This window comes from Paenibacillus sp. 1011MAR3C5 (assembly GCF_003591485.1).
GTDB lineage: Bacteria > Bacillota > Bacilli > Paenibacillales > Paenibacillaceae > Pristimantibacillus.
This window is the reverse complement of the sequence record NZ_QZCF01000002.1, coordinates 458,584-571,547: the sequence shown is the minus strand read 5'-3', so window position 1 is coordinate 571,547 and position 112,964 is coordinate 458,584. Positions and strand designations below refer to the sequence as shown.

The following is a 112,964-nucleotide window of genomic DNA, read 5'->3' as shown; positions in this document are numbered from 1 at the left end:
GCCTCAGCAGCGTCTGATCAGCGAAGCGATGTTCCAGTCGATCGGCATTAACGCAGTCGTCGAAGAGTCGCTGCAGGACTCTGTGACCGGCGTATCCGGCAGCGGTCCCGCTTATGTCTACTATGTCATGGAAGCCATGATGAAAGCGGCTGAAGAGCTTGGTCTGGAGCCTGATATGGCGAAGGAGCTGGTCGTTCAGACCGTGCTGGGCGCGGCACAGATGGTGAAGCAGACCGGAGAACGCCCGGAGGAGCTGCGGCGCAAAGTCACATCCCCGAACGGCACAACGCAAGCCGCAATCGAGACGATGACGGAAGCCGGACTGCCGGAAGCGATTGTGAGAGGCATGAAGCGCTCCTCCGAGCGCGCTGCCGAGATTGGGGCTGTCATTGAAAGGAGCATTGCGGAATGAGCCAAGTATGTATTGCCACTTATCGTTCCTATGACGATAAAGCCGATTTTGATAAAAAAGCATTATCCATTGCCGTAGGATTGACCGTAGGCAGCTGGACGGAGCTGCCGGAAGCCAAAAAGGCGGAGATGGAAAAACATTTGGGCAAGGTACTGTCCGTTGAGGTACATGAGTCTGCGAACGGAGCCGCCGGCGAGCGCTACGCGGATATTCGCATTGCATACCCCGACATTAACTTCAGTCGCGATATCCCGGCCCTGCTCGTCACCGTATTCGGCAAGCTGTCAATGGACGGACGTATAAAGCTGATTGATCTGGACGTATCCGAAAATTTCGCTTCGGCCTTCCCTGGCCCGCGCTTCGGTCTAAACGGCGTACGCGAATTGCTCGGCGTCCATGACCGCCCGCTGCTGATGAGCATATTCAAATCCGTTGTCGGACATGATCTGGCTAATCTTCAGGAGCAGTTCTACAAGCAAGCGCTAGGCGGCGTAGATTTGATCAAGGATGATGAAATCCTGTTCGAGAACCCGCTAACGCCACTGGAGAAACGGGTTGAGGCTTGTATGGAAGCCGCCCGCAAGGCGCAGGAAGAGACCGGACAGAAGCTGCTATACGCGGTCAATCTGACCGGACCTACTTCCCAGTTGGCCGCGAATGCCCGTAAGGCTGTAGCAGCTGGCGCGAATGCGCTGCTGTTCAACGTCTTGTCCTACGGCTACGACGTCTTGCATGAGCTTAGCAAAGATCCCGAAATTAATGTGCCGATTGCGGCGCATCCCGCTCTCGCTGGAGCGTTCTATCCTTCGCCGCATTACGGCATTGGAGCTTCCCTGCTGCTGGGCAAGCTGATGCGGCTCGCTGGAGCGGATCTTGTGCTCTTCCCGTCTCCTTACGGCTCCGTAGTGATGCCGAAGGAAGAGAATCTGGCCGTCAAGGACGCCCTGCTTAGCCCTCTCCACGGGCTTAAGACCAGCTTCCCAGTCCCTTCCGCGGGCATTCATCCGGGACTAGTGCCGCTCATCCTGAAGGACTTCGGCAACGAAGTTGTCGTGAATGCCGGTGGAGGCATCCACGGACATCCGATGGGCACAGCCGCAGGCGGTCAAGCGTTCCGCCAGGCAATAGAAGCCGCAACCAGCGGAACTCCGTTGCGCGAAGCCGCTGAGGCGAGCGGCAACGATGCATTGAAAGCAGCCATACAAGCATGGGGGATTAAAGAAGCATGACGAAATCAGAGACATCCAAGAAACGCATCGTATTTTGCGATTTCGACGGCACGATCACGATAAACGACAACATCATTGCGATTATTAAGCATTTCAACCCGGATGGCTGGGAAAGCCTTGCCGAGCGCACCATCTCGACAGAGCTGTCGATCAAGGAGGGCGTAGGCGCCCTCTTCCGCCTCCTGCCTGCTTCCATGAAGGAAGAAGTCGTCTCCTTCGGCATTAACAATGTGCGCATTCGGGATGGCTTTGCCGAATTCATCGCCTATTGCAAGGAGCAGAACATTGATTTTTATGTGACGAGCGGCGGGATTGACTTTTTCGTATATCCTGTACTGTCGCAATTCGATATTCCGCAGGATCATATCTATTGCAACGGAAGTGACTTCTCGGACGAGCGAATCGAGATTCTGTGGCCGCATCCCTGCGACGGGCATTGCACCAACGAATGCGGCATGTGCAAAACAACGATTATGCGCCAGTTTCCGGCCGACGAATATGAACGGATTATTATCGGGGACAGCGTAACCGACTTCGAGGGAGCCAAGCTGGCGGACACCGTATACTCCCGCTCCCATCTGACGACAAAGTGCAAGGAGCTCGGATTGGCACATACCGAATTCGATACCTTTCATGACATCATCGCTGCCATGAACGAAGAAAGGAAGTCATCATTATGAGTTTTGATCACATCCGTACGGAGGACAAGCAGCGCGCTCTTGGCGAGCTGCGCGAGGTGAAGGACCTGTTCGCGTCCAGAGGCTGGTTTCCTGGCACAAGCGGCAATCTGTCTGTCCGTGTAGGCGATTATTCGCCAGAGCAATTCCAATTCGCCATCACGGCAAGCGGCAAGGACAAGACGGTTCATACGCCGGAGGATTATCTCTTCGTCGACCAGAATGGCAAAGCTTGCGAAACAACATCACTGAAGCCTTCGGCTGAAACGCTTATTCATTGCGAAATCTATCGATTGACAGGCGCTGGCGCCATTTTCCATACCCACTCCGTGTTCAATAACGTGATCTCCGAATATTTCTGGGACCGGAAATCCGTGCCGGTGGATGGCGTCGAGCTGATCAAAGGATTTAACCTATGGGAAGAAGAAAAGCATATCGATATTCCGATCGTCTCGAACTTCGCCCATATCCCATCGATCGTTCCGGAGATTACAGAGCGAATCGATCGCGAAATTCCAGGCATCCTGCTTCGCAAGCATGGGATCTATGCATGGGGAGCAAATGCCTTCGAGGCGAAGCGCCATCTGGAAGCATTCGAATTCATCTTCGAATATGTCTATCGCCTGGAGCTGCTGAAGCGCGGCGGATAGCCGAATAACATAGGAATTCAAAGATAAGCTGCCTGCAGAGTTGTATGATCCTGCATGCGGCTTTTTTGCTGCCCTCGACAATGGAATAACGCTTGACTTTAACGTTACGTCAACCTTCATAATAAGTAGATAGGTACGGTTCGGATATAGGAGGAACGTTCGGCTATGATGGTTCATGAAGCAGCGCGAATTGTTGGCGTTACGCCAAGAACGCTTCGATTTTATGAGGAAAAGGGGCTTGTCACGCCCCGCAAAACGTATGAAAACGGCTACCGTAGCTATTCGGAGGATGATCTTACTCGGCTGCGATGGATTATTTCCTTGCGCGAGCTGGGCATGTCCGTAGCTCAGATTGCCGAGGCCATCCCGCTTATCGCTGAGCCGGATCGCCTGATTCGGAAGGTGGATCAAGCCAGGGCTCAGCTTCACGAAGAGCTGACCGCCGCACTGGATGCGCTGCGGGCATTCGACGAGACGATTACTGGCTGGCAGCGTGAAGGCTTGCCGGTGCTGGAGGATGCCGAACGAGCGGCAGATCGCATTCGCCACAATCGCATGCTGCGTACGACTTGGAGTGATGAATGGAACTATGACGGGCTCGCCCGGCAATATGGCTACGAGGCGCCTCTCATCGCGCTCTCCGGGATCATTCAGCCGCAGCAGTATGATCAGGCTATTCGGAGGACGCTGGAATGGATCGATCCGGCACCGCAAGAATCCGGTCTGGAAACGGGGGCCGGCAGCGGCAATCTGACATCGCTGCTCTGCGCGGCTGGCGCGATTATCACGGCCGTCGAGCAATCCGGTGAAATGTTAAGCTTGCTGAGAGAACGGCTGCCTCTTGTGGACGTGAGGCAAGGCAACCTGTTGTCGCTGCCTCTCACGCAAACCTTCGACTTTGTCACTTGCAGCTTCGCCTTGCAACATCTGGTTGCATCTGGACAGCTGCTTGCATTAGGCGAGATGGACCGTACTTTAAAGCCAGGAGGAAGAATGGTCATTACCGGCTTGATGAAGCATGGACCGAAGAGCGAACGAATCTCATCATGCCAGAAGTCCCATGGTAAGGACAAGGATGCCATTCGACTAGCGGGATTGGTGCCGTCCATGCTGCCCCAGCTTGTTCATTGGCTGGAACAGCGAAGCTACTCGGTTGTGACAGAGCAGCTCGATGACCAGATTTCCATTCTTTATGCCGCAAAGCAATAATCCCTCAATTCACACAAAGAAACCATGCGAATAGGCATGGTTTCTTTGTGTTCACATCTATGAAGCTATCCTTATCTCCTAAAACCCGGATCAGGCTCTGCCGCCATGGAACTTGCCCGCATGGGCTCTGGCTTCATCCGCATTCGTAATCCGATTGCGGCTCCATTCAATCAAGATACGATCTATGTATCGGAGACTGAGCTTGCCCGCGAATACAGCTTCCTTCAAGGCAAATAATACAATTTCCTCGGAATAGCGGTCCTGGTCCAGCCAGCTGACAATCGTCTCACATTCCATTGGCGATAGCAGTCTGCCGAATTCCTGCTCGAATACTGTAAACAAATTGGATGCAGGAGCGCCCTTTTCCATCTCGATCGGCTGCTTGTCCGCCTTCTTCGATTGACGCTTCGACGTCGCCCGCCACTCGGAAGCTTTCATCAGCCATCCGCTCCAGTTATAGCGCTCGCTGCGCAACCCCGTGACATCATCGATGTAATCATCGATCGCTAGAAATCCGTCCTTCATCAATCGGCCAAGCAATGTGCCGATCTGACGGACATTAACGCCCATTCTATCCGCAAGCTCCTCCGGTGTCGGGAAGTCATTCCGCTCAGCTTGTCCATACAGCATGATCTGCATCAGCAGCATAGCCTCCGAATCAGATAACCCGATACGGCTGTAGCTTTGAAGGAGGAGGCTGGGGATATGGACTCCCCCTTCGCCAATCGCGGCTGCAATGCCATGCGTGTAGGCTTTCCATAGCTCGTCGTTCATGCCCAGCCTCTCCTCTCTAGTAATCGTTGATGATTGTCTTGCCAAATTATTGTACAGGATGATTGCTATGACTTAATCCTTTTACAATGGAATTCGTGTCGCGTGCAATCAGCAGCTCCTCGTTTGTCGGTACAACAAGCACCTTGACTCGCGAATCCGGTGTCGAGATTTCTCTTGCTTCCTTACTGCGAAGGCGGTTTTTCTCCTTGTCAAGCTTAATGCCAAGGAAAGTAATGCCTTCGCATACCGCCTCCCGCACATCCGGTGCATTCTCCCCCACTCCCGCAGTAAAGAGGAGAACATCAATTCCGTTCATGGCTGCTGCATAGGCGCCAATATACTTACGAAGTCTATACGTATACATATCAAAAGCGAGCTTTGCGTTTTTGTCGCCATCATGCATCGCTTCCGTTACTTCGCGCATATCGCTGCTAATGCCCGATATAGCAAGCATGCCGCTATGCTTGTTCAGCATGGAATTGGCTTCGTTCAGCGTAAGCTCTTCCTTGTTCATGACGAACGGAACAATAGCAGGGTCGATATCGCCGCTGCGCGTCCCCATCATCAATCCCTCCAGCGGCGTCATGCCCATGCTTGTATCAAACGACTTACCATCCAGAATAGCCGCGCAGCTCGCACCATTGCCAATATGGCATGTGACCATTTTCAGCGATTCAAGCGGTTTGTTCAAGAAACGGGCCGCCTTGTCGCTTACATAGGCATGCGATGTGCCATGGAAGCCGTATCTGCGAATCTTGTGTCTGCGGTACAGAACCGTAGGGATTGGGTACAAATACGAGGTTTGCGGCATTGTCTGATGAAAGGCTGTGTCGAATACCACGACCTGCGGCACCTCCGGCATGACGGCCTCTACTGCTGTAATCCCCATCATATGAGCTGGATTGTGAAGCGGAGCAAGGTCGAACAAGCGGCGAATCTCCAGCTTCACTTCCTGCGTGACAAGCACAGAGCCCTTGAACACTTCTCCTCCATGCACGACGCGGTGACCGACGGCATCAATCTCGGTCATCGATCCGATAACGCCATGCTCTTTGTGCGTGATCATATCAATCACACGTTTAACGGCTGTTACATGATCCAGAATCTCGCTCACATCGCGCACTTCCGGCTTCCCCGTCGGCTCATGGGTAACGATGGACGAATCCATGCCGATGCGCTCCACGCGTCCGCTTGCCAGCACTGTTTCGTTCAACATTTCGTATAGCTGGTACTTCAGCGAAGAGCTGCCAGCATTAATAACCAATACTTTCATTAGATCCGATCCCCATCCATGTCATAGTTGAAGAAGCCGACGCCTGTCTTGGCTCCAAGATGTCCGGCGCGTACCATCTTCTTAAGTACGATGGAGGGGCGGTATTTCAACTCCCCATATTCGCGGAACATGCGTTCAAGCGCAGCCAGAACGGAGTCGAGACCGAATCGGTCCGCCATCTCGAACGGTCCATGCTGGAACGAGTAGCCGATGCGCATCGCATTATCGATATCCTCAGCGGACGCCACGCCTTCCTCCAGTACGTGCAGCGCCTCATTAATGAACAAGCAGATCAGGCGAGACGTCACAAAGCCAGGCGACTCGAACACCATGATCCCTTTCATTTGAAGAACCTCTTCGACAAAATGCTTCGTACGGGCATACGTATCGTCCGATGTCTTCAGTCCCAGGACGATCTCCACCAGATCGATTTTTGAAACAGGGTATATAAAATGAAGACCGATTACGCGGTTCGGCACTTTCGTAACGCTGGCCAGCTCTGTCAAGCTGAGTGTAGACGTGTTGCTTGCCAGAATTACCTTCTCTCCGCAGATTGCGTCGAGCTTCTTGAACACTTCTTTTTTGGCATCCAAATCCTCCGATATCGTCTCGATGATAAGCTCACAGCCCGCAAGCTCCTCATAGGTCGATGCCGATTGGATTCTGGATAGGATAAGCTTCTTCTCCGCTCCTGTCAGAGCCCATTTCTCAATTTGCTTATCCAAGCTGATTTCAATTATTTGTAATCCATAGGCGAGTCGCTCATTCGTACGCTCGATTACAATTACATCAAGTCCTTTCGCGGCCAACATCTCCGCGATGCCCTGACCCATCGTGCCTAAGCCGATTACTCCAACCTTTTTTATCATTGATGCAATTGCTCCCTCTTGATAGTTTCCCCCTTATTATAACGTAATTCGACCAAAAAAGAAGACGGACAGGGAGTCCGCCTTAAATTTGTAATATTGTAGACAATTTTATGAATTTATGCCGCTGCCGACTGCGACAGCAATACCCGGAATGAGTCGCCGTCGAGTGATTCCTCCCGAAGCAGCGTAGCCAACGAATCCGTAAAGACTTGACGGCGTTCCTCCAGCTGTTTTTTGGTTTTCTCCATCAAATCATCCAGAATGCTTTTGGTCACATCCGCCCACTTGTCAGGTGTCATCATAGAAGCATCGATGATGCCGAGCGGCGTGAGACCGGATTCCACAAGCGTCTTAACGATGCTTACCGCTTGATCGAAATCGCCGCGCGAGCCCGTGCTGCGCTCGCCATAAAACATCTCTTCCGCTGCCGCACCTCCAAGTGTAATCATAATCTGACCGTGCAGGAAAGGCGTCGTGTACAGATATTGATCCTTCTGAGGCTGATGACGCACATAGCCGAGCGCGCCTCCGCGAGGCGACAGCGCAACCTGGGACACGCTGCCTGGCCGTACAATCTCCGCTATAATGGCATGTCCAAGCTCATGAAGCGCAACACGCTCGCGCTCTTCCTTCGACGTCTCGCGATCGGTCTTCTCTCCCAGCATGACTTTGTCAATCGCCATCGTCAGATGGCGTTCTCCAATGGTAGCATGGTCTTCGCGCATCGCATAGATCGCAGCCTCATTCATAACCGCCTCCAGCTGTGCGCCAGAGAAGCTATAGGTCTGCTCCGCAATGCTCTCCATGTTCACCGATTCTTCAATCGGCTTATTGGCCGCGTGAATGTTCAGAATATGAAGCCTGCCCTTCTTGTCCGGCAGCTCAACGCCGATATGACGGTCGAAGCGGCCCGGACGGAGCAAGGCGCTGTCCAGCATCTCCTTGCGGTTCGTCGCCGCAATCATAAGAATACGCGGAGATTCATTCGCATGAATGCCATCCATCTCCGTCAGAAGCTGGTTTAGCGTCTGGTCGTACTCGCGCTGCTGTCCGCCATCGCGCTTGCCGCCAATGACCTCGATCTCATCAATAAAGATAACGGCGCTGCTTTTGCCTTCCTTCTTCGCTTTCGTACGAGCTTCCTTGAACAGATCACGGACGCGGCCTGCCCCAACGCCGACATACATCTCGACAAACTCACTGCCTGAAGCGGCCAGATAGATCGAATCCGTATATTGCGCTGCTGCCTTGGCCAGCAGCGTCTTGCCCGTTCCCGGAGGGCCGGACATGAGGATGCCCTTCAGAGGTCGAATGCCCAGCTTGGCAATCTGTTCCTTCTTCACCAGAAAATCGAGTGCTTCAATCAACTCGCCTTTGGCGCGCTCCTGTCCGCCAATCTGCTCAAAGGTAAAGGAAGGCGACTTCACTTCACTTCTAGACTTGCCATTCGAAAGCGCCGTGAGCTTGCCGCGGCCTTTTGCCATAAAAAACAGGGCTCCGCCGACCGCCGCCAAGAATAGGAACGGCAACACGTTAACCCCCATAAAAAGCAAAAATACGATAAGAACGGGTACAAATCCGATGGCTAGCTCCAATCCATACTTACGCATTAGGCCACACCCCCATTTGGTTTGGCGTTCTTGGCAAGACGATATATTTGGCGCCTTCTGCGTTTTTGATCGTTACATATACATTGGTTCCGTCCATATCAGTTACGGTCTCTACACCGTCATGTCCAGATGCGACACGTTCCATCGTTTTTGGAATATCGGAATAGGTTTTCGTCTCCATCGCTTGTGCGATATCGAACATCGCTTCCTGCCAGATCGCATTAAGCAATGCATCTTCTTCGTCCTGAATCACAATATCCAGCTTGCGCTTCCCTGCCAATGCTTTGCCTTGCTCCGTTACGGATGTGTAGACATCCTTCAAGCTTGCCTCATCGGACAGCTCGACCGATACGCTAACTTTATCCTGCTCAATAACCGGTTTGTCCGCTTTGGCGACCCCCGGTACATTGACAACGGCATCCGTTAAAGGAGAAGCTACCGCGACCTGCTTGTACAGCATCCAGCCGCCAAAAAGTGCTGCAGCGGATATCACAACGGTTATGGCGATAGGCATCATTCGAGGCTTTCTCATAACAATATCCCTCCAGTACTGAGTATATATAAATGTTATTATTTATCTATCACATTTGCTATACGTTAGTATATCATAATTATATACATGATGCTTGCTGTAAAAACAGGAAACGGGACCATTACGGTCCCGTTTTTGTTGGCAATGTATAGGTTTCAATCAGCGTCGCCTGTTGATCAAAACTGTAAAATTGGTATTTGAAGCGTTCCTTGTCGCCTTCCGGCTCCTTATAATACACTTCCCACACCGGCTGCTCCCGGAATAAGCCAGGGCTTACACGAATGATGGTTGAGCCGGCATGCTCATTCAGCCATCTTATTCTAAGCTGCTCTTCCGGCAAGACTTGATCAGCCGCAATCCGATGCAGCAGAGCACTCTCTTCGTTCAGAAAGACGTATAGCTCTGACTCCGACTCCGCTTCCGCCGAGCCGCGGGCGACCCATGTCGTCGCTTCCCACACATGCTTGTACAGCTTATCAATTACGTCCATTTCTCCTGTAGCCATAACGGCTTCACGCATGCTGCTTTCCTCTGACCATTTAGGCATTTGTACATCACGGAAATAAAAACCGAACCATACCCCTAGCGCAATCAAACAGGCAAGTACAGCCAACAGCCATCGTTTCGGCGTCATAAACGGCGGCTTTTTCCTTTCGACCGCTCTCATTAGCCGTTCAGTAGCCGCTCGAAGCTTGCGGCTGCCTCGTATCTGATCTTTTCCTCATCCATAAAAGTACAGGCGCCGTTGCGCACAACCTGACGGCCATCCACCCACACATGCTTGACATCACAGCCCGTTCCGGCGTACACAAGGTGCGAGACGATATCCGTAAGCGGATAGAAATGCGGCTGATCCAAATCGATAGCAATGAAGTCGGCCTTGTAGCCGGCTTTCAGCTGGCCGACAGAATCTCCCTGCCAGATAGCATGCGCTCCGTACGTCGTACCCAGCTTAAGCGCCTCCCAGGCTGGGATTGCTGTCGGATCGCCGGATATTCCCTTGTGCAGCAGGGCGGAAAAACGAATTTCCTCGAACAAATCCAGATTATTGTTACTTGCGACACTATCCGTGCCGAGGGATACCTTTACGCCTGCTTTCATCAGTTCCGGAACCCGTGCAATGCCAGAAGCCAGCTTCAAGTTGCTCACAGGATTATGCGAGACGGACACGCCTCTAACTGCCAGCAAGGCGATTTCCTCGTCGGTCAGATGAACCGCGTGCGCGACGAGCGAAGGACGCGAGAAAAATCCCAAACGATCCAGATGCTCTACCGGACGAGCGCCATATTCACGGACATTCTGCTCTACTTCCGCAATTGTCTCGGACATATGAGTGTGAAGCGGCAGATCAAGCTCGTGAGCAGCCTCCACAAATTTCTCAATATAAGCGGGAGGGCAAGTATAAGGCGCATGCGGCGACAGCATAGTCGAGATTCTGCCATTTGCTTTGCCGTTCCATTCTTTCGCGAATGTAATGGCATCTTTCAGCTTTGCCTTCTGCTCTTCATCTGAGCAGAGGCCGATTACACCCCGTGTCAAGATGCCGCGGATGCCGGCCTGCTCAACCATTGCCGCAACCTGATCCATACGGTCATACATATCGACGAATGCGGTTGTGCCCGTACGCAGCATCTCTACTATCGCAAGCGCGCTTCCCGCTCTCGTGTCAGCATCGACGTATTTGGCCTCCATGGGCCACATCTTCTGCTCCAGCCACACTTGCAGCTTCTGATCGTCTGAGTAGCCCCTTAGCAGCGTCATAGCCGCATGTCCGTGCGTATTGACTAATCCAGGCATGAACGCCAGCCTGCTGCCATCCAGCTTCTCAGCTTCGGGCGACAGGTCTGTGGGCGGCTCAGCGCCAATGTATGTAATTACACCGTCCGTTACCACCATATGTCCTTTAACCGTTTTCGCAGCATCATCCATCGTAACGAACAAGCCATTCTCAATCCATAGCTGTGTCATCGCTTACGTCTCCTTCATGATTCAAATAATAAGCAAGGCTCAATAATTCCCTAGTGAAATCGGCATTATGAATACGCACATCATCCGGCACCCGAAGAATGGCAGGGGCAAAATTCAAGATGCCCTCCACACCTGCCGCAATAAATTGATTGGCAACATTCTGCGCTTCATGAGCGGGTACGGTTATGATGCCGATTCGTATGTTTTGTTCGGCTACGACACGCTCCAGCTCGCTCATTGGCTCTACGACCAAATTGTTAATACTGGACCCGATCTTCTCGGGATGAACATCAAATACGGCAGTAATTTGCATATTGTCCTTGGAGTACTTGTTGTAATTGCACAAGGCATGCCCAAGGTTGCCCGCTCCAACCAGCGCAACTTTAATCGTTTGATTAAGCTTTAAAATTTGTCTGATCTTCTCAATCAGATACATGACATCGTATCCGATGCCCTTGCGTCCGAATTCGCCGAAATAGGCCAAATCCTTACGAATTTGAGCTGGATTAAGGTCAAGCTTGACCCCCAGCTCCTGCGAGGACACCGTTTGGATCTCCCGAATATGCAGCTCATTAAGCACTTGCAGATAAATCGGAAGACGTCTGACGACCGCCTCCGATATTTTTGCGGACTTCATGGGAACCAACTCCTTATTAATGAGCGTTGTATGGGCTAAAGCTAATGTTCAGTCTCCAGTTGCCGATTGGGTAAGCCATTGCTGCATGCGGGGAACCATCTGATTCGTATGCATCGTCTCAATCTTAGGTCCCGGCAAAGAGTACAGAAAGTGCTTGCCATAATAAGTGTCGATCACTCTCGTATCATAGATGATGACAATTCCTTTGTCATGGGCAGTACGGACTAACCGTCCGAAGCCTTGCTTGAACCGGATAACCGCTTGCGGAATCGAGAGCTTCATGAACGGATTTTGCTTCTGCCGTTGAAGCAGCTCGGACTTGGCTTCTACCAGCGGATGATTAGGCGGCTGGAACGGCAGACGGACAATGGCCAGGCAGACAAGTCCCTCGCCGGGAATGTCTACCCCTTCCCAGAAGCTGCTGGTGCCAAGCAAGACCGATTCCGGCTGCTGCAAAAATCTGCGGGTCAGCTTTGTCCGGTTGCTGCTGTCAATCCCTTGGCCAAGCAGTTGAATGCCCGCTTCATCCAGCTTCAGCTTCAGTGGATCATATACTTGCTTCAGCATCTTGTAGGATGTGAATAGAACAAGCATTCTTCCTTTGGTTTCCACTGCGGCGTCAGCGAGCGAGCCAATCAGCTTATCGAGGTAAGCATCGTCTACCGAAGCTCCCTTGAGTACAGGAAAATCCCGCGGTATAACGACCAGCGCTTGCTCCCGGTAATTGAACGGGGATGGAAGCTGTACCGTTTTCAGCTTGCCTTGCTTCTCATAGCCTTCCAATCCCAGCTGCTCTTCTGCGTAATGGAAGTTCTTTTGTACCGTCAAGGTGGCAGAGGTCATGACAATGCTGTCCTTCGCGTCAAAAAAATATTTCTGCAATTGACTGCTGACATCGACAGGCGCAGCGTAGAGCTGCAGAGAGCGATGGCGGTAAGCCGTACTCGCCTCCAGCCAGTACACATACTGGGCATCCTCCAGCTTCGATATGAGGCGTAGCTCGTCTTTGACTCGTGCAAGGTCTCGAAGCGCACCGTTCAGATCCGTCAACGATGCCTGTATGGACAAATCATCTGCACGGTCCTTAATATCGTTCATCATCTTTTCAGCTGTCTTAATTACTCGCGATAGTTCGACATGGACGTTATTTTCTACAGCCAGCACTTCTTCCCAGCCGGATGGCAGCTTGCCGGAACTAAGCCGCTTCACCAACGCGCCATTGTCGCTTACGCTGTCTGTCGCCGTTGAAGCGAATGCATAAAACATTTCGAACAGCTTATCCCAATGCTCCTTAATTTCCTGAAAAACCGGAATCATCGTATCAATCGTCTCCGTCCAGGCAGGTACATGGTCATCGCCTTCCTGCTGAAGCCGAAGCCGCAACGTCGGAAGCAATCCGGAACGATTGTCCCGGTATAGCCTTACCATCGCTTGTACAAGCGTGAAATAATGCACATTCATACCCAAATGCTTGCCGGCTACTTCCTCGACATGATGCGCTTCATCAATTATTAGATGGTTGTAGGTTGGAAGCAGACGATGGTCGGCTTGCACATCGGTGAACAGCATCGAATGGTTCGTAATGCACACATCAGCCAAATTGGACTCCTGCTTCGCTCGATGGTAATAGCATCGCTTGAACCACGGGCAAGCCCGGTTCAGGCACGAGTCAGCATCGCTGGCTACCGTTGACCAGAAATCAGCGCCTCTGCTGCCGAAATTCAGTTCTTCCTGATCGCCTGTCTCCGTCTCCCCGAGCCAAACCACCATTTGGGCAGCCGTAATGGGATCTTCGATCGGAGCGACCATATCCTGAGCGTTCAGTTTCCCTTCAAATTTCCGCAAGCACAAATAGTTGCCCCTGCCCTTGAATATGGAAGCTTTGAACGGAAACGGAAGCACTTCGGAGAGCAACGGCAGATCCCGCTGGCGCAGCTGCTCCTGTAGGTTGATCGTATGGGTGCTGACTACGATTTTGCTTTTGCTTTGCAAACTGTAATACAAAGCAGGTATGAGATAGCCTAGCGATTTGCCTGTACCTGTCCCCGCTTCAATAAGCAGATGTTTGTCTTGCGTAAGCGCTTCATATACCTCGCGGAACATGATAACCTGAGATTCCCGATCTTCATACCGCTCGAATTTGTTCTGGAATCTGGATTTCACCTCCGCCAGATAATCCTCGAACGACATGCCGTCCAGAGCTTCTTCACCTGAAGGATCGTCTTCTCTTGGCGGCTTTTCCTCGCTCCATTCTTTGGCCTTAAGCGCGAATTGACGGTAGAAGTCATAATCGCCCATATCGAATACGGTTTCCTGCTCAATCCGCTTTTCATTCCATTTCAAGAACCAGTGCAGATCCTTGCTTTCGTCGATTAACGCAGAGAGCCGCTGCATGGTAAGCAGCGGCATAGAACGCAATTTGTTGACCGTCTCAATAAAGATACGGGCAGTCGCCATCGCATCGCTGTCGGCTTGATGATGCTGATGATTATCAATGCCGAATTGCTCGGCGACAGCGCCAAGCTGATACGTTGTAATACTTGGATAGAAAATGCGCAGCAGCTCAATTGTATCCAATCTTCTGCCCGTGAAGGGCATGTACCCGCACCGGTCAAGCGCATGGTTCAAGAAGCCGGCGTCAAAGCCGACATTATGCGCGACCAGTACGGCGTCATCCAACAGCGGAATAAGCTGCAGCAGCACCTCGTTCAGCTCTGGCGCATCCTTGACCATATCTTCTGTAATGCCAGTCAATCCCGTAATAAAAGCTGGAATGGGAATTCTCGGCTTAACAAACGAGCTATAGGTTTTGACGATGTCGAGCTCATCGGAGACAATGACAAGTCCAACTTGCAGAATATCGTCTTCCGCGCTATGTCCGGTCGTCTCCAAATCCAGTACAGCATAATTCATTGATTCCCCGATCCTCTCACATACAGCACAGCTCCGTGCTTCCGAAATATAACGATAATTGTCCCGGCGTATCTTGACAGGACTTTAGATTGTTTAATGAGTCCGTAAAGCTCGGATACACCTCATACGCCTTGCGGAACAGCTTCTCCGCTTGGGCAATATTCATGTGAACGGCATGAATGCATCCAAGGGCATTATAGCCTAAAGCCAGCCACTTCGGAAAGTCCGAAAGCACAATTAATAATTGAAATTGCCGCTGAGCCTCCTGCCAATTCTGCATATGCATCTGGCTCATACCCAGGTAAAGCCTCGCCAAATTGCATTCGGGAGCAATGGATATCGCATCATGAAATAATCTGGCTGCGTGAGAAAACATAAATAAATTATAATAGCCTTGACCTTTGTTAACCAGTACCTCAGCTTCTTCCGGTATGGCAAGATCCGCCATACTGCAAGGATATGCCTCCACCGGCAAATTCGTCTTCGCTTGCTGCCCGATCGGGTCAGCGTCATTGTCCATAACTGACGTAGTGACCGTGACAGGCTGATCTGATGCGATGCACTCCTGAAAATCGGCCACCTTCTCTTCGAAATCCAGCCATTGCTCGATAAAGCTGTCGCTCATTTTTTTCATTTCGGCGACTTGTCTGAGGTACGCCATTCGCTCCTGTTCGCTTGCTTGTGGGTACTGCTTGGTGATCTCGTCAAGCATTTCGTTCATCGACGTGAACATATGCTGAAACATGCCGCATCCCGCCTTCGCTTAGAATAAGGAGTGATACGGTCATTCTTTGTTTACAGCCTTCTTTTCATACGGCGTGCCAGTCGTTACATAAGGCAGGTATGATGCGTAATCCTGCGATTAAATAATGGTGGCATGCAATTCCTCAGTCAGCACCTTGAGTGGTTTATTCTGGTCGTCCAATATGGTAATAACCGGCTTATGCGACTTTGCCTCTTCGCTCGTCATCATGCCGTATGAAATTATAATTACTTTGTCGCCTGGCTGCACCAGTCTTGCCGCAGCGCCGTTCAAGCAAATTACGCCTGACCCTCTTGCTCCTGTAATGACATACGTCTCGAACCTGGCGCCATTGTTGTTGTTGACGATTTGAACCTTTTCATTCTCATATAAATCCGCGGCATCCATCAAATCCTCGTCAATGGTGATGCTGCCAACGTAGTTCAAGTTTGCTTCCGTTACGGTCGCACGGTGCAGCTTGGATTTCATCATTGTTCTAAACATCGTTAAACCCCTCCACTCGGATGGTACAGGCTGTTATCGATCAAGCGCGTCGTACCGAATTTGACCGCCATAGCCAGCAAAACGGGCGACTCCAGCTTGTGAGTAAGTTCATGCTCATTCAGCGGATCCAGCGAAGGATACTGGAGCAGCTCCACATAGTCGATGACTGCGTCCGGTACAGACTCAATCCGATCCTTCACAAGCGACAGGAGCGATCCTGCCGTCGTAGCCTCCTCCTCAATCCAGGTCTTAGCTTGCGCCAAGGATTGGGACAGGACAACCGCCTGCGCCCGGTGCTCGGCGGAAAGGTATACGTTGCGCGAGCTTAGCGCAAGCCCGTCGGGTTCGCGAACGGTTGGACAAGGCACAATGACGGTATCGATATTCAGATCATCCACCATTTGCTGAATGACAGCGACCTGCTGCGCATCCTTCATGCCGAAGTATGCACGATCAGGCTTAATCAGATGGAACAGCTTGCTTACCACAAGGCCCACTCCGTCGAAATGGCCTGGTCTCGAAGCGCCACAGAGCCGATCAGTCAATCCGCTGACAATGACGCTGGTCTTGGAAGGCCTCGGATACATCTCTTGGACGGCTGGCAAAAAAACAATATTGATCCCGCATTCATCCGCAAGCTTCAAGTCGCGTTCTTCATCACGAGGATAGCGGTCCAGATCCTCATTCGGTCCGAATTGCGTCGGATTCACAAAGATGCTCAATACGGTAATATCATTATGCGACTTCGCTTCCCGCATCAGGCTTGCATGTCCTTCATGCAAATAACCCATCGTGGGTACATAACCGATCGATCGTCTCCCGCCTTCGGATAATGCGTATAAGTGCTCTTTCAAGTCGACAATCGTGCGGGCTATAATCATGTGAGCGGTACTTCCTTTCGCTGACTCTTCCCAGATGCGCTCTGCTGCTCACCGGCTTCGGCAGCTCCACCGCCATACAGAGCCGCAGGCGAAGAGGAACCCGGCTGGAACACATGCTCCTCTGCAGGGAACTGATGCGTCTTCACCTCGCCGACAAACGATTCGATCGCACCCCGGATGGTCGTGCCAATATCAGCATATGTTTTCACAAATTTTTTCTCAAAATATGGGGAAGAGTATTGCAAGATATCGTGGTAGACGAGAACCTGTCCGTCGCACGCCCTGCCTGCGCCTATGCCGATTGTCGGGATCGTCAGCGCTTTGCTGATCGCTTCCGCTACCGGCTCTGTAACCAGCTCCAGCACGATGCTGAACGCTCCAGCCTTCTCCAGCGCAAGCGCATCCTCCATCAGCTTCTGAGCATCCTTCTCGGTCTTCCCTTGCACCTTATAGCCGCCAAGCTGATGCACGGATTGCGGTGTCAGCCCCAGATGCCCCATGACAGGAATGCCGGCTTGGACCAGCGCTTCCACATCGGACGCGATTTCCGCGCCTCCTTCAAGCTTCAGAGCCTGCGCTCCGCCTTGCTGCATGATCCTCGCAGCGTTAAGCAAGGTAGCCTCACGGCTGGCTCCATAGGACAAGAACGGCATATCCGCTACAATAAATGTATGAGCAGCAGCTCTTGCAACCGATCTTGTATGATACACAATATCATCAACTGTCACAGGTATGGTCGTCTCGTAGCCTAATACGACATTGCCGAGCGAATCTCCTACCAATATGACATCAATTCCCGCTTCCTCAGCAAGCTTCGCCGACGGATAGTCATAAGCCGTCAGCACGGAAATCGCATTGCGCTCCTGCTTCATCTTCAGCAGGCTGTGGATCGTCAGTCGTTTCCTCATCGCTTTCATCTCCTTTTCGTTGTCGAACAGGGAGACTGAATGTCCACTGAACCAAGCGACAGCTTCAGCATCCTGAACACGCACCTATGTGCTATTTTAAACACAAAAAAACCTTTTAGCCGACTGCTAAAAAGGTTCCGAACATAAAAAGGAAACGGTTGCTTGTTGTGCTTCCTTCTGTCTCGGTCCCTACGGCTCAGAGCAGAGTGTGCAACACCAATCATTGACACGGTTCAATCTGCGAGGTTTACCAGTGCAGCTTCCTTGGAATACCGCCTGATACCTGTAGTGTACCAAAAATGATAAACTTCGTAAACGGGTATACTCCTCTGTCTTGTCTAACGATTAAGAGCGGCTCAGCGGCTCGCCCATCTCAGCTGAGAAGATCGCAACCAGCGAGCCGTCGGCGCGTTCAATACGAATCGCACCGCTCTCCTCTAATCCCACCGGAGTACCCTCCAGCTCCCCTTGCGGCGTTATGAGACGCACCTTCTGTCCGATGGAGACCGACAACGACTCCCATAGCGCCGCAATAGCCGAAAAGCCTTCCTGCAAGAAGAGATCGTATAGCGTCTCCCACTCCTGCAAAAACTGCGTGACAATCTCACTGCGGTTAAACGGCTGACCGGCTTCGATGCGAAGCGACGTTGCCTTGGCTAACAGCTCTTCGGGGTAATCCCCCTCCGATAGATTAACGCTTATGCCGACGCCAGCGACGATATATTTGAGACGCTCATCCTCTGCTGCGGATTCGAGCAGGATGCCGCTAATTTTTTTCCCCCGAATTAACAAATCGTTGGGCCACTTGATGCCAATGGGCAGTCCGGTCATCCGCCTCAAGCTTCTGCATAGCGCCACTGCTGTAAGCAGCGTGAGCTGCGGGGCGCAATGAATCGGAACATGAGGCTGCATCACCATGCTCATCCATATGCCTTTGCCTTGAGGGGATACCCAGCCGCGGCCCATTCTCCCGCGCCCGCCTGTCTGTTCCTCCGCCAGCACAAGCGTGCCTTCCGGCGCCCCTGACTCCGCAAGCTCCCTTGCCGAATCCTGAGTGGATTTCACTTGTTCGTAGTAATGGACAACTTGGCCGAATCTCGCTGCGGTGCGCATACCCGCTAACATCTCTTTGCTGAGCTCATCGGGAGAATACACCAGCCGGTAACCCAGCTTGGTCGACGCTTCAATCTCGTAGCCGGCTGCTTCGAGCTTGCGAATCTGCTTCCAGACCGCCGTGCGGCTCACCTTGAGCTCCTGGCTCATCATAGCCCCGGATACGAATTGATCCGGATGACGCTTCAGCAATTCCAGCAAATGATCATGGCTCATCCTATGTACCCTCTTCATTCCATAATTTTGACCGCTCAATCAGCTTGTCCTTCTCATTGGCGACATCTCCGGAAGCAACCGCAATCAGCAGCCGATTCAGCATTTCCTTCATCCAGGGTCCAGCCTTGCGGGACAAAGCTTGCTGCAGTTCGTTGCCGCCTATCGCCAGCTGCTTGAGCGATTTGACAGGCATCTCTTCCAGCGTCGCAAATAAGCGATTCGCTATTGCCTCCGATACTTGACCTGCTCGCGGCTTCAAGGCTTGTACGACATGCAGCCAATGCATGGCTGCTTTTTCTCCAAAGCGAATGACGCTTGCCAGCCATGCGGCGCGAATGCCCGATTCATCATCCGTGTTTAGACGCGCAGCCATCTCAGTATGCAACTGCAGGATGCTCATAATCAGAGCCATTCTTTTATTAGGAAATCTAAGGCTCATCAACAAGTCTTGCGCATCCTTTTCAGCGGATTGCAACGATAATAAGATAGCTGACCAGCGTTCGTCTGTATGTTCAAGCAAGCCTAGTGCCGCCATTTCATAACTGCCCAATTTCGTTGATTCTTGCATACGCGCCAATAGTTCCGGCGGTACCGGTTCCTTAAAGTCTGCCCATAGACCGCTCGCACCCAGCCATGCCAGCGCTCTATCCGGGGCATCGCCGGACAGCATTTTATCCAGCTCCGCATGCACGCGCTCCATCGCAATATGGCGCAGCAACGGCTTGTACGCCTTCAACCCCCGCCAAAGCGACGGAACCGGCCGTAGTCCGTACGTACCGAGAAAGCGAATCGCTCTTAGCATGCGCAAGGCATCCTCTTGGAGGCGCTCACTCGCCTTCCCGACGCACCGGAGTCGAAGCTCGCGCAAGTCGCTCAACCCGTCATAGGGATCGTACACGTTCCCGCTTTGCCTGATCGCCATTGCGTTCATCGTGAAATCCCGGCGCAGCAGATCTTCATCCAACTGCAGCACGTAAACAACGGATGACGGCTTGCGGAACTGCTCGTATTCCGACTCTGTCCGGTAAGTCGTAACCTCGTATGTAACGCCTTCTTGCACGACGGTAACCGTACCATGTTGAAGCCCCGTCGGTATGCACTTCGGAAATAAGGCCATAACCTGCTCCGGCAATGCCGAAGTGGCAATATCGATATCATGTACGGAGAGGCCCAGCACTGCATCTCGCACGGCTCCGCCTACGAATACAGCCTCATGGCCTTCCTTCTCCAGCCTTTCAATTAAGGGAATTGCCGCCCTCATCTCGGACGTGAGCATTAGCTTCAAAGCCGCCCCTCCTTCCGTTCTCTGCAAGGGCCTTAATCGTAACAGTTGTTATTCACAGACAGATACCGGCAGCTCGGCGTCAATGCCAAGCACGCGGTAGTAGATGGATTCGTATTGCTCTGTAATCGAATCATTGCAGAAGTCATGTCTGGCGCGCTTCAAGCAAGCTTCCTTGAACTTCGCATGAAGCGTATCGTCCGTCAGCAGCTTGATGGCGCCCTCCGCCATCTCCTCTACATTGCCTATATCCGACAAGAAACCCGTCTCGCCGTGCGTAACCAGCTCCGGAATACCTCCTGCATTTGAACCAATGGTCGGCACGCCGCAAGCCATCGCTTCAAGCGCCACCAATCCGAAGCTTTCTTTCTCGGATGGCAGCAAAAGCACGTCCGCCATCGAGATGACCTGGGCGACGTCTTCTTGCTTGCCAAGAAAATGGACGCGGTCCTCAAGCCCCATATTTTTAATTTTGCATTGAATTTTAGTCAGTTCCGGTCCCTCGCCTACCAAGAGAAGTTTGGCCGGTATCCGCTTCGACACCCGCTCGAAAATCTCCACAACATCACTCACACGTTTCACAGGGCGGAAGTTCGAAATATGCATTAGAATCTTCTCGTCCGGTGCAGCAAAATCGGAACGAAGCGAAGCTGCCTCGCGCGGATAATACACGCGCTTATCAACAAAGTTGTAGGTAAGATCGATTGGCGTCAGAATATCAAGCAGATTTCTCGTTTCTTGAATCAGATCGTTGGATACAGCCGTTACCGCATCACTTTGGTGAATGGCTAGACGTATCAGATCCTTTAACGATTCATCTTGGGCAAGGACGGTGATATCCGTGCCATGAAGCGTCGTAACGGTTTTGAGACCATTGCCGATCATCTGCTTGGCGAGATATGCGCATACGGCATGCGGTACCGCATAATGCACATGAAGCAGATCAAGCTGCTGCATCTTGGCTACTTGAGCCATCTTGCTGGCAAGCGACAGATCGTAAGGAGGATAGCGGAATACGTAATAATCGTTTACTTCAACTTCATGGAAAAAAATATTTTTATGAAACTTGCCTAACCGAAACGGTATGCTATGTGTAATAAAATGAATTTCGTGCCCACGTTCGGCAAGCAGCTTCCCTAGTTCCGTAGCAACGACGCCAGATCCTCCCAGCGTCGGATAACATGTAATGCCGATTTTCAGCTTCTTAGCCATTCGTGATGCACCTCCCCACTCATGTGGTATATCTATATCTATTCCCTATAGGCTGTACATTTTGTCAAAATATTGTGACGCCGAACGGGCGCTTGATCGCGAAGCCTTCAGCATAGTTCCAGCCCTTGCTTTGACCAAGCAAGGAGTCCCTAGCCTCGACCCGCTCCACATAACCGCTTGTCAGCGGTGTGGCTACCGAATCCGCGCTGTGCGTGCGATCGAATTGAGACCGGTATGCACGCAGCGCTTCCAGCTTCGCATCATAAGTCGATGTGACATCCACGATCAATGAAACGGCTTCGACGTCATTAATATAATAATAAATAAGCTGCTCCACCTGAACAGGCGGCAGATGCGGCATATAATTGCGCAGCTTGGCGTTGAACACAGCTTCTTCAATCAGCTTGCTGCAAGCGATATGATCGGGATGGCGGTCTACCCAATATGGCGCAAATACAATGCGCGGCTGCCAGCGTCTAATCTCGGCAACGATCACATCGATTTGCTCCCGGCCCCCCTGCAAGCCGCGATCAGGCAGCCCCAGATTCGTCCGTGCAGATAAACCAAGCACCGCAGAGGCTGTTGCGGCTTCTTGCCGCCTCAGCTCCACGGTGCCGTTTGAGGACATCTCCGCTTCGGTCAAATCGCAAATGCCTACCCGCTGTCCCGCCGCCGTATGTTTGGCGATCGTTCCGCCCATTCCGATCTCCGCGTCATCCGCGTGAGCTCCGAATACGAGGATATCCAGCTTGTCCATTATTCGGTCGCTCCCGGCTTATATTTGTGCACCAGCTCACGCCATGCAAAGTCGCCGCGCTCTACAGCCTTGACCAGCACTTCCGCCGTTGCGATGTTCGTCGCAACCGGAATCCCTTGCACGTCGCATAGGCGAAGCAAAGCAATAATATCCGGCTCATGCGGCTGCGCCATCAATGGATCACGGAGGAAGATAATCAGATCCATCTCATTCTCGGCTACTAACGCGCCGATCTGCTGGTCTCCGCCGAGCGGACCGGACATAAAGCGATGGATGGACAATTCTGTCTGCTCCATAATGCGCGTACCGGTTGTGCCGGTAGAAAAGAGCTTGTGGGGCTTGAACACATGTTCATAGGCGATGACGAAATTTACGATCTCGTCCTTCTTGCGGTCATGCGCGATAAAAGCAATGTTCAGCATGCGAATCCCCTCTCCCGATGTCGAATGGCGCCTTGTCGGCTAGTCCATAATATGTTCGAATCCATAAATCAAGCCGCTGTATGTCATGACCTTCTTCACGGCTACATTCACACCTGGCATATAGCCGGCGCGGTCATAGGAATCATGACGAATTTTAAGCGTTTGGCCATATCCTCCGAAGATAACCTCCTGCTGCGCAAATACGCCCGGAAGTCTGACGCTATGTATACGAAAACCATTGTAATATCCGCCGCGCGCACCTTCGATCGTCTCTTCTTCCTTCGGATTGCCTTGACGCAGCTCCTGGCGGACTTGCGAGATCAGCTCAGCCGTTTTGATGGAAGTGCCCGAAGGCGCATCCAGCTTTTGGTCGCCATGATATTCGATAATTTCAACATGCGGCAAATATTTGGAAGCCTCAGCAGCAAATTTCATCATCAGAATAGCGCCGATCGAGAAGTTTGGCGCGATCAAGCCGCCGATTCCTTTTTCTTTGCACAGCTCGTCCAGCTCTTCGATTTGCTCCGGCGTAAAGCCCGTTGTCCCGATAACAGGACGGACCCCGTACTCAATCGCGGTCTTCGTATTGCCGTAAGCGGCTTGCGGCACTGTAAAGTCGACAAGCACGTCGGCCTTTGTCCCGCTCAACGCTTCGTCCAATGTTGCGCTTACGGTCACGCCTGTATGGGAATGGCCTGCGAATAGGCCTGCGTCAACCGGCCCGGAGGACGGATCTACGGCAGCCACTAGCTGCAGCGCCTCATCCTCCAGTACCATCTTAACGACCTCTCTGCCCATTCTTCCCCCAGCGCCAGTAACCGCAACTCTAATCCGTTCTACCGTCATCCCTATCACCTTTTCCTTATCGTCTTCTCATTGTGGAACGAATGCGTTCCATTCTCCGTTTGCGGCTAATATCCGCGAATAATCTGCGTGCCGCCGAGTGGTTAGGATCAAGTCTCAGCGCTTCCCTCGCGAACTCGATGGCTTCATCCAAGCTTCCATCTGTCATGCATACCAACGCAAGCGTATAATACGCATCGAAGCTTAGCGGGTCCAGCATTACCGCATGCCTTAACAGCTCGGCGGCTTCCTTCATATCCGGCTTCTCTCCGGCTATCAGTCCATTGGCTTCAGCCAGCAGAAGACGAGACTGTATCACTTGCGAGTGATAACGGTATTCCTCATTATCCGGCTCCAGCTTCTCGGCTACATCGGCATAGACTTTCGCTTTCGGCCACTTGCCGCTGCGCGCGCAGGATACGGCGCATTTATGATAATATCCGGCGTTATCCGGTTCGGCAGCTATCGCTTGCTCAAACCAATAGATCGCCTCTTCAAAATCGCTGTGAAAAATATATTCATACGCCTTCCTGATGCAGGTCTCCCCATCCATCTGCCCATCCTCCTTGTACAGGGGGTTTGGTACAGCATATGTACGGGGCTTGCTTACAGTTCGTCGCTTTTCTTCGTCCAGCGATTCGCGTCACGCGTATTGAACTTGTGCATGACCTTATCGTGAGCCTCTGTCAGATCGATGCCCAGCGAATTTGCGAAGCAGGATAAGAGGAACAAAATATCCCCAAGCTCCATCTCGACGGTATTTTCCGCCTCATCCGCCCTCTTTGGCTTCTCTCCATAATAATGATTGATCTCACGCGCCAGCTCGCCGACCTCTTCGGTCATTCTTGCCATGAGGGCAAGCGGGCTGAAATAGCCTTCCTTGAACTGCGAGATGTACTCGTCCACCTCGCGCTGTACTTGAGACAATGACTTCTCTGACATCTTCGCGGCTTCCTTTCCTATAGAGGTGCACGTTACTATGTTACCGTATAGGTCCGTTCAAAATCAATGTTTTTCGAATGCGTCAATTCGCCATACTACAGATAAAGCAAACTATAGAAAGAAGGCGTATTCTTGAAAAGAATATGGAATCAGCTGCGCCTCATCCTGCCCATACTGGTCGGAACAGCCATTTACGCTTTTGGCCTGCACTATTTCGTCATTCCAAATCAGCTCATGGAAGGCGGGTTAACCGGCATCGCCGTATTGCTGAATTATGCCGCAGGTTGGAAGCTGTCGGTCACAACTCTGCTGCTTAATATCCCTTTGTTTCTGCTTGGCTGGAAGGCGCTAGGCAAATTTCAGATGCTCTATACCGTTATTGGCACCGTATCGTTGTCTTTATTTCTTGCGCTTATGGAATACTTCATCCAATCCGGATGGCTTGTCCCCTTCCACAGCTCAAAGGATTACATGCTTGCGGCATTATACGCAGGGGTTACGCTAGGTACAGGTCTTGGCATTGTCTTTCGCTTTGGCGGTACGACTGGCGGCATTGATATCATCGCTCGCATACTGACCCGCTGGCGCAGCCTCAGCATGGGACAGGTGATATTAGCCTTTGATGCCATTATCATAGGCATCTCCATTCTCTATATCTCACTGGAGAAGGTCCTGTACACGCTGGTTGTTGTTTTTATCGCCTCGAAAATGATCGATTTCCTGCAAGAAGGGGCTTATGCCGCCAAGGCTTTCTCCATTATTACCGACCGGGGCCAGCAGATGGCAACAACGATCACCCATGAGCTGGAACGAGGCGTAACCCTCATGCCGGCCAAGGGAGCCTTCTCCGGACAAGAAAGAGAGATCGTCTATTGCGTCGTGGGAAGGGCGGAAAACCGCCGCCTCAAAACCATCATTCGCAATATCGATCCCCAAGCGTTCATTGTGATTAACGACGTTCACGACGTACTGGGTGAAGGCTTTAAAGAAGAATAACTGCGGCAATGCTACACGCTTGTCCGATTTACAGCTTCTTCACACCATACGGTCTTGCCTTATATTTGCGCCAGCCTGTCCATGTCAGTACGCCTGAAATGATGGTACCAAGCAGCAGCGCCCACTTCAGCGGCTGGCCGATCCCTGGCGGCGCTATGACCGGCACGGCTGCCGCCTGCTTGTCCTCTACAAATATATGGTTGATCGCCAGCCGGATCGCTTCGAGCGATTGATCGACCTCCGTCTTCGACACCGTAGATTGCTTGCCTTCGAGCAATCTCCCCGCATAAGCGATGCGCTCCATCAATTCTCTCATACGGATCGAATCACCTGCGAACATCGCCGCTGTCTCGATTCTAGCCGCATGCTCGTTTAATCCTTGCAGGGTAGCCCGTGCAGCGGCTACGGGGTCCCCGGCTTGTCTCTTCCACGCTTGCTTCAACATGTTGATATCATCGGTAAGCAGCGTTTTGTATTGATGCCATAGAGCTGCTCTGCCGTTCATTAGCGCATCAGCGCCCATGCGCAGCCTGACGGTATGCTCAAGCCATAGGGAATCCTTCACACCGCTTGAGAGTGCCCGCCCGACAGCGGCTGCATCATGCTCCATCGCCAACCATCCATCAGCACTGCCGTAGCTGCGCAGCATCTCATTGTCCAGCAACTTATTCAACCTTTGCAACTCAGCGAATGCGGCTTGCCGATTATTCGTATAAGCCGCCGTATATAAAGCTGTCGCTGTCTCGTCCATTCGCTCAAGCTGATGGTACGGACCTGACGAGAACAGGAATGCATAGCTTCCTTCAGGACTCGCGCCGCCCCATACCACTCCAGCCGTGCCCATCGCCATACATAGACATGCGATGAACGGAATGATAATACGCGATTTCATAGACATCCCCCCATAGACCAATCTATGAGGGGATGTCCATCTTTATTCTTTTTTTCGGAAACGCAATACAAGCCATGCAGCTAGAAAGCTCGCAATCGACAAAGTGAACGTGAAGATGCGTACGGCATTCAGATCGTCCTCCAGCTCTGCCGGAAGCCACGGATTAATGCCATACGTATAATCGATGGTATCGTTCAGCAGCAGCCATCCCAGGCCTACCACAAGCGCGCCGGTTCTTGCTTTCATGAATCTGAAATATAACAGCGCCTCCGCGGCCATACCCAGATGCGATGCGATCAGCATATAATGCTGCCAATTCAGCACATCGCCTTGCGCGGCGCCGCCAATAATCATTGCAACCGCCCATATGCCGTATTTGACCGAGCAGACGACAGCCAGTGCCTCGATCACAACACGTACGATATCTCCGATTCTGGATGATCTCTGTGGAGGAAACATCAAAAACAGAAGCGACAGGGTGAAAAACAAGCTCGAAGTCGGCGAATCCGGTACAAAAGGAAGCATCCATGCCGGTTTGTTCTCGATGGTCCAAATGAGCTGATTCTCATACCAGATATAACCGTAGATCGTACCGACCAAATTAACGATAAACAAGAGCCAAAGCACATTGCGGTTCAGCAGGAAGCTTCGGCTCCAGAACAGACTCAGATTCATATTCTTGTTCCTTTCCAAAAAAAACCTGACCGAATAATTCGATCAGGTTTTCATCAATGGTTCAACTACTCTTGCTTTTGCTTGGTCAGCCATACCGCCAGCTGATCGATCTCATCCGAAGAAAGTGTGCCTTCGTATGAAGGCATTGCGCCGTTGTTACGGCCGTTTGTAATCGTCTCCACAATCTCTTCCTTCGACAGGTGATTACCTACGCCAAGCAATGCTGGTCCGTTAGCACCGGATAAGTCATTCGCATGACAGCCCATACATTGGGACTCAACGATAGACATTACCGGATCTTCTGGCTCAATGATTGCTGCAACAGGCGCTTTCTTCAGCGGATTAGGACGAGGCAAGCCTCGCTCATGAGCAAGTCTCGCTTCTTCCTCGCGAACATGATGCTCAGGAGTCTGTCCATTCTTCTCCAGCATGTGCTGGTAGTGGTCCCAAGATACAACCGTCAAGTATACGCAAGCCGCCAGCGTAAGAAGCATAAGCGACGAAGCGATTGGACGGCGGTAGAAGCGGCGCTCCTTACCCGTATCCAGGAATGGGGCAAGCAGCAAGCCGCCGAACAGAATGCCGGGGATGCCGAGTGTGCCAAGCAGGATGTACTCCTGCGATACATATGGATATTTCAAAAATTGATACAGGAACAAGAAGTACCAGTCTGGCATCGGAATAAACGATGCATTCGTCGGGTCAGCCGGATAGCCCAGTGGTGCAGGCTCCGCGATAACCCATACCAGGAAACCGACCAAGACAACGCAACCAACCATCCATTCCTTCAGAAGGAAGTTGGGGATGAAGGCTTCCGATTTACCCGGAAATGACGTATAGTCTGGCGGTGTCTGGAACCCGCCCGCTTTCTTGACGCGCGAGTCGCCCACATAGACGACCTTCTCGTTCGATTTATGACCGTGAGCCATGTGTAAGCCCTCCCTTCGCTTAAAGTGGTCCCGAAATGCCTTGTTTCCGAATCATCAGGAAGTGCGCCGCCAGCATGGCAATCAATGCGCCTGGCAGGAAGAATACGTGAATCGCGAAGAAGCGAGTCAGCGTCTGCGCGCCTACGATATCGCCGCCATACAGGAAGTCAGCGATGTAGGATCCGATAACAGGAACGGAAGCCGCGATTTCTACACCTACTTTAGTTGCGTAGTAAGCTTTGTTGTCCCATGGAAGCAGGTATCCTGTAAATCCAAGGCCAAGCATGATGAAGAAAATCAGCATTCCGACTACCCAGTTCATCTCACGCGGAGCCTTGTAGGAGCCGGTGAAAAATACGCGAAGAGTATGTAGGAACATCATTACGATTACCAAGCTCGCACCGAAATGGTGCATGCCGCGAACGATCTGGCCGAATGCGACCTGATGCTGCAGATAGTCAACGCTCGCGTAAGCGTTAATAATATCCGGCACGTAGTACAGGGTCAAGAACATCCCCGACAAAATCTGGATAACCGTGATAAAAAACGTCAAGCCACCGAAGCAGTAGACAAATGCAGAGAAATGATGCGCCGGGTTAACGTGCTCGGGCACTTCATGGTCTGCTACATCTCTCCAAAGCGGCGTAATGTCAAGACGTTCATCGATCCAGTTGTATACATTTTTAAACATCTGCAGTACGCCCTCCTTAGCTTCTTGTGTTCGGAACGAGTGGTCCCAAATAGACGATCCCGTTCTCTACGACGACTTCATATTCGTCGAGCGGCGAGTTGGCTACTGCCAAGTTCTTGCCGTCCTTGGAATATCTTGCGTCATGGCACGGACAGTCATATTCGTTATGACCCTTCGTATTCCAGAAAATCGTGCATCCCAAATGCTTGCAGACCGGAGACAGTGCAAATATCTTGCCGTCTTCGCCTCTCGAAATCCAAGCTACGAGTTCAGGCTCGCTCTCATACCAACCGTCAATCTGATGAATCTTGAACTTGAATTCTTGCGGTTCCGCGGTGACTTTGCTCTCTTCGACGACCTTCACCAGATTGCCTTCGCCCTTCTTCGCAAGAAGCGGATCAACCGCAAACCGAACCATCGGCAATACCGCGCCGCCCATCATGAAGGCCGTTGTGCCGCCAAGCGTATATGACAAAAATTGACGCCGGGACATTTCTTTGCGCTGAACCGGACGATGCGCCGTCTCGTGTTGTTCATGATTACTCATCTTCTGTTCTAACCCCCTTTGCCAACCATATCTCGCGTCTTGCCGCACGGCAAAAACACATGACGAACTAGGACATAACTTATAATAGCCTAGGTGTTTGGGAGCGTCAAGAATATGGCCCGATATTTGCGTCATTCTGGAAATACCGTTCAATAATTTGTTATCATTTTGTCACATTTGACCTGCTCTGGCATTTGTTTTCCCCATAATTCGATCTAATTATACGAAGGATATCCATATTTAAGGAGAAATGGCGCTCCAGAGCTCTCTAATTTGTGACGACACCTCGCTATGGGACAGAAGCTGTCCGTCCGGTCCCGGCTGCAGGATCAGATCCGCAGCTTCAATCGTCAGTGCTGGCGCGGAAAACGCTGTCATGACAATCACATAGTTAAACCCCGATTGCTTCAGCCGGCTGCACCATTCGCCCAGCATCGACTGGAACGATTCGCTCTCCGTTATGTAATGGCATGCCGGATAAGTCACAACCCTGCCCTTGAACGGAATCTCTACCAGATCCATCATATCCCGCAGCCGTTCGAGCCGGGCAGTCGCTTCATAGGGCGACTCCCCGCCGCCAAGCCCCGTGACGGGAAGCAGGCATGTATCCAGGTACGGCTTAAGCTCGTCCCATTGTTCTTCCGTTATATCGCTGAATTTCATCCGCTCTCCTCATTTCCCCGTTGTCTATGCTCTTCCCCTTCCATTCTACAAAAGAAAGCCTCCGTGCGCTAGCAGGCATAAGCCGGCCGCACATGGAAGCTTCTTATCATTAATGCTTCAGCTCATTGAGTTGCTTGACGAGTCGATAGAACGTATCCTCGTCGCCGGACGCGAGCGCCGTGTCTATTGCGTGATTCAGCTTCTCGGTCTGAAATTTCAATACAGCTTCGTCCAGTACAAGCTCAGCGACCAATCCGAGCATCGCCTCATACGTTTCTTTCATTTTGTCCATAGGATACACCTCCAAACCGGCGCTTAAGAGATCCTATATTCGATTCCTTTCGTCACGTAGCTCTCCATCGTCCTTCTCATGCGCAACAAATCATCCTCTGTCAACTCTCTTACGACTCTGGCGGGCGTTCCGATAGAAAGCGTATAGGATGGTATTTTCTTGTTCTCTGTCACAATCGAACCGGCTCCTATTAAAGCATATTCACCAACGTCTGCGCCGTTAAGTACGATTGCCCCCATTCCGATTAATGTACCTCTGCCTATCGTGCAGCCGTGAATAATCGCACTATGGCCGACCGACACTTCGTCCGCCAATATAAGCGGTTGATCGGTGTTGACATGACCGACTACTCCGTCCTGTATATTGCAGCTATGGCCGATCCGGATCGGGGCCAGATCACCGCGCAATACGGCATTGAACCATATCGTGCTTTTCTCGCCAATCGACACATCGCCGATCAGTTTGGCTCCTTCAGCGATATAGCAGCTATCGTGAACAGCGGGGATTACTTTGTTATACGGCAACAACATCCATTCTCATCTCCCTTGTCATCCTTGAATTGGGGAGATTCTACCAAGGCTGCTTCTGAAAGTCAATGCAAGGCAAGTCCGGCTGAGTCTTTCCCTCTTGCCATGCGATCAATAACCGCATTCCCCGCTTTCGTCATGCGCACGACCGTTCCGTGCTCCGGATGCTCCCCTATGCGCAGCAGACCGAGATGCACCATCATTTTAAGAACCCTGGCTTCCAGGATGGCGTTGGCATCGTCGTAGTAATAGGTCTTGATGAAAGGGACCAGCACTTCCCGAAGCGACGCCACGCTCACCCAATCGGGCGCAAGCGCATGAATCCAATGCACCAGCGACAGCAGATTGGCCACGGGGCCCTTGTACAGCTTCAGCCAATAACGATACACCAGCTCTTGCTCATCTGCTTCAGCCGGCTTCTCCAGCCGCTCTTTCCCCGCATCCTCCACAACGAGCCATCCATCTGGTTGTTCACTGATATATTTGGCGCTGCAGCAGTAATCATAGAGTAGGGAGAACCGGTCGGGGTAATGATTGAAGTGGCGCCCGTATCCAAAACGCCATGCGCCCTTGCTCGGCAGCTCCTCCCGCACACCCATCCGGTCCAGCATTTGCTGAAGGGATCGCTTATACATAGAACCGTCCGTGATGAGCTGCACTTCATTGTGATATACATAATGAAGCAATTGCTTGATATCTTCTTGAATCAACCCTTGTTCATCCCTGTACATATGCGGTTCATCCGTGTATTGCAGCTGCTCGGCGAATCTTCGTCTAAGCGTCTCGCGGAATCGGGTCTTCAGATCGCTCGGAATTTGAAACAGGTACCTTCCCGGACCGCTGAATCCGTTAAAGAGCCAGCCTTGATGCTTGAACTGGACAATAATTTCTCTGGGACTAGGCGGCAAAGCGGCTTTCTTCTTGCTTTTTTTCGGTTTTTTGACCGGTTCGTCTGCCGCTTCCTTCTTCTCCTCGCCGAAACGGCTTTGTTGAACTCTCGCGACCAGGTCTTCCAGACTGTAAGACTGCCTGGACTCGAATAGCAGAGAATTGAGGAAACGGAGATCCTCCAGCTTCATAGAGCTAATTTGATTCTCGAATACGTCATGCCGATTCACTTGCGACAGAATGGACTGGATCAGCTCGTTCTTGGAGTTCCCATTGCATTCGCACCGGTAAGCGCCCGCAATCTTGCTAAGCTGTCCGATATCGGCATAACTCAGCATGTCCGATAGATTCATGGCTCTCCCCTTTCTCCAGCGTACCGCTCCCTCGCAGGCTGCGGCTTCTATAGCTAAGGTTTTAGTACCATTATTGGATATTTCGCTCATTTCATACCCAAGAGATGGGGAGGGCTGTAAAAGTATGGGACTGAAACACAAAAAAGCTCTCCGAAAATAATCGGAAAGCTTGCTTTAATGTTGATCTAAAAATGTAAGGCTAGACTTTGATCTCTTCCAAATGCCGGGTACAGTTATGAAGCAGAGGCTGCCATGCGTCTTCCTGCCGTTCCAGAATAGAGTACGACAAGTTGCCAAGGCGGGAATCCTCCAGATCCGCACATAGCTCCTTTAACATCTGAGCGATGAAGCTGCCGTGCGAGACGACGAGAACGCTATGGCCTTCCTCTCTCTTCATCAGGTCCGAGATCGCTTCTGTGCCTCTGGCTCGCACCGCTGTATCGGATTCCATGCCAAGGCTTAGCTCACGCCAGTCTGCGCCCCAGCGCTCCAGACGCTCTTGCTCCGTCGTCCCTTCGATTTCTCCAAAATAACGCTCACGCAGCCGGGTATCCGGCTCCAATACAGGAATATTCAGCCGTTCCGCGATAATGGCTGCCGTTCTTCTTGCCCTTTGCAGATCGCTTGAGATGACCGCGTCCCATATGCGCTCTTCCTTGCTTAGCCGAGACGCCAGCGCACCCGCTTGCGCAATGCCTTCTTCGTTAAGCGAGATATCCGTCTGCCCTTGTATAATCCCTTTTGCATTCCAATCCGTCTTCCCGTGCCGGACCAAACCGATTAGCAATCCGATTACCCCTTTCGATGTCTGCCGGTCCTTAGCCGAACGTCAGTGTCGCGTTCTGGACAGCCAATTTAATATCAGTAATGCCATAACAAGCCCAAGCAGCGATAGCGCTACATAATATTGCGGGAACGTAGGCACCACGGTCAGAACGACCGGGTCGCTTATGCTGGATACGGGCACTTCTGCATAGAAGCCTGCCGTCATAAACGCGTTGTTGGTCGAAGCGTTAGCCGCTTCAATCAGTCCCGTCATCTTCTGCGCCTCGGTGGGCGCATTCTTGTAATCGAACACAAATACAAAAAACGCGCAAGCGAACATCGCCATGCAGCCCGCGATTAGAATGGCCGTATTTCGCCGGAATGATTTTGAGAAGTGATAGCTTTTGCTTGGAACTGGCAAGTACCAGGATTCATCCAGGTAGATGCGCTCCATCACGGCACGGTTCACATGCTCGGAAGGGCCGATCTCCGCGCTTTCCTCTGCGCATATGCGTAGGAGATCCTCGCTCTCTTCCCAGAAGCCGTAATGTGCGGAGCATTGCTCGCAATCGAGCAAGTGGGCCTCCAGTTCTATTCTCTCCTGATCGTCCTCGGACATATCCCAGTAGTCGGAAAACCTGAGCTGCACGTCCTCGCATTTCATCATGAATTCATCCTCTCGAAAGACTCCGCCGACGGCATTGTTCCATAATAAGGCTCAAGCTGCGTCTTCACGCTTGCTCTTGCCCGGAACAGCAATGATTTGACGGAACTGACCGACTGCCCAAGAATATTCGCAATCTCTTGGTAGTCCAGCTGGTCATATTCCCTAAGAATAAGCGCGGACCGTTGCTTCTCCGGCAAATTGTTGATTGCCTCGCGAACCATAGCCATTCTTTCATTGCGCAGAAGCTGCTGCTCGGGAGCGGCCTCATGCGATGCGATGGGTTCGAAACCTGCGTCATCGAGCGATACATTATTCGCCTTGCCTTTTCTAAGCTCACTCAGTACGGTATTGCGCGCAATCGTATACAGCCACGTAGAGAAAGAAGCATCCATCTCCCGGAAGGAGTGGAGGCTGCGGTATGCTTTATAGAACGTCTCTGAACATAAATCCTCAGCCAGCAATTCCAGTTTCGCGCTTTTCAGCATATGAAAGATGAATGCCAATATCTTGCGCTGATAACGCCGCATCAGTTCGGAGTACAGCTCGACATTGCCATCCTTAATCTCTCTTATTAACTGGGAATCAGTCATGACAGGCGAACCTCCTCCACCTGCAGATTATTCCCGGACCCTATGTATCATTGTACCGGCCCGAAAACAAAAAGTTGCGGTCGTCATCTCAATAAATACAGATTTAAGTTGAGTAGATTAACAATTCGATTCCTACGGGCAAAATCCTGCTTGTTTCGACATTAGTCCTTAAACCTTCATTTTCCTAATAAAACGAATCAGGGTGAAAAAGGCCTTGCGCCTATGTTTGTTACTCTTATATAACCTATGTTTGAAGCTCCTCAAACAAAACAGCCCTGCAGCAGAAAGCGGCAGAGCTGATCATTCACGTCATGATGGCTTGAGGGTCTCGAGTGTGCCCGGCGTCAGAGCAGCCCTAAATTAGACAAAAAAAAACCACTCAAGGGAGTGGTTTGCGTTCATGATGAACGCTGCAGTTATTGGATAGGAGTGGAGAGAAACCATACTGTACTTTTATTATATGTATACGCTTCCATTTTGTCAACAAGCGTTTTCATTTTCGTGACGAATCATGAAAATGAAAACAACGGAACATTCAGCTATTGATGAACGGAATAGCCATTATTCTCAAGCAATGCAATCGCTTGGTCCAAGTACTCCTGATTGCGGAACGATAACCGCAGGATGCCTGGCACATCTTCCCTGCTCTCGATAATTTGCAGATTGCTTAGATTGATCCGGTTGTTGCCCAGCTCGCTGGCAATCCTGCCGATAATGCCCGGATGATCCGGCACATCGACATAACAATCGTAAACCGAATGAATCATGCCCTTGCGCCGCTCTGGCATGCGGTTGCGGAATTCGCCCGCCGTCCGGAACGCTTCTTCAATGGCTGGCCCGTCCAACTTCTCGAGCATTTGCGCGAATGATTCCATCCCGGCATTCCAGTCGCGGATGAGCCGCAGCAGCACATGGCGGTTGTCGATCAGAATATCCCGCCATAAGCTTGGGTCTCCCGAGGCGATGCGCGTAATGTCCCGGAAGCCTCCGGCAGCCAAAGATTGATACAGATCATTGCGTTCATTATAGCCGCGCACCTGGTTCACCAGCGCAACGGCAATCATATGAGGCAAATGACTGATTGCTCCCACGATATCATCGTGCGAGTCAGCATCCACCTTGACAATATTCGCTCTCGTATGCGAAAGCAGCTCCGTCAGTCGATCCACCGCCTCCGGGGGCGTTGATGGTTCCGGCGTCAGGACGTAGAATGCATTTTCCAGCAAATGATAGGAAGCCGCTTCTACGCCGGAGCGCTCCGAACCGGCCATTGGATGGCCGCCGATAAACGTCGCTTGGCCCAGATCAATGGATCTGGCATAAGACGCCACCGAAGACTTTGTGCTGCCGACATCGGTAATGATACAGCCGTTCTTCAGATTGAAGGCGCTGATCTTCTCCATATACTCCTGCAAGTTGCCAACGGGTACGCATAAGAAAATAAAGTCCGCTTGCTCGGCTGCTTCTTGAATCGATGTCGTGCCGACATCGACTACGCCGCGTTGAAGGTATTTCTGAACGGAGCTTTCCCGATTGGAGAATCCGATTACCCGGATACCCGGCTTGCCCTTCAAGCAAAGCGCTATCGAACCTCCAATAAGACCTACTCCAAAAATCGCTACATTCGTCATAAATTTAAGTTTACACCGTCACTTCCTGCAAAACTTGCTCCAGTGCCTCGATAAAGGCGACATTCTGCTCAGGCATACCGACTGATACGCGAATATAGGTCGGGTAGTTGGCCCAGCGCCCCTTCACAATTACACCTTTGCGCAGCAGCGCGTCGAATACGACCCCCGAAGGACGCTTCGCATCTACCAGAATAAAGTTGCCGTTCGCCGGGAAGTACGACAAGCCGAGCCGGTCGAACTGCTCTGTCATATAGCGAATGCCTTCCAGATTGCGTGCTTTGCACGCGGCAACAAAGGCGTCATCCTTCAGGGAACTCAGCGCGCCCGCTTGTGCGATTCGCGTCGTGTTGAACGGCTCGCGAATCTGATTCATGAACTGAATCACTTCCGGGCTGCTCACCCCATAGCCAATACGGTGTGCCGCAAGGCCGTATACTTTCGAGAACGTTCTTAGCACAAGCAAGTTCGGATAGCTCTTCAGCAGCTCAACACCGTCGCTGAATTGTTCTTGTTCGACAAACTCACGATAAGCTTCGTCCAGCACAACCAGCACATGCGACGGCACTTCATTCAAGAACGTTCTTAGCTCGGCATCGGTCACAATCGTTCCCGTCGGATTGTTCGGATTGCAGACCCAGACAATCTTCGTCTGATTCGTAATCTTTGCGAGCATCGCAGGCAGATCATGCTTGCCGTCCTTCAGCGGCACTTCAATAATGCGGGCATTCTCTATCTGGGCATTATGCCTGTATTGGGAGAAGGTTTCATTGGCCATGATTGTCTCGTCGCCCGGCGCCAGAAACGTTCTTGCAGCCAGCACAATGACTTCGCTGGAGCCTGCGCCGAAAATCAGTTGATTCGTCTGCACCGACAGTTTGCGTGCAAGCTCATTCGTAAGCATGACACTAGCTCCGTCAGGATAAATACTGCTATTCGTAAGCTCAGCGAGCATCGCGTTTTTCGCTTCATTGGAGAAACCATATGGGTTTTCATTAGATGCCAGCTTGATCACTTGATCCAAGCCAAGCTCTCGTTTTACGTCTTCCACTGGCTTGCCCGGATTGTATACAGGCAAATGGACGACATTGGATTTGGGCTGCATGACTCTTCACCTCTTCTATGTATTGAAGTGTTACTGTCCCATTGTCTCACATCTGTATGCTGTTTTAAAGCTTTTTCGAAAAAACGAAAAACCCGCCCCGTGAGCAGTTCCTGATGCTCAAGGGGCGGGAATTAGGAAAAAAGGTTATCCTTTTAGCGAGGATACGAACTTACCAACTTCAGCAAGTCCTTGCGCTCTTGTCTCTTCCTTCTCCAGCAGAAGCAGCGCCTCTTCAATCTTCCTTACGATGGCGCTGCCGACGATCACCGCATCGCATTGACGCTCAAACCGCTCTACTTGTTCACGGCTGGAGATGCCGAAGCCGATTCCGATCGGCAAGTCGGTCGAGGCTCTAACTGTTGCTAAGAAGTCATCTATGCCGGTGTGGAAGTCCGATCGCACACCGGTCACGCCCAAGGAGGACACACAGTAAACGAAGCCGCGAGCCTTGCGGGAGATGCGTGCCACTCTGTCATTGGAGGTCGGCGCGACCAACGGAATAAGATGGATATGATGCGCCTCCGATAAAGCGCGCACTTCCTCGTCTTCCTCAATCGGTAAATCCGGAATAATAAGTCCGCTAATCCCCTTGCTCTTCACAAGCTCAAAGAACGGCTCCAATCCGAATTGGAGTACGGGATTATAATAAGTGAACAGGATCAGCGGAATCTTCACGCCTTCCACGCGGGCCTGCGCAGCTAAGTCAATGCAGTCCAGAAGTGTAATCCGGCTGCGAAGAGCCCGCTCCGAGGCGCGCTGGATGACCGGACCGTCCGCCAGCGGATCGGAATACGGAACGCCAAGCTCGATCATGTCCGCGCCGGATTGTTCAAGCTGCTTGATGATAGCTAGCGTTGTAGAAAGGTCGGGATCGCCTACCGTCAGGAACGGAATAAGCGCGGTGCGCCCTTCCGCCTTCAGCTTAGCGAATGATTGATCAATGAGATTCATTAGCTTTGACCTCCCAGATAACCCATGATAGCTTCGACATCTTTATCCCCGCGTCCGGACAAGCTGACGACGACGATCTGATCCTTATCAAGCGTAGGGGCAAGCTTCAGCGTCTGCGCGATGGCATGTGCCGACTCCAGCGCTGGAATAATGCCTTCCGTACGGGACAGCAGCTGGAGCGCCTCCAATGCCTCGGCATCGGTAATCGGCACATAGTCTGCTCGTCCGGAATCCTTCAAATAGGCATGCTCAGGCCCGATACCGGGATAGTCCAGCCCCGCGGATATCGAATGCGCCGGCTGCACCTGTCCGAACTGATCCTGCAGCACATAGCTGAGCGAGCCCTGGAATACGCCATGGCGGCCCTTCGTCATCGTTGCCGCATGCTCTTCCGTCTCCACGCCTCTGCCTGCAGCTTCAACACCCAACAAGCGTACGCCTTCATCCTGGACGAACGGATAGAATATGCCCATTGCATTGCTTCCTCCGCCGACAGCAGCCACTACATAGTCAGGCAGCCTGCCCTCTTCCTTCAAGATCTGCTCGCGCGCTTCATCTCCGATAATGCGCTGGAAGTCGCGCACCATCATCGGATACGGATGCGGACCTGTCACAGAACCCAAAATGTAGAACGTATCGTTGACATGGCTGACCCAATACCTCAGCGTTTCGTTGCAGGCATCTTTAAGCGTGCGTGTGCCGGAAGTGACGGGAACAACCTCGCTGCCGAGCAGATTCATACGGAAGACGTTCAACTGCTGGCGCTTCATGTCTTCTTCACCCATGAATACTTTGCATTCCAGTCCCAGCAATGCCGCAATGGTCGCCGAAGCAACGCCATGCTGGCCTGCACCCGTCTCAGCGATAATTTTGGTCTTGCCCATACGCTTGGCAAGTACGCCTTGTCCGATCGTATTGTTGATTTTATGTGCGCCAGTGTGATTGAGATCCTCACGCTTCAGATATACCTTCGCACCGCCCAGATGCTCGCTTAAACGTTTGGCATAATAGAGCGAAGTCGGACGGCCTGAATATTTATAAAGCAGCTCCCGCACTTCGGCTTGAAAGTCGGGGTCCTTGGAATAATGCGCATACGCCTCCTCCAGCTCAAGGAGTGCGTTCATTAGCGTCTCCGGCACATATCGGCCGCCGAACTTGCCGAATCTGCCGTTCACGTCAGGTACTTGTATCATGCTTCTCTCACCCTTCTGACAAATGATCTGATTTTCTCAATATCCTTGCGCCCATCGGTCTCAACACCGCTGGATACATCTACCCCGTCCGGGCTATGCTTGTACAGCAGCTCCTGGACATTGTCCACATGCAAGCCGCCGGCCACATATAGGGGTAAGCCAAGCAAGCCTGCCGATTGTTTGTATGCCTCGATTACGTCCCAATTAAAGGGATGACCGGTGCCGCCTCCCGGCGCATCGATCAGAATGGCGTCCACCACCCCTGCATACGGGGCCAATCGTTCATCCGCATCAACCATCTTCCCGCCCGATGCCGAGGCCGCCTCCGGGCGAATAGAGATCACTCGCCAAATGGCCGTCCCCGGAAATCTCTCTCTCAGCTCTGCACAATAAGACGGCGACTCTTGTCCATGCAATTGTACAACATCGAGTGGAGCAACAGCCAGAATATTCGCCAACTCTTCTATGCTTGTATTTACAAATACGCCTACCGCATGAGGACGGGCCTTCCGGTCATTGCGAATCCCATGAATCGCTTCTATTAACTTGGAAGCTTCCTCTTTGCTTACTTGGCGTTTGCTGGGGGCGAATAGCAAGCCGATCTCGTCTATGGATAATCCGTCCATAGCCTGAATAGTCGCCTCATCCCGTAAGCCGCATATTTTGACACGTACACTCATGAACGAATCTCGCCCATCAGCGCTCGCACTGCATTGCTTACATCTGGCTGACGCATAAAGTGTTCGCCAATCAGCACGCCGTGTGCGCCAACCGATTGCAAATAATCCATGTCTCTGCGGCTAGCAATTCCGCTTTCGCTAATAATCGTAACATTTTGCGGAATCATGCCGATCAGCTTCTCCGTTGTGGCGAGATCGGTCACAAAGGATCTGAGATCGCGATTATTAATGCCGATCAAGGTTGCCTTATCCAGTTCGAGCACAGTTTCGAGCTCTGCTGCGTCATGCACCTCGACCAGCACGTCCATGCCAAGCGACTTCGCCAGATCATGGAATTCCTCTAACTGGCCTTTCGTCAAGATGGCTGCAATAAGCAGCACCGCATCCGCCCCTATGATGCGGGCCTCATAAATTTGCCGGAAATCGATAATAAAGTCTTTGCGCAGCAGAGGAATATCGACCGATTGTTTGACCAGCTTCAAGTAATCATTCGAGCCTTGAAAGTAGTCACGGTCTGTCAGCACCGAGATGCAGTCAGCGCCTGCGGACTCGTAGGCGCGAGCGAGTGCTGCCGGCTCAAAGTCCTCGCGGATTAACCCCTTGGAAGGGGACGCCTTCTTCACTTCTGTAATCAAGCCCATGCCGCGCTTGCGGCGATTGCTCAGCAATGCCGATTCAAAGCCGCGGCAAGCCGGCATTGCATCAATGATGCCTTCGTATTCGGACAAGTGGAAGCTTGCAGACAACGCCTCGACTTCTGCTTGTTTGGTAGCAACGATTTTATCAAGAAACATGTGCCAACTCTCCTGTCGTTTGAATAAGCTCTTCCAGCTTGACTTGCGCTTTCCCGGAATCAATGACTTCTGCTGCCAATGCGACCCCTTCCCGATGCGTTGGGGCCAACCCTCCAACATAGATGCATGCGCCCGCATTCGCGAGTACAATATCCCGGTAGGCGCCGCGCTCTTCCCCCCGGAAGATCGAGCGAATAAGTCCCGCATTGACTGCCGCTTCTCCGCCTTGAACGTCTTCAATGGAATATCTGTTCAAGCCGAGGTCCTCCGGCTCAATTTGATAAGTCCTAACCACGCCTTCACTCAACTCCGAGATTTGGGTCGGAGCGGAGATGCTGATCTCATCCAGCCCGTCATGGCTGCTGACGACAAGCGCGCGCTTCAATCCAAGCTCACCCAGCACCTCTGCAATCGTCTCGGTGCGGGAACGGTCATATAAACCAAGCAGCTGGCGATCGGCGCCTGCCGGATTCGTCAACGGGCCAAGCATGTTGAATATGGTGCGGATGCCAAGCTCTTTGCGGGGGCCAGCCGAATGCTTCATGGACGGATGGTAATGCTGCGCGAACATAAAGCAGATACCAATGTCGTTCAGGCAGGCTGCCGCCTGCTCGGGGGATAGCGTAATCTGGACGCCAAGCGCCTCCAGCACGTCAGCGCTGCCGGTCTTGCCGGACATGGCACGGTTGCCATGCTTGGCGACGCGGATGCCTGCTGCGGATGCGATAATCGAAGACGCTGTAGAAATATTAAACTTATGAATACCGGAGCCGCCTGTGCCGCATGTATCCAGCAGCCCTTCCTGCTCAGTCTGGACTCTGCTGGCAAATTGGCGCATGACCTGGGCGAAGCCTGTGATTTCATCCTTGCTCTCGCCCTTCATGCGCAGCGCGGTTGCGATAGCTCCGATCTGCGAGCCCGATGCTTCTCCGCTCATAATGACCGACATCACCGCAGCCGCTTCTGCCTTCGTCAGATGCTCTCCGCCGATCACCTTGTTTAACGCCGTTTGCATCGTCATCATTCCGCTCATCGTTAACCGCGCCCCTTTCCCGTATGGACCTCGTAATCCGTATTGATTGCTGTGCTTCTCACCTGACCTGATTCCGGCTTCCGGAAGCTCGCTTCCGCTGCTCTGATCGCTTTAAGCATACCTTTGGCTTTATTGACCGTCTCTATATATTCGTTCTCCGGAACAGAATCCCACACAATGCCCGCTCCGCTCTGAACGTAAGCCTTGCCGTGCTTGAATATAATCGTCCGTATCGTAATGCAGGTATCCATCGATCCGCCGAAGCCCAAATAACCGATTGCGCCGGCATATGCGCCGCGCGCTTCATTCTCCAGCTCCGCAATAATTTGCATCGCTCTCAGCTTCGGAGCGCCCGATACCGTTCCGGCCGGCAGGCACGATATGAACGCATCGAAGAAATCTTTGTCCTGCCGAAGCTTGCCTGATACGTTCGATACGATATGCATCACATGGGAATACCGTTCAATCTCCATAAACGAATCACAGCGGACTGAGCCGAATTCCGATACGCGGCCGATGTCGTTGCGGCCCAGATCAACCAGCATCAGATGCTCCGCTCTCTCCTTCTCATCCGCCAGGAGCTCCAGCTCCAGTGCCTTATCCTGCTCGGGTGTCGCTCCTCTCGGTCTAGTGCCGGCAATTGGTCTTGTCTCGACCCGATCGTTCGCCACTTTAACCAATGCTTCCGGAGACGTGCCTACAATAACTTCTTCGCCCATTTTCAAATAGTACATGTATGGAGAAGGGTTCATCGTACGCAGCACGCGATAGACGAGCAGCGGATCGATGTCGGTATCAATGCTGAAGCGCTGTGAGAGCACGACCTGGAAGATGTCGCCGGCTCTGATGTATTCCTTCGCTTTGTCGACATTCGCCATATATTGATCCTTTGTTAAATTCGACTGCACATCGCCAAGCTCAGGATCATCTGGAATGGGCGACGTAGGAGACACGCTGCTCGGAACAGGCTGCTTCAAGCGGTCAATCGTTGCGTCGATTTTTGCTACCGCTTCATTGTAAGCTCCTTCGATCTCGCCGTCCGTCGCGCCGGGTTCGATATGAACGTTGCCGATAATTTGCAGCTGCTGCTTGAAATGATCGAACACGATGACCTGGTCGCAGAACATAAATTGCATATCGTTCATTTGCAAATCGTCAATGCGATGTGGCGGCAGATTCTCGTAATACTGAAGCAAATCGTAGCCGAAGAAGCCGATTGCGCCTCCCGTGAATGGCGGCAATTCGCTGGAGGAAGGACTGCGGAAGGACCGAAGCTTCGCCTTGAGCAGCTCGATCGGCTTCTCGTGCAGGATCGTCTTCTCTCCTTTATGCTCCAGCACCAGCTCGCCGTGCTTGCCGTACAGCTTCATGAAAGGATCCGTTCCGATGAAAGAATATCTCGCCCATTTGGCGCCGCCCTCCACGCTCTCCAGCAGGAAAGCATGGTCTTCTTCGGCAAAATGCTGGAACAACCGGATCGGCGTCTCCGTATCCGCCATCACATAGCGTACAATCGGTATCAGATTATAGCTTCCAGCAAGCCCTATTACGCGTTTCAATTCATTCGTCATCCTTAACGACCCCCATCAATGGAATTTCGGCGAGAAGCGTATAATCAAAAAAGCTCCTGCCGCAGCAGGAGCTTAGAATGTATCGATGATAGCGTGCCCTATAGGTCCCCCGCAATCACTTCGATGCAGTAAAGCGGAACAGCCTTCGGATACAACAATATGTACCGGGTGCATGCTCGACTTGACCAGCAACAATGATCTTATGGGGTTTGCCCTACGGCAACTCACTAATGCTCTACTCATCTCAACTCTGCTAAAAACCTACTCGACTAATCTCAACTATTGCATTAACTATATAGCATCCGAGCCGGATGCGTCAACCCGTTATTTTGACTTCGACAAATCCGGACGAAGCGCCTGTGCGCCGCGCAGATAGACATGGCGAATATCCGCTTGCGTCTTCTCCGTATTGGCCAATACCATGACGCGGATGCAGCGCTCCAAGCTTCCCTTCACCGGAACCTCCAGCGCGCACATCAGAGGCACCAGCTCCCACCCTTCCAGCTGTCTGATCGACTGGGCGGGGAATGTTTCATTCAAATCGTTCGTCACCGTAATCAAGACGCTGCAAATATCAGCAGGGTCCAGCTCATTCTGAGTCACGAGATCCTTCATCATCTCCAGCGTTGCGCCGGCAATTTGTTGTCCGTCATTCGCATCTACGGTTATCGCACCGCGTATTCCGCGTACACTCATAGCTGTTCATCCTCCAGTTTCAATTCCTCCACGATCTCTCTCACCCACGCAACCGGCACATCTGATTTGATCTCGACTTCTCCGATTGCCGTCGGTACGATAAATACCATCGTGCCTTCCGCAAACTTCTTGTCATGCATCATCGCATCCATAATTGCATCCACATCGTAATGCTGCGGTAGCGCGATAGGCAATTCACACTTGGCAAGCACTCGTTTGGTCGTTGTGTACACTTCCTCCGGTGCTCCATAACGTACACCCAGCTTGGCAGATCCAACCATTCCGATCGCTATCGCTTCACCGTGTTGAAGTCCATTGTAGCCTCCAACCGCTTCAATCGCATGACCGATTGTATGTCCCAGATTCAGAATAGCCCTCAGCCCATTTTCCCTTTCATCTTGTGAGACAACCGACGCCTTTACACTGCAGCCGTTGTGCAGCGCATAGCCAAGGCTGTCTGCATCAAGCGCAAGCAGCTTCCCGGCATTCTCTTCACACCACTGCACGAAGGAGGCATCCCAGATCAGCCCGTGCTTGACAACTTCGGACAAACCGGACCGCACTTCGCGCGCCGGCAGCGTCTGCAGCAGATTCAAATCATACAATACAAATTCAGGCTGATGGAATGCGCCGATAATGTTTTTGGCCTTCGGATGGTTGACCGCCACCTTGCCCCCTACGCTGCTGTCATGAGCCAGTACTGTAGTCGGGATTTGAACGAATTTAACGCCGCGCATAAAGGATGCCGCTACATATCCAGCCAAGTCGCCGACAACGCCGCCGCCAAGCGCTACGATCGTAGATTTGCGGTCAAGCCCGGCATCGAGCGCGCTTGCAATCAGCTCTTCCAGCATAGCGAGCGACTTGGAGCCCTCTCCCGCTTGCACGACAGCGCTCACTGCTTGAAAACCGCCCTCTTTCAGCTTCTCTTCAAGCAGAGAGAGATGCAGCGGCGCGATATTCGTGTCGGTAATAATAAGCAATGGAGATTTTTTGCTAATGCCGTGCTTAGAAAAATAAGTATCCGCCTCGTTCAAGAGGCCTTCGCCAATATAGATAGGATAAGAACGTTCACCAAGGTCTACCGTAAGTTCACGCATAATCTGCTATCGCCCCAATTGCTTAAAATAGTTGTTCATTTCCGTCATGTTATGCCCGAAACATCTTTGCTCATTATAGTACAGCCCTGCTGGTTTGACAAGAAATCTCATCGCTCCCTGAGTCCTCCTCTTGCCCGTCAACACAGCAAAAGACCGGGCTCCCGATTCATTGGAATCAGAAGCCCGGCCATCTTGGCAGGCAGATCTACAGGCTCTTGGCAGCCGGTTGTTCATGGCGGCTGTTGCTTTCGTGCATATACTTGGTATCATCTGCTATTCTAGCCGCTTGCCTGCTGTCCACGCCGATGATTTGCGCGCACTCCTGTATCGTAAGAAACCCGCGGCGATACGCGGCGATCACTTGGCGCTTATCCATATTCAGTTCTCCTTCCAAACATCGATTCTATGATTAGTATAGGAGAACATGGAAACCGCTATACATCGCTACACGCGCCGATAGAAGAAAGTATCCGCCGTCTCGAACCCGTATTGCGCGGGAGAGAAGATTTGTTCCGTACTGCCGACGAACAGGATGCCCCCCGGCTTAAGGGCCTCGGAGAATTTATGATACAAGCCATGCTTTGCTTCTTCCGTAAAATAAATCATAACATTCCGGCACACAATCAGATCATAGCCGGAATCGAAACGGTCATGCAGCAGATTACCCTGTTTGAACTGTACCGCTTTCTTCAGCTCATCCGCTACACGATAAGCTCCCTGGTCCGGCTTGAAGTAACGGCTGCGGAAGGCGGCTGGCACATCTCTTAGCGACCGCTCCAGATAGATCCCTTCCTTCGCCTTATCCAGAACATTGTTGTCCAGATCCGTCGCGACTAGCGTTGTCTTGCCAATGGCGCCAAGCTCGGACAAAATCATGGCTAACGTATAGGGCTCTTCGCCTGTGGAGCATGCTGCGCTCCATATCTTCAATCGTGAATTGGCGTTCATCATCTGCGGCAGGAACTGCTCGCGCAGCACTTCCCATCTGGCGGGATTTCGCCAAAATTCCGATACATTGATCGTCATTCGGTCCAAGAACTCATTCAACAAAGCGCGATTCCCTTCGATTGCCTCATAATAGGCTTGAAAGGTGGAGAAACCATTTTTCATGCGAAGCGTGGTCAGCCTGCGCTTCATCTGCGCTTCCTTGTATTGGGAAAGATCGATATCGGTCTTTCGCTTAATGCGGTCTATAAATTGTAAGAAGTCCAGATCATCAGACATGACGGCAGCCTCCATCTTATGCGGCTGGCTTATACCCAGCGTTGAATCGTATGCTCGTAAGTCACTAGCTCCTCGGGCGCAAAGAAAATACCGATCTCCCGCTCCGCATTAGCTGCAGAGTCCGAGCCGTGAATCAAATTGAAATTCGTATGTACCGCAAAGTCAGAACGAATCGTACCTGGCGCAGCATCCAGCGCATCGGTCTTGCCGATCAGCGCCCGCGATAGCGCGATGACATTGTCGCCGCTCCACACCATGGCGAATACGGGACCGGATGTAATGAACTCCAGAAGCGGCTCATAGAACGGCTTGCCTTTGTGCTCCGCATAATGAACTTCCGCGCGCTCGCGCGTGATATGCATGAACTTGGCTGCCGACAGCTGAAGCCCCTTTCTTTCGAAGCGCGACACGATTTCGCCGATCAATCCGCGTTGAACGCCATCAGGCTTAATCATTAGAAACGTTCTTTCCATCTTGCAAACCATCCCTTCCAACACCAGTTTAAATAATCTAATAGTTTCTCTTTCCGACGAAATGCGCAATATCGGTAAGATTCTTTTTCGCCGTTTGATCGGGTAATCCTTCTAATGCCTTCAAAGCTTTTTGTATGTAACGATTAGCCAGCTCGTCAGCCAGCTCTCCGCCTACGCTGTTGCGAATGAGAGAGATGGCCCGTTTAGTATCGGGAAAGCCTTCGTGCTCGCGTATCGTACGGATTTCCCGCAGAAGCGGCTCTCTGGCTCCCGGATCGCGCAAGGCGAGAATGACTGGCAGCGTAATATTGCCTTGGCGGATATCAGAGCCCGGAGGCTTGCCGATTTGCTTCTCGGTGCCGTACAGGTCAAGCAGATCATCGCGTATCTGGAAGGCCATCCCCACATTGTAGCCGTAACGGTACAGCCGATTCGCCGTCGCCCGGTCCGCATTGGCTGCTACAGCTCCAAGCTGGCAGCTGATCGCGATGAGGAGCGCTGTCTTCCTGCGAATTCTAAGCAGGTAATTGCGGATCGTCTGCTCCGTATTAAAGAAATCCCTGATCTGCTCCATCTCGCCAATGCACATCTGAACGAGCGCCTTGGACAAAATTTGGTGGATCAGCGGATTAGGAAGCTGCGTAGCAATTGTCAGCGCCTTGCCATGTATATAGTCGCCTGTATACATAGCAATACGGTTATCCCATTTGGACTTGACCGTTAATTGTCCGCGTCTTGTCTCCGCATCATCGATGACATCGTCATGTACAAGTGAAGCCATGTGGATCAGCTCCAGCGGTACCGCCACTTGCTTCAGCACATCCAGCTTGTAATCCCCGAATTTGCCCGCCAGCAGCACAAAAACGGGACGTATCCGCTTGCCGCCCGCCTTGAGCAAGTGTGTCGACGTATCGCTGAGCAGCACATGATCGTCGGATACGCTGCGTTCCAGCGCTTGTTCGATTTGATTCAAATCGCCCTTCATTTTTGCGTACAGTTCTAATAGTTTCATTCCTTCACCTTTTGGGGAGAGTGTCCTTCATAAAACGTCAGCCGCGCCTCATGCCTAAGCAGGTTAAGCTCACGCGCATATCGGAAATATAGAGACAAGCCGGCTTGCAGCTTATCGCCAAAATCATATTGCAGCGAACGGAAGTAAGTCTCCCAATAAGAAGACTCTCCGCCAAGCGTTGCGCATGCGCGCTGGATCAGCGGTCCGGTGTCACGCTGGTTTTGCGCCTTGACGGCTAACAGCGCTTCGTATGCGGCTCGCAATTCGCCTTGATGCTTCTCCACAGCGGATCTCCGCGCAGCGACAACAGCGTACGTCATGCCAAGTCCCGTCCAATTATTCCACAACTCTCCCAGATCGAGCACATGCAGCCCATCTGTATGCCAGGAAGCCGTGATGGCCGGATCGCCGATCAGGAGCGCTGCATCGGCATCCTTCAGCATGGCTTTTAGATCAGGCTCGGCCCGAACATATTCGGGCTCCAGCTCGAATCTCATTGCCATAATAATCTTTAGCAGGTTAATGGATGTCTCGGAGGTTGTCGTCACCGCAATCTTGCGCGGCTTGCGCTTCTCCAAAGGCTCCTTCATAAACAACAGAATCGAATGTACCCGTCCAATGGAACCAACAGACAGACCGGGCATCAATACGTAATCGTCGCAATATTGTCCATATGAAAACGATGATATCGCCGACAGGTCGAGTTCCCCTGCGCTCAGCAAACGGTTCAGTTCCGAGGGTACGCGCGCGATCATCTCATAGACTAAACCTTCAGCTTGACGCTCGAAGCCCTTGAACAAGGGCCAAGCGTTGGCATAGTCAATCTCCCCGATGGTGATCCGATGCGGGTTGCTCATTATGCTCATCTCCCCATCTTCTGTACAAATCATGATCAATATCTACGTTGTCCAGTACTTTGCCCACAAGGAAATTAATCATTTCATCCATGGATTGGGGCTTATAATAAAAGCCCGGCATGGCCGGTACAATACGTACGCCCAGTCTCGCAAGCGTAAGCATGTTCTCCAGATGAATCGCATGCAGCGGCGTCTCCCGCGGCACAAGCAGCAGCTTGCGTCCTTCCTTCAGCATAACGTCGGCAGCCCGCGCCATCAAGTTGTTGGAAGCGCCGTGCGCTATCGATGAGAGCGTTCCCATGGAGCATGGCATGATCAACATGCCCTCCACCCGGAACGAACCGCTTGCAATCGAAGCGCCTATATTGGCATTGGGATGAAAGACCAGCTTGCCTCGTCCGCTCGGCTTGACGAATGCACGGTCGAGCATTTCCGCCCTGCGGGCCGTCTCCCAGCCGAGTTCTTCCTTTAATACGCGCCATCCTGCTTCGGTAACGATCAGATGCACCTCGAAGTCCTTGTCCAGCAGTTCTTCAATCAACCGAATGCCGTAGATCGCGCCGCTTGCGCCCGTAATGCCAACTACCCATCTTTTCCGGGAAACTTCCCTGGCTGGCGTCTGCTCTTTGCCTACCATTGTCTTAGCACCACCAAGTCTGCAATGGTGAAGATGAACAATACGACGCTAAGTGTCCCGTTCATGCCAAAAAATGCTGTTGGCACGCGGGATAAGTCATGAGGCCTCACCATCCAGTGCTGATAGAACAGCAAGGCGATGGAAAGAAGCGCGCCGAACAGATACAACCAGCTAAGCTGCGTCATCCAGAACAGAAAGACAAAGCCGAGTGCCGTCACCATATGCAGCGACCGTGCAATCCACAAAGCGCCGGAGATGCCAAAACGCGCCGGAATGGAGTGCAGGCCAGCGTCGCGGTCATATTCATAATCCTGTGTCGCATAAATGATATCGAATCCCGCAATCCACAGCGCGACCGTACCATAGAGAAGCCATGCCGAAAGATCGAACTCCCCCGTCACAGCAACCCAGCCCCCAAGCGGGGAGAGCGCGATGGTCAGGCCAAGCACGATATGGCATAGCCAGGTAAAGCGTTTGGTGTAGGAATAAATAACAAGGAAAAATACCGCAATCGGCATCAGCTTCATTGCAATCGGCGCCAGATTGGCCGCCGCCCAGAACAACAGGGCAAATGAACCGATGATGAACAGCAGCACTTCAGCCGACTTCAGCAAGCCGGCAGGCAAAGCTCGACCACTCGTGCGCGGATTCCGCAGGTCTATCGCTTTGTCGATCAGTCGATTCAGGCTCATAGCCGCGCTGCGGGCTCCGAACATCGCAAGCGAAATCCAACCGATTTCGCTCCAGGAAGGAAGCCTTTGTTCCATCACAACCGCGCCAAGCAAAGCCCCCATATAGGCGAAAGGCAATGCGAACACCGTGTGTTCAAACTTAATCATTTCCAGTATAATGCGAAGTTTGCGTATCATTGCTGAACATCTCTTCCCTTCGTGCCTATGTGCAAAGCGGCGATGCCGCCGAAAAAGAGACGCACATCCACTTCTTTCATATCCGCTTGACGGTAAAGCTCTGTCAGACCTTTGGAGTCAGGGAACAGCTTCAGCGAATCGGGAAGCCATTGGTATTCCTTGAATCTTCCCGCAATAAGCTTGCCGAACCATGGCATCATGCGTTCGAAGTACAAATAATAAATGCTCTTGAATGGCTGCCATGTCGGCTTGGACAGCTCCAGGCAGACGACTTGTCCGCCTGGCTTCACCACGCGTCTCATTTCCTTCAATACTTGCAGGTAGTCCGGCACGTTCCGAAGGCCGAAGCCTACCGTAACATAATCGAAGCTGTTGTCTTCGAATGGCAGACTCATCGCATTGCCTTGCACGAGCTCGATATGATCATCCAAGCCCAGCTTCTTTAATTTCTTCTCTCCGATATCCAGCATGTTCTGGCTGAAATCGAGCCCCACAATACGGCCTGTGCCGCTTGCTTTGGCCAAATCAATGGTCCAATCACAAGTGCCGCAGCATATATCCAGTGCCGATTGGCCAGGCTGAACATCCATCCGGTTCATCGTGTACTTGCGCCAAGCCTTATGCCTGCGGAAGCTGATGACATCATTCATCAAATCGTATTTGGGCGCTATCGTCTCGAATAAGCCATGCACATGGCTCTTCGAATTTGTATTGTCCATTTTCTTCACCTCGTCTCGTTAAGCGCGGGCATACCGCCGGACAGCTTGTTGATCATCTGATCCGCGATAGCGGACAGCTCGCTTGTCAACTTGTCCGAATCCAGCTTTGCAGCTGCGGACCGGAGCGAATCAACCGCTTGCCGCAGCTTCGCCGTCAGCAATGCCCGTACGTCGTATTTGTGAAGAAGCGTGGGAAGCTCCCCGCTCTCCAGCGTCTGGGAGGCGAGCCGATGACGTTCCTCATCCGTACCGACCTGCAAGACATGCCAATAAGCCCAGCTTCTCTCGAACATATCGATGCTCTCGCTGCGCTCCAGCTCTTGCAGCACAACCTCGCAGCGGCTAACGCCCTGCAGCAATTCGGGCCAGGCACGAGCCATAGCACCCTCCAGCATGCCGGAGAAGTGCTGAAACAGTTCGCTTCTAAGCTCTACAGCCTGCTTAAAGTAATCTTCGGCCGTTATGCGCAGGCTTCTCATTCGCGTATACAGGTTCACCTTAAGCCGGTTCACTTCGCATACCGCGCTGCTGATCTTTGTAATCAGCTCAATTTGTCCTGCGTCTGCAAGCAGCTGATAGAATCTTGCACTGAAGAAATCTCCGGCCAGTACCTTCAGCTGCCTGGAGCGCATATCCGCTTCAGAACGCTTCGTCGTCTCCGTATCGATTAGATCGTGGGTGTCCATGCCAAGCTGTACAAGCGTTACAACCAACGTGTAGAGCTCGCTATGCTCCTTCACAGACCTCTGTTGACTAAGGAACGCATATAACATCCGTGCTCGCGGCTCAGCCAGCGGAGGCAGCTCGGTATGCTTATCGATCATATCGTGCCTTGCATGAAGTCTTGTCATCTCTGGAATGCGGTATTTAGTCATGGTAGAAGCCTCCGAACAAATGTAGCAGCAAGTCTCCGCTCAATAATCTAAACTATTATAGCACAACTTTACATGAGAGCATACGACTCCCCTTACATGTTCATCAATTTGCTATATCCGAAGTCCCAGGACGTATCGAGCGTGCCGAATAGCCTTCCGGCTTACCGAATCGATCCATCCATGCCGATGTGAAGCTAAGCCTCAGACGCTGCCTCCATACTTCATCATGAACGGGATCGGAATCGCGCAGCTCTCCCAGCTCACCGAACAACCAGGCATCACCTTCGCGGACATCCACCGCTGCAAGTAGCCGCTTCTTCTTGCCGTCGCTCTCCACAATGCGGATGAGCAACCGCTTCACATTGTTCAGCTGCTTATATGAAACCCCAATCAACCGTTCCACGTCATCGAACCAATGCTCCGGTCTGCCGCTGTCGCTCGGTACCACCAGCTCCAGCGTCAAGACGGAGTTCCCCCACTCCACATGGCCCAGCCGCTCGTGAAGATCCACGCCAACGAGCGCATCAACGATGTTCGTATTCGTCAAATGCTCGATCGGCGTCCCGCGGAATACGGCAACTTCGCCGCCTCCGTCCCTGGACTTTATCATGGCTTGGGGCAGCCATGCCGCTCCAATGGTAATCGCCAGCGTCACCGCACATGCAGCTGTAATCCTTATTCCGGTGCGCAATGCGGCACCTCCATTCCGTTTCATTCGTACACAGTCCTTAATCCAAGTCTGGTCATTCCCGGCATGACACATACGGACTTCAGGCATATAATACATTGTACGAGAATGGAAGATTGAATATTCGGCTTGTCTGACCAGCACCGGCACGTTAAAAACAAAAAAGCAGGCTTCGCCTGCTTTGCTCCAATCTTATTGATCGGTTTCCACGGTACCGTACTTCGTCATAACAATCGCTTTTCCCCGGATTTTGATAGCCGAGGTATGGTCGGTGAACTGACAAATCAACACTTCGTTTTTGTCCAGCTTTTCGGTATGGTGGAACCGCGTATCCTGGCCGCGCGTCAGGCCGATGACCTGCACGCCTTGATCCTTCGCCTTCACTACAATATAATCGCCAACCGTAGGCTCCATGGTGATCCCTCCGCAATTCATCATTCCGTGCTATCCATGTGAATTATAGTGGAAGTCGCGCCAATGTGCAATGCCGCGCCATTTCCCATTCCATAAAAAAACCTCTATCGAGGCCGTTCAAAGTTGAGCGACCGCGTTTAGAGGTGGGTTTTTCGCCAAATAGAATTTTATATCCGATTCCCTCGGAAACCTTATCATTTCTATTGTGGTAAAAAACGCTCAAACGGATAAGTTCGAGCGCCTGTTCTTGCCTATACGTTAATTGGATACAAGATCCTTGAGAGATTTGCCTGGTTTGAATGCCGGCATCTTGCTGGCAGCAATATCGATCTCTTCGCCTGTTTGCGGATTGCGTCCTTTGCGTGCTTGGCGCTCGCGCACTTCGAAGTTGCCGAAGCCTACCAGCTGCACTTTATCGCCGCTTTGCAGCGCGTCGGAGATTGCCTCAAAAACGGCATCAACCGCTTTTGTCGCATCCTTCTTGGACAGGTCCGTCAATTCAGCTACTTTTGCGATCAAATCAGTTTTGTTCATGGTTTCACCTCCTTAAAAGTTTTGCAGAGCAAAACTTACTTCGTAAGCATAGGCTTAGTTTTTGTGGATCAAAAACTTGCTTCGTAAGCGTTGCAGAGCAAAACTTACTTCGTAAGCATAAGCTAAAACACTCATATTCCTCTTATTAACCGAAAACTTCAAATATATACCTTTTGACCGAACAAACCTATAGTAATACAGTAGAATTGCTTTTTCAAGGGGAAACGTTGATTTGACGCGGAAAAGGAGTGTTTTCTAATTTTCTCTTACTTTCGAAGGATCTCTTAGCGATAAGCAGAACAATCCCCCTCAATCGCAGCGAATAAGAACATAGTCCCAATATAGAAGACAGGCTGCACCGAAGGTCTTGGCGACCTTTGGTGCAGCCTGTCGTTTGTCAGGGTTTGTTATAGAATTATGGCGATTAGTCCGCCGGAGCCCTCGTTGATAATCCGGCCCAGCGTCTCCTGAAGCTTGTAGCGTGCATTGTCCGGCATCATGGCGATCTTGCCCTGAATGCCTTCTCTTACGATCGAATGCAGCGAACGTCCGAAGATGTCCGATTCCCAGATCTTGATCGGGTCGTTCTCGAAGTCCTGCATGAGGTAGCGAACCAGCTCCTCGCTCTGCTTCTCCGTACCGATGATCGGAGCAAATTCGGATTCCACATCGACCCGAATCATGTGGATGGACGGTGCAGTCGCTTTCAGCCTTACGCCAAAACGCGACCCCTGGCGAATGAGCTCCGGCTCGTCGAGCGCCATCTCCGCAAGGGATGGAGCTGCGATCCCGTAACCGGTCGTTTTGACCATCTCAAGCGCTTCCGCGAACCGGTCGTATTCCCTCTTGGCATGGGAGAAGTCCTGCATCAGTTGGAGCAGATGATCCTTCCCGCGAATCTCGACGCCGACAACTTCCATCAGAATACGGTCGTACAGCTCGTCGGGAGCGTACAGGTCGATCTCCGCAACGCCCTGCCCCATATTCATGCCGCTAAGTCCGGCTCTAGCAATAAAGTCGTAGTCCATGAATTGCGCTACAACCCGCTCGACGTCGCGGAGGCGGCGAATATCCTTCACCGTGTCGCGCACCGAGTTCTCGTAATTCGTGCGCAGCCAGTGATTATCATTTAGTACCATGACCCAGCTCGGCAGATTGACATTAACTTCATGCACGGGGAATTCGTACAGCACTTCACGCAGAACGGCCGTGCCTTCCTCTTCACCCATCGTCGCCACACTGAGCGCGATGACTGGAATATCGTATTTCGCTTGAAGCTCGCTTCTGAGCTGCTGCGTCTCTTCGCTCTTCGGACGCGTCGAATTAATAATAAGTACGAACGGCTTGCCTACTTCCTTCAACTCTTCAATGACGCGCTCTTCCGCAACAACGTACGAGCTTCTCGGAATCTCTGCAATCGAACCGTCCGTTGTCACAACGACGCCAAGCGTAGAATGCTCCTGAATTACTTTGCGCGTCCCGATCTCGGCCGCTTCCTGGAACGGAATCGGCTCATCGAACCAAGGTGTCGTAATCATACGCGGACCATTTTCATCCTCATAGCCCTTGGCTCCTTCTACAGCATAGCCGACGCAGTCTACCAATCTTACATTCACTTCAAGCCCTTCTGCCACTTTAAGCTGAACCGCTTGGTTTGGCACGAATTTGGGCTCTGTTGTCATAATGGTTTTGCCTGCGGCGCTTTGAGGAAGTTCGTCCACGGCTCTGACCCGGTCCGATTCATTCGCAATGTTGGGAAGTACGACCGTCTCCATGAATCGTTTAATGAATGTTGATTTGCCCGTCCGGACCGCCCCAACCACACCGAGGTAAATATCCCCGCCGGTACGTTCGGCTATGTCCTTGAAAATGTCTACTTTCTCCACTGAATATCCCCTCCCAATTGATTTTCCGGTTCGCCGCCATCCACCGGACAAGAGGGCAGGCCAGCGACGCAACTCGTACATACTTTTTGGACTAGTAATAGCTTATGTCCCGACTGTCCAATTATGACGATTCCTTTTGCGAAAACTTTTTTCGTTCACCGATTGAACCTGCTTCCCTTCCAAGATTGAAATATATGAGGAAACAGCTTTTTCTATGACGAGGCGCACAAAAAAACCTCTTCCGCTGCAGCAGCGGAAGAGGTTTTGTTCCATATACGGTTAAGGCAATACAGCGACCGGCTCCCCCCCGACCAGCTTGTATACCGGCGCTTTCACAGGGACAAAGTCAGAGCTCTTCACTAGCAGCTCTCTCAGATCGTCTATCCCGTTCGTTGCGGATTCGCCGTTCTTCTGAATATATTGCATGAGATCGATGCCATAATCGACGTAGATATTCCCTTTGTCGTCTAATATCGCGTGCAAGCCTACGCCCGAAAAAACGCTTCGAATATCAGGCGCTTTTTTGCCCATGCCCTCATAGTCAATCGTATAGAAGCCCGGGTACATCTCATCCTTCTTCGGCAAGGAGCCGCGGCTGTCCGAATACTGCTTTACCCAGCTTTGCACGTCGATCAGCTTCTGGAACGTCGCGATATCCATCAGCTTGACAGTTGGGTCGGTCTCCTCGTCTATGATGATAAAATAATAATTGCCGCCGTTCTCGAATGCAGCGGACGGAATATAGCTTAGATATCCCTTTGCCTGAAGCTTCTTGTAATCGATCTTGTATTTCTCATACACGGGAACATCCTGTGAGCTTGTCACAATCGGCAGAAGCCCTTGCTCATCAAAATATTGGTCGATCGCAGCTTGAACGTTGCGAACCGCCTCTTTGGGCGGCACATTCTGCTTCTCGTCTTCCGGATATAGACAACCCGAAAGCGACAGCGTAATCATAGCAAGCAGACCGATCATAGCGCCTATGCGCGATTTGCGGCCCGCTGCAAGTATAGCAAGAGAGTTCATTGCCTATTATCCTCCATTTCCGTCACCAGAGCTCATCGTTCTCTTCCTTCTGGCGCGCCAGCGCTTTGGCGACCGCTGCCCGCAGCGGGTCTGGCGGAAGCTCTACTTCTACCTTGCCCGACACGCGCGTCTGGCAGGAGAGACGAATATTCTTCTCCTCCAAACCGGCAAGCTTGCGCCGTTCCTCGTCTCCCATGGGAAGCAGCTCGCTTCCCGGTAGAACAGTAACCTTGCACATGAAGCAAGCGGCCTTGCCTCCGCAGCGTGTCGCAATGGATACGCCGGCTCGCCTCGACGCGTCCAGCACAGATGTGCCTCGTTTGACCTTGACCGCCCGTCCGCCTGGCCAAAAAATCACTTCCGCATCCACGGCCGCTCTCCTTTCTGCGTTATCCCTATTCGCTCACGGACTTCGCTAACAACTTCGTCCGCAAAGTTATTGCTGCCTTCAATTGCCGCGAGAGCAGGCAAATGGGCAAGAGGCTGCTTCCGCATCTCCTCCGCAATCACCTTCACGCGATCCTTCCGTTGCCGAAGCAAATTGAACCATAGCTCATGGGCTAAAGGCACGACCTGAACATAAACAGGTCTTCCCTCCGTTAGCTCATGGAGCTCAATCGCCTCACCATAAGGAAACAGCACTTCTTTTACATTCACCTGATAACAGCAGTCCAGCGCACGGACAGAGAAACCTCCGACCAATTCCACCTGAATCGTTCCAATGCGGTAATGACTAAGTGTTGATCGATAGATAGCCGTCTCGCTGTACGAAGGCCTATCGATTGCATAGCGGCTAAGCGCTTTATGAATCGTATTGGCATCATCGTCATCGCAATACAAGTCAACGTCTCGCGGCGGAGCGCCCAACTGAATCCCTCTAAGCAGCAAGGCAGCGCTCCCGCCGAGCACCCACGATGTGTTGCCGGCCAAGCGCACGATTGTCGATAGCGCATCATGCACGCCCGTCGTTTCTATAATCATGCCGGCACTCCTCTTAGGTTAGAAATACGTCTTGTTAGCAGCTACAATGCGGCCGGCGTCTTCCTTGACAACAGCCTGACAGCCCAGGCGGAAGCCCTCCTCGAACTCTTCCGGCTCCAGACGATCCCATTCCTGGTCTGTAATCTCTTCCAAAAACTCTTTGCCCTCGGATACCAAGCAGCGGCAGCGCGCGCATGTGCCTCGCGTGCATGAGAAGCTCCAGTCCACCTTATGTTTGATCGCATGGTCCAAGATTGTCAGACCCGCTTCCGATTCCACCGTTGCGGTTATTGTTCTGCCCTTAAGTTCAATCATGGTCTTTGAATAACTCCTTTGATCTTCATTTCAAGTATGTATAGCTATGGGTTACAGGATAGAGAAAAATCCGTAAATAAATCCGAAGATTAATAGCACGAAAGCGACAAAAGATAATACGAATTTTATGATGCCTTTGGTCTTCACTCGGGCAAAGGTAATCAAAAAAGCTGCAATCGCCATTAGTCCAATGCCGAGAAAAGAAACCCACATTTTCGTCATTGCATCCATTCAGGTTCCGGTCTCCTCATCTGTATCGTTATTAGTTCTCAGGCTATTATAGCATTAGGCAAAAAAAAGGACAAAAGCGTATTCGCGATTCACGTTAGGGAAATCCCCGGGAGCTTCGCACGCTTTTGTCCGATGTCGTTATCTCTTCGCCATCATCTTGACCAGTGACTCCAAGTTCGACGGACTTACTCCGCTTGACTTGATGGCTTTTACAATATCGCTCACGGTAGATTCCGGCACTTTGATTTTGGCCATGTCCGCTACCTGCTTAATCAGCTTACGCAGTTCCGCTTCATTTTGCAGGGTTCCGGCATCCACGCCGCTGGCCAGCTTTTTGACCGCGTTTTCGGTTATGGTTTTGCCGGTTTTTTTGTTGATTGCGCTTAGCACATCTTTGGGAATTCCTTTAGACAACCTATTTCACCCTCCTCAAATATCAGCTTCTAGCATCATATGAGGAGGGCAGGTTATTGGTGTAGGCGCTTGGATTCAGCCTATTGGCTCAATCTCATGCGTCTTCAGCCTGCCCATCAAGCTCTCGACCGCTTCCTTCGGCGACTTGCCTTCGAAGAGAACGGCATACAGCTGGGTTGTAATCGGCATCTCTACTGCGAATTGCTTGGAAAGCTGGTGAGCGGCTCGTGTCGTGCGTACGCCTTCCACCACCATAACCATCTTCTCCAGCACGATCTCAAGCGGTGTTCCGTCAGCGAGCATATACCCCGCACGCCAGTTGCGGCTATGCTTGCTCGTTCCCGTCGCGACAAGATCGCCAACGCCTGCGAGGCCTGCAAAGGTCATTGGATTGGCGCCCATTACCGCTCCGAGCCGGCCAATTTCGGCCAATCCGCGGGTGAGCAGCGCTGATTTGGCATTGTCGCCAAAACCAAGGCCGTCACTGAGGCCAGCCCCCAGAGCGATAATGTTTTTGATCGCGCCGGCAACCTCTACCCCTACGACATCATTGTTCGTATAGACGCGGAATGCGCCGTTAATAAGTGCGTCCTGGGCTTGCTCGGCAGCTGCCAGCGACTCAGACGCAACAACGACAGTCGTCGGCTGCTTGCGAATCACTTCTTCCGCATGGCTGGGACCGGACAAGACGACAATCGACGATGACGGACGGTCTAATTCCTCTGCCAGAACCGTCGACATACGCTTCAACGTATGCTCTTCGAAGCCTTTTGTCGCATGTACACATAAAGTGTTAGGCTCCAGATGCGGAGCCGCTGCCTTCGCTACCTGCCGCATGGCTCCCGACGGTGCAACGAAGAGCGCTAGCTCCGCTCCCGACAGCGCTTCAGCCAGATCAGTGGTCGCTATGATATTATCCGGAAGGTCGTTGTCCGGAAGATATTTACTGTTTTGATGCTTCGTATTGATTTCAATGGCTTGCTGTTCGTTCCGGGTCCATAAGGAAACCCGAAATCCGTTGACCGCCAACACAGACGCAAGCGCGGTCCCCCAGCTGCCTGCTACTAGCACGGCGGCGCGGCGAACCTCGGATGTCTCATTTCTACTCATGCACGCTTACGCTCCTTTCTTAACGCCTAGCTTGTTCTCCGTTCCCTGCAGCAGCTTAACAATATTGGAGCGATGTCTGACAAATGCAAATACCGCTAAAACAAGCGTGCCGCACAGCAAAGGAAGCGAATAGTTAAACAGGGCGATGCTTACGGGCATCAAAGCCGCGAATACAAGTGATCCTAGCGAAACATATCTCGTCAGCACAATCAGGAGAATCGCAATCAAGCCTGCGTATAGTGCGGGCAGGAAAGATAGCGTAGCGACTACGCCAACCATCGTCGAAATCCCCTTGCCCCCCTTGAACTTGAACCATACTGGCCAATTGTGGCCCGCAATGGCTGCCAAACCGCATAGCACAGGAAGCCATTCGTTGTCACTAAGCGCATGGCCTAGATAGACAGCGAAGATACCCTTGGCAATATCCAGCACGAATACTGCAATCGCCGGGCCTTTCCCAAGCACGCGAAGGGTATTGGTCGCTCCCGCATTGCCGCTTCCATGATGTCGGATATCGATGCCTTTCACCCATTTTGCAATAAAGATGCTGAATGATACCGCTCCGATCAAATAACTGACAATAACCGCGACAATATTAAGTAACAAGCTGCTTCTCCCCTAGTCCTCGTCGGATTTGCGCCGCGTGAAGATGCGAAGTGGCGTACCTTCGAAATCGAAAGCAGCGCGAATTTTGTTTTCCAGGTAACGCTCATACGAGAAATGCATTAGATCCGGATCATTTACGAAGCAAACAATCGTCGGCGGCTTGGTTGCCACTTGCGTCACATAGTTAATGCGCAGGCGCTTGCCTTTGTCTGAAGGCGGCGGATTAATGGCAACCGCATCGGACACGACATCGTTCAAGAGATGCGTCTGAATGCGCATTGCATGCTGCTCCGATACATGATTCACAACAGGAAGCAGCTTATGCAGACGTGATTTGGTTAATGCGGATAAATACGCTACCGGCGCATAGGTCATAAACAAGAAATGATCACGGATACTTTGCGTAAAAAGCTGCATCGTTTTTTCGTCTTTCTCCACGATATCCCATTTGTTAACGACAAAGACGGAAGCTTTTCCCGCTTCATGAGCGTAGCCGGCAATATGCTTATCCTGCTCGATAATGCCTTCTTCACCGTTAATAAGAACCAGTACGACATCAGCGCGCTCAATGGCCTTCATCGCACGCATAACGCTGTATTTCTCGGTAGACTCGTATACTTTGCCGCGCTTGCGCATGCCTGCCGTATCGATCAGCACATAGCGTTGTCCGTCATGCTCGAACGGCGTATCGATCGCGTCGCGCGTCGTACCCGCCACATTGCTTACGATTACCCGATCTTCGCCAAGCAGCGCATTAACCAGCGACGACTTGCCGACGTTCGGACGTCCGATCAGCGCAACCCGAATGACATCTTCATCATAGCCGTCATCTTCAAGCTCCGGAAGAAGCTCCGTCGCTGCGTCCAGCAAATCGCCAATGCCAAGTCCGTGAGAGCCTGAGATCGGGATCGGCTGTCCGAAGCCAAGACCGTAAAATTCATACACTTCATCCATGCGGTTTTCATTGTCCACTTTATTCACGGCGACAACGACCGGCTTACGCGAACGGAACAGCATCTGCGCGACTTCGTCATCCGCGTGCGTCAATCCGATTTTCGCATCTACCATAAAAATAATCACATCGGCTTCTTCGACGGCAAGCTCAGCTTGCATCCGGACCGACTTCATAATTTCATCTTCGCCGTCGATCTCGATTCCGCCAGTATCAATAATGCTGAACGGCTTGCCGTTCCATTCGCCTGTGCCGTACAGACGGTCGCGGGTCACACCCGGTTTATCCTCAACGATAGCCAGTCGGTCGCCGATTACTCGATTGAATATGGTGGATTTGCCCACATTCGGACGGCCGACGATGGCGATTACGGGTCTTGCCATAATTGGTTTTTCACTCCTTCAACAATTCTCACGTTACTCATCATAGCAAAAAAGAACGCGCTTGGCTAACTTTTCATGTTATTGATGATCGACGAGAATGATCGTACCGTTCTTCAGGTCATGCGCGCTTGCATCCAATATTTTCTCCAAAAGGAAGGCTATTTCCTCCAATTTCTTAGCGTCAGCCGCAATAAATATCGGCGCTCCTCCCCTCACTTCATCAGGATGGACGGTCACAACGGCAACAATATCAGCCAACCTTCCCCGCCTCCTTTTCGTTCACCTTGGCTTCTGTCGGCATTCGAACCGCCGATTCCAAAATTTGCACGGCCCGAATAATGTCCCGGCCTTTCTCCTCGTCCTTCTCCTGCGGCAGCATGAAGATGGCTAACCGCCCGTCATCCATATCCAGCTTGGCCATTGGAATAAGGGCCGGCTCTCCGTCATCCCGATAAACCCCCAGGATAGTGGCAAGATCGTATAGTATCGCCTGACGCTGTCCGATATTGCTGAGCGTTACTTTGCTGTTGGGATTGGTTGGCTTCAGAATATAACCGATACCGCGCTTCGCGATGATATCCTGGTTAGCCTTTAGACCTACATTCATAATGTAGATATCCGACACAAATAAATCAGGTCCGTCGACAACAACTTCTGCAATTTCGACAGAGGCAATATGAGCAATTTTATGACCCGACTTCAACTTAAAAACAATAATCAAAGACAGCAGTCCCGCAGCGATGCCAAACCATATGTTTATCACGATAGAGAACAGACTGGTTAGCAGCGCAGACATAATGACCAAGTAATTGCGTCCTTCGAATACCATCGCAATCCCTTCAATATAGGTAGCACCGCGACTCACAAGCTCCAGACTATCGATCTTCGTCAGTGTCTCCCTCTCCATCTTGCGGACATCTCTGAACTGCTGAGCCGCCAGCGTCAGGAAAGTGATAGCCGTATAGTCCTTGCCCAGCAATGCCGGTACGGCAACGGCACCCAGCGCAGCAGCGATAACACCCAGCGAGATGTGAATGATTCGTCCATGCGGATAAGTTGGGTATTGGCGATAGTCCGTTTTCAGCATCAGCAGTCTGGCGATGACTCCGAATACGATGCCCAGCAAAACACCGACAAGATGGTGATTTTCCTTTAGCAAAGCAAGCATTATGATGAGCGCCCTCCCCTTAGGTGCAGCCATGCCGCGCCGATTCTGGAACCTATAGCACGACCGGCCCTCAACAGCACCGTCACCGCAACGGCCGAACAGCATGCAATCGCTACGCTATCCCACCATTCCCAGGACCCGATCCTGGTCTGAATAACATCGCCTCGGAACAAAACCTCTACGAAGCTGCCAAGCGCCGCTCCCCATGCCACAAGCACAAGCTGATGCCTGCTGTCCGATGTGAATGCACCGCATAATAGACCAGCCAGAAGAGGCATGTCCCATAACGGGTCCATCCAGTAAAACATCGTTTCATGGGAATATAGACTTCTAGCGCTTCCCCAAACGATCGCAAGCATGAGCGCGCATAACATCAAGTAGCCTCGTTGACCATCCTGTACGGAACGCCATAACAGAATGGCGCAGACTGTCAGCAGCAACCATACTGAAGCATGAATTTGAATAGCGGGCTTGTTGTGAAGCGGCGAAGACCATAGAGGAAACATCAACAGCAGAGCGATAGCCAGCGTAACCGCAACGGCCCACCCTGTACGCATACGCGGTGCAAAAACGTCTTTCCAGCCTGTAGCCCATAATATCGAAACAATTAGAAGCAGCAATACACTAATATAACCTGGTATCATTTCGCATTCACCTCATGTTTCCTATTATGCGCCAACAAAAAAAGGCTATTCCCGCGACGCTGGCGCTGGAATAGCCTTTATGCCTATCTATTATTTCAATTTGCTAAGCTTGTCGCCGAAGCGCTCGCCCAGCGAATAGCTCATGCTGGAGCTGTTCAAGCTTACGTTCGGATTGTTGATTTCTTCGATTTTCGGAGAGCGAGGCGCACGTTCCGGTCTTGAAGTCTGTGCCGGCTGCTCAGGTGCTTCTTCTGTTTCCTTGATGCTCAAGGATACACGCTTCTCAGCAGAGTTGAAGTCCAGAACTTTCGCTTGGACTTCTTGCCCTTCGTTCAGCACTTCGTGAGGAGTAGCGATGTGACGGTGAGCGATTTGAGAGATATGAACCAGTCCCTCAACGCCAGGAGCGATCTCGATGAACGCGCCAAAAGTCACGATGCGGCGAACTGTACCTGTTACCACGTCGCCAACATTGAATTGGCTGGCAGCCGTGTCCCAAGGACCCGGTTGAGCAGCTTTCACGCTCAGGCTGATCTTGCCGGCAGCAGGATCAACTTTCAGCACTTTCACGCGTACCGATTGTCCTTCAGCTACAACATCCTTCGGATGTGCAACATGCTGCCAGGAAAGCTCGGATACGTGAACCAGGCCGTCGATGCCGCCGATATCTACGAATGCGCCGAATGGCGTCAGGCGTTGAACTGTACCTTCCAGCTCTTGGCCAACTTCCAGAGAAGCCATTACTTGTTGTTTGTTTTGCTCGAATTCTGCGTCAAGCACTTCTTTTGCCGACAGAATGACTTTTTTGTTCTCGACGTCAAGCTCTTTCACCTTAACGCGAAGCGTACGGCCTTTGTAGTCGCTGAAATCTTCAACGAAATGACGCTCAACCATGGACGCAGGAATGAAGCCGCGTACGCCAACGTCAGCGACCAAGCCGCCTTTTACCACGTCAGCTACTACAACTTCGAATACTTCACCGGACTCGAAGCGGCTTTGCAGCTCTTCCCATGCTTTTTCGCCGTCTACAAGGCGCTTGGAGAGAACCAGGCTCTCTTTGTTGTCGTCGATGCTGACGACTTTCAATTCAACCTCTTGACCGACTTGAACCGCATCCGTTGCATTCTCAAGCTGTACAGGGGACAGCTCGCGAATCGGAATGACACCGTCATATTTATATCCAAGGCTTACGTAAGCTTGGTTATCTTCGATTTTGACGATAGTACCTTTTACGGAGTCGCCTTTCTTCAAAGAAACGAAATTGTCTAGCGCGTCTTGGCTTACTTCCTCCGTGACGGATTCTTGCACATTGATTTCTTCTGACATTGAAATAACCTCCTCAGTTCATACCCCAACTTTATTTAAACCCGCTTGGCAATGCGCTTTGCGGCATTTAAAACAATATTATTGATTTTCCTTGATCAGGTCCGCAATGCGGCCCATCATCACTTCGGTCACTTGATCCAGAGCGTCTGGCGAAGATGTATCGATAATTTCAGTAAGAATAATAGGCTTGCCATAACATACCTTGGTCTTTCTGAAAGGCTTGTAGCCGCCAACGATGGCTACCGGCACAATGGTCGCACCGCTTCGCAAGGCAATCATGGCTGCGCCTTTCTTAGCCGCTCCTGCATTGCTGCGTGAACCCTCCGGGAAAATGCCCATTACATTGCCTTCCTTCAGCAGTGTAATGCCCGACTTGATCGCATCCTTGCTAACGCCGCCCCGCTTAACCGGGAATGCGCCGAATGAACGGATTAGCGGACCGAGTACAGGGACCTTGAACAGCTCTTCCTTAGCCATGAAATATACTTTGCGCGGCACCTTGACTCCAATTGTAGGCGGATCCAGATTGCTAATATGATTGGATGCCAATACAACGGGCCCCTCGGCAGGGATATGATGCAGGCCTCTGGCCTCCAGGCGAAACAGCACCGTGTAGATCACTCTCAGCAGAAACCTAAATATGACGTATAACATAGTTTACTTCGCCTCCGCCAATTTGGTTCTGCTTAATTTTACGATCGACGCAACAACTTCATCGATAGACATGCTGCTGCTGTCCAGTTCGATCGCGTCTTTCGCTTGAATAAGCGGAGATATGTCTCGCTGCTCGTCCAATCGGTCTCTCTCGGCAATTTCGCTTTCCAGCTGCTCGAGCGATCCCCCATGGTCGGAAGGCAATTCTTTGAATCTACGGAGTGCTCTTTCTTTCACTGACGCTGTCAAGAAAATCTTCAATTCCGCATCAGGCAGCACATGCGTGCCAATATCCCGCCCGTCCATCACGACGCCCTTCTGAACAGCCAATTCGCGCTGCAAGGTGCCCAGCACCTCTCGCACGACGCCGCTTGCGGCGAAGTAGGACACTTGACGGGTTACTTCTCTCGATCGGATCAAGCCCGTGACATCTTCGTCATTAACGAAGATCGATTGTCCCTTCTCTCCCGGCTCAAGCCGGATTCGAAGCGCACGCAGCAGCTCCGTGAGTCTTGCATCTTGCTCAGCCGTAATCGACAAGCGCTGCGCGCTCAAGGTTACAGCTCTGTACATCGCGCCTGTATCGATGTACACGTACCCCAAATGACCGGCGACCATTCTCGCGACCGTGCTCTTGCCGGCGCCTGCCGGCCCGTCGATCGCAATATTGATTCGGCCGCTGTCACCATCTTGCAACGCCACGTACAGTCAACCCCCTTTAAATCAAGACGGCCTCTTTCCCAATGAAACATGCTTCCTGCCATTTCAAAGAAAAAGCAGGCATTGCCTGCGAACGTGAAAATTATACCACACTATAGCCCCGGATGCAAAAGACAAGCGCTAGTTTAGGCGGGTTCCTTCCCACCGATCCGTGCTTGTCAGCATGCCTCTAACGGTGTCATTCTGCATGGCAAGCTGAAAGATCGCAAGGAGTAGCAATAAAGCAAAAATGGCCTTGAGCAACAGGCTGCTTAGATGATCCGACAGCCGTATCCAGTCGCCTCTGCTTCGCTGCTTCCTTAGAAAGCGAATCATGGAATCCCTCCTCTATGAGGATAGCATTCCGATCGTTCTGCCAAGCTATGCATCTGAATTACAATTATTTACCGGTTTCTGTACTCCAGCTGCTTTTCGAAGCAATAACGGATGATTTTGCCGCGTTCGGAATCGCTGACGCTTACGAACTTGATCATGCACTGCTTCCGGCCAGAATCCAGAATATTAACCCGGACGATCTCCGCCTGAAACGATACATGCTCGATCGATCCGTTCTTGTAGGGAACAAGCAGCCAGCAGTCCAATAGTCCGCCAGATTGAAGCGCCCACTTGCCCTCACATACGAACGAAATGCCGCCGCCGCCCACATCGTCCGTATGGCAAACGAATCGTTCATGCTCGGATAGCTTCACCGCCAGCTCCAGCTCGGCCGGCACGCGCAGAAAGCTTCGGCGCTGCACTTTGGTCATTCGCTCCGGATCCGGCTTCACAATCTTGACCAGCCTGATCGCTTCGTCCTTGAACCCGATGACATGCGAATCGAAGTAATGCTTGACTCCGTCCGGCGATAGAAAATAGACCGACAGCTCGTCTCCTAGAAACAGCCGTTTCGTTCTGCCCGTCTGCTCATGCAGCGGGTACTCAATATGTAACGCTTCCTCTTCTTCGTCGGCGATTCTGGAGCGGTATTCGATCGCCGCTTCGGCCTCGTCGGAAGAAGCGATGTGGTAATACAGCATTTGATTAACCGTTGGCAACAAAATAGCTCCCCCCCATATACCAGACATTATAGCATGTCGAATGGAGGGGAGCTATATCGAACTTTCCTTCGTTTAGCCGGGAATTTTCACGCTAATTACGAGTTAGCGGCAGCCTTGCGATCCTCTTTGCTCATCTTCTCAACTTTCTCTTCTACGCCGTTTTCCGCATTGATATAGATCCGGTAGATCGTTCCGTTAATGCTTCCTGTGTATTCATAGCAGAGCACTTCCTCGCCCATTTCGCCATCGATAAGCGCCAGCTGCTCCTTCGTCACTTTAAGATCCGGATTAATCGTTTTTCTGGCTTCTTCCTTCGTCATAATGGGACTTGGAAGTTCGCGATTGCGATGTTCATACACATAATCGCTAGCTTGCAAGCCCACCGTCTCGCCATTATCCAGCGCCACCTTTACAGTAAGCTTGTCTGGGTATATGAGAACGCCGTTCTGGGAGCTGACATAGGTGAAGGTTCCGGCATTCTGATAGATATCGTACGTAACAGCCCTCATATCCTTGAAGCCGTGCTCCTCCAGGAACTTGTCGGCAGACGCCTTCGCCTGCTCGAAGCTGATCTTATTGCCGCCAAGCTCTCTCGTCTTCATCAGCGACGTAATTTGTCCGCCGTGCGAGGTGAAGTCCATCTGCACTTTGCGGTTCGGATCATCCGGGAATGCGACCGCCGTATACGATTCGAAATCCGTTCCCTTCCCGTTCTCTTGGACGGTAATGTCAGACGCTGTTCCGCCCAGCAGCTCCGCAGCCTTCTTCTGCACTTCTTCAGGCCCTACCTTGTTGCCGCTTAGCATCTTGATTGTGCGCTTCTGATACAGGCTGCTTACGGATGGACCCCAATCCATTTCCGGATAACCGTCAACCTTGCCTTCTACCGATCGCAAGCCATCTACAATCGTGTTATGGCCGGCTTTGGCATCCGACGCAATCGCAACCTCGACATCCATCCAGCGCAAATTGTTCTTCAGCACATCCTGCTGCATTCGCTGCAAATCCTTTGAAATTTCATCAGACTTTTCGTAAAGGGTCTGCAGCGTCTTGAATTCGCCGTCCGACAGAGGCTGCTTCGTCATATCCCGCACTGAAGTTTTGTAAGCAAAGTTGGATATGTGGGAAAGGAAGTCCTCCGCTTCCGTAAACGGCAAGTAGCTGAGCGGCAATTGACTAATCTCGTTCTGAGCCTGGCTGGTCAGCCGCCATACATTCACAAGCGCCTTGCGATGGGAGCCTGTCGAGGCCGAGTGGACCGCAAGCGTATTGCCGAGCTGGTCATGCAGCTTCTCCACATGGAAGGTCAGGTCGTGAAAAGCCCGTTGATATTGATTCTCCGCTTTGATTAGGATCGCATTTTTGTCCTGATGCTCCTGGTAGCCCCAATATACAGAGCCGATCAGCAGCAGGGCAACGATCGGGAACATAATTGAGCTAAGTCTACGATACATACAAAAAGCTCCTTTCTAATGCCAAACCTGGTGTTAGTTTGGATTGCGGAAAGGAGCTTTATGCATATTCTGTATTCTTTTGCGTGAAGCGTACAGGGACTACACGGAATGCTCTTCAATGTCCAGATCGTTGCTATTATTGCAAATGCACTGCTTGAAGCCTGTATCGATCGAACCTTTGTCCCGTCTGCCCCTGAGTACGAACTTCTCGCCGCATAGGTTGCAGCGAATCGTCACCTTTACGCGCGCCTCTTCCATAGGCACCTCCTGAATCGCGATATACGGTCCAGTATAGACGGAAGCGCTACAGTTTAACCTCATCCTCATGCTGGCTGCCGAAACGGAATGGCGATCTCGCGTTGGCACGGTTCATCTTGTGCAGGCCCCACATCCACAGCAGCACCATGAACGGAACGATGAACCACATCCAGTCATGCTTCGTCGCAATAATGATCCAGTCATAAAAGCCGTGCAGGATGATTGGGAGCAGCAAAGATATGACCAAAAACAGCTTCGTCTTGGACTTCACTGCGAATTTGGCTTTACCGAGATAGTACCCCATCATGACGCCAAACAATGCATGACCGGATACAGGCAGCAGCGCTCGCATAATCTGTGTGCCGAAGGAGGACGGCGTATAGATGGCGTACAGCACATTCTCCATTGTCGCAAAGCCCAGCGAGATTGAAGCCGCGTAGACGATACCGTCATAAGGCTCATCGAATTCGGTATGATTATAAATGACATGATAAAGAACAAACCATTTTAGAAACTCTTCCACGAAGGCTGATTGCACAAAAGCAGCTGCGATCGGTCCGTCGCCGAGCCAAATCTGAAAACCGCGCTGCAACACCATAATCGGCACCACAACAAGTACGCCCAGCACAAACATGCGAAGCACCATATGAATGGGCTCAGCGTCATAGCGGTCTCTCAAGTATAAATAAGTCAGCAGCGATACGCCCGGAGCAATCGCTGCCGTCAATAATGAAAACAAAAGCATGTATAACCTGCTTTCCTACACCCACCCGCGGAATCTGACAGCTTCTGCCATCTTGCGGACGCCCGCCATATAGGCTGCGAGACGCATGTCGATCTTGCGGGTCAGATGTATGTCGTATACGTTCTCGAAGCCGCGTATCATCATCTGCCTGAGCTTATGATCAATTTCGTCCTCGTCCCAATAATAGCCTTGATTGTTCTGCACCCATTCGAAATAGGATACAATAACGCCGCCAGCGCTGGCGAGAACGTCCGGAATAAGCAGCACGCCCCGATCTGTAATCATACGGGTCGCTTCCAATGTCGTAGGGCCATTGGCGGCCTCCACGATGATGGAAGCGCGGATTCGATCCGCATTGGCTTCCGTAATCTGATTCTCAATCGCTGCCGGAACGAGTACATCGCATTCAAGCTCAAGCAATTGTTCATTGCCTATCGTATTAGGGAACAAATTCGTCACATTGCCGAAGGAATCCCTTCGATCAAGCAAATGCGGAATATCGAGCCCTTCTTCATTATACAACGCTCCGTTCACATCGGAAATACCTATTACGCGAGCGCCGGCCTCATGCATGAATTTGGCAAGATAGCTGCCGGCGTTGCCGAAGCCTTGAATGACGATTCTGGCATTTTTGATATCGATTCCCTTGATGCGCAGCGCTTCATGAATCATAATCACGACACCGCGTGCCGTGGCAGTCTCTCTCCCCTTGGAGCCGCCGAGCACAATGGGCTTGCCCGTAATAAAGCCGGGTGAATCGAATTCCCTGATTCGGCTATACTCATCCATCATCCAGGCCATGATCTGCGAGTTCGTCATCACATCCGGCGCAGGAATATCCTTGGTCGGCCCCACTAGCTGGCTAATTGCTCGCACGTAGCCCCGGCTTAGCCGCTCCAGCTCCCTGAAGGACATCTTGCGCGGATCGCAAATAATTCCGCCCTTGCCGCCTCCGTAAGGCAGGTCGGCAATCCCGCATTTGAGGCTCATCCAGATGGACAGCGCCTTGACTTCCTTCTCCGTCACGCCCGGATGGAAGCGGACGCCGCCTTTGGTAGGACCGACCGCATCATTATGCTGGGCACGGTACCCCGTGAATACGCGTGTCGTTCCATCGTCCATTCGTACAGGAATCCGTACCGTAAGCAGCCGCATCGGCTCCTTCAGCAATTCGACCATTTCGTCCCCGTAGCCCAATCTTCTAAGCGCTTGTTCAATTACGATTTGAGTAGCTTGCAGCACATCATTCATCATGTCACCCATCCTATCCCCTTCACTCATCTACATCTAATATGAACTCCGTACCCGTAGAGTATTCCGGTCGCCTATCCTATTCTGGTTAGCAAGGATGAAAAAAGAACATCATCAGGCATAGCCCTCGGATGTTCCTGATCGGTGATTCCTTTCCTTAAAAAAGAAAATGATTGCAAATTTCCTTTATGGCATTCTCGGGCATGATGACCTTGCCGTATTCCTCCAGCATGGCATGCGCGACGGAAGTTGCCTCCCCATATTCCGCAAGCAATGCGATGACAGCCTGATGCTTCGACGCATCCACCTCACTAGGTTCCAGTACAAGAATCCACTTGTCATTGTACGAGTACAGCCTTCCGCTCTCCGTCAGCTTCGACGATTGCAATTGCTTGGCGGCCGATATCACATCCTCAAAATCGCGGAATGCATACATCACGATATCCGTCTGTTCCATCGTCACTTCCATATCATATATATCGTCTTCCATATCATCGTCTTCTCTCGAATGCTCATCCCCTGCCCCGCCGGATTTGCCTCGGGTAACAATAATAACCATGCCTTGCGCCGGCATTGCCAGCACTTCAACTGCGAGCGGACCGCTGGCGTCGAAGCCAAGCTCCGTATAGGCCTGTTCCATCATCTCCAGAAACAGCTCGTGAAGCTTAGGCGGCTCGCGCCACATATCATCCTTGTGGATCCCACGTTCCAATAAGTCGTCGAACGTCAGGAAAATCCGTATTCTGTCCTGACTGAGTCGCTCGATTTTCATGACAGGATCCTCCTTTGCAGCATCTGTCGTAATAGCGTATGAATCAATCCCTATCTTGTGAATAAAATGGACTCATACCGATATGTAATTACTTTATCATGTCTTACGAACGAATGCACTAAATTCGGGCGAAAAAAAGAATCGATCAAGCAGCATTCCAGAATGGATAGGCGCCTGATCGACTCTTGCAACCGAGTAATGAACGTCAATGAGACATGGCAGACGATTCCGCTTTGATTTTATTGACCTCGCGCTTCAGGGAAGGGTCAGTCTCTACAATAGCTTCAATTTGTTCCCAAGCGGCTGCGGATTTTCCTGCGGTATCGTCTGAAGGCTTTGGGGAAAGCCCGGCCGCTGCCTCCTTCTTCCAATCCGCATTCACCATTTTCGCCACGGACTTGCGCACGATACCCGAGCACATATCGGACATTGCACCCGCTGCCCATGCGACAGTTGCGGGTTTCTTCTTTGCTACATACATGGTCGCTGCTGCGCCAATAATCCCACCAAACAACAATCCGCTTAATTTCATAAGGCTGAACACCTCTTTCATGCTCTGTTTTCACCTGTAGTGTAGCCGTATGCGCTAACCTCCATTCTGTATAAAATAAGGAAGCACTACGCCTGTGCAATATTAAAATATGGTAGAATAAATTCAAATCGACAAGAATCGAGCCATTACCGGAGGAGACTAACATGACTATCAAAAAACAATTGACGCTTCTATGCCTGCTTGCTGCTGTGTTAGCCGGCTGTGCCGGCAACGCTGATTCCGGGAACAACTCTTCTCCAGCCCTGACGGAACAGACAACAACTCCTCCCTCCGCCAGCGCTTCGACCGCGCCGTCGCCGGAGCCGTCCGCAACCCCTTCGCCTGAGCCGCTCGCCGAGGCGAAAACCCTGTACCGGATGAATGATGTCTATCGCTTCGTGCCTATTGACGAAACGGCTCCCAAGAAAGCTGTCCTTCTCACCTTCGATGACGGTCCCAAAGACGAGACCTTGATTAACAGCATATTCGACACGCTCGACAAGCATGGGGCCAAAGCGATTTTTTTCGTCAACGGCTATCGGGTAAAAGCCAATCCAGAGCTGCTCAAGCTAATCCATGAGCGGGGCGGCTCAATCGGCAATCATTCTTATGACCATATTAATCTGAAGAACGAAGAGACGGCGGTTGTGGAAGAGCAGCTGTCCAGCGTGCAGAACATGGTAAAGGAACTGACGGGCGAAACGCCGAAGTTTTTCCGTCCGCCGTTCGGCTCTGGCGGGGACTCCGTCAAAGAAATTGCAAAAAACCACGACATGCTGTACATGACGTGGTCGAATGGTTCGCTGGATTGGGACAGCTCCGCGCGGGACAAACCGGAAGTGGTTATCCGCAACGTAATGGACCAGCTTCATCCAGGCGCCAACATTTTGATGCATGAGCTGCCGTGGACAGCCGAAGCGCTGGATGAGCTGCTCGGCAAGATTGAGGCCGAGGGCTATACATTCATCGATCCGGCAACGATCGAGCTTACGAACTGAATTTATTGCCGTACCAGAACAGAAATGCGACAAGACAAAGAAATAGAACAAACAATAAATTATAATACCATTTGTTCACTTTATGGAGACTAGAAGGAAACTTCTTTCGCCTGGGCGGAAGCTTCAGCGGCTCGCCTTCTTGCGAAGCCGCAGCATTCGTCATGTCACCTGCCTTTTCTGGTTGATGGGGTCTTGATGTACGGCTATGTCTTTGTTTCCTGCTCATGGCTCCCTCCTGAATCGAATAATCATACCCATTACAAAATCGATGACGAAATGCGCAACAATTGGCGCCCATAAGGTACCGCTCTGAATATAGATCCAGCCAAGGCCATAGCTGATGGAGAATACAAGTCCGGTTGGAATCCAGTGACGCAAATACCGAACATGGATGGCAGCGAATACGATGCTTGTCCAATAAGGACCGATGGCATGCTGAATAGCGCCTCGGAACAGCAGCTCCTCGCATACGGCCACAACAAAGGAAATAAGCGCAATATGCCAGATGGGACGGGTGCGGAAGATACGGTCGTTCACTCCGCCGTCATCGGCTGCTTCCTCCGGTACCCAGCGTGAAATGAGCAGGTCCACGACGATTACCGCTGCGGCAAGTCCGACGCCCCACACGAGAAATTCCAATTGCTTCGGAATGGCCATAACTTGCAGCAAATTTTGACGCTGAAATAAAATCCATATGATACCGATAATAAGAGTAAGCGCCTGTGTGGCATACAAATTAATAAGTAGCATACGGTCATCAATCTCGTCAATGTTAACCTTGCGCACGCGTATGTTGCGTATGTCGAATTTTTTCATTGCTGCGCGCCTCACTCTCGGGTAATAGTTATACTTACATAAGTGATTACATAATTGATACATAGAAGGAGATTTATTATGGAAAAACGATTAACGACCACAGCCATGTTATTTAGCCTTGGATTTGTTTTTATGCTGGTATTCGCAGTAGGGGCTTTCTTCTACGGCATACAGATCGGCACGGAGAAGGCAGAGGCCAAATATACGGCCAAATCGGAAGCCGGCAAAAAAAGCGAAGACACAGCTCCTTATCAACAGCAAGAACTTGTATCCTTCTATCTTACCGTATTTTCGCCTTACCGTGAATTTCAGGCAGAATGGCTGACTGTTTCGGACAAGCTGTTGCGCGGAGGCAATCTCGATGCCGGATCCGCCTTCAAGAATCTGGCAAAGCTGGCCGATCAGAAAGCGGAAGAAGCCAGCTCCTTCAATATGCAGAAGTCCCCTCTGCTTGGAGAAGCCCAGGTCGCTTATATCAGAAGCTTGAAATACTTTAAAGACACAGCTGCCAAAGCCGCTGCCGACAAGACGAATGATCCCGCCAAGCTGCTGGAACATATAAAAAGCGACAAAAACTATAAATCCGCAGTTGGTGAATCACTGGCCGCACAGCAGGCTTATTATGATGCCATGCAGAAATGGGCAGCCTCCGTTGACCCGGCCATTCCCGCTGCATACAAAGCAGCAACGCCCATGAGCGTAGATCAATGGGACAAGCTTTCGCTAATTGTCAAAAATCGGGTTGCCGTCTCTCATTTGAGCGAGCGCGGCGAGCTGTTCGGCTTTATGCCGCAAGATTTGACGAGCCGCGTCGATGAATTCATCCGGTCTGGACAAGCATCGAAGATGAAGCTGAATACGGTCGGCGGCATTGTCGATATTCTGCTCAACACAAGAGCTGTCGACGCTGGGGATTTCAGCGCGAATAAAGCCAGATTCTATCAATCCGAGACGCTGCCGCAACTGCCATTCTTCTACTCGGAATGACAGGATACCCTCCTGTTGTGCTTGAATCATAACGAAAATTTCACAAATGAGCAAGTTTCAGCATTGCAATTGACCGCGCTAATGCTATAAAATAGTAAAGTCCAACTCGTTCGTAGACTGAACTCTCGACCCGATGCTCTTGAGCGGTGCGGGCCCGGGGGTTTTTCTGTTCATAATTATAGGCGCAGCCTCGTGCGACGCCAATTCTAGGAGGCCTGTTTTACATGTACAAAGTGCTAGTATCCGATCCTATCAGTGATCTTGGGATCCAACAGCTTGTCGAAGCGACTGACATAATTGTCGACAAAAATCCTGGTTTAACAGAAGACGAATTAGTAGCAATCATTGGCGATTACGATGCGTTGCTTGTTAGAAGCCAGACACGAGTGACTGCCAGAATTATGGAGGCCGGCAAAAAGCTGAAGGTCGTAGGACGAGCTGGTGTCGGTGTCGACAACATCGATTTGGGAGCCGCTACAGAGCGCGGCATCATCGTCATTAATGCGCCGGACGGCAACACGATTACAACTTGTGAGCACACATTCGCCATGATGATGGCTGTTGCGCGGCATATTCCGCAAGCATACATGAAAACAGTCAGCGGCACTTGGGACCGCAAGTCCTTCCTCGGCGTCGAGCTTCGCAACAAAACGCTTGGCGTTTTGGGCATGGGACGTATCGGCAGCGAAGTAGCCAAGCGCGCCAAAGCGTTCGGCATGACGATTATGGGTTATGACCCGTTCATGACCGAAGAGCGTGCCGAAAAACTCGGCATTAAGCTGGCCAGCGTAGACGATATCGTCCGTTCTGCTGACTTTATGACCGTCCATACACCGCTTACGCCAGAGACTCGCCATATGATCGGCAAAGCGCAATTTGCGGTAATGAAGCCGGGTATGCGAATCGTCAACTGCGCACGCGGCGGTATTATTGATGAAATTGCTCTTGTAGATGCCATTGATCAAGGCATTGTTGCTGGCGCGGCATTCGACGTATTCGAAGTTGAGCCTCCAACGGAGGATCACCCTTTCCTGAAGCATCCAAAAATTATCGTAACGCCGCATCTTGGCGCATCTACGATTGAAGCTCAAGAGAATGTAGCAATCGATGTATCGGAGCAGGTTCTTCATATTCTGCGCAACGAGCCGTTCATGAACGCCGTGAACATGCCGCCGATTCCGGCTACTCTTCAGAGCAAGCTGCAGCCTTACTTCACGCTTGGCGAGAAGCTCGGCAGCTTCATTGCCCAATCGACCGAAGGCGCTGTGCAAGAAATCGTTGTCAGCTACTCCGGCGAGCTTGCCGAAGTCGACACGCAGCCGCTTACGCGTTACATCGTCCGCGGCGTCTTGTCCCACCATCTTGGTGAAGAGCAAGTCAACGTGGTCAATTCCATGCACCTGGCGAAGATTCGCGATGTGAACATTGTGATTCAGAAGTCGCATGCATCCAAAGACTTCACTAACCTGGTTACAGTAGCTCTTCGTACCAAGAAGGAAGAGCATGTTGTAGCGGGCACCTTGCTTACTGGCTACGGCCCTCGTATCGTTCAGATTGACAAGTATCCGGTTGATGTAACACCGGAAGGCAATCTGGTCCTGATCTCGCACAATGACAAACCAGGCATTATCGGCCGCGTGGGTACATTGCTTGGCAACAACGATGTCAACATCGCTACGATGCAGGTTGGCCGCCAGCTTGAAGGCGGATCGGCCATCATGGTTCTGCGTGTCGACAAAGGAACGCCGAAGGAAGTGCTGCTGCAGCTGACAAGCATGCCAGAGCTTAATACGGCGAAAGAAATCATCCTGCCCTAATTGTTTCACGAACAACAAGATTAATCGGTATCCTTCAACAAAAAAAGCGTTCCAGCGATGGAACGCTTTTTCTTATTTTCCGCTTATAGAGACAGCCTTCTCTCATCCGTGACAATTACTCTTTCCCTTCGACAGGAAGGAGAAGTGTAAATGTCGTGCCTGTAGCGGCAGTGCTATCCACATGAATTTTGCCATGATGAAGGTCGATCATATTTTTTACGATGGCAAGACCAAGACCTGTACCGCCCGTACGCTTCCTCGCCTTATCCGCCTTGTAGAACCTCTCGAATATATACGGAACATCCTCTGGCGGTATGCCAACACCTTCATCGCTGATTTTAAGCTGGATATACGGCTCGCCGTTTACGCTTAAGTGCTCCGCGCCAATCGTAATCGACTTGCCTGCCGGTGTATGGCGCAGCGCATTATCCATCAAATTCGTCAGTACCTGCTCCAGCCTGTCCTCATCCGCCTGCCGCAAAGTCAGCGGCTTATCATGAGGCGCTTTGACATGCAGGGCTACTTCACGTTCCTTGGCATATACCTGGAACTTGCGATGCACCCTGCGTATCACCATACCCAGATCAATCTCTTGGAAATTCATCTCGACATGGCCGGCTTCCATCCGGGCAATATCGAGGAAGTCATTAACCAGCCTGCCCATTCGCAGCGACTCGTCATAGATGACCTGTACAAGCTCCTTGCGCTCTTCCGGAGAAGCGACAATATCATCCAGTAGCGCTTCGCTGTAGCCCTGAAGCATGGAAAGCGGCGTCCGAATCTCATGCGAGATATTTGCCACAAAGTCGCGTCTCAACTTATCGAGTTTATGCTCCTCCGTCACGTTCCGGATGACGGCTACCGCTCCGCGGATCACGTTGCCCGACTGCAAAGGAGCCATCACGACAGACCATACACTGCTATGGACATGAACCTTCTCGGTCAAATCCTTGCCATCCTTCATGACATGCTGAAACAATTGTCTCAGCGGCATCGGAACGCCGGGAAATGACGGTACATCCTCCACCGGCTCTTGTTCCCACGCCAACTCCAGCGACGACCAGCCGTTAATGAGCAGTTGGCCGCTCGGGTTGGTCAAGATGACCTGCCCTTCCGAATCGAAGGTAATGACGGAATCCCCCATACTTCGCAGAATGCTCGATAGATGATTCTTCTCATGGTTAAGCGCATGAATCAGCTTGTCGAGCTGCTCCGTCATGTTATTGAACGTATTTGCCAACTGACCGATTTCGTCGGAGGAGCTGATATGCACGCGCGTACTGTAATCGCCTTGCGATACGGAATCAGCAGCATTCTTCAATTGAAGCAGCGGTTGCTGGATTTTGGCCGAGAGGAAAAAAGCAAAAAACGTAGAAAGCAAAAAACCGATGATTGCCGTAATAATAAACAGCACTTTAATATCATGCGACGAATTCTCGTCAAACCATATATCGATGTACTGCAGCAAAAAAACGCCGAGGATAAGAAGAACAACGGCGACCAACAACATGATGGTCGCCCACAGCTTGCCCACGACGCTATGCCACAGCAAACGCGCCAATCGATCCCAGAGCTTCATTTATTTCGGTACCTCTAGCTTATAGCCTACGCCCCATACGGTCGTAATCATAGCCGCCGCTTCCGAGGACACTTTGTTCAACTTCTCGCGAAGTCTCTTAACATGCGTATCAACTGTACGCAGATCGCCGAAGAATTCGTAATTCCATACATCCTTCAGCAGCTCTTCGCGCGAAAACACTTTATCCGGCGATACCGCGAGATAATGCAGCAGCTCATATTCTTTGGGCGTCAGGCTGACCTCGTGACCGCCAGCTGTGACGCGGTGCGCATCATGCTCTATAACCAGATGAGGGAATACAATGTTGTTGCTTGTATTCAGCTCCTTCGTCAGGAAAGCGGTCGCGGACGAGCGTCTAAGTATCGCCTTCACCCGGTAGATAACCTCGCGCGGGCTGAACGGCTTGACGACATAATCGTCAGCGCCGACCTCGAAGCCTTGAACGCGATTCATCTCTTCTCCCTTTGCGGTCAGCATAATGACAGGCGTCGCTTTCACTTGACGCAGACGGGAGCATACTTCGACGCCGTCAATACCCGGCAGCATGACATCCAGCAAGATTAGCGCATAGTCGGTATTGGAAGCCAGCCTTAGGGCTGTCTCTCCATCCTCGGCTTCATCAATGACATAGCCTTCTTTCTCCAAATACATTTTCAGAAGACGGCGGATACGCTCCTCGTCGTCTACGACCAATATGCGATTTCCGTAGTCGGACATGTCAAGCAACTCCTTTCATTAGCACCATTATACACCGGAATAAGAATGCAAGCCTGCAATAATGAGGTTAACTCCTATGAGAGTGAACAACACGATCACGAAGCCAATTACCGCTAGCCACGAGGATCGCAGACCCTGCCAGCCTCTCGACAATCGGAAATGAAGGTACGCGCTGTAGAACAACCACGTAATAAGCGCCCATACTTCCTTCGGATCCCATCCCCAGAATCTGCCCCAGGCGATCTCCGCCCAGATCATCGCAAATATGAGTCCGCCAAGCGTAAAGATCGGGAAGCCAATCGCAATGGCCCGGTAGCTGATTTCGTCCAGGTCATCCGGATCGATGCCTTCCATAACGGGATGGATAACCGCACCCAGACGCTTGCGGAAGAGCAGTCTCAACACGCCATACAGCAGTGTGCCCGCGATAATTGACCATACGACCGTGTTGAGCTTGCGGCCTGCATTGACGCCGTTCATCCAATACGGCGCCTCGAACAGCGGCTTGTCCATGCCGAGGAACGATTGCACCTCGACGATTTGGCTGTTATACGGCTGCACAATCGGCGGCAAATAATAATGGACCGTATCCACTATCGTGGATTCTTGCCCTTTATTGTCGATTAACACCTTCTCTTCCGTAAACGATGCTTCATAGCCCGCAAAGCGGAATCCGAAGACAGCTACGATAAAGCCGACAATAACAATAATTGAATACAGGGTGAATTCGATCCAAAATTGCGCGCGTCTCGCTTCCTTCGTCTTGTCTGTGAAGTTGACGACGCGGAGCAGGTACATCAGACCGGCGGCAAAGCCGACGGCAAAGAATGCTTCACCCAGCGCTGCCGTCGTCACGTGAACCTTGAGCCATACGGAATTCAGTGCCGGAATGAGCGGCTGAACCTCCTGCGGGAATACAGATGCATAAGCGATAATAATAATCGTAAGCGGAATCGCAAACATGCCGAGCAGCGGCTTGCGATACATCGCATATACGATCGTGTAGGCGATCATGATCGCCATACCGAGGAACGTCATAAACTCATACATGTTGCTAGTTGGAATCTGCTTACTTCCGATCCAGCGAGTAAAGAAGAAGGTCAATTGAGCGACCAAACCCGCGGTCGACACGATAAATGCGATTCTCCCCCAGCGCTTCTCATGCGCCTTGGGATCGCGGTTGCTCCACTTCTTGCCCGCTATGGCGATGACATAGAACAGGAAAGCAAAGCAATATAGAAAAAAGGCAACCATAAACGCATCACTGCTAAAGTCCAATAAACTCACGCGTTTTTCCCTCCGTTATCTAGCGTCTTCGGATCAACTTCAATGCCGACCTTCTTCAAGGCATGGGCCACGTCCGAACGCATGCCAAACCAGTTTTTGTTCGTATGAGCGCCAAGCGCCAGCTTCCCGTTATCGATGCGAAGCCATATCCGGCGATGCTGCCAATACGATCCCATAATTAACCCTAGCATGGAGAATACCGCACCCACCCATAGATATGGCAAAGCCTTGTCCACACGTACGTTCAAATGGGTTGTCGCTTCGGAGAAGTCTACGTTTTCCATGCCGTCTACCCGAATTTCGATCTTATCGGCGATCTCGCGGTTAATCGTATCCTGCGCGAATTTCACCTTATCCTTCTGCATCGGGAAGTAAATATAAGGTTCCCCTTCTGGCTTAAGTCCCGGCCCCTTAACCGTAAAGACGAATGCAGGCGCATTCGGCTCCCGCGAGAGCGTCGTCGGCTTGCCTTCGCTATTAAGCGCAAACTCCATATAGTTGGCGTACAAGTCAAGCGTATACGGACCCAGCTTATGCTGCAGCGCCGAATCCTTCATAGGGAGATAGAACGGGCCGTACTTCTCTCCTGTCTGCTTGTCCTCCAGAATCGGATTCACCGCATTCAATCTCGGTGTCAAGTCAAAGTCAAACTGGTAGAGCTTAAGGCCGTCATAAACGAGCGGTTCATTCACAATGATGTTATGACGCTTGACTTCCTCCAGCACCGGCTCCTTGAGCGGATCATTGCAATCGCTCACACAAGCGTACAAGACGGCTTGCGTCTCATAGTTTTTGGCCCGTGCCTTTCCTTGAAGCTGCTCCGGAAGCTCTTCGTCCTTGTAGAACTCGACGATGAACTTTTCGCTCTTGATATAGTAATTCGTTCCCGCAATCTTAACCGTATCGCCGTCGGGTACGCTTACATATGTATCCATCTGCCAACCGGGAATGCTTCGGGCGAGAATCGCAAGCAAGAACAGAATCAAGCCTATATGATTGATGTAAGGACCCCAGCGGCTGAATCTGTTTTTCTCCGCCAGCAGTGCAGTCCCTTGGCCTTCCTCTTGATGAACCTTGTAGCCTCTGCGCTTCAGCTGCGCTCCGTACGTAGCCACCCATTCCTTCGGGTCTCCCTGAATTTCGGCGGTATATACCGTCTTCTGACGCAATATGAATTGGTGATGCTTGCGTATCTGCTGCTTGCTCAGCGCGCGGTACAGCGGCAGCACCCGATCCAAGCTGCAAATAACCAGCGAAGTTCCAATCATAACGAGCAAGCCGATAAACCACCAGCTCTCGTACGTGTGGGACAAGCCCAGCATATAGTAGATCTTGCCCGGCAAACCATATGTATTCTCATAATAGGTAGACGGATCGAAATTATTAATGAACGTGCTCGCCTGCGGATAGATCGTACCCAGCATAGCCGTCAAGAACGTAATGACGATTAAGTAGATCGCGATCTTGACCGAGGAGAAGAAGCTCCATATCTTGTCGATCACTGTCTGATTGCTCTTCTGGGATCTGCGGGCGACTCCGTCGTAACGCATCTCCAGCGGCGTATCGGATTGCTGCAAGTCTTTCAGCAATGGCTTGCCGCAATACTCGCACAGCACGGTGCCAACCGCGTTCTGATGACCGCACTCGCATTTTGTATTTTCTACCGTTAACACGTGATGACCTCCTACAACTGCAACAATCTTGCCACTCGTTCTTCGATATCTTTCTCCAGCATGCCTCCGACCTTAACTTCCATCAGCGTCCCGTCAGGCTTTATGAAGAACGTGGTCGGATATTGCCGCAGCCCGTAGCTGCGCTCTGTCTGCCGGTTCACATCCCGGAGGATCGGGTAGGACAGATTGAAGCGATTCACAAAGTTGTTGACGGTGAGCGTATCCTCGCTCAAATTAATCGCCAGAATGACCAAGTCGTGATCCTTCCACTTCTCGTATTGCCGCTCGAATTCCGGCATCTCTCTGACGCATGGCTCACAGAAGGTTCCCCAGAAATTGACCACAACCGGTTTTCCTTTGAATTCAGACAGGCTTCGAACGCCCCCATCGAGATCTGCAAGTGTAAATTCCGGCGGCTCGGCACCTACCTTAAGAAGCCCTGTTTTGTCCTTCCCAAAGAACGTGGAGCCTATGGCATAACCGCCTAATATCAGCACTGCGAGCAAGATCACGATCTGAATCTTCTTGCGCGACTTACCCATGTATGTATTCACCACCCGTTCTATTGACACAGCTGTCCTAGTATCATTATAACGAAAAGTCGACGGCAATAACTGCCGCCGCCGATCACTTTTTATGAACTTTATGTGTCTTGGTTGCCGCTGCCAGAAGCTCTTGAACCTCTTGCGGCGTGAGATGGCGATACTTGCCTCTGCCCAACTGCTGCAGGCCCAGCTCACCGAATCTGATACGTTTCAAACGAATGACTTTATGATGGATCGCATCGAACATTCGCCGAACTTGACGATTGCGCCCCTCATAGATCGTAATGGAAATGGTCGCTTCATTCTTCTCCGTGTCTACATCATGGTACTCTACCTCTGCAGGAGATGTCATGCCGTCTTCCAGCATAATTCCCTTCTGAAGCTTCTCCAGTGCTGAACCGTGCGGAACGCCTTTCACGGTAGCATGATATGTCTTCGGAACGTGATGCCTGGGATGTGTCAGCTTGTTTGCGAATTCACCATCGTTGGTAAGCAGCAACAAGCCTTCAGTATCATAATCGAGCCGGCCAACCGGATAGACCCTTTCTTTGATGCCCGGCAAGAAGTCGGTTACGGTCTTGCGTCCTTGAGGATCCTTGGCGCTTGTAATGACGCCTTTCACCTTGTTCATCATCAGGTAAATCTTCTTCTCGCCCTTGATGGGCCTTCCGTTCACGGTAATCATATCGACCGCTACGTCCGCTTTCACGCCGAGCGTCGTTACTTTCTCACCGTTAACTTCCACGGCGCCGGACAGGATAAGCTCCTCGCATTTCCGTCTGGATGCAATTCCTGCTTGAGCCAAAATCTTCTGTAAACGTTCCAATGCTCTTTCACCTCACTCTCCATCATAACGATATCGAGAGTAAAGCACAAGCTTCGTTACCTGAATATGTATAGACAAATCGCAATTGCTGCAAAAAAACCGACAATATCAGAAAAAAGTCCGACCTTGAGCGCATAGCGCGTACGTCTGACTGCAATAGCGCCGAAGTATACCGTGAGCACATACAACGTCGTATCCGTGCTTCCCTGAATCGTTGAAGCGATTCGGCCTATCATCGAATCCGGTCCATAGGTCTGGATCAGATCCGCAGTAAAGGCTAATGACCCGGCTCCTGTAAGCGGCCGGAGAAGACCAAGCGGCACAACCTCGCTCGGTATTCCCATCGAGTCAAAGGCGGGCCTGACTGCCGACAGCATCAGATCCATGGCTCCTGATGCCCGGAACATGCTGATCGCTACCATCATTCCAACCAAAGGAGGAATAATGGAGATCGCCGTACCGAAGCCGTCCTTAGCTCCTTCTACAAAAGTCTCATAGACGGGTATTCGTCTTCGCATAGCGGCATAAAGAGGAATAAACACAATAATAGCGGGAATCATCCAAGATGAAAGCTTGGTAAACAGCTCATACAACCTCGCCACCTCCCGTCGGCTGAGCTCTTCCTTTGCCGGTGATAGGCGGCCGCGGCGTTGCAGGAGGGGATTGGGCTCTTCGTCGATACCAGCGATCCGCCAGAATGGCTGCAGCCGTTGCTACAAATGTAGCGGCAAGCGTTGTGCCTATGATTTCGCCAGGATTCGCTGATCCGTAATTCATACGAATTGCAATCAGCGTTGTCGGCACAATCGTAATGCTTGACGTATTCAAGGCCAGCAGCGTACACATTGCAGGCGTAGCTGTATCCTTGTCCGGATTAATCTTTTGCAGTTCTTGCATCGCTTTGATCCCCATTGGAGTAGCGGCGTTGCCGAGACCGAACAAATTGGCGCTCAAATTGCTCATGATGTAGCCAATAGCAGGATGGTCCTTTGGGATGTCGGGGAACAGCCAGCGCACAAGCGGCCGAAGCAGCCGGGCCAGCTTCGCCAAAAGCCCGGCATCTTCGGCAATGCGCATCATACCGAGCCAGAATACCATAATGCTAATGAGACCAAAGCTTACCGTAACGCCTGACTTCGCGCCGTCGAAGGCAGCTTGCGTGACCGTATCCATTTTACCGGTTACTGCGGCAACCACTACGCTAATAACAATAAAAAACAACCAAATCCAGTTCACCATGATTGGATTTCCTCCCCCGCATCCCGTTATTGATTAATAATGCCCGATCTCCCACCAGACATTATCAATGTTGCATCCATGATTCCCATGTCGATTTCAACCGCTGTCCGATTGTTTTGTCAGCTGACTTCAAACTTTGCGGCGCTCCGCTTGGCATACCCAGTCTGGGATTGCCTGGTTCGTACACCGGCACCGCGCCAATAGGCTGTCCATTCAAATAAAATTCCAGACGGCCGCGTTCGCCAAGTGCATAGGCCGTTGTTGCGGTATCGATGAGTTGAAGCTTGGAGTGAACGGCATTCTGCTCGTCCGATTCTAACGGATAAGAAAACCGTTGGCCTGCCATGTACGGATATCCGACTATGTCGTTACCCTTCTCGATAATGGATACAAGCGGGTAATGCTTAAAGCCCCAATCCAGCATATGACGATGATCCGCCCAATCGTCGCCGTCATTGATCGTGACAGCCGCTAGCTGCTGGCCCTCCCGAGTTGCTGAACTCACCAGGCAGCGGAACGCTTTTTTGGTATAGCCTGTTTTGACACCATCGGCTCCATCGTACAAAGCCAACATCTTATTTTTGTTCTGCCACCTATAGTCCCAACTGTCAATAGGGTTAGGAGCGCGCTTTTCCTTTGTTTTGACGATTTCTGCGAAGACGCTATTTCTAAGCGCATAAGCTGTCAGCTTAGCCAGATCATTGGCTGTGGAATAATGTCCCTCTTCATCCAAGCCATGCGGATTTCGGAATTGGGAATGCGTTAGCCCAATCTCTTCTGCTTTCTTGTTCATGAGATGAACGAAGCCTTCTTCTGAACCGCCCACATGCTCCGCAATGGCAGTTGCCGCATCATTGCCAGAGCGCAGCATCATACCATACAGCAAATTCGATAGACTCATCTCTTCTCCCAGTCGAAGATATATCGATGAGCCCTCTCTACCAAAGGCTCGCTTGGAGGTTTTCACCATATCATTGAGGTTGCCGTGTTCGATCGCTACGATAGCCGTCATGATTTTGGTCAAGCTGGCAATCCGCATCGGCGTGTCGCCTTCATGGCTGTAAAGCAGTCTTCCTGACTGTACATCGATCAGCGCAGACGCCCGTGCATTCGTACCGAGCGGCGAAGGGGACGCTGTTGCGCTGCCAGGTGCCGATATCGTCCAGCCGATGCACGATCCGATGATCCACAGCGCGATTAAGCGCGTTAGTCTGCTCCGCTTTCCGCTGTTCATGCTGTCCAAACCCCTCTCGTTGCAATGGTAAGCTCACATATTTCTTGCTCCTGCAATAGTATATGCTTGTACGGCTCGGGGTAGACGAGGCGATTCATTCTAATAAATGAAAAACTGCCCTTTCGGGCAGTCAGGGAATAACATATGGGGCTTCCTTTAGACTTGGCGTTCGGTCTCATCCGCAACATGTCCGTCAATTATGGTTGTGGTTGTCTCCACATAATCATTGCCGGATTGGTTGCGCATCATTGTTTGCAGCTTCTCAAATACTTTTGGAGCGGAATCAATGACCTTCTCCATCAAATGGGTCTGATTGTCCAGCGGCACGATTTTGACGCCTTGAGTGCCTACAACGAGAAAAGCGATCGGCGTAATGGATACGCCGCCGCCGCTGCCGCCGCCAAACGGCAGCGATACAGCAGCATGATGCGCATCTGAAGTCCCGTTAGCGTGTTGTTTATGGTCGTTCTCTGTACGAATATCGCTGCCGCCGGCAACAAAACCAAAGCCGACCTTCGAAATCGGCATAATGACGCTGCCATCCGGCGTCTGAACAGGATCACCCACGATGGTATTCACATCTACCATCTCTTTAATGTTTTCCATAGCGGTTTGCATTAGGCCCTGAATAGGATGTTCTGCCATGCTTTGACGCCTCCCTTCCATTTCTTCATGCGAACTAAAAGTTGCAGTCCGGCAAGGATAGCATAACCGAAGCGGATTTGCGCTATGCACGACCACTCGGTCCTAAAGGCTGGTTGGCTGAAGTTGGGATGTACCTCCATAACCGGCCCGCTCTTTACATGAACCATTTGGGATAACAAGCCAAGGATGCCCGTCTTCACCGACCAGACAGCGCCTGTAGCCATGGCAGTCCACATCGCGTCGCCAGTGCCAAGGGATGTCGTCCAGCGCCATTCCGTCAGATGGACTCTGGCTAGCGTATCCTTGATCCAGCCCTTCAAATCCTTTGTCAGCCGAAGGATTTGCTTGTACTTTTCGATGGTGCTTACGACTTTGTCGGGATCGATCTTGTCGTTGAATTCTTTCCAAGTATTCAGACCTGCTCCGCTTGCGCTAACTTGTTCATCTACGTTCACAGCCAGTCCGTCCATGCTCATGAACGGCACTTTGTAACGGTATCGAATAAGGCCGAACAAGGCTTTGACGCTTAGCTCCGCATCGTCGTTTTCGCCAATTCGCCTCACAAATCCGTTGATGACGACCGGAGAGGACAAAACAACGATGACAGCAAGCAAAAAAAAGCCGCCGGCCCAAATCCAACCGTAAGGGTAACCGGGCATGTTGATGCTTCCTCCGTTTCCCTAATATGGGTTGAAATTAGTATGGCCTGGCGGCTGATTCTCATTCTTTTAATTCATCAATTGTCATTTGTCGTCCATCTAGTCGTTCGAACAGCATTTGGGTTTGCTCGTCGAGCGCATCGTCTATATCGATATGCTTCGGCTCCGGCAATTCGCGAATGGAGGCTAATCCGAAATAATCAAGGAATGATTTCGTTGTTCCGTATAAGATCGGTCTGCCGATGGCTTCCGCGCGCCCCACCTCTTCGATCAGGTCTTTCGACACAAGAGACTGAATGGCGCGGTCGGTCTTCACGCCGCGTATTTCTTCAATATCAATACGCGTAATCGGCTGTCTATAGGCGACTATAGATAACGTCTCAAGCGCTGCTTGCGACAGCTGCGCTCTGGTAGGCGTGTATGCCATACGTTCAAAATATGGCGCATGCTCTGCATGGGTCGTCATCCGGTATGAAGATGCGACCTCGGTAATCTGGATGCCACGCTCCTCGCGCTGCAGATCCCTTTGCAAATCATAAACCAGCTCAGAAGCGAAGTCGCTATCCATCTCCAATATATCGGCCAGCTGCCGTTTGGTTAAGCCTTCATCGCCTGCCATGAACAGAAGTCCCTCAATAATCGACTTCAATTTCTGATAATCCATTGTCCTCGGTTTCTCCTCTCCAGTGAATAACGATATCTTCAAAGAGCGAATGCTGGAAGCAGCGGATATGCTTCATCTTCATCAGCTCCAGGATTGCAAGAAACGTCACCACAACCTCATGCCGATCCATATTCTCGCGGATGAGCTTGGAGAACCTGACCGTCTCATATTGCTTCAGCACGCCCACAATGTCCCTGATCCGGTCCTTGACCGATATTTCGTCCCGCTGAACCGTCGCAATGACGTTCCGCCTTGCGGCTTTACGCAGCGCCTTCTGGAAGGCGGCAACCAAATCCGAGACATGCAAGCCTTCCACAGGATTGATAATTTCTTCCTTCAGAAACGGTGTCATATCCTCCGGCTCTCTGGAGAATACCAGACTGCGCTCGAATTCCTTCTCACGGAGCTGCTCCGCCAGCTGCTTAAACTTGCGGTATTCCACCAGCTTCTGAATCAGCTCATCACGAGGATCGAGTCCGTCATCTTCCCATTCCTCGTAATGGTCTTCAAAGACGGGAGGTTTCGGCAAGAGCTGCTTGCTCTTAATAGCCAGCAGAGTCGCCGCCATGACGAGAAACTCGCTGGTCACATCCAGCTCCAGCTCCTTCATGGCTTCCAGGTACTCCATATATTGAACTGTAATTTCGCTTATGGATACCTCGTGGATATCAATCTCAGCCTTGTCGATCAAATGAAGCAGAAGGTCCAGCGGACCCTCGAATGCTTCCAGCTTATAAAGCACAGACACTCTTGCAACCTCCCGCGTTGTACAGCTGACCGGTTATCCTTGCAGCTGCTTCGTCAAATTCGCCATTTCGATTGCGGTTACAGCCGCTTCGTAGCCTTTATTGCCTGCCTTCGTTCCTGCGCGTTCAATGGCTTGCTCGATGGAATCGACCGTCAATACGCCGAAGATCGTCGGAACGCCTGTTTTGAGCGCAACCGCAGATACGCCTTTGGCCGCTTCGTTGCACACATAATCAAAGTGCGGCGTAGCACCTCTGATGACAGCGCCTAGCGTAATAACTGCATCGTATTTGCCGCTCTCCGCCATTTTTTGCGCGATTAACGGAATTTCGAATGCGCCTGGAACCCAAGCCACTTCTACATCCGATTCGGCAGCGCCGTGACGCTTGAATGCATCCAGCGCTCCGCCAAGCAGCTTGCCGCTGATGAACTCGTTAAATCTTCCAACCACTACGCCATATTTTAACCCTTCCGATACTAAATGTCCCTCATAAATTTTCGTCATGTATAAAACTTCCTCTCAAATTTGATTTTGCTTTTCAATTTATTGTTCCTGCTGGGGCACCGCATCCGGCTCCAGACCTTCCATACGCAGCATGTGGCCTAGCTTTGCTTGCTTCGTGCGCAAGTAATTCCGATTGCTATCGTTCGCTTCCATCTGGATTGGGACCCGCTCTACCACTTCCAAGCCGTATCCTTCCAGACCTCTGATTTTACGAGGATTATTGGTTAGCAATCTCATCTTGGTTACGCCAAGATCCTTCAAAATTTGAGCTCCTATGCCATATTCCCGCAAATCCGGAGCAAAGCCTAGCTTAATATTCGCCTCAACGGTGTCGAATCCCTGCTCCTGAAGCTCATAAGCTTTCAATTTGTTAATCAGCCCGATGCCGCGGCCTTCCTGTCTCATATAGAGCAGCACACCGCTGCCGGCTTCGTCGATTTGCTTCAACGCTGCGGCAAGCTGAGGACCGCAATCGCAACGATGCGAATGGAATACATCGCCCGTTAGGCATTCCGAGTGAACGCGCACCAGCGTAGGCTGTCCAGGATCGATCTCGCCTTTCACAAGCGCGACATGCTCCTTCTGATCCACTTGATTCGTATAAGCAATCGCTCTGAACTGGCCGAAGTCAGTCGGCATTTTCACGTCGACCGCTCGTTCGACCAGCTTCTCCTTTTCATTGCGGTACCGGATAAGCTCCTGAATCGTAATCAGCTTCAACCCGTGCTTCTCCTTGAATTCTACCAAGTCGGGCAATCTGGCCATCGAGCCGTCTTCCTTAATAATCTCGCAAATAACGGCGGCCGGCTTGGAGCCGCTTAGCTTCGCCAGATCGATCGCTGCTTCCGTATGGCCTGCACGCCTCAGGACGCCGCCTTCCTTGGCGATCAACGGGAAGATATGTCCCGGACGGCGAAAGTCGCCTGCACTCGCATCCGGATCGATCAGCGCTTTAATCGTAAGCGACCGCTCATGGGCGGAGATGCCAGTCGTGGTCGACACATGGTCGATCGAGACGGTGAACGCCGTTCCATGATAATCCGTGTTATGCGTAACCATCGGCGGCAAGTCCAATGCTTCGGCACGCTCCTGTGTAATTGGCGCGCAGACAAGGCCTCTTGCTTCCGTGATCATGAAGTTGATCACTTCCGGTGACGCTTCGTCGGCTAGCGCAATCAGATCGCCTTCATTCTCGCGGTCCTCATCGTCCACGACGATGACAGGACGGCCTTGCTTCAGTTCGCTTATTGCAGCCTCTATCGTATCAAATACTTCCAGCTCTTCATCATGACTCATTATGGTTCCCTCCCTGGCCTTATGCTCTCTTATAGAAATCCGTGCTCCGCCAAATAAGCAGTAGACAGCTTGGATGATTCCCTTTTCTTATGGGCATCGTGCCCTTTGAAGTGCAGCAGATGGTCCACGTATTTTCCAATAATATCGGACTCAATATTGACAATCGATCCCGTCTGCCTGTATTGCAGGGCAGTCTCGGCAAGCGTATGCGGGATAATCGAAACGGTAAAACTATCATCTGTCGTGTCTACGACTGTCAAGCTTATTCCGTCAATCGTGACGGAACCTTTGGGGATGATATGGCGCAGCTGGTCTGGATCATCCAATCGTATCCGGAAGACGACTGCGTTGGCATCCGCCTTGCGCGAGACGACCCTTCCGGTTCCGTCCACATGGCCCTGTACGATATGGCCGCCGAATCTGGCGCCTGCCTGCATGGCCCGCTCCAGATTGACCGGCTCGCCCGACTGCAGCAGATGAAGACCTGACCGGCGATACGTCTCCGGCATAACATCCACCGCAAAGGATTGCCGGTCGAATGAAGTGACGGTTAAGCATACGCCATTGACCGAGATGCTGTCACCCAGCTTGACTCCCTCCGTGACCACTTTCGCAGCAATCGTCAAGATCATTGCTTCGCCTTGCCTGTTGACGGTCTTCATCGTTCCTATTTCTTCTACCAAGCCTGTAAACATGACTCCTAAGCTCCTTCCCCCGCGCCAGTTCACCCATCATGCAATGGTATCCGCTGCGTATCTAGGATAACCGGTCACGCATATATCGTCTCCTGCCATCTCTACCTGAACCCGTTCCAATGGAATGGCTTCCGACATCAAAGCGCGGCCTGCCAGCGCAATATTTTGCGGTGCTTGCGCGCCACCAATAAATTTGGTCGCGTAGTAAAGTACAACTTTGTCAATCAGCCCTTCATCCAGCATCGAGCCGCTCAGCTTGCCTCCGCCTTCCAGCAAGATTGAGCCGATCTCCCGGCGTCCAAGCTCGGCCAGCGCTGCTTTCATGTCCACCACAGTCCCAACCCCACAAGAGATCACATCGACGCCGGCTTCCTTCAGGAGCCGCCGCTTCTCGGCATCGGCTTGCTCGGTTGTCAGCACAATCGTCGGCGCTGACTTGTCGCTCACGACACGCGCGTCTAGCGGAAGGCGAAGCGAAGAGTCTACGATGATGCGAATCGGATGGATGGCAGGCACGACCGCACGGGTCGTCAGCTGCGGATCGTCCGCGAGAGCTGTTCCGATGCCAACCATAATCGCCGCATGCTGATGGCGCAGCATATGTGTCTGCTCCCTTGCGACAGCGCCGGTCACCCACTTGCTGTCACCTTGCTCGGTCGCAATCTTGCCATCCAGCGTGCTGGCCGTCTTCCATGTCACGAATGGGAGGCGAGTCGTAATATATTTATTAAACTTCTCATTCAATGCGCGGGATTCATGCTCCATCAAGCCCGTGCTTACTTCTATGCCTTGCTCTCTTAGCCGCTTCACGCCTTTGCCAGAGACGACGGGATTCGGGTCAGTGGCGGCGACCACGACTCTAGCAGCGCCGGACTTCATAATCAAATCGCAGCATGGCGGCGTTTTGCCATGATGGCTGCAAGGCTCCAGCGTCACATAGACTGTCGCCCCTTGCGCTTCGCTGCCGGCCATCGACAGCGCGTGCACCTCCGCATGGCCTTCACCCCGCTTCAGATGAGTGCCGATTCCGACTATTCGTCCTTCTTTCACCACGACGCAGCCAACAACGGGATTAATTCCGGTTTGTCCGGAAGCCTTTCCCGCCAATTGAATCGCCAGCGACATGTAATATTCGTCATTCAATACTTCGATCAAGACGCAAAAACCCCCCATACCGGCAAGCTGGCCGACAGGGGGGTGAGATATTGAGAACTACGGCAAAATTAAAGATATGCGCATGAGCAAACAAGGCAGACACCGCAAACTCAGCACAAATAAACTGAGCCAGCTTCGCCTTCATGCCTAAGCATGCTCCAAAACAGACCGCCATTCATGCGGTCTTGCATCTCTTACTTGCAAAGTCAACAAATAGACCTCTTCCTATACTTGTGAAAAGATGCACAAGGAAGAGTGGCTTATTCGTTGTACTGCAATGCCGAAGCTTCTCCTTCTCCCATCCAGACTATACTGTCGGTCCCGGATTTGCACCAGGTCCACCGTGCCAATGCCTCACAAGCTATTGCCCTTATGAGCTCATCAGCCCGGGTCACGGACTAACGGAAGGCGCAGCACATACGGTTGTCCGTTCTGCGCTGCGCTCCGATCACCGCCGGTTGGGAATCTCACCCTGCCCCGAAGGAAAGCTAACTTACTAATTTATAGTACACATCGTAACATTATTTTTCGGAAACTTCAACTGTCTCCATTTTGTCTCCGCCTTTAAGCGCGTCGACAAGCTCCATGCCCTTTGTTACTTTGCCGAACACGGTATGTCCGCCATCCAGATGCGGCTGCGGCTGGTAGCAGATATAAAACTGACTTCCGCCTGTGTCGCGGCCTGCATGGGCCATCGCAAGCGTGCCGCGCTCATGCTTGTTCGGGTTGATCTCGCAATTAATCGTGTAGCCTGGTCCACCTGCCCCGCTTCCATTCGGGCATCCGCCTTGTGCTACAAAGCCAGGGATAACACGGTGGAAAGTCAGACCGTTATAGAAACCGTCGTTCGCCAGCTTCTCGAAGTTCGCGACAGTATTAGGCGCGTCCTGGTCGAACAGGTCAAGATGAACTTCTCCGCCGTTCGCCAATTTGATTTTTGCTTGTTTTGCCATTATTGCATCTACCTTTCTTTATCCGAATAAGACTACGTTACCAATTCCGCCCTTACTTCGCAAGGGTTGATTTCTGCAGTCTTGCCGGAATAACGTCGTTGCATACAATATTGTCGAGCGATTCGCGTTTAACAACGAGGTCAGCCTCACCGTCTTTTACAAAGACAACAGCCGGGCGGCGGATCCGATTATAGTTGCTTGCCATCGCATAGTTGTATGCACCTGTGCAGAATACGGCAAGCAGATCGCCTGTCTCCGCTTTCGGCAATTCCAGATCCCAGATGAGCATGTCGCCGCTCTCACAGCACTTGCCTGCAATAGACACCGTCTCTTCTGTCGCATCGTTCGCACGGTTCGCCAGAAGAGCCTCGTAACGGGATTGGTACAAGGCTGGACGCGGATTGTCTGTCATGCCGCCGTCAACCGCGATATATTTGCGTACGCCAGGAATATTTTTGCTGGTCCCTACAGTGTACAGCGTTGTACCGGCATCGCCGACCATGCTGCGGCCCGGCTCTACCCAAATCTCCGGAAGCGGGAAATCCGCATTTGCGAAGTTGGTTTTGATTGCGTCTGTAATGGCGCCTACATATTCGCTAACCGGCAGCGGTGTATCGCCTTCCACGTAACGGATGCCGAAGCCGCCGCCCAAGTTGATAACCTTGAAGGTCAAATCCAGCTCTGCGCGGATGGAGACCGCGAACTGAGCAACCTTGTCGACTGCCATGCGGAAGCCTTCAACCTCGAAAATTTGCGAACCGATATGGGAATGAACACCCAGGATAACCAGATTGTCCAATTTCAGCGCTTCTTCAATTGCTTGCTTCGCAGCGCCGTTGCCCAGATCGAATCCGAATTTGGAGTCTTGCTGGCCAGTCGAAATATAATCATGCGTATGCGCTTCTACGCCCGGCGTAATGCGCAGCAGAATGTTTACTTTTTTGCCTTTGTCGCCGGCAAGCGCGTTAAGCAGCGCCAGCTCGTCGAAGTTGTCCACGACGAAACAGCCGATGCCCGCGTCCAGCGCCATGTTGATCTCATCGGGCGTTTTGTTGTTGCCGTGGAAGTGGATGCGCTCCACCGGGAAGCCCGCTTGCAGCGCCGTAAACAGCTCGCCGTCGGACACAACGTCCAGGGACAATCCCTCTTGCTCAGCGATGGCGCACATGGCCATTACGCTGAATGCCTTGCTCGCATAGGCGACCTGGAATTTCAGGCCGGAAGCCTTGAATGCCTCGACATATTCGCTGGCGCGCTGGCGCACAAGTGCCTCGTCAACAATATATAATGGCGTACCGAATTTCTTCGCCAAGTCGGTGACATCGTTCCCGCCTATTTCCAAATGTCCGTTTGCATTAATTTTACTCGTACCGTGCAGATACATTGCTACCCCTCGCTTTTTTGACGCTTCCATCATGAAGCGCTACTGAAATTATTTGCAACTATAGCATCAGTATAACGCATGAGCAACGCATCCGAAATGGATAATTTCGCATTTCATTTGTATTTTTATGTTCCTTTAACTCGTCTCCGGCATCTTGTCCCGCTGCTGGGGCCTCAAAATATTCGGCCTTGTCCGGTTATAGAGAAGCGGCTGGCGAATGACGATATTGAGCAGCGCTTTGGCGTCAAAGGGGATGATCGGCCACATATACGGACGATTCATCGAACGCTCGTTCACCAGGAAAATGACAAGCACGGTCGTTACAATGACGAACCCTGGCACGTTGAAGGCCGCCACCGCCATAAGCAGCACCAGGCGTACGATCCGGTTGGCAAGGCCGAGCTCATAGCTTGGCGTAGCGAACATCCCAATAGCTGCGATAGCCATATATAGAATAACCTCGTTCACGAACAGCCCCGTCTGCACCGCAATATCGCCGATTAATATCGCAGCTACCAGCGACATGGCCGTCGCAAGGGTAGTCGGCGTATGTACGGATGCCATCCGCAGCAAATCGACGCCGATCTCCACGAGAAGAAACTGTACAAAAAGCGGAATTTTCCCCGTTTTATTCGGCCCTAAAAAATCCAGCACCGGCGGCTTGAACTCCGGATGCATGACGAACAGGAGCCATAGCGGCAGCATAAATAACGACGCGAATATGCCAATAAACCGAACCCAGCGCAGATAGGTGCCGATAAACGGCGTCTGCCTGTTTTCCTCTGCATGCTGGATCAGGTCGGTGTAGGTTGTCGGCAGCGTCATGACGCTGGGCGAGGTATCCACGAAGATGGCAACAGACCCTTCCAGCAGATGCGCTGCAACCGTATCCGGCCGTTCCGAATAACGTACGAGGGGAAACGGACTCCAGCCCCGCTTGATTGTCGCTTCCTCCAGCTGCTTGTCCGCAAGCGGCAGTCCGTCTACTTTCACCATCGAAATTTTGTCCTTGATCGACTTCAGCAGCTCCTTATCCACGATATCGTCGATATAGGCAATACACACATCCGTCTTGGTTCGCTCTCCTACCATAACAAGCTCATACCGCAGCTTGGGATCGCGCAACCTTCTGCGCACTAGCGAGATATTGACCATCAGCGTTTCGTTGAAGCCGTCACGCGCACCGCGGACGACCTTCTCCAGGGATGGCTCCTCCATGCCGCGTGCCGGGAAGTTTTTGGCATCGATCTTCAGCGCCGTGCTCTCTCCATCGATAAACAAGGCGCTGCCGCCCGCCAGCACAAATGTCAAGAGATTATCCCAGTCTTCCTCCATGTCGACCTGTGCCGCAGGCACATAAAAGTCCAAGAACGAATGCAGCGCATCGCTGCTCAAATCGCCGGGCTCCAGGAAAGTAAGCCTCATCAGCACTTCTGTCAATACCTCTTCCTTCACCAGGCCATTCAGGCAGAAAAGCGCTGTCCTCTTCTCTCCGAAGGTCATCTCCCGTACGACAACATCGAAGCTTGTTTTGTAGCCCATCTCCTCCAGCTTCTTGAGTACGGTATCCAGACTGTGAGGAATCGGTTTTTGCTTCCCTGGCCCCTCTTCCTCGTCGATCCCCCTGCTGACATGCATGATCTGGTCGAAGCTGTTGCCTTCCTCCTGATCTCCGCCGCGGCGAGATTCTTCCTTCAACTGGTCCTCAGACATAAATTGCGGCTTCATCCCGCCGTCCTTGCTAACTTCCTCGTTTTCTCTTTGCATATCGCTCATAATAGGTCCACCTCGTTTTCTGTATGCTCGCCCTACCACTGGAATACTAGCCAATCGAACAAGGAACCGAGCGTTTTCCCTAGCACCATCGCCATAACAAGTCCTACGATATAACGCGACAGCTGCAGGCGCTTCGCCAGAATCGGCAGAACGTTCATCACTTCAGTCAGCGCCGCCGCCAGCATGCCGACGAAGATTCCGTCGAACAAGCCCGCTCCGCTCAAGAACAGCGGAGGAAACAGCGAGAGGTTCCAATCCATAAAGTCGGCGAACGTCCAATAAAGCGCTCCGCTAATCATCGCCGTCTCGAACCAGATAGACAGCCGGAACGCATTCGTCAGCTGCGCCAGCCGCGGTATCAGGTCGAAGACGATTAATAGTGCCACAAGACCGCTGCCCACTGCCAATCCGCCGCCAAGTCCTAACACGGCAATAAACAGATTCGCCAATACGTCAATCATGGGAGCCACCGCCGTGGAGCTGATCGTAGTTAGCCTTTTTCCTCATTTCATCCGCAATGACGTAATCATTAATATTCTCTTGGTACATGAACAGCTCAACCTCCAGCGGATTGGGCTCTTCATTGAACCGCTTGCGAAAGATGTGGTTGAAGAACAGCACCATACCAAGGCCAATACCGAATGAATACGGAATTTGAAACCAAAGGGGGTGCTCCGTCTTCTTCCCCGTCACGAGCTCGACAATACGGATATGGACCTCCTTCATGCTGACGTCCGTGTGGAAGTTCATAATCGCCAGACCTGCTCCAAAAAAGAGCAGCAGCCACGCTAGCACAAGCAGCGCATACCTCGGCTTGACCGGCTTGTCTGCAACCATCAGCAGCACCTGCGGATCACCATAAGCCTCGATGGTCACGTCGGGGTACAGAAGCCGGATCGACTTGACGATCTGGAGCATATCAATGACGACACGGTTGCCGTCCTGCTTGCGATGCTCATAGAGCTGCAGCGTCTTCAAGCTGTCCTCCAGCCCGTCATCATCCGTCATCAGTCTTGCCACTTGTCCAAGCGTGACGGTGTGCATAGGCTTGATGTAGATTCTTTTTTTCAATCGCAGATAGAGGACCCCATGGCTGGAATTGCCCATATGTCATCATCCCTTCTGCCCTTTCATGGCGTATCGTTTCCCGATTAGTATGAGACAAGGAGGATAAGGATACTCAGCCAAAAAAATGAAGAGCCGCAAAAAAAAAGACCAAACCGCTATTGAGCGATTTGGTCCCTGATCGATTGCAATATTTTTTTCTCCAGGCGCGATACCTGCACCTGCGATATCCCTAGCCTGCTGGCGACCTCGGATTGCGTCTTGTCTCTATAATAGCGCAAGTAGACAATCAAACGCTCCCTCTCGCTCAGCCCTTCAATTGCTTCTACCAGCGCCAGCTTATCGAACCAACGCTCCTGTGAGTCGTCGGCAATCTGATCCATCAGCGTTATCGGGTCTCCGTCATTCTCGAATACCGTCTCGTGAATCGAAGTCGGCGGCTTATTCGCCTCCTGGGCGAACACAACATCCTCCGGCGTAATGCCGAGACGCTCCGCTACCTCCGAGATCGTCGGCAGCCGCCCTAGCGTCTTTGACAGCTCATCCTTCATCTTGCGCACCTTGTTCGCCGTCTCCTTGAGCGAGCGGCTTACCTTCAGCGTGCCGTCGTCCCGCAGAAACCGCTGGATCTCTCCGATAATCATCGGAACCGCATACGTTGAAAATTTCACGTCATACGACAGATCGAATTTATCAACCGACTTCAGCAGTCCGATGCAACCGATCTGGAACAGATCCTCGGGCTCATAACCCCGGTTGATAAAGCGCTGCACAACAGACCAGACCAGTCTGATATTACAGCTGACAAGCGTATCTCGCGCGACGGTGTCCCCAGATTGGCTGAGAGCGATCAGACGTTTCACTTCCGCGTCATCCAAATAAGGCTGGGCTGTTTGCTTCAAATCGACATCCATGAGGCTCAACCCCTATGCTCTAATTGTAGAGCGCTTTTTTTGACTCGATTCTCTTCTGCATGTCTACCCGGGTTCCGCCGCCCATCGAGCTGGAAACCTCGAAGCGGTCCATAAAGTTTTCCATGATCGTAAAGCCCATACCAGAGCGTTCCAGCTCCGGCTTCGACGTATAAAGCGGCTGACGCGCCAGCTCGACGTCCTCAATGCCACGGCCTCGATCCGATATGACAATGGATACCATGTCACGGTCGATGATAGCCTCAATGTCCACCATCTGTGTTTCGTCGTTCTCATAGCCGTGTATGATCGCATTGGTTACGGCTTCCGAGACGGCCGTCTTCAGATCGTTCAGCTCTTCCATCGTCGGATCCAACTGGGATACGAACGCCGCGACTGCGATGCGAGCAAAGGCTTCATTCTCTGATCGGGCGCTGAACGAAAGCTTTAATTCGTTGCGGCTAGTCATGACACCACCTCCAAACTCGTAATCGCGCTGCGTTCATTGTCGTGAATGTCAATGATTTTGAACAATCCCGACAGTTCAAACAATCTGCGTACGGCGGGATTGACATCACAGACTACCATTTTGCCGCCCTTGGCCTTCACTTGCTTGTAGCGGCCCAGTATGACGCCGAGTCCCGAGCTGTCCATGAACCCCAGATCCTTCAGGCTCAGAATGACATGGGAGACGCTGTCGCGCAGTAAGGCTTCCTCCATCTTGTAACGGACGATATCCGCTGTATGATGGTCAAGCTCGCCATGCAACCGCACAATCAGCACTTTGCGGTAATGCTCCAATTCGATTTGCAGACTCATTCGCGCTGTTCATCTCCTTCAGGGTAATGGATACTCTTGCCGAGATAGAACTAGCAATTCTCTAAATGCCTCTCCGATTCCTGCACACCGACAAAACTAGAAGCATACCGCTAGGAGCTGACAAAAGCTGCACGGTTCTTGTATTAACGGAACAATCCGCCCGCTGCACGACCCAGAAGCTTCCACCAGCTGGCTTTGTCAATCTTCTTCGGTGCAGCTACATCATATTCCTTAAGCACCTGATCGCCCTGATAAACAATCAGCTTGCCGATCGATTGGCCTTCCTGAATCGGAGCCTTCAGTTGGTCATTGAGCTTCAGCTCATGACGGATATCCGCTGTCGGCGTCCCTTTCTTCAGCAAGATGCTGTACGGCTTCTCGGCAATAAGCTCAAGCTCGGATTCCATGCCCTTCTCGATTCTTGCCATCCCGATAGGATCGCCTTCGCCTACAATCGGATAATTCATATATTGGGCGAATGCATAATCGAACATTTGAGACACTTCGTTGTTCCGGTGCTTGGTTGTCGGTTCGCCCATGACGACCGCAATGACGCGCATATCATCCCGCTTCGCCGTCGCAGACAGACAGTATTTCGCTTCACTCGTAAAGCCGGTCTTGAGGCCGTCCGCACCGCTGTAGAACCGGACAAGCTTATTCGTATTGACTAGCCAGAACGGCTTCTCCGATGATTTCCTCAGGTAGTCCTGGTACAATCCCGTGTACTTCGTCACCTCGGAATGTTTCAGAAGCTCCCTGGACATAACGGCAATATCATGGGCTGAAGAATAATGTCCCTCAACCGGAAGGCCGTTCGGATTGACGAACTGCGTGTCGTGCATGCCAAGCTCCTTCGCCTTCTCATTCATCATGGCGACGAACTGGCTCTCCGTCCCAGCAAGCTTCTCTGCCATGGCTACCGACGCGTCATTGCCTGACGCCAACGCGATGCCTTTGATCATATCCTCCACCGACATCTCCTCGCCTTCCTCGAGGAAGATCTGTGAACCGCCCATGGATGCGGCATATTCGCTCGTCCGAACCATATCGTTCAGCTTGATTTTCCCTTCATCCAAAGCTTCCATGACGAGCAGCAGCGTCATAATCTTCGTAATGCTGGCAGGCGGAAGCCTGTCGTGGCTGTTCTTCTCGTAGATGACCGTTCCGGTATCTGCATCCATAAGAATAGAAGACCTTGCGGATGGCGCGAGGTCTATTGTTCCCGTGCTCTGCTGCTGCGGCGCCTTCTCCTCCGCGAGCGCTGCCGCCGGCAGCAGAAGCGTACATGTCATAATTACTGCGATTAATGAAGCTACTGATCTCTTCAACGAAATGTCCCTCCTGATAGATAGATGTGCAATACGGCACTATTTTCCTTTCCAGTGTTGACGCTATCGCTGGAAATTATTCCTTGGAGGAGGATTTCGTCAATTGGTTCTATTGGGTTAAGGTCTTTCTGAAGGACTGCTGAGGGGTATGAAGAAGCCTTGCATCCTAACGGTACCATAGACCGTTCTCGTTATAGCGTAGCAAGACAGGAAGCTGCTAAGCTTAATGGACCTCATAAAAGAAGAACGCACACTCTCCTGAACCTTGCGGAGGAGCATAGAATCTGCTGCTTCAGAAGCTTCAATCACAAGGGGATTTATAAATCTGTGCAACAAAAAAAGCCGGCGCATCAGCGCCAGCTTCCTCTCCAATCATTCGTTCGCAAATATCATTCTTCGATGCCTGCTACGAAGCAGGCCAGCTCATCTATAACAGCATCGGCATCTCTGCTGGTCTGTCTGTATAAATGTGTGCCGAACAATAGTCAAGCTTAGAGTATTCAGCCCATATGCTGATCCTGCCAGCGCCACAGCTCCTTGCTGGAAGTCGATATCCCGATGACGCCGCTCTTCAGCGCCAGCTCATAATCCTGCATATCCACCATCAAGCCTCCGGCTATAATCGGGATGTCCAGCTCGGCGCGAATGCGCCCCATAATCCGCGGGCACACCATGCCGGGGAGCACTTCGATTGCATCAGGCTCTGATGCCTTCGTCATCTTGATTCCGTTCTCAAGCGAGACGGAATCAAAGACGAACAGGCGCTGAACGGTAAGCAAGCCCAGCTTCTTCGCTTCCGCGATAATATTGTTTTTGGTCGTTACAATGCCGTCAATACCAACCTTCTCTGCCAAATAAGCCACACCGGTTTTATCCTTACCGATCCCGTCAATGAGATCGAAGTGAACGAAGGACAGCTTGCCGGCATCCCTAATTCCCTCCACGATTGCATCGATTCTGAATATATCCGTCTTCAGGATAAAGACGACGCTGGAGGTGGTCTCCAGCACGGGCTGCAGCTCCTCCTCGTTCATCAGGGATGTAATAATCGGCTTGCGCTTCAAAAAATAAGCCATTCTTCTGGCACCGTCATGATCTTTTCTCATATCTCATCACCTCATCGTTGATTCAACGCTATCTCCGGGTCTCCGGTTCAATCAACAGCGAAAACCGCTCAGTCGCTACAGCAGCTCGCTCTCCAAATCCTGCGCCAGCCTCATCCGTGAACGAATATAATGCGGCACCTCGGCGAACACCTCATCATAAGGCTCGTCGTCAGTCAAATGCACCAGCGCGAGCCGGCGAACAGCCGTCCAATCGTAATACAAAATGATCTCTCGCAGGCTGCTATGGGAAGCTAGCGGTCTGCTCGCCGTCGTAGCTTCGTGGATGAGCAGGTCGATACGGCTCATCGCTTTGATCACGGGATTAAGCTCCGTGTCGGAAGAATACACTGCTACTTTGCCTTGGTGCTTCAGCTTTACGCCAACCGTAGGCACCGCGTGCCTGCCGGGAAATATCGATAGCTCTGTATCCGAGTCGCTAACCAATACGGAGGGTTGCTTCCATGCATAAGTCCGAACCACTACTTCGTAGCGTGCAGGCCATTCGGACATGCCCAGCATGCCGATCCAGCTCTTCACCCAATCCCGATCCGATTCGTCGCAATAAATGTCCAGCGGCTTCTCTCTTCCGTCCAGCCACATGCCCCACAATAAGGAGGGAAGTCCGTAGATATGGTCGATATGCCCGTGCGTCAGCACAAGCCTTGCTACCTCATCCGTCCGCATATCGAGCCTCTTCAGCTTCCCTAACGGATTGCCTCCGATATCGATCATTGTACTGCCAATTTCGCTGCGCAGAAGCAGCGATGTATTGTCCCGATCCCGTCCGGCTGCCGCACATGCCGTACCCATGAATACAATCTCCATCGCATCCTCCTACTTCAATCCGGAATGCATGAAGCTGTCGACAAATTGTCTTTGGAAGAAGAAAAATGCAGCCAGCAAAGGCAGGATCACCAGGACGGTCGCGGCAGTAACAGTCCCCCATTGTGCACCGGTCTCGAACGACTGGGCGAAGATCGCAATGCCGACCGTCAGCGGTCTCGACTCGACCGAGTTGGTCACGATTAGCGGCCACATGAAGTTGCTCCAATGCGTGCTAACAGAAATTAGGCCGAAAGCGACGTAAGTCGGCTTAGCCGATGGCAGATAAACATAGAATAGTGTCTGCCACCATTTGCAGCCGTCCACCTTGGTCGCATCGTCCAGATCGACGGGAATTTGCTTAAAGGTCTGACGAAGCAAGAATACGCCGAAGGAGGATGCCCAATACGGCAGCATGATCGCCAGCTTGGAATCAATCAAGTTAAGCTCCTTCATAATGGCGTAGTTCGGGAAGATCAGAATGTCCGGCGGAATCATGATCTGCACCAGAAATACGATAAAAATTACGCTGGAGCCGATGAATGTCAGCCTGGCAAAGGCATAAGCCGCAAGCGTAACCGTGATCATCTGAACCGCCAGAATGCCTAAAACGATCACAATCGTGTTCAAGTAATATTGCAGGAACGGGATCGTCTCCCATGCTGCCAAATAGTTGCCGAATGTCGGATTTTTCACAGAAAACGGATTCATGCGCGTGATCACTTCGATCGATGGTGTAAACGAAGTCAGTATCGTCCACACTAGCGGCATGATAAAGAGAATGCCCAGCAATACAATGATAGTTCGATTGATGATGCGATACATGTACCTGCACTCCCCTTCCCTAGTAGTGGATGCGCTTATCCAGATAAGCGTAGTTGAAGATTGAGATCGCCAGCAAAATAACAAGCAGTACAACGGTCAATACGGACGCTGCGCCCATATCCCAGAAGCTGAATGCCGTCTCGTAGAGGAAGAACAGCAGCAGATTGCTGGCATTGTCCGGCCCGCCTTTGGTCATGATGTACAGATGGTCGACCAGCTTGAAGGCATTTGTCGTAGCAACGATCATGCAGAACAGCGTGGTCGGCATAATGAGCGGGAACGTAATTTTGCGGAAGATATGGAATGGCTTCGCTCCTTCGATTTTCGCGGCTTCATAGACGTCACCCGGCAAGTTCTGCAGCCCTGCGAGATAGAAAATCATAAAGAATCCGGCTTCCTTCCAGATCAGCATCACAATCATCGCATACATCACCCAGCCCGGTTCGCCGAGCCAATTCGCTCCGTCAATGCCGAACAGGGACAGAAATTTATCCAACAAGCCGTAATCCGGCGTATAAATGAACAGCCAGATGTTCGCAATACAGATCATCGGGATCAATGTCGGATAGAAGAACGAGGCTCTCAGAAAGCCGTTCCCTTTCATTTTGTTATTCACCCAGATCGCCATATAGATGGCTAGCAGCAGGCTTGTTGGCACCGTTCCGATGACAAGAATCAGATTGTTTTTAATAACCTTGAAAAACACTTCATCCTGCAGCACTCTGGCATATTGGTCGAATCCGACAAAGCTCTGCGCTCCGAACGTGGAGCTGAAGAAGCTGAGATAAATCGACTTGAACGTCGGATAAAAGGTAAACATCACCAAAAACACTAAGGATGGAAGCAGAAGGGCATAAGCAAATGCATTTTCTTTCCAGTTGATCGAAAATCTTCGTGTCATGTTCATCACCCGTTTCCACCTTGAAGAAGGTTTAATGACAGCACAAGAACCGCGAGCATGCATGAACGCGCTTTCACCAATTGAAAGCATTCGGATGCTTGTCGCGGCTCTCAATGGTCTCTGGCCTAATCTCTATTTTATTTGGATTGGAACGGCTTTAATATTCCATCCGCCTGCTCCTGCGATTTTGCCAGCGCTTCCTTGGCGCTTAGCGTGCCGAGCAGCGCAGCTTGAATATTATCGTTGAAAATCTTGGTCACTTGGCCGTTCTGGTACGTGGAAAGCTCACTATCGGCGAACTCCAGTTGGTCGCGCGCTACAGCTGCCTCAGGAAAGTCTGCAACATATTGTTTCAGCGCCTCCGTCTCATAGGATGCCTTCGTCGTGCCGACATAGCCGGTATCGATCGACCACTGTGCAACTCTCTCCGGCTGCGTCAGGAACTCGATAAATTTAACGGCTGCTTCCTTGTTGCGCTCCGGGATATCCTTGAACACATACAGATTGCCACCGCCTGTCGGGGAGCCGTACTGCTTGTTGGCCGGCAGGAACGCTACGCCAAAGTCAAAGGCGGCTTCGTTCTTTACTTTTGTCAGATTGCCAGTCGTGTGGAACATCATCGCCGTCTTCCCGCTAATGAAATCGGAAGGAACGGTCGCCCACTCAATCGTTCCGGAAGGCATCACTTTATCCTTCTGTCCCAGATCCATATAGAATTGCAGCGACTCCTCTACATGAGGCTTGTTGAAATACACTTGCTTGCCGTCGTTCGACATGATGTTTTCGCCCGATTGAAGCGACAGCGCTTGCAGCATCCAGTATTGATAGCCGGTGCTCGGAATTTCGATGCCCCACTGTGAGCCATCTGTCTTCGTCAGCTTGGCAGCATACTCGCGCAGCTCTTCCCATGTGGCTGGCGCCTTGTCCGGGTCAAGACCTGCTTCGCGGAATTTATCTTTGTTGTAATACAGGACGATGGTGCTTCGTTGGAACGGAACGCTCCATACTTGATCTCCCGATTTGGTGTTGCCAAGAAAAGCTTCGTAGAATCCGCTGAAATAATCTTGCGAGAAGCGCGGCGTCAGGTCCTCGATCGCATTCATCGAGAGAAGCGTGTACAGATCCGTCGACAGGAGCACGGCCATATCCGGCGAGTTGTTGCCTTGAACGGCTGTCGCCACCTTGGTCATCGTATCCTGATAGCTGCCGCCATAGATCGGCATGACGCTAATATTTTCGTTTTCTCTTTCGAAATCTTTGGCGAGTTGGTCAATCAGCTTTGTGATCGGTCCGCCGACTGCTACCGGGAAAAAGAACTGGAGCTTAACCGGTCCGTCCCCATCGTCGCTTCCTTTGCCGCCGGATGAATCACCATTGCTGCATGCCGAAATGATAAATGCAAATACAAGGATCAATAATGCCAGCTTCTTCATTCGGAATCCCCCTATGTCATTTTGGCCGGATAAAAACAAGAGAGAAGTCCTCTGCATTAAAACGCTTTCAAACATACGAAAGCAGTTCGTCATGCAAAGGGCTTCTCATCATCTCCGCCCGGCATTTTCAATTGTACATGTACATTTTACATGCGGTTCACGAATTTGACAAGAAATATTTTGACATTTTGTTTGCGCTTTCATGATTGTTTTCTTTACTCGCGTTCTCTCCAGTTCATCCGCACTTGTTTGATGCCTTCTACCTGCCAAAGCTGCTGGAACAGCGCATTGATTCCTTTGGCATTAAAGGAGTGAACGCGGAATTCCATCGTACAGGAGGTGCTTCCCTGATCGTCAGCATCGCTGTTCATCACGTTCAATTGCTCGACCGACATATTCGATTTCTCCAGCAAAGAGGTAATCCGATGAATCTCCACAGGGCTATCGCCGGTATCAATGACGATTTTCAGAGTACCCGCCTTTTTGATAAACAGAAACTTCGACTCAAACTTGTTAAGTACCAGCGTGCTGAGCAGGACAAGCACAGTCGTCACGACTGCGGGCCAGTAGAAGCCTGAGCCGACACTTAATCCGATCGCCGCCGCAACCCATAGCGTAGCGGCTGTAGTCAAGCCCGAGATGACATGATTGGAGCGTCTTAATATCGCACCCGCCCCCAGAAATCCGATGCCGCTAACCACTTGCGCCGACAACCGCGCGGGGTCGAACCTGGCATTGGGATGATTAATCAGGTCGCTGTCGAAGCCGTAGATGGACGTGAGCATAATTAAGGCAGCTCCTACGGCAACGAGCAGATGCGTCTTGAGTCCGGCCTGCTTCCTCCGTCTCTCCCTCTCCCATCCAATGATGCCTCCGAGCAGGGCAGCGAGTAGAAGCCGCAGCAGCATCGTGTCCGTATCCAAGGAAATTTCGAACATGGCAAACCCTCGTCTCATCGTTTCATTACTTCACATTAATCAACCACTTCTACGTACATGGGACTTCGCTTATCCGTGACTTGACGTATCGCCCAACCTGCCAGCTCTATTAACCGGCCTGACCGATCTCCCACACCGATTGGAGCACATATGTTGGCCTCACATCGGAGCCCAACCAGTCATCGGCTCCCGTTACGCCTGTCAATACGAGCGCGGTGCCCATGCCGGCCTGCTGCCCCATTCGGATGTCAGTCTCCAGACGGTCGCCCGTCATCAGACAATCCTTCGCATCCACTTTCAACAGATCCAGCGCCGTCTCGGTCGTAAGCGACGATGGCTTGCCCATAACAACCTCCACCTTAATGCCGGATGCGCCTTCAATCGCGCCGATCATCGCCCCGCAATCCGGGATCTCGCCTCCAGGCATCGGACATGTGCGGTCGGGATGGGTGGCAATGACGCTGGCGCCGCGCTTGATGGCTTGATAGGCAAAATCCAAGTGGTCGTAATGGAAGTTCCGATCCCACGATATGACGACAACCCCCGTCTCATCAGGCGAATCCGCGAAGGCGATTCCATTGTCTTTCAGTTCGTCTTTTAATATATCTTCTCCGATGACATAAGCCTTATCGCCAGGATGATGGCGCTTCAAGTAATGAATGGTAACCAACGCCGGATTCAATATTTCGTCCAGCGTGATCGAAAGGCCAAAGCCGTTCAGCTTGCGCAAATAAGCCTCGCGCGAATCGATCGTTTTGTTCGTCAGAAACAGCAGCTTCTTGCCGAGCGACTGCAGCCGCTTGATCGTCTCCACCGCCCCTTCGATAGGGTCGCTGCCGAGGTAGATGGTTCCGTCCAGGTCAAAGATATAGGCCGAATATTGATGAAGACTTCTCATGCACGACTCCTCCATACTTCCTTAATCTGGTCTTCGATGAGCATATGCTGCCTGCGCACTTCAGGTTCGCTCCAGCTCAGGATAGCAGCCATTATGTCGACTACAGCATCACGCGTAAGGTCCGCCCGCTTCCGATCAAAGAGCAGCCAGCCTGTACGCCGCAGCAGAAAATCTACAGCGTTCAGCGTCAGCTCATAATCGATGCAATAGAGAATTTCACCGTAGAGGAGCTGGTCTTTCTTCGCCGAGTAACCCTCCGCGCTTTGGGCCGCCTGCAATACGCCCAACGTATTCGCGCCATACCGGCTGGCCAGATCAGCAACTTCCGCCCTTGTAAGCCCCATATCCCCGCCAAGCCTCATAGCGGAATCGATGGCTTGTTCATAGCTTGTACCCGGACCAGCCCCTCCGCTGATCGGTTCCTTATCGGTGGTGCACGGCGGATAGATATTGCCATTCTCATCCTGCAGCTGTTTCGCAGCCAAATCCACGACCTTCTCCGCCATCTTGCGGAAGCCGGTCAGCTTGCCGCCGGCAATGGTAATAAGGCCGGAATCCGACAGGATGATCTCATCCTTGCGCGATACCTCGGAAGGGCTCTTGCCTTCCTCCCACAATAACGGACGAAGCCCTGACCAGCCCGTCTCTACATCCCGCTTCTTCAGCCGGACGCTTGGGAACGCCGCGTTGACAGCCCCAACCAGATAATCGATATCTTCCTCTGTGATTCCTGGTTCTTCGAGTCCGCCTTTGTATATCGTATCAGTCGTGCCGATATACGACTTGCCGCCGCGCGGGATGACGAAGATCATCCGTCCTCCCGGGACGTCGAAGTACGCCGCTTGCCGGATCGGCAGCTTGTCATAGTCGACGACCAGATGGACGCCTTTTGTGAGGAGCAGCCTTTTGCCATGCAGCGAGTTATCCCGCTTCCTCACTTCATCCACCCAAGGTCCCGCCGCATTTACGATTTTTTTGGCAAAAATCTCATAGCTCTTTCCGGTCGCCAGATCAAAAGCTTTGACCCCCGCCGCTTTGCCTCTTCGGTAGATGAATTGCTCCACCTTCGCATGATTGGCGATAAGCGCGCCCCGGGACCTGGCGCTCTTCATCACTTCCACCGTCAGCCGCGCGTCGTCTGTCCGGTATTCATAATAGTAGCCTGAGCCCTTCAGCCCCTCCGTCTTGAATAGCGGCTCCAGCTCTATCGTCCGTTCTCTCTTGTACATTTTGCGCCTCTCGCTTCTCTTTACACCTGCAAGCCAGTCGTATATATACAAGCCAACGGCGCTGGCGAGATAGCCGTATGTCCCCTTCTTATAAATCGGCAGCAGCATCGGGATCGGATCGACAAGATGCGGAGCACTCTTATGCAGCAGCGCTCGCTCAGAGCCGACTTCCCTGACGAGATTAACCTCGCCTTGCTTCAAGTAACGAAGTCCGCCATGTATTAGTTTGGTCGAACGGCTGCTAGTGCCCGATGCGACATCGTTCATCTCCAGCAAGCCTGTCCTTATCCCCCTTACGCTTGCATCCCAAGCAATGCCGGCTCCGGTAATACCTCCGCCGATGACCAGCAGGTCCAGCTCTTCCCCGGCCATCTGATCCAGATAACGCTCGCGCTCCCTTGCCGAGAATAGGGTTTTCATCGTGCATTCCTCCTTGGTAGCTCCCAGTCATATTGCAGGGACCGTCCGGAAATGCAAAAAACCCTTCTGCAAAGAGCACGCACCGAATAGGTGCTCACTCTGCAAAAGGGTTCTCCATTTTCTCCGACCACTCTGCTAAGCTATGATTAATTCCATTATATGCCGAGACGGACCGGCTGTCTACTCTTATTTCGCATGCTGCTGCTATACCGCAGCAGCATGCCTCCGTTCTAGAAACGTGTAATGCCCTCTGAAGTAACGACCGAAAGAAGCAAAGGGCGCAGTTCCGGCTTCTCCTTCTCAATCCGATAGGCTCCGAGCACGCGTTCGCTCACTTGATTAGCCGCATCATTCTTGTCACGCACATGCAGAACCGCAAGCGTATCGTTTTCCTTGACTTCATCGCCTACCTTCTTCCGGAGCGTAAGGCCTACGGCATAATCGATAACCGAATCCTTTGTCTCACGCCCGGCTCCCAGCATCATGGCTGCAAGGCCAAGCTGCTCTGCTTCGATGGCGCTGACATATCCGGACTGCCGGGCTTGCACTTCTATCGTATATGGTGCCCTAGGCAGAAGCTCCGGTTGATCGGTTATACGTCCATCACCACCCTGAGCTTCAATGAAAGCCCGGAACTTAGCCAGTGCTTCGCCGCTCGCCAGCTTTCCACGCAGCAGTTCCTTCGCTTCCTCAAAGGTTGAAGCCTTGCCGCCAAGTACGACCATATGCGCCCCAAGCGCCAGGCACAGCTCAGTCAGATCGCCCGGCCCTTGTCCTTTAAGCGTAGCCAGCGCCTCATCCACTTCTAGTGCGTTGCCGATGGCAAAGCCAAGCGGCTGATCCATATCGCTGATGACCGCTGCCGTCTGCCTGCCTACTTCCGAGCCAATGGCCACCATTGCGTTCGCCAGCTTCTCGGCATCCTCCACCGTCTTCATGAAAGCGCCGCTGCCTGTCTTCACATCCAGCACGATGGCGTCTGCGCCCGCCGCAATCTTCTTGCTCATGACGGAGCTGGCAATTAGAGGAATAGATTCTACCGTACCCGTCACATCTCTAAGCGCATACAGCTTCTTGTCTGCAGGCGCAAGATTGCCGCTCTGTCCGATAACAGACAAGCCGATATCATTCACCTGACGGATAAAGTCCTCCCGTGAAAGCTCTGTATGAAAGCCCTCGATCGCTTCCAGTTTATCGATCGTACCGCCTGTATGTCCAAGGCCGCGCCCCGACATCTTCGCAACCGGAACGCCGGCGGACGCCACGAGCGGCCCGATTATCAATGTCGTTTTGTCGCCAACGCCGCCTGTGCTGTGCTTATCTGCTTTAATACCATGAATCGGCGACAAATCCACTTGATCGCCTGAAGCAGCCATAGCCAGTGTCAAGGCCGCTGTCTCGGCAGACGTCATCCCGCGGAACAGGACTGCCATTGCCCACGCCGAAATCTGGTAATCGGGAATTTCGCCGCGGCTGTAGCCCTTAACGAGAAATTCGATTTCCTCGGCCGTCAGTTCGCCGCCATCGCGCTTCTTATGTATCACATCAACAACCCGCATAGCTGCTCCCTCCATTAGAAGCAGGCGCAATTACGTCGTACGGGCGAGCAGTCGGCGTTCGGATTGAACCCGAACGATGATCTCATCCAACGATTGGCTGAGCACCAGCACATCGCGGTGCAGCAAGTTTTTCTCCGAGATTGCCGTCTCAACCATTGCATTGCGCAGCTGCTCCAGCTGCATTAGTAACTGCTTATCCATTGCTCGTCCACTCCATCTTTCTTTGATCATGGACATTATACGACGATTCCCGTTTGGAAAACTGTCACATTGAGTCGAGGCAAATGTTACAATTGTGTTACAGAAACAGTTACATTTTGGAAATTAATGCAGTTACCAGACCCAAGAACTGGGACTTGACACGTTCCGTCGTCTCCATGACTTCCTCGTGGGACAAGGGCTGATCCAGAATTCCGGATGCCATATTGCTAATACAGGAGATTCCGACTACTTCAATGCCCGAATGACGAGCCGCTATAACCTCGGCAACGGTCGACATTCCGACAGCATCCGCGCCCAATGTGCGAAGCATGCGAATTTCGGCAGGAGTCTCATACGTCGGACCGAGCAAGCCTGCGTATACGCCTTCCTGAACTTCAATGCCTTGGCTAGCTGCAATCTCCTGAGCAATGGCACGCAGACGCTTACTGTAGGCTTCCGACATGTCTGGGAAGCGAACGCCAAGCTCATTATCGTTCGGGCCGATCAACGGGTTTTTGCCCGTCAGGTTGAGATGATCCGAGATGAGCATCAGGTTGCCCGATGCGAAGTTCAGGTTGATGCCGCCGGCTGCGTTCGTCACAAGCAAGGATTGTACGCCGAGCGCCTTCATGACGCGAACCGGGAATGCCGTCAGTTCAGGACCGTAGCCCTCATACATATGGAAGCGTCCCCGCATCAGCACAACGGAACGCCCCGATAGCGATCCGATCAGCAGCTCACCCGCATGTCCCTCAACTGTCGAAATTGGGAAATGAGGGATTTCATGATAAGGAATAACTGTCGCATTTTCGATGTAATCGCCCAGCACGCCAAGTCCGGAGCCCATAATAAGACCAATTTCCGGCTTTACGCCTGTTTTCTGTTGTATATACGCTGCAGCTTCCTTGATATGCGCTGCTGTTAATTGATTCATGTTTATTCCTCCTAAAAAGTTTTACGAAGTAAAACTTACTTCGTAAGCATAGGCTTAAGTTTTACGAAGTAAAACTTACTTCGTAAGCACAGGCTTAAGTTTTACGAAGTAAAACTTACTTCGTCTCCAGTAAATTCAAGAAGCTTGTCCCGTTCGGCGGCGCCTGGACGCCGAAATTATCGGCGATCGTCGCACCCAGATCCGAGAAGGTCTCCCGTATCGGCAATTCGCCCGTATTCTTGAACGCAGGACTATATAGCAGCACGGGTACGTATTCACGCGTATGGTCCGTACCGGGATGTGTAGGGTCGTTGCCATGGTCCGCCGTCACGACAAGCAGATCCTTTTCGCCGATGACGCGTTCAAGATCAGGCAAGGCGCGGTCAAACTCCTCCAGCGCGCGGGCATAGCCCTCCGGATCTCTGCGATGTCCATACAGCGAATCGAAGTCGACCAGATTCGTGAACAGCAGCCCGCGGAACGGCTTCTTAAGTCGATCCAATGTACGCTGGATGCCGTCTGCGTTGCTTTTGGTCGGGGTTGATTCCGAGATGCCTTCGCCATCGAAAATATCATTGATCTTGCCGATTGCAATCGTATCGAATTCTCCGTCCTTAAGCTCGTTCAGGACCGTAGGCTGCGGCGGCTTCACCGCATAATCGTGGCGGTTCGGCGTGCGCTTGAAGCTGCCAGGCTCGCCTACATACGGCCTTGCAATGACGCGGCCCACCGTGAAGCGATCATCCATCGTCAGCTCACGAGCGATCTCGCAAGCGCGGTACAGCTCCTCCAGCGGAATAATATCCTCATGCGCAGCGATCTGGAACACGCTGTCTGCCGATGTATAGACGATCCACGCGCCGGTCTTCATCTGCTCTTCGCCCAGCTCATCCAATATTTCCGTTCCGCTTGCTGATTTATTCCCGATGACTTTGCGTCCCGTCCGCTCCTCGAACGGTCCGATCAGCTCCGGCGGGAATCCATCTGGGAACGTCTGGAATGGAACGGTCAATTTAAGCCCCATGAGCTCCCAGTGACCCGTCATCGTATCCTTCCCAACAGACACTTCAGCCATTTTGCCGAAATAAGCGCCTGATACGCTGCTCTCCGGCTTCCATTCTCCAATGGAGGCAATCCGGTCCAGTCCCCAGCGCCGCAGATGCGGCAGCTCCAGGCTGCTTACCCGCTCCGCGATATGGCCAAGCGTATGCGAGCCTTTATCTCCAAATTGCTCGGCATCGGGCAGTTCACCGATGCCGACGCTGTCTAGTACTATAACGGCAATACGTTCAAATTTCATGTTATGTTCCCCGCTCTCTGACTGTAATTTTCGTATGTATTGCTTTTTAATCTTGCAAAGACCACAGCATTACGCTCTCGGGTGCGCTCCTGCGTAGGCATCCTTCAGCCTTGTTTTGGAAAGCTGTGTATACTTCAGCGTAGTGGCGATGTCTGCATGACCCAGCAGTTCTTGGACCGAGCGGATGTCAGCGCCGTTCTCCAGCAGGTGCGCGGCAACGGAATGACGCAGCGTATGCGGTGTAATCTCTGCCCCGATTCCCGCTTCCCTCGAATATTTCTTGAGCATTTTCCAGAAGCCTTGCCTTGTCATTCTCGTGCCCAGATGGTTCAGGAATAAAGCTGAATCGGGTTCGCGTCCGGTAATGAGGCATCCGCGCCCGAACTCCAAATAATCGTTAATCGAATCCTTCGCATGGCTCCCGAACGGCACGATTCTCTCCTTCATGCCATGGTTGATGCACTGTATATAGCCCAAATTCAAATGAACATGTTCAACATTAAGCGATAC

129 protein-coding genes and 1 riboswitch (2 of these 130 only partly in view) are annotated in these 112,964 nt (G+C 51.8%); of the genes, 9 read left to right on the top strand and 120 right to left on the bottom strand.

Annotated elements, in window-relative coordinates:
• The 5 genes from proC to D3P07_RS07670 all read left to right on the top strand — a co-directional run.
• On the top strand, window positions 1–412 hold the final stretch of the coding sequence (gene proC, locus D3P07_RS07690) for a pyrroline-5-carboxylate reductase (protein WP_119799602.1). The gene continues 458 nt to the left of window position 1, outside the view; the window shows 412 of its 870 coding nt (coding positions 459–870); its start codon lies off the left edge, out of view; its stop codon occupies window positions 410–412.
• A complete protein-coding gene (locus D3P07_RS07685) occupies window positions 409–1,641 on the top strand; it encodes a 2,3-diketo-5-methylthiopentyl-1-phosphate enolase (RefSeq protein WP_119799601.1) in 1,233 nt (410 codons plus the stop codon). The genes proC and D3P07_RS07685 overlap by 4 nt, the downstream gene beginning before the upstream one ends.
• Entirely contained in the window at window positions 1,638–2,321 is a 684-nt protein-coding gene (locus D3P07_RS07680) for a 2-hydroxy-3-keto-5-methylthiopentenyl-1-phosphate phosphatase (RefSeq protein WP_119799600.1), read from the top strand. Before D3P07_RS07685 ends, D3P07_RS07680 begins: the two co-directional genes overlap by 4 nt.
• Window positions 2,318–2,968, top strand: coding sequence for a methylthioribulose 1-phosphate dehydratase (gene mtnB, locus D3P07_RS07675; RefSeq protein WP_119799599.1), 651 nt, complete (start codon window positions 2,318–2,320; stop codon window positions 2,966–2,968). The genes D3P07_RS07680 and mtnB overlap by 4 nt, the downstream gene beginning before the upstream one ends.
• Window positions 2,969–3,133: 165 nt before the next feature.
• Window positions 3,134–4,177 (top strand): MerR family transcriptional regulator, encoded by a 1,044-nt coding sequence (locus D3P07_RS07670; protein ID WP_119799598.1) that lies wholly within the window; start codon window positions 3,134–3,136, stop codon window positions 4,175–4,177.
• A gap of 90 nt (window positions 4,178–4,267) precedes the next feature.
• Here D3P07_RS07670 and D3P07_RS07665 read toward each other — a convergent pair whose 3' ends face one another.
• The 21 genes from D3P07_RS07665 to D3P07_RS07565 form a co-directional block, all read right to left on the bottom strand.
• Window positions 4,268–4,951: a DnaD domain protein gene (locus D3P07_RS07665; RefSeq protein ID WP_119799597.1), complete on the bottom strand. Its 684-nt coding sequence runs from the start codon at window positions 4,949–4,951 to the stop codon at window positions 4,268–4,270.
• A gap of 46 nt (window positions 4,952–4,997) precedes the next feature.
• A complete protein-coding gene (locus D3P07_RS07660; protein ID WP_119799596.1) occupies window positions 4,998–6,224 on the bottom strand; it encodes an acetate kinase in 1,227 nt (408 codons plus the stop codon).
• Window positions 6,224–7,093 carry a 3-hydroxyacyl-CoA dehydrogenase family protein gene (locus D3P07_RS07655; protein ID WP_119799595.1) on the bottom strand — a complete coding sequence of 290 codons (870 nt, stop codon included), beginning with the start codon at window positions 7,091–7,093 and terminating at the stop codon, window positions 6,224–6,226. The genes D3P07_RS07660 and D3P07_RS07655 overlap by 1 nt, the downstream gene beginning before the upstream one ends.
• A 116-nt stretch (window positions 7,094–7,209) precedes the next feature.
• Window positions 7,210–8,703 (bottom strand): AAA family ATPase, encoded by a 1,494-nt coding sequence (locus D3P07_RS07650; protein ID WP_119799594.1) that lies wholly within the window; start codon window positions 8,701–8,703, stop codon window positions 7,210–7,212.
• Window positions 8,696–9,235, bottom strand: a complete 540-nt coding sequence (locus D3P07_RS07645; protein WP_119799593.1) for a hypothetical protein — start codon at window positions 9,233–9,235, stop codon at window positions 8,696–8,698. Before D3P07_RS07645 ends, D3P07_RS07650 begins: the two co-directional genes overlap by 8 nt.
• Before the next feature lie 121 nt (window positions 9,236–9,356).
• The gene (locus D3P07_RS07640; RefSeq protein ID WP_147384495.1) at window positions 9,357–9,869 is read right to left on the bottom strand and encodes a hypothetical protein; all 513 of its coding nucleotides are present in this window, start codon (window positions 9,867–9,869) and stop codon (window positions 9,357–9,359) included.
• A 32-nt stretch (window positions 9,870–9,901) separates the two neighbouring features.
• Window positions 9,902–11,203 carry an amidohydrolase gene (locus tag D3P07_RS07635; RefSeq protein WP_119799591.1) on the bottom strand — a complete coding sequence of 434 codons (1,302 nt, stop codon included), beginning with the start codon at window positions 11,201–11,203 and terminating at the stop codon, window positions 9,902–9,904.
• Window positions 11,184–11,840 carry a redox-sensing transcriptional repressor Rex gene (locus D3P07_RS07630; protein ID WP_119799590.1) on the bottom strand — a complete coding sequence of 219 codons (657 nt, stop codon included), beginning with the start codon at window positions 11,838–11,840 and terminating at the stop codon, window positions 11,184–11,186. Before D3P07_RS07630 ends, D3P07_RS07635 begins: the two co-directional genes overlap by 20 nt.
• Before the next feature lie 48 nt (window positions 11,841–11,888).
• A complete protein-coding gene (dinG, locus tag D3P07_RS07625) occupies window positions 11,889–14,753 on the bottom strand; it encodes an ATP-dependent DNA helicase DinG (protein WP_119799589.1) in 2,865 nt (954 codons plus the stop codon).
• A 16-nt stretch (window positions 14,754–14,769) separates the two neighbouring features.
• The gene (locus D3P07_RS07620) at window positions 14,770–15,498 is read right to left on the bottom strand and encodes a tetratricopeptide repeat protein (RefSeq protein ID WP_119799588.1); all 729 of its coding nucleotides are present in this window, start codon (window positions 15,496–15,498) and stop codon (window positions 14,770–14,772) included.
• Window positions 15,499–15,615: 117 nt separating this feature from the next.
• Complete coding sequence (gene panD / locus D3P07_RS07615; protein ID WP_119799587.1) at window positions 15,616–15,999, bottom strand: aspartate 1-decarboxylase; 384 nt, start codon at window positions 15,997–15,999, stop codon at window positions 15,616–15,618.
• A gap of 2 nt (window positions 16,000–16,001) precedes the next feature.
• On the bottom strand, window positions 16,002–16,880 hold the full coding sequence (panC, locus tag D3P07_RS07610; protein WP_119799586.1) for a pantoate--beta-alanine ligase: 879 nt from the start codon (window positions 16,878–16,880) through the stop codon (window positions 16,002–16,004).
• Complete coding sequence (gene panB / locus D3P07_RS07605) at window positions 16,877–17,788, bottom strand: 3-methyl-2-oxobutanoate hydroxymethyltransferase (RefSeq protein ID WP_119799585.1); 912 nt, start codon at window positions 17,786–17,788, stop codon at window positions 16,877–16,879. Before panB ends, panC begins: the two co-directional genes overlap by 4 nt.
• A 345-nt stretch (window positions 17,789–18,133) precedes the next feature.
• A complete protein-coding gene (locus tag D3P07_RS07600; protein ID WP_119799584.1) occupies window positions 18,134–19,117 on the bottom strand; it encodes a biotin--[acetyl-CoA-carboxylase] ligase in 984 nt (327 codons plus the stop codon).
• A gap of 1 nt (window position 19,118) precedes the next feature.
• A complete protein-coding gene (locus D3P07_RS07595) occupies window positions 19,119–20,393 on the bottom strand; it encodes a CCA tRNA nucleotidyltransferase (RefSeq protein ID WP_259391421.1) in 1,275 nt (424 codons plus the stop codon).
• A gap of 57 nt (window positions 20,394–20,450) precedes the next feature.
• Window positions 20,451–21,611: an N-acetyl-alpha-D-glucosaminyl L-malate synthase BshA gene (gene bshA, locus D3P07_RS07590; RefSeq protein ID WP_119799582.1), complete on the bottom strand. Its 1,161-nt coding sequence runs from the start codon at window positions 21,609–21,611 to the stop codon at window positions 20,451–20,453.
• Window positions 21,612–21,675: 64 nt separating this feature from the next.
• Window positions 21,676–22,371 carry a bacillithiol biosynthesis deacetylase BshB1 gene (bshB1, locus tag D3P07_RS07585; protein WP_119799581.1) on the bottom strand — a complete coding sequence of 232 codons (696 nt, stop codon included), beginning with the start codon at window positions 22,369–22,371 and terminating at the stop codon, window positions 21,676–21,678.
• Entirely contained in the window at window positions 22,368–22,790 is a 423-nt protein-coding gene (mgsA, locus tag D3P07_RS07580) for a methylglyoxal synthase (protein WP_119799580.1), read from the bottom strand. Before mgsA ends, bshB1 begins: the two co-directional genes overlap by 4 nt.
• A 39-nt stretch (window positions 22,791–22,829) precedes the next feature.
• A complete protein-coding gene (dapB, locus tag D3P07_RS07575; RefSeq protein WP_119799579.1) occupies window positions 22,830–23,636 on the bottom strand; it encodes a 4-hydroxy-tetrahydrodipicolinate reductase in 807 nt (268 codons plus the stop codon).
• A 16-nt stretch (window positions 23,637–23,652) separates the two neighbouring features.
• A complete protein-coding gene (locus tag D3P07_RS07570; protein ID WP_119800002.1) occupies window positions 23,653–24,186 on the bottom strand; it encodes a tetratricopeptide repeat protein in 534 nt (177 codons plus the stop codon).
• A gap of 53 nt (window positions 24,187–24,239) precedes the next feature.
• On the bottom strand, window positions 24,240–24,575 hold the full coding sequence (locus tag D3P07_RS07565) for a nucleotide pyrophosphohydrolase (RefSeq protein ID WP_119799578.1): 336 nt from the start codon (window positions 24,573–24,575) through the stop codon (window positions 24,240–24,242).
• A 132-nt stretch (window positions 24,576–24,707) separates the two neighbouring features.
• On the opposite strand from D3P07_RS07565, the gene D3P07_RS07560 reads away from it, so the two are divergent.
• Window positions 24,708–25,571 carry a YitT family protein gene (locus D3P07_RS07560; RefSeq protein WP_119799577.1) on the top strand — a complete coding sequence of 288 codons (864 nt, stop codon included), beginning with the start codon at window positions 24,708–24,710 and terminating at the stop codon, window positions 25,569–25,571.
• Window positions 25,572–25,599: 28 nt separating this feature from the next.
• On the opposite strand, the gene D3P07_RS07555 is transcribed toward D3P07_RS07560, so the two are convergent.
• The 58 genes from D3P07_RS07555 to D3P07_RS07280 form a co-directional block, all read right to left on the bottom strand.
• Window positions 25,600–26,463: a sporulation protein YpjB gene (locus tag D3P07_RS07555; protein WP_182914217.1), complete on the bottom strand. Its 864-nt coding sequence runs from the start codon at window positions 26,461–26,463 to the stop codon at window positions 25,600–25,602.
• 42 nt (window positions 26,464–26,505) lie between these two features.
• Entirely contained in the window at window positions 26,506–27,138 is a 633-nt protein-coding gene (locus D3P07_RS07550; RefSeq protein ID WP_119799575.1) for a DUF1405 domain-containing protein, read from the bottom strand.
• A gap of 65 nt (window positions 27,139–27,203) precedes the next feature.
• Complete coding sequence (locus D3P07_RS07545) at window positions 27,204–28,067, bottom strand: menaquinol-cytochrome c reductase cytochrome b/c subunit (RefSeq protein ID WP_119799574.1); 864 nt, start codon at window positions 28,065–28,067, stop codon at window positions 27,204–27,206.
• A gap of 19 nt (window positions 28,068–28,086) precedes the next feature.
• The gene (qcrB, locus tag D3P07_RS07540) at window positions 28,087–28,758 is read right to left on the bottom strand and encodes a menaquinol-cytochrome c reductase cytochrome b subunit (RefSeq protein WP_119799573.1); all 672 of its coding nucleotides are present in this window, start codon (window positions 28,756–28,758) and stop codon (window positions 28,087–28,089) included.
• A gap of 16 nt (window positions 28,759–28,774) precedes the next feature.
• Window positions 28,775–29,305, bottom strand: a complete 531-nt coding sequence (locus tag D3P07_RS07535; RefSeq protein ID WP_119799572.1) for a Rieske 2Fe-2S domain-containing protein — start codon at window positions 29,303–29,305, stop codon at window positions 28,775–28,777.
• A gap of 240 nt (window positions 29,306–29,545) precedes the next feature.
• Window positions 29,546–29,968, bottom strand: coding sequence for a DUF2487 family protein (locus D3P07_RS07530; protein ID WP_119799571.1), 423 nt, complete (start codon window positions 29,966–29,968; stop codon window positions 29,546–29,548).
• A 109-nt stretch (window positions 29,969–30,077) separates the two neighbouring features.
• Window positions 30,078–30,260, bottom strand: a complete 183-nt coding sequence (locus tag D3P07_RS07525) for an IDEAL domain-containing protein (protein WP_119799570.1) — start codon at window positions 30,258–30,260, stop codon at window positions 30,078–30,080.
• Between the two features lie 23 nt (window positions 30,261–30,283).
• Window positions 30,284–30,790 carry a gamma carbonic anhydrase family protein gene (locus tag D3P07_RS07520; RefSeq protein ID WP_119799569.1) on the bottom strand — a complete coding sequence of 169 codons (507 nt, stop codon included), beginning with the start codon at window positions 30,788–30,790 and terminating at the stop codon, window positions 30,284–30,286.
• 62 nt (window positions 30,791–30,852) lie between these two features.
• Window positions 30,853–32,028 carry a hypothetical protein gene (locus D3P07_RS07515; RefSeq protein ID WP_119799568.1) on the bottom strand — a complete coding sequence of 392 codons (1,176 nt, stop codon included), beginning with the start codon at window positions 32,026–32,028 and terminating at the stop codon, window positions 30,853–30,855.
• Between the two features lie 199 nt (window positions 32,029–32,227).
• On the bottom strand, window positions 32,228–32,815 hold the full coding sequence (locus D3P07_RS07510) for a histidine phosphatase family protein (RefSeq protein ID WP_182914216.1): 588 nt from the start codon (window positions 32,813–32,815) through the stop codon (window positions 32,228–32,230).
• A gap of 42 nt (window positions 32,816–32,857) precedes the next feature.
• Window positions 32,858–33,460, bottom strand: coding sequence for an anti-sigma factor family protein (locus D3P07_RS07505; protein WP_119799566.1), 603 nt, complete (start codon window positions 33,458–33,460; stop codon window positions 32,858–32,860).
• Window positions 33,457–34,050 (bottom strand): RNA polymerase sigma factor, encoded by a 594-nt coding sequence (locus D3P07_RS07500; protein WP_119799565.1) that lies wholly within the window; start codon window positions 34,048–34,050, stop codon window positions 33,457–33,459. Before D3P07_RS07500 ends, D3P07_RS07505 begins: the two co-directional genes overlap by 4 nt.
• Window positions 34,051–34,589: 539 nt before the next feature.
• Window positions 34,590–35,681, bottom strand: coding sequence for a prephenate dehydrogenase (locus D3P07_RS07495; protein ID WP_119799564.1), 1,092 nt, complete (start codon window positions 35,679–35,681; stop codon window positions 34,590–34,592).
• 10 nt (window positions 35,682–35,691) lie between these two features.
• A complete protein-coding gene (gene hisC, locus D3P07_RS07490) occupies window positions 35,692–36,783 on the bottom strand; it encodes a histidinol-phosphate transaminase (RefSeq protein WP_119799563.1) in 1,092 nt (363 codons plus the stop codon).
• Window positions 36,784–36,927: 144 nt separating this feature from the next.
• Window positions 36,928–37,734, bottom strand: a complete 807-nt coding sequence (gene trpA / locus D3P07_RS07485; protein WP_119799562.1) for a tryptophan synthase subunit alpha — start codon at window positions 37,732–37,734, stop codon at window positions 36,928–36,930.
• A complete protein-coding gene (trpB, locus tag D3P07_RS07480) occupies window positions 37,734–38,927 on the bottom strand; it encodes a tryptophan synthase subunit beta (RefSeq protein WP_119799561.1) in 1,194 nt (397 codons plus the stop codon). Before trpB ends, trpA begins: the two co-directional genes overlap by 1 nt.
• Window positions 38,924–39,607 carry a phosphoribosylanthranilate isomerase gene (locus tag D3P07_RS07475; protein ID WP_119799560.1) on the bottom strand — a complete coding sequence of 228 codons (684 nt, stop codon included), beginning with the start codon at window positions 39,605–39,607 and terminating at the stop codon, window positions 38,924–38,926. The genes trpB and D3P07_RS07475 overlap by 4 nt, the downstream gene beginning before the upstream one ends.
• On the bottom strand, window positions 39,604–40,401 hold the full coding sequence (trpC, locus tag D3P07_RS07470) for an indole-3-glycerol phosphate synthase TrpC (RefSeq protein ID WP_119799559.1): 798 nt from the start codon (window positions 40,399–40,401) through the stop codon (window positions 39,604–39,606). Before trpC ends, D3P07_RS07475 begins: the two co-directional genes overlap by 4 nt.
• Window positions 40,391–41,434, bottom strand: a complete 1,044-nt coding sequence (trpD, locus tag D3P07_RS07465) for an anthranilate phosphoribosyltransferase (protein ID WP_119799558.1) — start codon at window positions 41,432–41,434, stop codon at window positions 40,391–40,393. The genes trpC and trpD overlap by 11 nt, the downstream gene beginning before the upstream one ends.
• Window positions 41,435–41,436: 2 nt before the next feature.
• Window positions 41,437–43,005, bottom strand: coding sequence for an anthranilate synthase component I (gene trpE / locus D3P07_RS07460; RefSeq protein ID WP_119799557.1), 1,569 nt, complete (start codon window positions 43,003–43,005; stop codon window positions 41,437–41,439).
• 324 nt (window positions 43,006–43,329) lie between these two features.
• Complete coding sequence (gene aroH, locus D3P07_RS07455) at window positions 43,330–43,701, bottom strand: chorismate mutase (RefSeq protein ID WP_119799556.1); 372 nt, start codon at window positions 43,699–43,701, stop codon at window positions 43,330–43,332.
• Entirely contained in the window at window positions 43,698–44,801 is a 1,104-nt protein-coding gene (aroB, locus tag D3P07_RS07450) for a 3-dehydroquinate synthase (RefSeq protein WP_119799555.1), read from the bottom strand. Before aroB ends, aroH begins: the two co-directional genes overlap by 4 nt.
• 205 nt (window positions 44,802–45,006) lie before the next feature.
• Complete coding sequence (locus D3P07_RS26900; protein ID WP_182914215.1) at window positions 45,007–45,177, bottom strand: hypothetical protein; 171 nt, start codon at window positions 45,175–45,177, stop codon at window positions 45,007–45,009.
• 68 nt (window positions 45,178–45,245) lie between these two features.
• Window positions 45,246–46,025, bottom strand: a complete 780-nt coding sequence (locus tag D3P07_RS07445) for a CheR family methyltransferase (RefSeq protein WP_119799554.1) — start codon at window positions 46,023–46,025, stop codon at window positions 45,246–45,248.
• 29 nt (window positions 46,026–46,054) lie between these two features.
• Entirely contained in the window at window positions 46,055–46,498 is a 444-nt protein-coding gene (ndk, locus tag D3P07_RS07440; RefSeq protein WP_119799553.1) for a nucleoside-diphosphate kinase, read from the bottom strand.
• A 37-nt stretch (window positions 46,499–46,535) separates the two neighbouring features.
• Window positions 46,536–47,510 (bottom strand): polyprenyl synthetase family protein, encoded by a 975-nt coding sequence (locus D3P07_RS07435; protein ID WP_119799552.1) that lies wholly within the window; start codon window positions 47,508–47,510, stop codon window positions 46,536–46,538.
• Complete coding sequence (locus D3P07_RS07430) at window positions 47,507–48,367, bottom strand: menaquinone biosynthesis protein (protein ID WP_182914214.1); 861 nt, start codon at window positions 48,365–48,367, stop codon at window positions 47,507–47,509. The genes D3P07_RS07435 and D3P07_RS07430 overlap by 4 nt, the downstream gene beginning before the upstream one ends.
• Window positions 48,330–49,004, bottom strand: a complete 675-nt coding sequence (locus D3P07_RS07425; protein ID WP_119799550.1) for a UbiX family flavin prenyltransferase — start codon at window positions 49,002–49,004, stop codon at window positions 48,330–48,332. The genes D3P07_RS07430 and D3P07_RS07425 overlap by 38 nt, the downstream gene beginning before the upstream one ends.
• Window positions 48,998–49,873 carry a UbiA-like polyprenyltransferase gene (locus D3P07_RS07420; RefSeq protein ID WP_119799549.1) on the bottom strand — a complete coding sequence of 292 codons (876 nt, stop codon included), beginning with the start codon at window positions 49,871–49,873 and terminating at the stop codon, window positions 48,998–49,000. Before D3P07_RS07420 ends, D3P07_RS07425 begins: the two co-directional genes overlap by 7 nt.
• Window positions 49,870–50,592, bottom strand: coding sequence for a demethylmenaquinone methyltransferase (locus D3P07_RS07415; RefSeq protein WP_119799548.1), 723 nt, complete (start codon window positions 50,590–50,592; stop codon window positions 49,870–49,872). The genes D3P07_RS07420 and D3P07_RS07415 overlap by 4 nt, the downstream gene beginning before the upstream one ends.
• 5 nt (window positions 50,593–50,597) lie before the next feature.
• Window positions 50,598–51,467, bottom strand: coding sequence for a heptaprenyl diphosphate synthase component 1 (locus tag D3P07_RS07410; RefSeq protein ID WP_119799547.1), 870 nt, complete (start codon window positions 51,465–51,467; stop codon window positions 50,598–50,600).
• A gap of 103 nt (window positions 51,468–51,570) precedes the next feature.
• A complete protein-coding gene (locus D3P07_RS07405) occupies window positions 51,571–52,182 on the bottom strand; it encodes a hypothetical protein (protein ID WP_147384494.1) in 612 nt (203 codons plus the stop codon).
• Between the two features lie 165 nt (window positions 52,183–52,347).
• Complete coding sequence (gene mtrB / locus D3P07_RS07400; RefSeq protein WP_116044760.1) at window positions 52,348–52,569, bottom strand: trp RNA-binding attenuation protein MtrB; 222 nt, start codon at window positions 52,567–52,569, stop codon at window positions 52,348–52,350.
• A 258-nt stretch (window positions 52,570–52,827) separates the two neighbouring features.
• Window positions 52,828–53,103: an HU family DNA-binding protein gene (locus D3P07_RS07395; protein ID WP_116044761.1), complete on the bottom strand. Its 276-nt coding sequence runs from the start codon at window positions 53,101–53,103 to the stop codon at window positions 52,828–52,830.
• A 407-nt stretch (window positions 53,104–53,510) separates the two neighbouring features.
• Window positions 53,511–54,989, bottom strand: coding sequence for a stage IV sporulation protein A (gene spoIVA, locus D3P07_RS07390; RefSeq protein ID WP_119799545.1), 1,479 nt, complete (start codon window positions 54,987–54,989; stop codon window positions 53,511–53,513).
• A 279-nt stretch (window positions 54,990–55,268) separates the two neighbouring features.
• A complete protein-coding gene (locus tag D3P07_RS07385) occupies window positions 55,269–56,015 on the bottom strand; it encodes a DUF3939 domain-containing protein (RefSeq protein ID WP_119799544.1) in 747 nt (248 codons plus the stop codon).
• A gap of 22 nt (window positions 56,016–56,037) precedes the next feature.
• Window positions 56,038–56,385: a 2Fe-2S iron-sulfur cluster-binding protein gene (locus D3P07_RS07380; protein ID WP_119799543.1), complete on the bottom strand. Its 348-nt coding sequence runs from the start codon at window positions 56,383–56,385 to the stop codon at window positions 56,038–56,040.
• Window positions 56,370–56,996: a hypothetical protein gene (locus D3P07_RS07375; RefSeq protein WP_119799542.1), complete on the bottom strand. Its 627-nt coding sequence runs from the start codon at window positions 56,994–56,996 to the stop codon at window positions 56,370–56,372. The genes D3P07_RS07380 and D3P07_RS07375 overlap by 16 nt, the downstream gene beginning before the upstream one ends.
• An 18-nt stretch (window positions 56,997–57,014) precedes the next feature.
• On the bottom strand, window positions 57,015–57,311 hold the full coding sequence (locus D3P07_RS07370) for a 2Fe-2S iron-sulfur cluster-binding protein (RefSeq protein WP_119799541.1): 297 nt from the start codon (window positions 57,309–57,311) through the stop codon (window positions 57,015–57,017).
• Between the two features lie 51 nt (window positions 57,312–57,362).
• Window positions 57,363–57,542, bottom strand: a complete 180-nt coding sequence (locus D3P07_RS07365; protein WP_119799540.1) for a DUF2768 family protein — start codon at window positions 57,540–57,542, stop codon at window positions 57,363–57,365.
• 138 nt (window positions 57,543–57,680) lie between these two features.
• Window positions 57,681–57,956 carry a stage VI sporulation protein F gene (locus D3P07_RS07360; protein WP_119799539.1) on the bottom strand — a complete coding sequence of 92 codons (276 nt, stop codon included), beginning with the start codon at window positions 57,954–57,956 and terminating at the stop codon, window positions 57,681–57,683.
• A gap of 75 nt (window positions 57,957–58,031) precedes the next feature.
• On the bottom strand, window positions 58,032–59,066 hold the full coding sequence (locus tag D3P07_RS07355) for an NAD(P)H-dependent glycerol-3-phosphate dehydrogenase (RefSeq protein WP_119799538.1): 1,035 nt from the start codon (window positions 59,064–59,066) through the stop codon (window positions 58,032–58,034).
• Window positions 59,067–59,072: 6 nt separating this feature from the next.
• The gene (plsY, locus tag D3P07_RS07350) at window positions 59,073–59,672 is read right to left on the bottom strand and encodes a glycerol-3-phosphate 1-O-acyltransferase PlsY (RefSeq protein WP_119799537.1); all 600 of its coding nucleotides are present in this window, start codon (window positions 59,670–59,672) and stop codon (window positions 59,073–59,075) included.
• A gap of 12 nt (window positions 59,673–59,684) precedes the next feature.
• On the bottom strand, window positions 59,685–61,007 hold the full coding sequence (der, locus tag D3P07_RS07345) for a ribosome biogenesis GTPase Der (RefSeq protein WP_119799536.1): 1,323 nt from the start codon (window positions 61,005–61,007) through the stop codon (window positions 59,685–59,687).
• A gap of 78 nt (window positions 61,008–61,085) precedes the next feature.
• Entirely contained in the window at window positions 61,086–61,265 is a 180-nt protein-coding gene (locus D3P07_RS07340; RefSeq protein ID WP_119799535.1) for a capping complex subunit for YIEGIA, read from the bottom strand.
• On the bottom strand, window positions 61,258–62,175 hold the full coding sequence (locus tag D3P07_RS07335) for a YIEGIA family protein (protein WP_119799534.1): 918 nt from the start codon (window positions 62,173–62,175) through the stop codon (window positions 61,258–61,260). Before D3P07_RS07335 ends, D3P07_RS07340 begins: the two co-directional genes overlap by 8 nt.
• Window positions 62,175–62,819: a YphA family membrane protein gene (locus tag D3P07_RS07330; protein ID WP_119799533.1), complete on the bottom strand. Its 645-nt coding sequence runs from the start codon at window positions 62,817–62,819 to the stop codon at window positions 62,175–62,177. Before D3P07_RS07330 ends, D3P07_RS07335 begins: the two co-directional genes overlap by 1 nt.
• A 90-nt stretch (window positions 62,820–62,909) precedes the next feature.
• On the bottom strand, window positions 62,910–64,145 hold the full coding sequence (rpsA, locus tag D3P07_RS07325) for a 30S ribosomal protein S1 (RefSeq protein ID WP_119799532.1): 1,236 nt from the start codon (window positions 64,143–64,145) through the stop codon (window positions 62,910–62,912).
• A 78-nt stretch (window positions 64,146–64,223) separates the two neighbouring features.
• Complete coding sequence (locus tag D3P07_RS07320) at window positions 64,224–64,799, bottom strand: lysophospholipid acyltransferase family protein (RefSeq protein WP_119799531.1); 576 nt, start codon at window positions 64,797–64,799, stop codon at window positions 64,224–64,226.
• Between the two features lie 3 nt (window positions 64,800–64,802).
• Entirely contained in the window at window positions 64,803–65,507 is a 705-nt protein-coding gene (gene cmk, locus D3P07_RS07315; RefSeq protein WP_119799530.1) for a (d)CMP kinase, read from the bottom strand.
• Window positions 65,508–65,639: 132 nt separating this feature from the next.
• Window positions 65,640–65,834 carry a hypothetical protein gene (locus tag D3P07_RS07310; RefSeq protein WP_119799529.1) on the bottom strand — a complete coding sequence of 65 codons (195 nt, stop codon included), beginning with the start codon at window positions 65,832–65,834 and terminating at the stop codon, window positions 65,640–65,642.
• 68 nt (window positions 65,835–65,902) lie between these two features.
• Complete coding sequence (locus D3P07_RS07305; RefSeq protein ID WP_182914213.1) at window positions 65,903–66,556, bottom strand: flagellar brake protein; 654 nt, start codon at window positions 66,554–66,556, stop codon at window positions 65,903–65,905.
• Window positions 66,557–66,651: 95 nt separating this feature from the next.
• On the bottom strand, window positions 66,652–68,010 hold the full coding sequence (gene ypeB / locus D3P07_RS07300; protein WP_119799527.1) for a germination protein YpeB: 1,359 nt from the start codon (window positions 68,008–68,010) through the stop codon (window positions 66,652–66,654).
• Window positions 68,011–68,109: 99 nt separating this feature from the next.
• Window positions 68,110–68,331, bottom strand: a complete 222-nt coding sequence (locus D3P07_RS26895) for a hypothetical protein (protein ID WP_182914247.1) — start codon at window positions 68,329–68,331, stop codon at window positions 68,110–68,112.
• Window positions 68,315–69,013: a glutamic-type intramembrane protease PrsW gene (gene prsW / locus D3P07_RS07295; protein WP_119799526.1), complete on the bottom strand. Its 699-nt coding sequence runs from the start codon at window positions 69,011–69,013 to the stop codon at window positions 68,315–68,317. Before prsW ends, D3P07_RS26895 begins: the two co-directional genes overlap by 17 nt.
• 15 nt (window positions 69,014–69,028) lie before the next feature.
• Complete coding sequence (locus D3P07_RS07290) at window positions 69,029–70,267, bottom strand: Glu/Leu/Phe/Val family dehydrogenase (protein WP_397334550.1); 1,239 nt, start codon at window positions 70,265–70,267, stop codon at window positions 69,029–69,031.
• A gap of 154 nt (window positions 70,268–70,421) precedes the next feature.
• Complete coding sequence (locus D3P07_RS07285; protein WP_119799524.1) at window positions 70,422–71,036, bottom strand: genetic competence negative regulator; 615 nt, start codon at window positions 71,034–71,036, stop codon at window positions 70,422–70,424.
• A gap of 205 nt (window positions 71,037–71,241) precedes the next feature.
• Entirely contained in the window at window positions 71,242–71,589 is a 348-nt protein-coding gene (locus D3P07_RS07280) for a hypothetical protein (RefSeq protein WP_119799523.1), read from the bottom strand.
• A 143-nt stretch (window positions 71,590–71,732) separates the two neighbouring features.
• Between D3P07_RS07280 and D3P07_RS07275 the strand changes: the two genes are divergently transcribed.
• Entirely contained in the window at window positions 71,733–72,566 is an 834-nt protein-coding gene (locus D3P07_RS07275; RefSeq protein ID WP_119799522.1) for a polysaccharide deacetylase family protein, read from the top strand.
• Here D3P07_RS07275 and D3P07_RS07270 read toward each other — a convergent pair.
• Both D3P07_RS07270 and D3P07_RS07265 read right to left on the bottom strand, forming a co-directional pair.
• Window positions 72,556–72,792, bottom strand: coding sequence for a hypothetical protein (locus tag D3P07_RS07270; RefSeq protein ID WP_119799521.1), 237 nt, complete (start codon window positions 72,790–72,792; stop codon window positions 72,556–72,558). The two genes, D3P07_RS07275 and D3P07_RS07270, sit on opposite strands and share 11 nt — an antisense overlap.
• On the bottom strand, window positions 72,789–73,382 hold the full coding sequence (locus tag D3P07_RS07265) for a CPBP family intramembrane glutamic endopeptidase (protein WP_119799520.1): 594 nt from the start codon (window positions 73,380–73,382) through the stop codon (window positions 72,789–72,791). The genes D3P07_RS07270 and D3P07_RS07265 overlap by 4 nt, the downstream gene beginning before the upstream one ends.
• A 78-nt stretch (window positions 73,383–73,460) precedes the next feature.
• Between D3P07_RS07265 and D3P07_RS07260 the strand changes: the two genes are divergently transcribed.
• Both D3P07_RS07260 and serA read left to right on the top strand, forming a co-directional pair.
• Window positions 73,461–74,369 (top strand): hypothetical protein, encoded by a 909-nt coding sequence (locus D3P07_RS07260; protein WP_119799519.1) that lies wholly within the window; start codon window positions 73,461–73,463, stop codon window positions 74,367–74,369.
• Window positions 74,370–74,593: 224 nt separating this feature from the next.
• Window positions 74,594–76,186 (top strand): phosphoglycerate dehydrogenase, encoded by a 1,593-nt coding sequence (serA, locus tag D3P07_RS07255; protein WP_119799518.1) that lies wholly within the window; start codon window positions 74,594–74,596, stop codon window positions 76,184–76,186.
• 115 nt (window positions 76,187–76,301) lie between these two features.
• On the opposite strand, the gene D3P07_RS07250 is transcribed toward serA, so the two are convergent.
• From D3P07_RS07250 to xerD, 39 genes are all read right to left on the bottom strand, one after another.
• Complete coding sequence (locus D3P07_RS07250; RefSeq protein ID WP_119799517.1) at window positions 76,302–77,765, bottom strand: HAMP domain-containing sensor histidine kinase; 1,464 nt, start codon at window positions 77,763–77,765, stop codon at window positions 76,302–76,304.
• Entirely contained in the window at window positions 77,766–78,482 is a 717-nt protein-coding gene (locus D3P07_RS07245; RefSeq protein WP_116044806.1) for a response regulator transcription factor, read from the bottom strand.
• A gap of 27 nt (window positions 78,483–78,509) precedes the next feature.
• Entirely contained in the window at window positions 78,510–79,769 is a 1,260-nt protein-coding gene (gene ccsA / locus D3P07_RS07240; protein ID WP_119799516.1) for a cytochrome c biogenesis protein CcsA, read from the bottom strand.
• A complete protein-coding gene (resB, locus tag D3P07_RS07235) occupies window positions 79,766–81,442 on the bottom strand; it encodes a cytochrome c biogenesis protein ResB (RefSeq protein ID WP_119799515.1) in 1,677 nt (558 codons plus the stop codon). The genes ccsA and resB overlap by 4 nt, the downstream gene beginning before the upstream one ends.
• Window positions 81,443–81,453: 11 nt before the next feature.
• Window positions 81,454–81,984 carry a redoxin domain-containing protein gene (locus tag D3P07_RS07230; RefSeq protein ID WP_119799514.1) on the bottom strand — a complete coding sequence of 177 codons (531 nt, stop codon included), beginning with the start codon at window positions 81,982–81,984 and terminating at the stop codon, window positions 81,454–81,456.
• Between the two features lie 85 nt (window positions 81,985–82,069).
• Entirely contained in the window at window positions 82,070–82,813 is a 744-nt protein-coding gene (locus tag D3P07_RS07225; RefSeq protein WP_119799513.1) for a pseudouridine synthase, read from the bottom strand.
• A 56-nt stretch (window positions 82,814–82,869) separates the two neighbouring features.
• Window positions 82,870–83,373, bottom strand: a complete 504-nt coding sequence (locus D3P07_RS07220; protein ID WP_119800001.1) for a spore maturation protein — start codon at window positions 83,371–83,373, stop codon at window positions 82,870–82,872.
• Window positions 83,374–83,398: 25 nt separating this feature from the next.
• Entirely contained in the window at window positions 83,399–84,052 is a 654-nt protein-coding gene (locus D3P07_RS07215) for a nucleoside recognition domain-containing protein (protein WP_119799512.1), read from the bottom strand.
• Window positions 84,053–84,116: 64 nt separating this feature from the next.
• Window positions 84,117–85,286: a D-alanyl-D-alanine carboxypeptidase family protein gene (locus D3P07_RS07210; protein WP_119799511.1), complete on the bottom strand. Its 1,170-nt coding sequence runs from the start codon at window positions 85,284–85,286 to the stop codon at window positions 84,117–84,119.
• 156 nt (window positions 85,287–85,442) lie between these two features.
• Window positions 85,443–85,931: a GerW family sporulation protein gene (ytfJ, locus tag D3P07_RS07205; protein WP_119799510.1), complete on the bottom strand. Its 489-nt coding sequence runs from the start codon at window positions 85,929–85,931 to the stop codon at window positions 85,443–85,445.
• The gene (locus D3P07_RS07200) at window positions 85,904–86,590 is read right to left on the bottom strand and encodes a DUF2953 domain-containing protein (RefSeq protein ID WP_119799509.1); all 687 of its coding nucleotides are present in this window, start codon (window positions 86,588–86,590) and stop codon (window positions 85,904–85,906) included. Before D3P07_RS07200 ends, ytfJ begins: the two co-directional genes overlap by 28 nt.
• Window positions 86,591–86,651: 61 nt before the next feature.
• Window positions 86,652–87,254 (bottom strand): SMC-Scp complex subunit ScpB, encoded by a 603-nt coding sequence (scpB, locus tag D3P07_RS07195; protein ID WP_119799508.1) that lies wholly within the window; start codon window positions 87,252–87,254, stop codon window positions 86,652–86,654.
• Window positions 87,223–88,002 carry a segregation and condensation protein A gene (locus D3P07_RS07190; protein ID WP_119799507.1) on the bottom strand — a complete coding sequence of 260 codons (780 nt, stop codon included), beginning with the start codon at window positions 88,000–88,002 and terminating at the stop codon, window positions 87,223–87,225. The genes scpB and D3P07_RS07190 overlap by 32 nt, the downstream gene beginning before the upstream one ends.
• A 33-nt stretch (window positions 88,003–88,035) precedes the next feature.
• Window positions 88,036–88,506, bottom strand: coding sequence for a 6,7-dimethyl-8-ribityllumazine synthase (ribH, locus tag D3P07_RS07185; RefSeq protein WP_119799506.1), 471 nt, complete (start codon window positions 88,504–88,506; stop codon window positions 88,036–88,038).
• Window positions 88,507–88,545: 39 nt separating this feature from the next.
• Window positions 88,546–89,802, bottom strand: coding sequence for a bifunctional 3,4-dihydroxy-2-butanone-4-phosphate synthase/GTP cyclohydrolase II (locus D3P07_RS07180; protein ID WP_119799505.1), 1,257 nt, complete (start codon window positions 89,800–89,802; stop codon window positions 88,546–88,548).
• Window positions 89,803–89,831: 29 nt separating this feature from the next.
• Entirely contained in the window at window positions 89,832–90,497 is a 666-nt protein-coding gene (gene ribE / locus D3P07_RS07175) for a riboflavin synthase (protein ID WP_119799504.1), read from the bottom strand.
• 36 nt (window positions 90,498–90,533) lie between these two features.
• Window positions 90,534–91,649: a bifunctional diaminohydroxyphosphoribosylaminopyrimidine deaminase/5-amino-6-(5-phosphoribosylamino)uracil reductase RibD gene (gene ribD, locus D3P07_RS07170; RefSeq protein ID WP_259391420.1), complete on the bottom strand. Its 1,116-nt coding sequence runs from the start codon at window positions 91,647–91,649 to the stop codon at window positions 90,534–90,536.
• 289 nt (window positions 91,650–91,938) lie between these two features.
• A riboswitch (FMN riboswitch) is annotated at window positions 91,939–92,141 on the bottom strand.
• 32 nt (window positions 92,142–92,173) lie between these two features.
• A complete protein-coding gene (locus D3P07_RS07165; RefSeq protein WP_119799502.1) occupies window positions 92,174–92,605 on the bottom strand; it encodes a peptidylprolyl isomerase in 432 nt (143 codons plus the stop codon).
• A gap of 52 nt (window positions 92,606–92,657) precedes the next feature.
• Window positions 92,658–93,989, bottom strand: coding sequence for a diaminopimelate decarboxylase (lysA, locus tag D3P07_RS07160; protein WP_119799501.1), 1,332 nt, complete (start codon window positions 93,987–93,989; stop codon window positions 92,658–92,660).
• A gap of 135 nt (window positions 93,990–94,124) precedes the next feature.
• Window positions 94,125–95,765, bottom strand: coding sequence for a spore germination protein (locus D3P07_RS07155; RefSeq protein WP_119799500.1), 1,641 nt, complete (start codon window positions 95,763–95,765; stop codon window positions 94,125–94,127).
• A gap of 32 nt (window positions 95,766–95,797) precedes the next feature.
• The gene (locus tag D3P07_RS07150; protein WP_119799499.1) at window positions 95,798–96,226 is read right to left on the bottom strand and encodes a stage V sporulation protein AB; all 429 of its coding nucleotides are present in this window, start codon (window positions 96,224–96,226) and stop codon (window positions 95,798–95,800) included.
• Complete coding sequence (locus D3P07_RS07145) at window positions 96,219–96,872, bottom strand: stage V sporulation protein AA (RefSeq protein ID WP_119799498.1); 654 nt, start codon at window positions 96,870–96,872, stop codon at window positions 96,219–96,221. Before D3P07_RS07145 ends, D3P07_RS07150 begins: the two co-directional genes overlap by 8 nt.
• Window positions 96,873–96,988: 116 nt before the next feature.
• Entirely contained in the window at window positions 96,989–97,744 is a 756-nt protein-coding gene (gene sigF, locus D3P07_RS07140; RefSeq protein ID WP_119799497.1) for an RNA polymerase sporulation sigma factor SigF, read from the bottom strand.
• A gap of 19 nt (window positions 97,745–97,763) precedes the next feature.
• Window positions 97,764–98,210: an anti-sigma F factor gene (gene spoIIAB / locus D3P07_RS07135; RefSeq protein ID WP_119799496.1), complete on the bottom strand. Its 447-nt coding sequence runs from the start codon at window positions 98,208–98,210 to the stop codon at window positions 97,764–97,766.
• Window positions 98,207–98,560, bottom strand: coding sequence for an anti-sigma F factor antagonist (spoIIAA, locus tag D3P07_RS07130; protein WP_119799495.1), 354 nt, complete (start codon window positions 98,558–98,560; stop codon window positions 98,207–98,209). Before spoIIAA ends, spoIIAB begins: the two co-directional genes overlap by 4 nt.
• 143 nt (window positions 98,561–98,703) lie before the next feature.
• Window positions 98,704–99,888 (bottom strand): D-alanyl-D-alanine carboxypeptidase family protein, encoded by a 1,185-nt coding sequence (locus D3P07_RS07125; protein ID WP_397334543.1) that lies wholly within the window; start codon window positions 99,886–99,888, stop codon window positions 98,704–98,706.
• Window positions 99,889–100,388: 500 nt separating this feature from the next.
• Window positions 100,389–100,994 (bottom strand): glycerol-3-phosphate responsive antiterminator, encoded by a 606-nt coding sequence (locus tag D3P07_RS07120; protein WP_119799494.1) that lies wholly within the window; start codon window positions 100,992–100,994, stop codon window positions 100,389–100,391.
• A 75-nt stretch (window positions 100,995–101,069) separates the two neighbouring features.
• Window positions 101,070–101,819 (bottom strand): MBL fold metallo-hydrolase, encoded by a 750-nt coding sequence (locus D3P07_RS07115; protein ID WP_119799493.1) that lies wholly within the window; start codon window positions 101,817–101,819, stop codon window positions 101,070–101,072.
• Between the two features lie 9 nt (window positions 101,820–101,828).
• Window positions 101,829–102,641, bottom strand: coding sequence for a carbohydrate ABC transporter permease (locus tag D3P07_RS07110; RefSeq protein ID WP_119799492.1), 813 nt, complete (start codon window positions 102,639–102,641; stop codon window positions 101,829–101,831).
• Between the two features lie 19 nt (window positions 102,642–102,660).
• The gene (locus tag D3P07_RS07105; protein WP_119799999.1) at window positions 102,661–103,542 is read right to left on the bottom strand and encodes a carbohydrate ABC transporter permease; all 882 of its coding nucleotides are present in this window, start codon (window positions 103,540–103,542) and stop codon (window positions 102,661–102,663) included.
• Between the two features lie 137 nt (window positions 103,543–103,679).
• Window positions 103,680–104,975, bottom strand: coding sequence for an ABC transporter substrate-binding protein (locus D3P07_RS07100; protein WP_119799491.1), 1,296 nt, complete (start codon window positions 104,973–104,975; stop codon window positions 103,680–103,682).
• 215 nt (window positions 104,976–105,190) lie between these two features.
• A complete protein-coding gene (locus D3P07_RS07095) occupies window positions 105,191–105,913 on the bottom strand; it encodes an MgtC/SapB family protein (protein ID WP_119799490.1) in 723 nt (240 codons plus the stop codon).
• 109 nt (window positions 105,914–106,022) lie between these two features.
• Window positions 106,023–106,811 carry an HAD-IIA family hydrolase gene (locus D3P07_RS07090; RefSeq protein WP_119799489.1) on the bottom strand — a complete coding sequence of 263 codons (789 nt, stop codon included), beginning with the start codon at window positions 106,809–106,811 and terminating at the stop codon, window positions 106,023–106,025.
• Complete coding sequence (locus D3P07_RS07085; protein WP_119799488.1) at window positions 106,808–108,460, bottom strand: glycerol-3-phosphate dehydrogenase/oxidase; 1,653 nt, start codon at window positions 108,458–108,460, stop codon at window positions 106,808–106,810. The genes D3P07_RS07090 and D3P07_RS07085 overlap by 4 nt, the downstream gene beginning before the upstream one ends.
• Before the next feature lie 230 nt (window positions 108,461–108,690).
• Window positions 108,691–110,019 (bottom strand): pyrimidine-nucleoside phosphorylase, encoded by a 1,329-nt coding sequence (locus tag D3P07_RS07080; RefSeq protein ID WP_119799487.1) that lies wholly within the window; start codon window positions 110,017–110,019, stop codon window positions 108,691–108,693.
• A 30-nt stretch (window positions 110,020–110,049) separates the two neighbouring features.
• A complete protein-coding gene (locus D3P07_RS07075) occupies window positions 110,050–110,220 on the bottom strand; it encodes an aspartyl-phosphate phosphatase Spo0E family protein (protein WP_119799486.1) in 171 nt (56 codons plus the stop codon).
• Window positions 110,221–110,329: 109 nt separating this feature from the next.
• On the bottom strand, window positions 110,330–111,154 hold the full coding sequence (locus D3P07_RS07070) for a purine-nucleoside phosphorylase (RefSeq protein WP_119799485.1): 825 nt from the start codon (window positions 111,152–111,154) through the stop codon (window positions 110,330–110,332).
• A gap of 115 nt (window positions 111,155–111,269) precedes the next feature.
• On the bottom strand, window positions 111,270–112,454 hold the full coding sequence (gene deoB, locus D3P07_RS07065; RefSeq protein WP_119799484.1) for a phosphopentomutase: 1,185 nt from the start codon (window positions 112,452–112,454) through the stop codon (window positions 111,270–111,272).
• Window positions 112,455–112,523: 69 nt separating this feature from the next.
• Window positions 112,524–112,964: the final stretch of a site-specific tyrosine recombinase XerD gene (xerD, locus tag D3P07_RS07060; RefSeq protein WP_119799483.1), read on the bottom strand. Its footprint extends 450 nt past the window's final position; the window shows 441 of its 891 coding nt (coding positions 451–891); its start codon lies off the right edge, out of view; its stop codon occupies window positions 112,524–112,526.

Excerpts from the sequence above, each read along its gene's own strand:
- D3P07_RS07685 (WP_119799601.1), top strand. The coding sequence starts at position 409 with ATGAGCCAAGTATGTATTGCCACTTATCGTTCCTATGACGATAAAGCC.
- D3P07_RS07680 (WP_119799600.1), top strand. The coding sequence starts at position 1,638 with ATGACGAAATCAGAGACATCCAAGAAACGCATCGTATTTTGCGATTTC.
- mtnB (WP_119799599.1), top strand. The coding sequence starts at position 2,318 with ATGAGTTTTGATCACATCCGTACGGAGGACAAGCAGCGCGCTCTTGGC.
- D3P07_RS07670 (WP_119799598.1), top strand. The coding sequence starts at position 3,134 with ATGATGGTTCATGAAGCAGCGCGAATTGTTGGCGTTACGCCAAGAACG.
- D3P07_RS07665 (WP_119799597.1), bottom strand. The coding sequence starts at position 4,951 with ATGAACGACGAGCTATGGAAAGCCTACACGCATGGCATTGCAGCCGCG.
- D3P07_RS07660 (WP_119799596.1), bottom strand. The coding sequence starts at position 6,224 with ATGAAAGTATTGGTTATTAATGCTGGCAGCTCTTCGCTGAAGTACCAG.
- D3P07_RS07655 (WP_119799595.1), bottom strand. The coding sequence starts at position 7,093 with ATGATAAAAAAGGTTGGAGTAATCGGCTTAGGCACGATGGGTCAGGGC.
- D3P07_RS07650 (WP_119799594.1), bottom strand. The coding sequence starts at position 8,703 with ATGCGTAAGTATGGATTGGAGCTAGCCATCGGATTTGTACCCGTTCTT.
- D3P07_RS07645 (WP_119799593.1), bottom strand. The coding sequence starts at position 9,235 with ATGAGAAAGCCTCGAATGATGCCTATCGCCATAACCGTTGTGATATCC.
- D3P07_RS07640 (WP_147384495.1), bottom strand. The coding sequence starts at position 9,869 with ATGACGCCGAAACGATGGCTGTTGGCTGTACTTGCCTGTTTGATTGCG.
- D3P07_RS07635 (WP_119799591.1), bottom strand. The coding sequence starts at position 11,203 with ATGACACAGCTATGGATTGAGAATGGCTTGTTCGTTACGATGGATGAT.
- D3P07_RS07630 (WP_119799590.1), bottom strand. The coding sequence starts at position 11,840 with ATGAAGTCCGCAAAAATATCGGAGGCGGTCGTCAGACGTCTTCCGATT.
- dinG (WP_119799589.1), bottom strand. The coding sequence starts at position 14,753 with ATGAATTATGCTGTACTGGATTTGGAGACGACCGGACATAGCGCGGAA.
- D3P07_RS07620 (WP_119799588.1), bottom strand. The coding sequence starts at position 15,498 with ATGTTTCAGCATATGTTCACGTCGATGAACGAAATGCTTGACGAGATC.
- panD (WP_119799587.1), bottom strand. The coding sequence starts at position 15,999 with ATGTTTAGAACAATGATGAAATCCAAGCTGCACCGTGCGACCGTAACG.
- panC (WP_119799586.1), bottom strand. The coding sequence starts at position 16,880 with ATGATTATAGCCCGCACGATTGTCGACTTGAAAGAGCACTTATACGCA.
- panB (WP_119799585.1), bottom strand. The coding sequence starts at position 17,788 with ATGAGGAAACGACTGACGATCCACAGCCTGCTGAAGATGAAGCAGGAG.
- D3P07_RS07600 (WP_119799584.1), bottom strand. The coding sequence starts at position 19,117 with ATGAGCCATGATCATTTGCTGGAATTGCTGAAGCGTCATCCGGATCAA.
- D3P07_RS07595 (WP_259391421.1), bottom strand. The coding sequence starts at position 20,393 with ATGCTCACGTCCGAGATGAGGGCGGCAATTCCCTTAATTGAAAGGCTG.
- bshA (WP_119799582.1), bottom strand. The coding sequence starts at position 21,611 with ATGGCTAAGAAGCTGAAAATCGGCATTACATGTTATCCGACGCTGGGA.
- mgsA (WP_119799580.1), bottom strand. The coding sequence starts at position 22,790 with ATGCTGAACATTGCTTTTATCGCGCATGACCGCAAGAAGGACGAGATC.
- dapB (WP_119799579.1), bottom strand. The coding sequence starts at position 23,636 with ATGACGGTAGAACGGATTAGAGTTGCGGTTACTGGCGCTGGGGGAAGA.
- D3P07_RS07570 (WP_119800002.1), bottom strand. The coding sequence starts at position 24,186 with ATGGATGGGGAGACCTGCATCAGGAAGGCGTATGAATATATTTTTCAC.
- D3P07_RS07565 (WP_119799578.1), bottom strand. The coding sequence starts at position 24,575 with ATGTCAGAGAAGTCATTGTCTCAAGTACAGCGCGAGGTGGACGAGTAC.
- D3P07_RS07555 (WP_182914217.1), bottom strand. The coding sequence starts at position 26,463 with ATGAAATCGCGTATTATCATTCCGTTCATCGCATGTCTATGTATGGCG.
- D3P07_RS07550 (WP_119799575.1), bottom strand. The coding sequence starts at position 27,138 with ATGAATCTGAGTCTGTTCTGGAGCCGAAGCTTCCTGCTGAACCGCAAT.
- D3P07_RS07545 (WP_119799574.1), bottom strand. The coding sequence starts at position 28,067 with ATGGCTCACGGTCATAAATCGAACGAGAAGGTCGTCTATGTGGGCGAC.
- qcrB (WP_119799573.1), bottom strand. The coding sequence starts at position 28,758 with ATGTTTAAAAATGTATACAACTGGATCGATGAACGTCTTGACATTACG.
- D3P07_RS07535 (WP_119799572.1), bottom strand. The coding sequence starts at position 29,305 with ATGAGTAATCATGAACAACACGAGACGGCGCATCGTCCGGTTCAGCGC.
- D3P07_RS07530 (WP_119799571.1), bottom strand. The coding sequence starts at position 29,968 with ATGAAATTCAGCGATATAACGGAAGAACAATGGGACGAGCTTAAGCCG.
- D3P07_RS07525 (WP_119799570.1), bottom strand. The coding sequence starts at position 30,260 with ATGGACAAAATGAAAGAAACGTATGAGGCGATGCTCGGATTGGTCGCT.
- D3P07_RS07520 (WP_119799569.1), bottom strand. The coding sequence starts at position 30,790 with ATGTTGTTGCCGTATAACAAAGTAATCCCCGCTGTTCACGATAGCTGC.
- D3P07_RS07515 (WP_119799568.1), bottom strand. The coding sequence starts at position 32,028 with ATGAATCTATCGGACATGCTGAGTTATGCCGATATCGGACAGCTTAGC.
- D3P07_RS07505 (WP_119799566.1), bottom strand. The coding sequence starts at position 33,460 with ATGATGAAATGCGAGGACGTGCAGCTCAGGTTTTCCGACTACTGGGAT.
- D3P07_RS07500 (WP_119799565.1), bottom strand. The coding sequence starts at position 34,050 with ATGACTGATTCCCAGTTAATAAGAGAGATTAAGGATGGCAATGTCGAG.
- D3P07_RS07495 (WP_119799564.1), bottom strand. The coding sequence starts at position 35,681 with ATGACGAATGTAGCGATTTTTGGAGTAGGTCTTATTGGAGGTTCGATA.
- hisC (WP_119799563.1), bottom strand. The coding sequence starts at position 36,783 with ATGCAGCCCAAATCCAATGTCGTCCATTTGCCTGTATACAATCCGGGC.
- trpA (WP_119799562.1), bottom strand. The coding sequence starts at position 37,734 with ATGAATCTCATTGATCAATCATTCGCTAAGCTGAAGGCGGAAGGGCGC.
- trpB (WP_119799561.1), bottom strand. The coding sequence starts at position 38,927 with ATGATACAAGTACCTGACGTGAACGGCAGATTCGGCAAGTTCGGCGGC.
- D3P07_RS07475 (WP_119799560.1), bottom strand. The coding sequence starts at position 39,607 with ATGAGTGTACGTGTCAAAATATGCGGCTTACGGGATGAGGCGACTATT.
- trpC (WP_119799559.1), bottom strand. The coding sequence starts at position 40,401 with ATGTTTCTTGATAAAATCGTTGCTACCAAACAAGCAGAAGTCGAGGCG.
- trpD (WP_119799558.1), bottom strand. The coding sequence starts at position 41,434 with ATGAGCGGAATGATGACGATGCAAACGGCGTTAAACAAGGTGATCGGC.
- trpE (WP_119799557.1), bottom strand. The coding sequence starts at position 43,005 with ATGACGAATGAATTGAAACGCGTAATAGGGCTTGCTGGAAGCTATAAT.
- aroH (WP_119799556.1), bottom strand. The coding sequence starts at position 43,701 with ATGAGTGTACGCGGAATACGCGGTGCGATAACCGTAGATGCGAATGAC.
- aroB (WP_119799555.1), bottom strand. The coding sequence starts at position 44,801 with ATGCGTGAACTTACGGTAGACCTTGGTGAACGTTCTTATCCTATCTAT.
- D3P07_RS26900 (WP_182914215.1), bottom strand. The coding sequence starts at position 45,177 with ATGGATAAGCGCCAAGTGATCGCCGCGTATCGCCGCGGGTTTCTTACG.
- D3P07_RS07445 (WP_119799554.1), bottom strand. The coding sequence starts at position 46,025 with ATGTCTGATGATCTGGACTTCTTACAATTTATAGACCGCATTAAGCGA.
- ndk (WP_119799553.1), bottom strand. The coding sequence starts at position 46,498 with ATGGAAAGAACGTTTCTAATGATTAAGCCTGATGGCGTTCAACGCGGA.
- D3P07_RS07435 (WP_119799552.1), bottom strand. The coding sequence starts at position 47,510 with ATGAAACTATTAGAACTGTACGCAAAAATGAAGGGCGATTTGAATCAA.
- D3P07_RS07430 (WP_182914214.1), bottom strand. The coding sequence starts at position 48,367 with ATGAGCAACCCGCATCGGATCACCATCGGGGAGATTGACTATGCCAAC.
- D3P07_RS07425 (WP_119799550.1), bottom strand. The coding sequence starts at position 49,004 with ATGGTAGGCAAAGAGCAGACGCCAGCCAGGGAAGTTTCCCGGAAAAGA.
- D3P07_RS07420 (WP_119799549.1), bottom strand. The coding sequence starts at position 49,873 with ATGATACGCAAACTTCGCATTATACTGGAAATGATTAAGTTTGAACAC.
- D3P07_RS07415 (WP_119799548.1), bottom strand. The coding sequence starts at position 50,592 with ATGGACAATACAAATTCGAAGAGCCATGTGCATGGCTTATTCGAGACG.
- D3P07_RS07410 (WP_119799547.1), bottom strand. The coding sequence starts at position 51,467 with ATGACTAAATACCGCATTCCAGAGATGACAAGACTTCATGCAAGGCAC.
- D3P07_RS07405 (WP_147384494.1), bottom strand. The coding sequence starts at position 52,182 with ATGAAACGGAATGGAGGTGCCGCATTGCGCACCGGAATAAGGATTACA.
- mtrB (WP_116044760.1), bottom strand. The coding sequence starts at position 52,569 with ATGGAGCCTACGGTTGGCGATTATATTGTAGTGAAGGCGAAGGATCAA.
- D3P07_RS07395 (WP_116044761.1), bottom strand. The coding sequence starts at position 53,103 with ATGAACAAAACTGATTTGATCGCAAAAGTAGCTGAATTGACGGACCTG.
- D3P07_RS07385 (WP_119799544.1), bottom strand. The coding sequence starts at position 56,015 with ATGAACTCTCTTGCTATACTTGCAGCGGGCCGCAAATCGCGCATAGGC.
- D3P07_RS07375 (WP_119799542.1), bottom strand. The coding sequence starts at position 56,996 with ATGATTATAGAAACGACGGGCGTGCATGATGCGCTATCGACAATCGTG.
- D3P07_RS07370 (WP_119799541.1), bottom strand. The coding sequence starts at position 57,311 with ATGATTGAACTTAAGGGCAGAACAATAACCGCAACGGTGGAATCGGAA.
- D3P07_RS07365 (WP_119799540.1), bottom strand. The coding sequence starts at position 57,542 with ATGGATGCAATGACGAAAATGTGGGTTTCTTTTCTCGGCATTGGACTA.
- D3P07_RS07355 (WP_119799538.1), bottom strand. The coding sequence starts at position 59,066 with ATGAGTAGAAATGAGACATCCGAGGTTCGCCGCGCCGCCGTGCTAGTA.
- der (WP_119799536.1), bottom strand. The coding sequence starts at position 61,007 with ATGGCAAGACCCGTAATCGCCATCGTCGGCCGTCCGAATGTGGGCAAA.
- D3P07_RS07335 (WP_119799534.1), bottom strand. The coding sequence starts at position 62,175 with ATGCTTGCTTTGCTAAAGGAAAATCACCATCTTGTCGGTGTTTTGCTG.
- D3P07_RS07330 (WP_119799533.1), bottom strand. The coding sequence starts at position 62,819 with ATGATACCAGGTTATATTAGTGTATTGCTGCTTCTAATTGTTTCGATA.
- rpsA (WP_119799532.1), bottom strand. The coding sequence starts at position 64,145 with ATGTCAGAAGAAATCAATGTGCAAGAATCCGTCACGGAGGAAGTAAGC.
- D3P07_RS07320 (WP_119799531.1), bottom strand. The coding sequence starts at position 64,799 with ATGTTATACGTCATATTTAGGTTTCTGCTGAGAGTGATCTACACGGTG.
- D3P07_RS07310 (WP_119799529.1), bottom strand. The coding sequence starts at position 65,834 with ATGATTCGCTTTCTAAGGAAGCAGCGAAGCAGAGGCGACTGGATACGG.
- ypeB (WP_119799527.1), bottom strand. The coding sequence starts at position 68,010 with ATGTATCGTAGACTTAGCTCAATTATGTTCCCGATCGTTGCCCTGCTG.
- D3P07_RS26895 (WP_182914247.1), bottom strand. The coding sequence starts at position 68,331 with ATGAGGTTAAACTGTAGCGCTTCCGTCTATACTGGACCGTATATCGCG.
- prsW (WP_119799526.1), bottom strand. The coding sequence starts at position 69,013 with ATGCTTTTGTTTTCATTATTGACGGCAGCGATTGCTCCGGGCGTATCG.
- D3P07_RS07290 (WP_397334550.1), bottom strand. The coding sequence starts at position 70,267 with ATGATGAATGATGTGCTGCAAGCTACTCAAATCGTAATTGAACAAGCG.
- D3P07_RS07285 (WP_119799524.1), bottom strand. The coding sequence starts at position 71,036 with ATGAAAATCGAGCGACTCAGTCAGGACAGAATACGGATTTTCCTGACG.
- D3P07_RS07280 (WP_119799523.1), bottom strand. The coding sequence starts at position 71,589 with ATGAAAGAGGTGTTCAGCCTTATGAAATTAAGCGGATTGTTGTTTGGT.
- D3P07_RS07275 (WP_119799522.1), top strand. The coding sequence starts at position 71,733 with ATGACTATCAAAAAACAATTGACGCTTCTATGCCTGCTTGCTGCTGTG.
- D3P07_RS07270 (WP_119799521.1), bottom strand. The coding sequence starts at position 72,792 with ATGAGCAGGAAACAAAGACATAGCCGTACATCAAGACCCCATCAACCA.
- D3P07_RS07265 (WP_119799520.1), bottom strand. The coding sequence starts at position 73,382 with ATGAAAAAATTCGACATACGCAACATACGCGTGCGCAAGGTTAACATT.
- D3P07_RS07260 (WP_119799519.1), top strand. The coding sequence starts at position 73,461 with ATGGAAAAACGATTAACGACCACAGCCATGTTATTTAGCCTTGGATTT.
- serA (WP_119799518.1), top strand. The coding sequence starts at position 74,594 with ATGTACAAAGTGCTAGTATCCGATCCTATCAGTGATCTTGGGATCCAA.
- D3P07_RS07250 (WP_119799517.1), bottom strand. The coding sequence starts at position 77,765 with ATGAAGCTCTGGGATCGATTGGCGCGTTTGCTGTGGCATAGCGTCGTG.
- D3P07_RS07245 (WP_116044806.1), bottom strand. The coding sequence starts at position 78,482 with ATGTCCGACTACGGAAATCGCATATTGGTCGTAGACGACGAGGAGCGT.
- D3P07_RS07230 (WP_119799514.1), bottom strand. The coding sequence starts at position 81,984 with ATGGGTAAGTCGCGCAAGAAGATTCAGATCGTGATCTTGCTCGCAGTG.
- D3P07_RS07220 (WP_119800001.1), bottom strand. The coding sequence starts at position 83,373 with ATGATTCCCGCTATTATTGTGTTTATTCCTCTTTATGCCGCTATGCGA.
- D3P07_RS07215 (WP_119799512.1), bottom strand. The coding sequence starts at position 84,052 with ATGGTGAACTGGATTTGGTTGTTTTTTATTGTTATTAGCGTAGTGGTT.
- D3P07_RS07210 (WP_119799511.1), bottom strand. The coding sequence starts at position 85,286 with ATGAACAGCGGAAAGCGGAGCAGACTAACGCGCTTAATCGCGCTGTGG.
- ytfJ (WP_119799510.1), bottom strand. The coding sequence starts at position 85,931 with ATGGCAGAACATCCTATTCAGGGCCTAATGCAAACCGCTATGGAAAAC.
- D3P07_RS07200 (WP_119799509.1), bottom strand. The coding sequence starts at position 86,590 with ATGCCCGGTTACCCTTACGGTTGGATTTGGGCCGGCGGCTTTTTTTTG.
- scpB (WP_119799508.1), bottom strand. The coding sequence starts at position 87,254 with ATGGATTATCAGAAATTGAAGTCGATTATTGAGGGACTTCTGTTCATG.
- ribH (WP_119799506.1), bottom strand. The coding sequence starts at position 88,506 with ATGACGAAAATTTATGAGGGACATTTAGTATCGGAAGGGTTAAAATAT.
- D3P07_RS07180 (WP_119799505.1), bottom strand. The coding sequence starts at position 89,802 with ATGAGTCATGATGAAGAGCTGGAAGTATTTGATACGATAGAGGCTGCA.
- ribE (WP_119799504.1), bottom strand. The coding sequence starts at position 90,497 with ATGTTTACAGGCTTGGTAGAAGAAATAGGAACGATGAAGACCGTCAAC.
- D3P07_RS07165 (WP_119799502.1), bottom strand. The coding sequence starts at position 92,605 with ATGGCAAAACAAGCAAAAATCAAATTGGCGAACGGCGGAGAAGTTCAT.
- lysA (WP_119799501.1), bottom strand. The coding sequence starts at position 93,989 with ATGTATCTGCACGGTACGAGTAAAATTAATGCAAACGGACATTTGGAA.
- D3P07_RS07155 (WP_119799500.1), bottom strand. The coding sequence starts at position 95,765 with ATGAGCGATATGCAAAGAGAAAACGAGGAAGTTAGCAAGGACGGCGGG.
- D3P07_RS07150 (WP_119799499.1), bottom strand. The coding sequence starts at position 96,226 with ATGATTGACGTATTGGCGAATCTGTTTATTGCCGTGTTAGGACTTGGC.
- D3P07_RS07145 (WP_119799498.1), bottom strand. The coding sequence starts at position 96,872 with ATGGGCAATTCCAGCCATGGGGTCCTCTATCTGCGATTGAAAAAAAGA.
- sigF (WP_119799497.1), bottom strand. The coding sequence starts at position 97,744 with ATGGATGTCGATTTGAAGCAAACAGCCCAGCCTTATTTGGATGACGCG.
- spoIIAB (WP_119799496.1), bottom strand. The coding sequence starts at position 98,210 with ATGACTAGCCGCAACGAATTAAAGCTTTCGTTCAGCGCCCGATCAGAG.
- spoIIAA (WP_119799495.1), bottom strand. The coding sequence starts at position 98,560 with ATGAGTCTGCAAATCGAATTGGAGCATTACCGCAAAGTGCTGATTGTG.
- D3P07_RS07120 (WP_119799494.1), bottom strand. The coding sequence starts at position 100,994 with ATGAGAAAAGATCATGACGGTGCCAGAAGAATGGCTTATTTTTTGAAG.
- D3P07_RS07115 (WP_119799493.1), bottom strand. The coding sequence starts at position 101,819 with ATGGAGATTGTATTCATGGGTACGGCATGTGCGGCAGCCGGACGGGAT.
- D3P07_RS07110 (WP_119799492.1), bottom strand. The coding sequence starts at position 102,641 with ATGTATCGCATCATCAATCGAACTATCATTGTATTGCTGGGCATTCTC.
- D3P07_RS07105 (WP_119799999.1), bottom strand. The coding sequence starts at position 103,542 with ATGACACGAAGATTTTCGATCAACTGGAAAGAAAATGCATTTGCTTAT.
- D3P07_RS07100 (WP_119799491.1), bottom strand. The coding sequence starts at position 104,975 with ATGAAGAAGCTGGCATTATTGATCCTTGTATTTGCATTTATCATTTCG.
- D3P07_RS07095 (WP_119799490.1), bottom strand. The coding sequence starts at position 105,913 with ATGTTCGAAATTTCCTTGGATACGGACACGATGCTGCTGCGGCTTCTA.
- D3P07_RS07090 (WP_119799489.1), bottom strand. The coding sequence starts at position 106,811 with ATGAGAAGTCTTCATCAATATTCGGCCTATATCTTTGACCTGGACGGA.
- D3P07_RS07085 (WP_119799488.1), bottom strand. The coding sequence starts at position 108,460 with ATGAAAACCCTATTCTCGGCAAGGGAGCGCGAGCGTTATCTGGATCAG.
- D3P07_RS07080 (WP_119799487.1), bottom strand. The coding sequence starts at position 110,019 with ATGCGGGTTGTTGATGTGATACATAAGAAGCGCGATGGCGGCGAACTG.
- D3P07_RS07075 (WP_119799486.1), bottom strand. The coding sequence starts at position 110,220 with ATGGATAAGCAGTTACTAATGCAGCTGGAGCAGCTGCGCAATGCAATG.
- D3P07_RS07070 (WP_119799485.1), bottom strand. The coding sequence starts at position 111,154 with ATGAATCAATTAACAGCAGCGCATATCAAGGAAGCTGCAGCGTATATA.
- deoB (WP_119799484.1), bottom strand. The coding sequence starts at position 112,454 with ATGAAATTTGAACGTATTGCCGTTATAGTACTAGACAGCGTCGGCATC.